This is a genomic window from Streptomyces sp. NPDC048349 (assembly GCF_040651925.1).
In the GTDB taxonomy this organism is placed as follows: Bacteria; Actinomycetota; Actinomycetes; order Streptomycetales; family Streptomycetaceae; genus Streptomyces.
This window is the reverse complement of sequence record NZ_JBEZLA010000016.1, coordinates 1-111,844: the sequence shown is the minus strand read 5'-3', so window position 1 is coordinate 111,844 and position 111,844 is coordinate 1. Positions and strand designations below refer to the sequence as shown.

The window sequence follows — 111,844 nt, the reverse complement described above, 5'->3', positions numbered from 1 at the left end:
CCTCGCGCGGCTGCCCCTGAGCGGCATCGAGGAACTGCCCGACGGCACCCTGCGCATCGGCGGCACGGCCCGCAACAGCGACACGGCCGCGCACCCCCTCGTCCGCGCCCGCCACCCCGTCCTCGCCCAGGCACTGCTCGCAGGGGCATCGGCGCAGCTGCGCAACGTGGCCACCACCGGCGGCAACCTGCTCCAGCGCACCCGCTGCCCCTACTTCCAGGACGTCTCCACCGCCTGCAACAAGCGCGAACCGGGCTCCGGCTGCGCCGCGCGCGACGCGGTCCACCGCGACCACGCCGTACTGGGCCACTCCGCGCACTGCATCGCCACCCACCCCTCGGACCTGGCCGTCGCCCTCGTCGCCCTCGACGCGGACATCGAGCTGTACGGCGGTCAGGGCACCCGGACCGTACCCGCCGCCTCCTTCCACCGGCTGCCCGGCGAGCAGCCCGAGCAGGACACCGTCCTGCAGCACGGCGAGATCGTCACCGCGGTCCTGGTGCCCCCCGCTCCCGGCGCCCTCTCGCTCTACCGCAAGGCCCGCGAGCGGGCCTCGTACGCCTTCGCGCTGGCCTCGGTGGCCGCCGTGCTCGAATCCGGCCCCGACGGGCGCGTCGTACGGCGCGTCGCCCTGGCCTTCGGCGGCCTCGCCCACCGGCCCTGGCGCGCCACCACGGCCGAGGCACGGCTGACCGGCGCCGAGCCGACCGCCGAAGCCGTGCGGGAGGCCGTCGAGGCGGAACTGGCCCAGGCCCGGCCCCTGCGCGACAACGCGTACAAGGTCGCACTCGCCCGCAACCTCGCGTGCGACGTACTCGCCGCGCTCGCCCGACAGGCGCAGGACGGACCGCCCCGCACCCCGTAGGAGCAGCAATGCCCCCCGACCGCACCCACCGCCCCGCCCCCGTGCTCGGCACCTCCACCGTCCGCTCCGAGGGCCCCGAGAAGGTGACCGGCGCCGCCCGCTACGCCACCGACCGCAGGCCGCACGGCCGCGTCCACGCCTGGCCGGTGCCCGCCGCCGTGCCCCGCGGCCGCGTCACGGCCGTGGACACCGGCCCCTGCCTCGCGCTCCCCGGCGTACTGGGCGTCCTCACCCCCGACGACGCGCCCCGCCTGGGCCCCTCGGACGACGCCACGCTCCAGGTGCTGCAGAACGCCGAAGTCCCGCACCGCGGCTGGTACGTGGCCCTCGTCGTCGCGGAAACCCTGGAAGGGGCCAGGGCCGGCGCCGAAGCCCTGCGCATCGGCTACGCGACCAAGGAACACCAGGGAGCCCTGCGCACCGACCATCCCGACGCCTACACGCCCGAGGAGGTCAACGGCGGCTACCCGGCCCTCCGGGAACGGGGCGATCCGGACGCGGCCCTCGCCTCCGCACCCGTACGCATCGACAGCACCTACACCGTGCCGCCCCTGCACAACCACCCGATGGAACCGCACGCCGCCACCGCCGACTGGGACGCCGAGCGCGAGCACCTGACCGTGTGGGACTCCAGCCAGGGCGCGGGCACCGTCCGCTCCGTGCTGGCCTCGCTGTTCGGCCTGCCCGAGGACCGGATCACCGTCATCAGCGAGCACGTCGGCGGGGGTTTCGGCTGCAAGGGCACCCCGCGCCCGCACGTCGTCCTGGCCGCCATGGCCGCCCGCCGCTTCGGACGTCCCGTCCAGCTCGCCCTGCCGCGGCGCCACATGCCCGCCGTCATCGGGCACCGCGCGCCGACCCTGCACCGGGTCGGCCTGGGCGCCCGCTCCGACGGCACGCTCACCGCGCTCGTCCACGAGGCCACCACGCACACCTCCCGCGTCCGGGAGTTCGTCGAGCAGGCGGCCGTCCCCGCCCGCGTCATGTACGCCGTACCCGACAGCCGTACGCTCCACCGGGCCGTCGCCCTGGACGTGCCCACGCCCTCCTGGATGCGCGCCCCGGGCGAGGCGCCGGGCATGTACGCCCTGGAGTCGGCCATGGACGAACTGGCCGACGCGCTGGGACTCGACCCCGTCGAGCTGCGCATCCGCAACGAGCCCGCGCTCGAACCCGACACCGGACGGCCCTTCAGCAGCCGCCACCTCGTGGAGTGCCTCCGGGAGGGCGCGGCCCGCTTCGGATGGACGGCGGCCCGCACCCCGCGCAGGGACGGACCGTTCCTGCACGGCGTGGGCATGGCCGCGGCCACGTACCCCGTGTGGATCGCGCCCTCGAGTGCCCGGGCGCACGCCCGGCCCGACGGCGGCCATCACGTCGAGATCAACGCCACCGACATCGGGACCGGCGCCCGAACCGTCCTCGCCCAGGTGGCCGCCGACGCCCTGGCGGTCCCCCTGGACTCGGTGACCGTGGCCATCGGCAGCACCGCCCTGCCCCAGGCCGCCCTCGCCGGCGGATCCTGCGGAACCGCCTCCTGGGGCTGGGCCGTGCACGAGGCCTGCACCGCCCTGGCCGCCCGCCTGTCCGGCCACCGGGGCGACCTGCCCGCAGAGGGGCTCTCGGCCTCGGCCGACACCACGGAGGCGGTCCGGCGCGGGTCCCCGTACGCCCGGCACGCGTTCGGCGCCCACTTCGCCGAGGTCCGTGTCGACACGGTCACCGGGGAAGTGCGCACCAGCCGCCTGCTGGGCGTCTTCGCGGCCGGGCGCATCCTGAACCCGGCGACCGCCCGCTCCCAGTTCACCGGAGGGATGGTGATGGGCCTCGGCATGGCGCTGACCGAACACAGCACGGTCGACCCCGTCCACGGCGGCTTCGCCGAGAACGACCTGGCGGCCTACCACGTGCCGGTCCACGCCGACGTGCCCGCGATCGAGGTCGCATGGATCGACGAGCAGGACGAGCACCTCAACCCGATGGGCAGCAAGGGCATCGGCGAGATCGGCATCGTCGGCACGGCGGCCGCGATCGGCAACGCCGTGTGCCACGCCACCGGCCGCCGCCTGCGTGACCTGCCCCTCACCCCCGACCGGGTGCTGGCGGCTCTGACGGAGCCCACGGGGCGGTGAGGGACGCGGTGCCCGGCACCGGAACCTGCTGAGCCGGGCTCCCTACCGGGAGCCCAGCACGCAGAACTCGTTGTCCTCGGGATCGGCGAGCACCACCCACGTCACGTCTCCGCCCTGCCCGATGTCGGCCCGGCGCGCACCGTGGGCGAGCAGGCGTGCGACCTCCGCCGCCTGGTCGGCGGGGCGGAAGTCCAGGTGCAGGCGGTTCTTCGCGACCTTGGGATCCGCCACCGGTACGAAGAGCAGCCCGGGCAGCCGTTCGGGCGACGGGCGGATCTCGTACTCCTGCGGTGAACCGTTCACCACCACCCAGCCCAGCGCCTGCGCCCACCAGCTGCCCAGGGCGGCCGGATCCCGGGCGTCCACGACCGTCTGCTCCCACTCCAATGCCATGGACCGAGCGTAGGCCGCGCCCGCGCCGGACCGCGGGAGGCGGGCGGCAGACGGGCTGGCGGACCGGTTTGGGGGGAGGATGAAGTGAGCCGCGCCGGAAGGGAGCGCCTTGGATGGATGCGACCGAAGCCTTCGGGGGAGGCCGCGCGGACACGGCCGGGCGCGCCGCTCCCGGGGTGTCCCCGCCGAGCGGGCTGCTCGACGTCCTGAACGTCGCCGCAGTCGTCCTGGACGCGCAGGGGCGGGTCGCCCTGTGGAGCCCCCAGGCGGAGCAGCTGTTCGGCTGGACGGCGAAGGAGGCCCTCGGGCGGCCCGCCGCACGGCTGATGGCGTCGAAGGAGCACGTGGACCTGGTCCTGGAACTGTTCGCGCGGGTGATGGGCGGAGCCGGGGACTGGGCCGGGGCCTTCCCCGTACGGCACAAGGACGGCAGCACCCGCCTGGTCGAGTTCCGCAACATGCGGCTGCTCGACGAACACGGGGACCTGTACGCCCTCGGCATAGCGACGGACCGTACCCGCCTGCGCCGGCTGGAGCGGGACCTCGCCCTCTCCGCCCGGCTGGTCGCCCAGTCCCCGATCGGGCTGGCGGTCCTGGACACCGACCTGCGCTACGTCCTGGTCAATCCCTCGCTGGAGCGCATCAACGGGCTGCCCGCCGCCGAGCACATCGGACGCAGCGTCCGCGAGGCGCTGTCCTTCCTCGACGACGCGGGAGCCGTCGAGTCGGCGATGCGCCAGGTGCTGGCCACGGGGACCCCGCTGGTCGAGCAGTTCACCGCGGGGCACACGCAAGGCGATCAGCACCACGAACACGCCTGGTCGGTCTCGTACTACCGGCTGGAGGACGCCACCGGACGGGTCCTGGGCCTCGCGACCTCCGTGGTGGACGTCACCCAGAGTCACCAGGCGGCCAAGGAGATCGCGCACAGCCGCCGCCGCCTCTCCCTGATCGCGGACGCCACCGTCCGCATCGGCACCACCCTCGACCTGGAGCAGACCGCCCGCGAGCTCGCCGACGTGGTCGTACCCGAGCTCGCCGACATCGCCGCCGTCGACATCCTCGACTCCGTCCTCGAAGGCCGCCCCAGCCTCAAGTCGTCCGCCCACGAGCCGGCCGTCTTCCGGGCCCTGGCCGTGGCGTCCTCCTACCCCAGTGAGGCCGTCCGCGCCGCCGACCCGCCGGGCGACATCGCCCGGTACGAGGCGGACCGGCTGGTCACCCGGTCGGTGACCACCGGCCACCCGGTCCTGGTCGCCCACGTCCAGGCCCGCGACATCTCGCGCATCGCCCGCAACGACGACGCGGCCGCCCTGCTGGCCCGGGCCGGGCTGCGCTCGTACCTGGCCGTGCCACTCATCGCCCGCGGCGAGGTCCTCGGTGCTCTCGACCTCAAGCGCACCCGCAATCCGCGGCCCTTCAACGACGACGACATCATCCTGGCCGGCGAACTGGCGGCCCGGGCCGCCGTGTGCATCGACAACGCCCGCTGGTACCGCAACGCACACCACACCGCCCTCGCCCTCCAGCACCACCTCCTCCCGCACCACCCGCCGCCCACCCCCGGTCTGGAGGTCGCCTACCGGTACCGGCCCGCCGCGGCCACCAGCGAGATCGGCGGGGACTGGTTCGACGCCATCGCCCAGCCGGACGACACCACAGTCCTCGTCGTCGGGGACGTCATGGGCAGCGGCATCAACGCCGCGGCCGGCATGGGGCAACTGCGCACCGCCACCCGCACCCTCGCCGAACTGTCCCTCGACCCGACCCGTGTCCTCGAGCAGCTGGACCGCACCACCAGTGCCCTCGAGGAGACCATCGCCACCTGCGTCTACGCCGTCTACGACCCGCACCGCGCGCAATGCCGCATCGCCGTCGCCGGGCACCTGCCCCCGGTCCTCATCAGCGCCGGCCGGGCCCCCCGGCTCCTCGACCTGCCCACCGGCACCCCGCTGGGCGTCGGCGGCGTCCCCTTCGAGGTCACCGCCGTGCGCATGGAGCCCGGAGACCAGCTGGTCCTGTACACGGACGGGCTGGTCGAGACCCGGGACCAGCCCATCGACGAACGCCTCGGCCTCCTGCTGGAGCTGCTCGCCGACACCAGCCGCCCGCTGGAGGAGACCTGCGACCGGCTCCTGGACACCCTGCGCCGACCGGACGACCACGACGACGTCGCCCTGGTCATCGCCCGCGCGAAGCCCCTGTGAGGCCGGCGTCCGGCCACCGGTGGTGGTGCCGGTCGATGACGTAGTGGTGCCCGTGCCGCCAGCCGCCCGCCGCGGGGTGCGCGTCGGCGAGGTGCGGGTGGCCCGGGGGCAGGTCGGGATGGACGTGTTCGAGGCGGGACGGGTCGCGGGCGGGCCAGACGACGGCGGCCGCCGCGGTGGCGGCCAGGGACACGGCGCCCAGCACCAGCGCGGTCACCGGCAGCCCGGCCCCGGCGGCCAGCCAGCCCGCCACGGGGTAGGTGAGCAGCCAGCAGCCGTGCGACAGGGAGAACCGCGCGGCGAACGCGGAGGGCAGGTCCGGGTCCGCGGTGGAGCGGCGCACGACCCGCCCGCCGGGGGTCAGGACGGCGCAGGAGGCGGCGCCGATCGCCGCCCACCCGGCCAGCACCGCACACCAGGACCAGGTGTCCGGCGCCCTCGCGGTGAGGACGGCGACGGCGGCCAGGACCACCGGAAGGGCGAAGGCGGCCGGGAGCATCACGGCGCGGTCGGTACGCCGGCCCAGCAGCCGCGGCAGCAGCAGCGCGGTCAGCACGGAGCCCGCCCCGTACGCGCCGAGGGCCACGGAGACGGCGCCCGCGGAGCGCCCGAAGTGGTCCCGGACCAGGACGACCGTGTCCACGAAGATCAGGGATCCGGCGGCGGCGACGGCGAGGTCGAGGGCGAGCAGGGCCCGCAGACGGGGCGTCGCCCAGAACAGCCGGGTCCCGAAGACGGCCTTGGCGTACACGCCGCCGCCGTGCGGGGCGGGCGCGGGCCGCGGCAGCGCGGTGGCGGCGACGAGGACGGCGGAGGCGAGGAATCCGAGGGACGTGCCGGTGAAGAGCCGGTCGTAGGAGACCAGCGTCAGCAGGGCGGCGGCCAGCGCGGGGCTGAACAGGCTCTCGAGGTCGTAGGCCAGCCGGGACATCGACAGGGCGCGGGTGTAGTCGCGTTCGGCGGGCAGTACTTCGGGGACGGTCGCCTGGAAGACGGGGGTGAACGTGGCCGACGCCGCCTGGAGCAGGAAGATCAGGAGATGGACCTGCCAGATTTCGGTGACGAACGGCAGGACCAGGGCGACAGCGGCGCGGATGAGGTCCATCGCCGCCAGGAGGGCGCGCCGGGGGAGCCGGCCGGCGAGCGCCCCGGCCAGGGGCGCGATGCCGACGTAGGCGATCATCTTGATCGCCAGGGCCGTGCCCAGTACGGCCGAGGCGTCGTCCCCGGCCATGTCGTAGGCCAGCAGGCTGAGCGCGACGGTCGCGAGGCCCGTGCCGACCAGGGCGACGGCCTGGGCCGCGAACAGGCGGCGGTAGGTGCGGTTGCGCAGGACGGACAGCACCCCACCACGATATCCATCATGTGCGCACCTGTGCACATGAAAGGTCGGCGGTCCATCGGCGGTCCGGGGCCGGTGGCGGGCGGTCAGTCGTGCGGCGGCAGGGAGCGCAGCTGGTGGTCGGCGACGCTCAGGGCCTCGTCCACCAGGCGGCGCAGGTGCCCGTGGCGCAGGGCGTAGACCACGCGGCGCCCGTCCTTGCGGCTGGTGACCAGCCCGGCGAGGCGGAGCTTGGCGAGGTGCTGGCTGACGGAGGGCCGGGCGGCCCCGCAGGCCTCGGTGAGCGTACTGACATCGGCCTCGCCCCGCCCGAGCTCGTCCAGCAGTGCCAGGCGGGTGGCATCCGCGAGCAGCGCCAGCACGGACACGGCGACGGCGATCCGCTCGCCTTGCTGCTGCGAATCCTGTGCACCTGCCAGGTGCGCGCTTGCGCTCATGTGCACATGTTAGGCGGGTCGGCCGCGTCCAGTACCGCGAGCAGGACCCGCGCCTCGGCCTGGGCCCGGGGCACGTCGACGTCGTCGCACACCACCTGCAGACCGAGGGCGGCGACGTCCGCCCGGCCGTCGCGACCGGGGAAGACGTAGTACGACTGGTACGCGAAGTAGGCGCGCAGGGCGTCGCCCGGGTCCCGGCCCACCGTCAGGGTGGCTTGGCGTTCCTCCCGCGGGCCCGTCTCGTGCAGTTCGATGTCCCGCTCGTGGAACCGTGCCGTCAGCGGCAGTTCGAGAACCGCCCGGGCGAACTCCCGCGCGTGCGCGGCGCCGTCGAAGGCCAGCAGTTCGCTGAAACCGGGCTGCCCCGCCAGCAGCAGCCAGCGCGGCGGCCGGCCCGCCCCGTCCGGCTCGCAGGCCACGGACAGGACGCTGGATCCCTCTCCCGTGACGTGCTCCCACGCGTACGTGAAGACCTGCTCGAAGTGCATGACGTCCCTTCCCCCGGTCAGTCCGCCCGTATGGAGGATCTGCGGGCATATGTGTGGGCGGTGGTGCCGCAGCGGATACGGATGGTGCGTACCGCATCCGCTGCGTGAGGAGACCCGATGAGCTACATGAACCGCCGTGACCTGGCCCTGCTGGCACTGCGGGCCGGTACGGGCGCGGTGTTGATGGCGCACGGGACGCAGAAGCTCTTCGGCTGGTTCGGCGGCGGGGGCCTGGCGGGTACGGCGGCCGCGATGGAGCACATGGGGTTCCGGCCCGGGCGCCCGAGCGCGATCGCCGCCGGTCTGGGGGAGGCCGGGGGCGGGGCCCTGCTCGTCCTCGGCCTGGCCACGCCGGCTGCCGGCGCCGCGGCGGCGGGGGCCATGGCGGGAGCCGTGTCCGTGCACGCGCCCGCCGGGTTCTTCAACCAGGGCGGCGGATTCGAGTACCCGGCCTTCCTCGGGTTCACCGCGGCCGCCGTGGGCCTCGCCGGAGCGGGCCGGCTGTCGGTGGACCACGCTACCCGGCACCGCTTCGACCAGCCGTGGATGGTCGCGCTGGCCTTCGCGGGCAGCGCGCTCGCGGCCGCCGCGGTGGTCGCCAGACGCGCCCAGGCGGCGCAGCAGGAGCAGGAGCAGACGCAGGAAGAGGAGCAGGCGCCTGCGCGGGGGGAGTGACGCCCGCCCGGGCCGCCGCCGCAGGCGCGGCGGGGGTCCGGGACCGGTCACGCCGCCGCGACCCTGGTCGCGAAGGCCTCCAGGTTGCCCGACATGCGCGCGAGGCGCTCGTCCAGCGTCAGGGACTCCTCGTACCGCCCCGCGCGCAGTTTCGGCTGGCGCTTGCCCCGCACGTACAGGGGACAGGCGAGGTCCGCGCAGACGTAGATGCCGACCGTGTTGCCCTCGCGGCCGCGGGCGCCCGCCAAGGGGGCGGCGAGCAGGGTGACCCCGGACGACGCGTGACCGGTCAGGCAGATCTGGCACAGGCTGGACTTCACCGCACTGGTGCGGCCCACCGAGGGCACGCGCAGCGAGATCCCCACCGGACCCTGCGGCCGCGGCAGCACGAGATGGGCCCGCAGCGGCGCCCCCGGATCCACCCACCCCAGGAAGTCCAGGTCTTCCCAGGGCAGTTCGGCGAAGTCGAGCGGCAGCCGCAGCCGCGCTGCTTCGCCCTTGGTGCAGTTCACGAAGGACGAACGGATCTGTTTCTCGGTGAGTGGTTCCACGTGCACCGACCCTACGTACCCGCTGACCTGCCTGCATCCCCATTTTCCGGCTCCTGGGCGAGGAAGCGGCGGAGGTCGACGACCTCGTATCCGGCGCCCTGGGCCGCGTCGATGATCCGGGGGAGGGCCTGGGCGTCGAGGACGGTGCCGTCCCCGGTGCTGCCCACGTGCATCTGGATGATCGCGCCGGGAGCGAGCGCGTCGACGGCGCGCTCGACCGCCTCGTCGACGGTCATGCCGCCCGCGGGGCCGAGATAGCCGTTGGTGTCGGTGGTGAACTCGATCGCCGCGTAGCCGAGGTCGTTCACGTCGGCGATCGCGTCCTCGCTCGTGGCGCTGTAGGGGAACCGGAAGAACGGCAGCGGCTCGGTCCCGGCCGCCCTGCGGATCGCCGCGTCGGCGCGGCGCACCTCGTCGGCCCGCTCCTCGGTGCTGAGGTCCTCGAAGTAGGGGTGGCTGTACGAGTGGTTGCCCAGGCCATGCGCCGCGCCCATGGCCCGCACGGCCGCGGGGTGGGCGTCGGCGTACTCGCCCGTCGGAAAGAACGTGGCGGGCACCTTGCGGCGGCGCAGTTCGCCCAGCACCGTGTCCACCCCGCTCTCGTCCCACGCGGCGTTGAAGGTGAGCGCCACCTCCTTGCGGGACGTGGGCAGCCGGCGGATCTCGCCCCCGAGCAGGTCGGCCGGCGGCCGGGGGCCCTGCGGAGAGGCCGGCGCGGCCGGTCCGAACGCCCGCGGCCCCGGCGTGGCCGCCGCCGCGGTCGCACCCGGGGCGAGCCCCGCGGCCAACAGCGCGCACATCGCGGCGCGTCGTCCCGTATCCACCACGGTTTCTCCCTCCGGCACCCCGCCGTGGCCGCCACGGCGTACCACGACTATGCGAGAGCGGGGGCCCGGCCCCGGCCGGGACCTGCCGGGCACCCGGGTGATCCCGTGGCAGCCCAGCGGCGATTCCGTAGCGGCCCGACGGCGATCCCGTAGCGGCCGACCGCGAGCCCTTGGCGGTCCCGCCGCGATCCGGAGCGGGGTCAGGAGGAGCGCCGCCGCAGCCGGGTCGTGAGGTGGTGCTGCAGCGGCTGCCCCACCGCCGCCATGTCGTGGGTGACCGTCATCTCCGCGCCCTGGAGCGCGTAGTGGCGCCGGGTGGCGGTGACCTCCTTGGCCGAGGGCGTCAGCGACACGTCCTTGGTCTCGATCTCGATCTCCGTGCCGGACACCCGCCCGGCGTACGTCTCGACGATGCCGGTCGGGTGGGCGAGGACGACTTCCAGGGACGCGTCCGGCATCACCCGCCACCACCCGGCCTCCCGGCCGGCCGGCCGCACGGGGGTGCCCGAGGCGTCGATCAGCCACGCGCGTGCCTCGTACCGCAGGAAGGGGCGCCCGTCGTGGCTGAAGGTGGTCTCCTGCTCGTACCGGAACTCCTGTTCCAGGGTCGGGTACTCGCCCCGGCCCCGGCCGTGCCAGCGCCCCAGCAGGGGCAGCACGGGCCGCAGCAGCGGGTGCGGTTCGGGTCCCTCGCCGAGGACGTGGCTGTCCGGATACGGATTCTCCTGCGGCGACTCGAACTCGAACACGTGCGCACCTTGCCTGTGGTGGTGGAAACCCCAAGACCCAGGGACCCCGGGACCCCCCGGGGTACCCCGGGACCCGCAGCCTAGTGCCGCGCCATGGCCGTCCCGGCGAGGCCCCGCCCCCCGTGTCCGGGGGGCGGGGCGCTGCGGGAGCGGGGCGTCCCGGCCGGCGGTCACCGGGTCAGGAGGGTCCCCGCGACCGAGGACGGGACCGGCGCGAGCCCGGCCTGGCGCGTGGTGAACGTGCCGCGGCCCTGCGTACGGCCGCGCAGCCGCGACGCGTAGCCGAAGAGCTCGCCCAGCGGAACGGCCGCCGTGACCACCGCGGTCCCGGACCGGGACGTGGATCCCGAGACCCGGCCGCGGCGGGCCGCGAGATCGCCCAGGACCGCGCCCACGGCGTCCTCGGGGACGGTCACGGTGACCTCCGCGACCGGCTCCAGGAGCTCCACCGTGCTCCGGCGCAGCGCCTCGCGCAGCGCGAACCGGCCCGCCGCGCGGAACGCAAGCTCCGAGGAGTCCTTGGAGTGGGTCGCGCCGTCGGTGAGCGTGACCCGCAGACCGGTCACCGGGAACCCGCCGAGGGGACCCTCGGCGAGGGCGTCCCGGCATCCGGCCTCCACGGCCCGCGCGTACTCCTGCGGCACCCGGCCGCCGACGACCGTCGAACGGAACTCGAAGCCGGTCACCTCCTCCTCCAAAGGCTCCACATCGATGACGACGTGCGCGAACTGCCCCGCACCGCCGTCCTGTTTGACGTGCCGGTAGACCAGGCCGGTCACCCCGCGCACGACCGTCTCCCGGTAGGAGACCTGCGGACGCCCGACGGCGACCTCCACCCCGTGGCCGCTGCGGATCTTCTCCACGGCGACCTCCAGGTGGAGTTCACCCAGCCCCGACAGCACGGTCTGGCCGGTCTCCGCGTCGGACCGGACCACCAGGGACGGGTCCTCCTCGGCGAGCCGGGCCAGGGCCGACGCGAGCCGTCCCGTGTCGCTGCCGCGACGGGCCTCGACGGCCACCGACACCACCGGATCGGCCACCGAGGGCGGTTCGAGGACCAGCGGCGCCTGCGGCGCGCACAGCGTCGTCCCGGCCCGGGCGGCCTTCACCCCGATCACGGCGACGATGTCACCGGCCACCGCCTCCTGCCGTTCCTCGTGCCGGTCGGCCTGCACCCGCAAGATCCTGCCCACCCGCTCCGTACGGCCGCTACCGGCGTCCCGCACGGACTCGCCCTTGCGCAGCGTGCCCGAGTAGACCCGCAGGTGGGTGAGCCGTCCGGTGGGTGTCGCCGTCACCTTGAAGGCGAGGGCCGCGAACGGCTCCGCAGGGTCGGGCGCACGCTCCACTTCCGCTCCGTCAGCCGTCCCGCGCACCGGCGGCATGTCGGCGGGCGACGGCAGGTAGGCCAGGACCGCGTCCAGCAGCGGCTCGACACCCCGGTTCTTGTACGCCGAGCCGCACAGCACGACGACACCGTCCCCGCGCAGCGTCAGCCGGCGCAGGGCGCGGGCCAGGGCCGCCCCGCTCAGGGCCGACGTCGCGCAGAACTCCTCCAGCGCGTCCGCGTCGAGCTCGGCCACCGTCTCCTCGAGCAGCCGGCGGCGTCGGCCGGCTTCCTCGCGCAGCGGTTCGGGGACCGGCCCCGTCTCGTAGGTGTCGCAGCCGGCGCGCCAGACCAGCGCGCGCATGCCCACCAGGTCGACGACGCCGGTGAACGCGTCCTCGCTGCCGATGGGCAGCTGGACCACCAGCGGTACGGCGCCCAGCCGTTCGCGGATCGAGGTGACCGCCGTGTCGAGATCGGCGCCCGCCCGGTCCAGCTTGTTGACGAACGCGATCCGCGGCACCCCGTGCCGGTCGGCCTGCCGCCACACCGACTCGCTCTGCGGCTCGACCCCGGCCACCGCGTCGAACACCGCGACGGCCCCGTCCAGCACCCGCAGGGAGCGCTCGACCTCGTCGGAGAAGTCGACGTGCCCGGGCGTGTCGATGAGGTTGACGCGGTGGCCGTCCCAGGTGCAGCTGACGGCCGCGGCGAAGATGGTGATGCCGCGGTCGCGTTCCTGGGCGTCGAAGTCGGTGACGGTCGTGCCGTCGTGGACCTCGCCCCGTTTGTGGATGGCACCGGTCGCGAAGAGGATGCGTTCGGTGATGGTGGTCTTGCCGGCGTCGACGTGGGCGAGGATGCCGAGGTTGCGGACGGTGTGGATGCGCATGGCCCGAGGCCTTTCGAATGCTTCGCATGATGAGGAAGAGGGCGCGCGATGGCCCGGACGGCGCAGCCCGTCCCCGCGCCCGGCCGGCGGCGGCCCGTACGGGCGCGGCAACGGCGGGCAGAGCGGGGGAGGGGACCTGGGGATGCGTCACGGGCAACGGTGGCGGCCGCGCAGCCGGCACCGTCAGGCGTGAGACACCGGGATCACGTCGTACCGGGACGGGGCAGCGAAGGCGTCTGCGGTGCGGTGAACGCACATGGCCCGGCTCCCCTTCTCTTCACTCGGCATGAGGCGCGCGCCGATCCGTCGGCAGCGCGTGTGGCGAGTGTAGGGAACGCGGCCGGGCCGGGGCACCGTATTTTCCGCGGCCTGATGTCCCGCGGCCTGATGTCCCGCGGCCTGATCCGTGCTCTCGCGGCCGGGCCGGACGCGCCCATAGTGGAGGGAGGGGCAGTCCTGCAGTCCTGAGGCCGGACGGGGTGCGACATGGCGCGATTGGCTGTCGACGGAGACGATCTGGTGGTCCGGACGGCGTGGTGGGAGCGGATCACGGCCCGCCACGGGGACGTGCGCGTTCCGCTGGCGGCGGTGGCCGGCGTGGAAGCCACGGCGGACTGGTGGCGCCCCCTGCGCGGCGTACGGACCAGGGGCACCCTGATTCCCGGCGCGCTGTGCCTGGGACTGTGGGAACACCCCACGGGCGTGGACTTCGTGGCGATCCGGCACCGGCACCACGGGGTCGTCCAGTGCGACCTCCGGCCGCCGTTCCGCTTCGCCCGGATCGTCGTCAGCGCCCCGGACTGCGCCCGCGTGGCCGCGACCGTACGGGCGGCCGTGGAGCGCGCCGCTTCCCGGCCGCCCGCGCAGGCGGACCCGCCGGCACCCGTGAGGGCGGCGTGACCGAGGGCCCGGGGAGTGATGGATCTCCCCGGGCCCTGGGCCGCGGACACCGCGGGGGACGCGGGTGTGTATCTGCGACGTACGGAGAAACGATCCGCCGCGGGAAGGGTTACGCACCGCCCGTCGGTGTTGCGCCGTACGATGCAAGCGAGGGGGGACGCGTCGTTACGGGAGTGCGCGATGACCATCCGGCACCGCTTCCATCTGGATCGGAACGGTCACTCGATCAGCGTGCTGTACGAGGGCCCGCGCCGGCCGGTGGAGGTCCTCGTCGACGGCAGGACCGTCGCCATGGGCCGCGCCCCCCGGGCTGCCCGCACCGTGCTGACGGCCGAGCTGCCGGGCGATCCGCCCCACTCCTTCGCCATCGACCTCTCCTGCCCGGACGGCCCCGACGACAGCCCGATGTGCGCCCTGATGGACTCCGGCACGTCGTATCCCATGCCCGACGTACCGCTGACGCCGGGCCGCTGAAGCGCGGCTCCGTGGCGTGGCGTGAGGGCCCGGACGCGGAGAGTGTGCGAAGAAGGAGGGTATGGGCGAGAAGAAGACCATCACAGTGTTCGGTGCCACCGGCGCGCAGGGCGGCGGCCTGGCGCGGGCGATCCTGGCGGACCCGGAGGGCGGCTTCACGGTCCGCGCCGTGACCCGCCACGCGGATTCCCCGAAGGCCCGGGAACTGAGCGCGCTCGGAGCGGAGGTGGTGCAGGCCGACATGGACGACGAGGCGAGCCTGGCGCCCGCCTTCGAGCACGCGTACGGGACCTTCGTGGTCACCGACTTCTGGGAGCACATGTCCGCCGAGCGCGAGAAGACCCAGGCGCTGGCGGTCGCCCGCGCCGCCTCCCACGCCGGCATCCAGCACGCGATCTGGTCCACGCTGGAGGACACGCGTGACTGCATCCCGCTGGAGGACCCGCGGATGCCCACGCTCCAGGAGAAGTACAAGGTGCCGCACTTCGACGGAAAGGCGGAGGCGGACCGCTACTTCACCGAGGAGGGCGTCCCCACGACCTTCCTGCGGACCACGTTCTTCTGGGACAACCTGCTCACCACCTTCACCCCGCAGCGCGGCGCGGACGGCGTCCTCGAGCTGGTGTTCCCGATGGGGGACAGGAGGCTCTCGGGCATCGCCGTGGCGGACGTGGGCAAGACCGCCCTGGCCGTCTTCAAGCGCGACACCGATCTCATCGCCGCCACCGTCAGCATCGCCGGTGAGCACCTCACGCTCTCCGACATGGCCGCGGCCCTCACCGAGACGATCGGCGAGACGGTGCGATCCCGGCCCCTGGACCCGGACGCCTTCCGTGCACTGGGCTTCCCGGGCGCCGACGAGGCGGGGAACATGTTCCAGTACTACGCCGAGTGCGCGGACCGCTTCACGGCGGCCCGCGATCTCACCGCGGTCCGCGAACTCAACCCCGATCTACAGGACTTCAGGACCTGGCTCGCCGCACACCGCGACGCACTGCGGGCCGCCTTCGCCCAGTAGCCGCCGCCCGGGGGCCGCTGTCGGGGCCGCAGGGCATGCTGGGGCCGTGCAGATTCCGCAAGCGGTACGTCAAGTCCCGGGCGCCACAGGCCGGATGGTGGTGTGCGGTGACGACGGGCTGGCCCGCAGGCTGGCGGCCGAACTCGGCGAGGTGTACGGCGAGCGCGTCACGCTGGTCGTGCCGCCCGCGAGCGAGCCGCCGCTCGCGGTGGGCCCGCCGGCTCGGCGCGGGCGCTGGGGGCGCATCCCCCCGGCCAGGGCCTCCCGCGCACCAGAGGGGGAGGGGCCGCCGCCGGACGAGCCGCGCATCGTGGCGGCCGCGGAGCCGGACGAGGAGGTCCTGGCCACCGTGGTGGCCGGAGCCGCCGCGCTCGCGCTCGTGTACGAGGACGACGACCGCAACGTACGGGCTGCCCTGGTGGCCCGGCGGCTCAACCCCAGGCTGCGGCTGGTGATCCGGCTCTACAACCGCAAGCTCGGCCAGCATCTGGAAGACCTCCTGGACCAGGCGGCGATCGTCGCCGAACCGGGGATCGATCCGCGCGACCGCGACTCCGCCACGACCGTGCTGTCCGACGCCGACACGGCCGCGCCCGCGCTGGCCGCGAGCGCGGTCGCCGGCACGAGCAAGGTGGTCCAGGCGGACGGCCTGCTGCTGCGGGCGGTGGAGCGCACGCCTCCGGGGCCTGGTGAGACGGCCGATCCCGGACTGTGCACCCTTGCGCTGCTGTCCGCGACGGCCACCGACCCGGCCGGCAGCGACAGTTCCGTGCTCGGCGGCGAGCGCGGGCTCCAACTCCTGCCGGACGACCGTGCGGTGGCCGCCGCGACGGGGCGGGGCACGGTGGCCCTGGAGACGGTGACCCACGCGGGCCCCGCGCAGGCGGCAGTACCGCGGCTGAGCGCCGCCGCACTGCCGGTGGCCTCGCTCTTCTCCCGGAGGCTGCGCTGGTCGCTGGCCGGCATCACGGCCGCCGTGACCGCGCTCGCCGTGGCCTCGTGGCTGACCACCGGCGACCACCCTCTGCACGCGGTGTACGTCACCCTGCTCGACATCTTCGCGATCAACGACCCGGCGGTCGGCGCGCCGACGCAGCGGCAGGTTCTCCAGATCCTGTCCGGATTCGTCGGTCTCCTGCTGCTGCCGGTCCTGGTGGCGGCCGCGCTCGAAGCGCTGGGAGCCTTCCGCGCGGCCACGGTGCTGCGCCGCCCGCCCCGCGGGCAGTCCGGGCACGTGGTGCTCCTCGGCCTGGGCAAGATCGGTACGCGGGTGCTGGCGCGGCTGCGGGAGCTGGAGATCCCCGTGGTCTGCGTGGAGTCCGACCCCCGGGCCCGCGGACTGGCGCTCGCCCGCCGCCTGAGGGTGCCCGTGGTCGTCGGCGACGTCACCGACGAGGGCGTGCTCGAAGCCGCCCGCATCCACCGGGCGCACGCCCTGCTCGCCCTGACCAGCTCCGACACGACCAACCTCGAAGCCGCCCTGTACGCACGCGGGGTGAAACCCGACCTCCGCGTCGTGATGCGCCTGTACGAGGACGACTTCGCGACCGCCGTCTACCGCACCCTGCGCGCCGCGCACCCCGGCGCGCTCACGCGCAGCCGGAGCGTCACCCACCTCGCCGCCCCCGCCTTCGCCGGGGCGATGATGGGCCGGCAGATCCTCGGGGCCATGGCGGTGGAGCGCAGGGTGCTGCTCTTCGCCGCCGTCGACGTCGCGGGCCACCCGCAGCTCGAGGGCCTGACCGTCACCGAGTGTTTCCGCCCCGGTGCCTGGCGGGTCGTCGCCCTGGACACCGCCTCGCCCGCGGACCGCCGCCCCGACCTGGCCTCCGCCCCGCGCGAGGGAACGGTTCCGGGCCCGGGGCTGGCGTGGCAGCCGCACCCCGGTTACGTCCTCAAGCCCGAGGACCGCGTCGTCCTGGCCGCCACCCGCCGGGGCCTGGCTGAACTCCTCGGGCGCGCCGGGGCGGCCGCTCCGCCGTCCTGAGGCAGGGCCGGCCCCGAGCTACGACCGCAGCGACCTACTCACCAGTAGTGGTTGCGTCCGCCCACCGCGTGCCCGACCGACCCGAGGATCCACAGGATGGCGCCGATCACGACGAGGATGATCCCGAGCGTCCACAGGATGGAAATACCGGCGATGTAGCCGATGACCAGCAGGATGACTCCGAGGATGATCATGACGTGCCTCCGATTCTCGCAACCGGCTTCTGCCCCGTCCCGGCCGGGGAATGCGCCCGGGGCCCCGCGGGGTGGAAGGGCGGCCTCCGCCGGCGTCGTCCACGCGCGGGAGGCCGGGCGCGCGAGCGGCGGCGGGGGAGTTCCCGCCCCGGGGCCGAGTCGGTTCCGGCCATAGAAAGCCGAGAAATTTTCTAGAACTAGACTCCAAATCAGCTGGGTGGCTGGGCCAAGCTGGAGCCAGGACCTCGCCGAGCGGGTCCGCGTCCGCAGACGGCGTTCGCCGCCGCTCCCGCCGCCTGAGACCCCACCGCACCGGCGTCACACCTCCACGCGACCGAACGGAAGAAGGGCCCGACCCATGACCCCACACCCGGCCGCCACGCCGGAACGCACCACTTCCTGGCTGCGCTTACTCGCCGCCGCCCTGGCGACGTGCTGCGTCGCCCTGGGCATCATGGCCTCCCCGCTCGCGGCGGCCACGGCGCACGCGGCTCCTGCGGCCGACACGGCGGACCAGCAGTGCGGCTCCGCGCTCCAGTGCCTCTCCTTCACCTCCGTCAGCAACGGCCGCCGCCTCGACGTACAGAACGGCTCGCGCGACGACGGCGCGTACATCGTCACCAACTCCGCACCCGGCCACCACCAGTCCTGGAACCTGGCCGTCGACCCGGCCGACTTCAGCTTCGCCATCGTCAACGGCACCACCGGCAAGTGCATCGACCTCAGCTGGCCGGCGCTGCGGCAGCAGACCTGCCGCGGGCAGAAGAGCCAGAAGTGGTACCTCCAGCCGGTGGCGGGCTCCACCACCGCATTCATGATCCGCAACGCCAGTGACAACTCCTGCCTCGACCTCATCGCCGGCGCCCAGTACGACGACGCGTGGACCGGGCAGTCCCGCTGCCACGCCGGGGCGAACCAGCGCTGGACCACCAACTCCACCGCCGCCTTCAACCTGGCCGTCGACCACGGCGCCAAGGCCTGCCAGAAGGACCCCTCCAGCTGCTCCTGGGCCGTGAAGAACGAGGCCCCCGCGGCGCCGCTGCCGAAGGTCTGCGCCTCCGCCGTCTGGTACAACAACTCCGCTTCCCCGGTCAGCCAGTCCTTCTCCGTCACCAAGACCACCGGCTGGCAGAGCAGCATCGGGACGGAGCTGTCCTCGCAGCTCAGCGGCGGCGCAGCCCCCGCCCTGCAGGTGACGGTCGGCACCTCGCTCTCGTTCGAGAACGTGTGGAGCGGTTCGACGAGCGTCGGCGACGCCATCCAGGTGTCCGTCCCCGCCCAGCAGTACGGCTGGGTGACCCTCTCCGTGCTCGCGAGGAAGGTGACCGGCAGCTGGACCTTCGACGCACAAGGGTTCCCCTGGAAGGCCGACGACACCATCACCGTCCCGGTCAAGGACGACCCGAGCGGCGGCGCGACCCTCTACATCGCGAACACCAGCCCGACCTTCACGTCCTGCGCCTGAACCCCGGCGGCGGGCCCGCCGGTTGACCCCCGGGCGGTGACGCGGACAGCATGCTCGCATGGCCCTCTCCGGACTCCCCGCCGAAAACCGTGAGTTCAGCCCCTACACCGGCTACACGCGGGACCACTGGGAGGCGGTCGCGGACGCACTGCTGTGCGCCGCCTGGCGGTGGGCCACTCCCGGCGGAGCCCTGCTCGACCTGCCGGGACCGCCCTCCGCCTCCGGGGTCCGCTCCGACGGACTCGAGGGCTACGCACGCACCTTCCTCGCCGCCGCCTTCCGCATCGCGGGCGGCGGCGGGAAGGACCCGCACGGCTGGCTGGACCGCTACGCGCAAGGGCTCACGGCCGGCACCCGCACACCCGGCCGCGACGACGCCGAATCCTGGCCGCTCATCCGCGACCTGCACGTCCACGGCCAGCCGATGGTCGAATCCGCCTCCGTGGCCCTCGGGTTGCGGCTGACCCGGCCCTGGCTGTGGGACCGGCTGGACGGCCCCGCGCAGGACCGGGCCGAGCAGTGGCTGCGCGGCGCGCTGCGCCACGTGCCCGCCCCGAACAACTGGTACCTGTTCCCCTTCACCGTGGCCGGATTCCTGGAGTCGGTGGGGCGCGGGGACGCGGAGACGGACCGGGCCCGCCGCCGCGGCCTCGACCTCCTCGAGCAGTGGTACCGCGGCCAGGGCTGGTACGCCGACGGCGACGGCCGCGCCTTCGACCACTACAACGGCTGGGCGCTGCACCTGTACCCCGTGCTCGACGCCCACCTCGCGGAGGCGGAAGGCACTGCGGCCGACCGGGACCAGCCGCACGGCTCCCGGCTGCGCGAGCACCTCGGCAGCCACAGCCTGCTCTTCGGAGCCGACGGTGCCCCGATGTACTTCGGGCGCTCCCTGACCTACCGCTTCGCCGCCGCGGCCGCCGTCGGCCTCGGCGCCGTGACCGGGCACACCCCGCTGTCCCGGGGCACCTCGCGCAGGCTGCTGAGCGGCTCACTGCGCTACTTCCTGGACCGGGGAGCGGTCGACGACGCGGGGCTGCTCGGCCTGGGCTGGCACGGCGCGCACGCGGCGACCCTGCAGCGCTACTCCGGACCGGCCTCGCCGTACTGGGCGTCCAAGGCCTTCGTCTGTCTGCTCGCCCCCGCGGCGGATCCGCTGTGGACCGCGACCGAGCAGGCGGCTCCCTGCGAGCGCCGGGACCGGGTGCTCGCCCTGCCCGCGCCGTGCCTGCTCGTCCAGTCCACCCGCGCCGACGGGCTCGTACGCCTGCACAACCACGGCAGCGACCACGTCGGCCCGCACGAGGCGGAATCGGCGGCGCACGAGGACCCGCTCTACGCCCGCCACGCCTATTCCACGCGCACCGGGCCCACCGCGTACGGCAACAGCCCGGACAACCACCTCGCCGTGGTCGTCGCCGGCGTCCGCAGTGCCCGGCGCCGCATCCACCCGCTCGGAGCCGGGCACGGCGACGGGTGGGGCTGGGCCGCCTCCTGGCACCGGCCCGTCTTCCCGGGCGGGACGCCCCTCGTGCCGGGCCTGCGGGTGGACAGCGTCACCGTGGCCCGGGGCCGCCACGAACTGCGGGTCCACCGGGTCCAGGGGGCTCCGGAGCAGGCCCGGGTGGAACAGACCGGCTGGGCCGCCGGCCCCGGGGACGCGGTCCGCTCCGCACTGCACCCGCTGCACGGATGGCAGACCCAGGACGAGGTCCGGGCACCCGCGGGCACGGCCTTCACCCCGTGGGCCCTCGTTCCGCGGCTGACGGGCGGGGCGCCGGGCACGGGCCCTGAAACAGGCCCGCGCGCGGCGGGACCGGGCCTGTACGCGTCGCTGGCCCTCCTCACGGCGGACCCCGATCCGGCCCCCCTGGCGGAGGCGGTCGCCCACGTGCGGGCGCAGACCGACGGCATCGAAGTGCGGTGGGCCGACGACGGATCCCTGACCCGGGTCACCTTCGAGCCGGTGGGCGTGGAGCACCTGCCCGGGCCCCGGGCCGGCCCTGCTACCGCTCCGGAACCTCCAGGTACCGGGTGAACCAGTCGCGGGCGAGGCCGGCGACCTCCTCCAGGGCGCCCGGCTCCTCGAAGAGGTGCGTGGCGCCGGGCACGACGTCGAGGCGGTTCTCGCAGCGCAGCTGTGCCTGGGCCTGCCGGTTGAGGTCGAGCACCGTCGTGTCGCGGCCGCCCACGATGAGCAGCGTGGGGGCGCGTACGCCGACGAGCAGGGGCCCGGCGAGGTCGGGGCGGCCGCCGCGGGAGACCACGGCGCCCACCTCGGCATCGGCTGCCGCGGCGGCCCACAGCGCCGCCGCGGCTCCGGTGCTTGCTCCGAAGTAGCCGACGGGCAGGGGCCGGCGGCGCCGCAGCCAGACGGTGGCGTCCGTCAGCCGCCGGGCGAGGGTTTCGATGTCGAAGACGTTCGCCCGGCTGACCTCCTCGGCCGGGGTGAGCAGGTCGAAGAGCAGGGTGCCCAGGCCCGCCTCGCGCAGGGCCGCGGCCACCGACCGGTTGCGCGGGCTGTGGCGGCTGCTGCCGGAGCCGTGGGCGAACAGCACCACCGCCCCGGCGCCCGGGGGCAGGGAGAGGTCACCGGCCAGCCTGACGCCGCCCGCGTCCACCGCCACCTCCTCCTCGACGCCCTCCTGCGGGTCGGCCTCGGCGTCCGCCTCCGCGCCCGCCCCCACGTCCGCCTCGGCCTGCGGGGCGGTGTGGGTCTCGGCGGCGGCCTGCGCCAGCAGGGAGACGACCTCCTCGTCGGGTGTCTGGGAGAAGTCCTGGTACCACTGGCCGACGGCCGAGAATCCGTGCGGCGTCGACAGGCACACGACCTCGTCCGCCTCCGCACGCAGCCAGGCGACCGCGTCCGGCGGCGCCACCGGGGCCGCCAGCACCACCCGGGCCGCGCCCATCGCGCGTACCACCTGGCAGGCGGCCGCGGCCGTGGCTCCGGTCGCGATCCCGTCGTCGACGACGATCACCGTCCGGCCGTCGAGCCGTACCCGCGGCCGGCCGGCGCGGAACCGCCCCGCCTGCCGTACGAGCTCCGCCTCCTCGGCGTGTTCGACGGCCGCGAGGTCCTTCTCCGACACCCGGCTCATGCGGACGATCTCCTCGCTGATCACCCGGACCCCGCCCTCGCCGATGGCACCGAAGCCCAGCTCGCGGTGGTAGGGAACCCCCAGCTTGCGGACGACGATCACGTCGAGCGGGGCGCCGAGCTCCCGCGCCACTTCGAAGGCGACGGGGACCCCGCCGCGCGGCAGGCCCAGGACGACCGGATGCTCCTGTTTCAGGTGCCCGAGGACCGCGGAAAGACGATGTCCGGCGTCCGCGCGGTGGGCGAAGAACACGGTGGTTCACCCCCAACCCAGGGGAGACGGGTACCGCACCTGCTTCGAAACCTACTTCGAACCAACCCCACAAAGGGCTGCACCGCAAATCGGCGATGGCCCATAATCGCGATCATGACAACGACCCCGCGCAGCAGAGCCGAGATCTTCGTCCGGGCCGAGGAGGACGGGCGGTTCCGCGGTCCCGCGACCGGTGACGAGCGGCAGATGCTGGTCGGCTTCCTGGCGGACCAGCGCGCCACCCTGGAGCTGAAGTGCACGGGCCTGGACGCGGAGCTGTCCCGGCGCTCCGTGGAACCGTCGACGCTGTCGCTGCTGGGCCTGGTCCGGCACCTCGCCGACGTGGAGCGCCACTGGTTCCGCGAAATCCTGGCCCGCCAGGACGCCGCTCCCCGGTTCTCCTCGCCCGCCGACCCCGACGGAGACTTCGACGGGGCGGACTCCGGCCCCGAGGCCGTCGAGGAGGCCTGGGCGGCCTGGCGCGCCGAGGTGGAGTTCGCGGACCGCTTCGCCGCCGGGGCCTCCCTCGACATCGAGGGCCATGACGCGTGGCGCGGGACGGTGTCGCTGCGCTGGGTCCTCATCCACATGATCGAGGAGTACGCCCGCCACAACGGCCACGCGGACCTGCTGCGGGAGCGCATCGACGGCGCGATCGGCATCTGAGCCGCACCCGGCGCCGCGTCGCCCGCCGGGCCGGTTCGGCGTTTTGGCGTGCGGGGCCGCTCCTTCGTGGGCGAGGGTGGGAGCGCCCTGATCCGTTCGGGCCGGCCCGCACCGGCGGGCCGGCGTTCGTGAGGAGACGATCCGTGAACTGGACGCTCGAAGTCGTGCCCGTCCCTGTCACCGACATGGACCGGTCGAAGGAGTTCTACGCCGACAAGGTCGGCTTCGGGGTCGACCTCGACGACGAGGTGGCCCCCGGTGTGCGCATCATCCAGATGACCCCGCCCGGCTCGCGGTGTTCGATCGCGTTGCTGCAGGGGATGCCGCCCGCGCCCGGCACGAAGCCGATGGCGCCCGGGACGCTCCAAGGGCTCCAGATCTGCGTCACGGACATCGAGGCGGCCCGCGGGGAGTTGGTGGAGCGGGGGGTGGACGCTTCCCCGGTCCGGCACCTCGGCGAGACGGGCTGGGCGGAGGGCAAGGGCGGGACGTGGAACTCGTTCATGACGTTCGAGGACCCGGACGGCAACGGCTGGGTGGTCCAGGAGGCCCCCTCGGAGCTGTCGGAACGGTGAGCGGACGGCGGCGGCCGCCCGACGGCGGCCGCCTTCGTCGGCCATCAAGCCATCAGGCCATCGGGCCATCAAGCCATCAGGCCATCAGGCCATCGGGCCATCAGGCCGTCCGGCCATCCGCTCCTCCGGTCACCCTGCGGCCGTCATCGGTCACGGCCTGATGTTCTGGTTGAGGTGGAAGAGGTTGCCCGGGTCGTACGTCCGCTTGACCTCCACCAAGCGGTCGTAGTTCCCCTTGTAGTTGGCCCGGATCCGCCCCTGGTCGTCGTCGGCCATGAAGTTGATGTAGCCGCCCTCCTCGGAGTGCGGGGCGGTCGCCTCGTAGTAGTCGCGCACCCATCCGATGTTGGCGTCGTTCTCGGCGGGGTCCGGCCACATCCCGGCGATGACGGTGGCGAAGTTGGCGTCGCGGTACGCGAAGGCCGTGTCGTCCGGCGCCACGCGGTGGCAGGCGCCGTTGATCGGGTAGATGTGCACGGTCGAGTTCACGGCGGGCAGCTGCGGCCCGAAGCGCAGATGCGCCTCGATCGCTTCGTCGGTCAGGTCGGTCACGAAGTTGGCCTTCCAGTAGTGCTGGAGACCGGGTGGTACGAGCGCGTCGAAGGCGCTGTTGAGCGCGGGGTACGGCATGGGGCCGACGTGTTCGGCGACCACCGGCGCGATGTCGTGGAAGGGCTGCAGGGCGCGCTCCCCCTCCTCGACGGGCCCGGCCCAGCAGGCCACGATCAGGGCGAAGGGGTCGCCGTGCCGGTCCTCCGGGATGAAGGGGAGCGGCGGTGCGATCTGGAAGGCCGGGAAGCCGCCGAGTTGCTCCGGCGCGTCCGCGATGATCTCGGAGAAGGAGCGCAGCAGCGTGGCCGCGTCGTCCAGTTCGAACAGCATCGGTCCGCCGTAGATGTCCTTGACGGGGCTCAGCCTGAATTCGAAGGAGGTCACCGCGCCGAAGTTGCCGCTGCCCCCGCGCAGGGCCCAGAACAGGTCCTGGTTCTCCTCCTCGCTGGCGGTGATCAGCTGCCCCTCCGCCGTCACCACATCGGCCGACACCAGGTTGTCGCAGCTCAGGCCGAGTCCGCGGGCGAGGTACCCGATGCCGCCGCCGAGGGTGAGACCGCCGACGCCGGTGGTCGAGATGATCCCGCCGGTCGCGGCCAGACCGAAGGCGTGCGTCGCCGCGTTGAAGTCGCCCCAGGTCGCCCCGCCGTCCGCGCGGGCCGTCCGGGCCGCGGGATCGACACGGACCGAACGCATCCCCGACAGGTCGGCCACCACGCCGTCGTCGCACGTGCCGAAGCCGGGCACGCTGTGCCCGCCGCCGCGGACCGCCAGGTCCAGCGCGTTGTCGCGGGCGAAGTCGACCGTGGCCATCACGTCGCCCGCGTTGACGCAGCGCACGACGGCCACCGGTTTCCGGTCGATCATGGCGTTGTTGACCGCGCGCGCCTCGTCGTAGCCGTCGTCCTGCGCGGTGACGACCGCCCCGCGCACTCGTTCCCGCAGGTCATCGATCGAGGGCTTGCCCATGGCCTCTGCTCCTCGTGTGGGTCGCGCCGCCGAAATGCGGCACGTTCCACGCTACGCCGGTACCGGGAAGCCTCAACCCGGCGTCCGGTCAGCCCCCGGACTGCGAGGGTCTTCCTCATCCCGGCCCCCCGCAGCTGCCGTGGGTGAGGTTGCGTCACTGGTCCTGCGCGGCCACCACGGTGAACAGTGCGCCGTCGGGATCGGCCAGGGCGACCGAGCGGCTCGTGCTCGTCGTCTCCACGGGCGCGAGCACCCGGCCACCCAGGCCGGTGGCGGATTCCACGGCCGCCTCCAGGTCGGGGACGCGGAAATGGATGTGCCAGCGCGGTCGGACCTGCGGGTCGGGAGCCTCCTCGAGGGCCCCGCCCACGATCCGCGCAGTCGTGTCCTTGCCGTGCCGCAGGACGACGTGATCGTGCTCGTACGAGACGGTGCAGCAGCTTGGCCGTTCTCCGGCCCACTCGAGGACCTCCCCGTAGAAGACGGCCGCGGCGAAGGCGTCACGGGTGCGCAGTTCGAGCCAGGCGGGGGCACTGCCCTGGCCGACCGTCCAGTCGGGGATGACCTGGCCCTGCCAGAATCCGAAGACCGCGCCGTCGGGGTCGGCGGCCAGTGCGGCGCGGCCGGTCCCGAAGCCGAGCGGACCCACCGCCATGGTCGCGCCGCGTTCGACGATGCGCGCCGCCGTCACATCGGCGTCGTCGACGGCGAAGTACGGGGTCCACGCGGCCGGAAGGGCGAGCCGGTGGGCCAGAGCCCCGATCCCGGCCACGGGAGCACCGTCGCGGAAGGCGATGGAGAAACCCTCCCCGAGCCGGGTGGCGCGGAAGTGCCAGCCCATGACGGCCCCGTAGAACCGCTGCGCCGCGGCGAGGTCCCCGGTCATCAGGCTCACCCAGCACGGGGCGCCGAACATCTCGTGACTCGACGTCGACACAGCTGCCCACCTTGCTCGCGCTCACCTACGGCCGGGTTCGGCCCACCCCGGGCCGTCTCTTTCGGATCCAGCCTGACCCGCGCCGCCCGGCACCGCACCTCGCTGCGTTGTATTAACCGGCAAGATCCGAAAGAGACGACCCAGCCCGCCGCAGCGCCCCGCTCGCGGGGCGCTGCGGCGTACGGGTGACGGAGCGCCGGCAGGAGCGCGGCGGCACAACCGCGGCGTACGAAGGGCCCGGCTACGCCAGGAAGGCCGCTACCGTCGCCGTGAACCGGTCTGCGTCGTCGACCCAGGGGTAGTGGCCGGCCCCCGGCTGTACGACGAAGGAGGCGTGGGGGAAGAGCCCGGCGAACTCGGCGGCCGACCGGGGAGGGCTGTTCAGGTCGAACTCCCCGGCGAGCAGCAGGACGGGGCCCGCGAAGGCGGCGAGGGCGGCGCGCGTGGCCTGCGGATCGAAGGCCACTTCGGCCCCGAAGAGGGCGACGGCTTCCCTGTTACGGGGCTGTCCCTCCGCGTGGTGCCGGCGCGCCCGGTCGTCCCAACGGCCGCAGAAGAACGGGGCGACGGCGTCCCAGTCGCTGCCCGTGCCCGAGCCGATCGCCTCCAGGGCCGCGTAGGCCCGCGGGAACCACGGCTCGTCCGCGCGGAGTCGGGCGAGCTCGCGGCGCGCCTCCCCGGTGATCTCGATGCCGACGGCCCGGGTGCTGGGAGTGATCAGAGCGAGCCGGCTCACGCGGTGCGGGAACCGGGCGGCGTACTGCGCGGCGATGTTCGCGCCGGCGGAGTGCGCGAGCAGGTCCATCACGGGCAGGCGCAGGTGTGCCCGCAGGGCCTCGACGTCGTCGACGAGGCGGTCGCAGCGGTAGGTGGCGGGGTCCTCGGGAAGCGCGGACCGGCCGGTGCCGCGCAGGTCCGCAACGATCAGCCGGCGGTGCGCGGACAGGCCGCCCAGGTCGCCCAGGTAGGCGGAATCCGCGGGTCCGCCGGGCAGGCAGACCACGGGGTCGCCGACTCCGTGGGTGCGGTAGGCGAGCAGGGTGCCGTCGGGTGCGGTGAAGGTGTGCATGACGCCGAGCCTGTCAGTGATAACCAGGTTATACAACCTGGTTATTTTCCTCGGGTCCTGGTGTATAACTGGGTTGTGGCAGGTGGAGAGCGCGGACCCCGGAACCCCGAGACGCTGACCGAGGAGCAGGCCGAGCGGATGCTCGCCGGCATGAACGAAGTCATCCGTGCGGGCGAGGAGATGCGGAAGCTGCGCACCGAGATGATCAAGGTGTTCGTCGGCTTCGGCTGGACCCAGGACAAGATCGCCCGCCTCACCGACATGAGCCAGCCCGCCGTGTCGAAGCAGGTCGCGAAGTACAGGACGGACGAGCCGCTGCCGCCCCTCGAGCTCTCCCTCGCCCAGTACGACACGCCGTGGCTCGAAGGGCGGCTCTGGGGCCTTGCGGAGGACGTGTCCGAGGCCCTCGACGAGACCGCGCACTGCACCCGGGCCGTGGACGCCCTCGCCCGGGGCCGCCGCCGCTTCACCCCCCGTACGGTCGACGAACTGCGCCGTCTCCTCGAGGAGGACCTGCGGCAGCACCGGCCCCACCTGCTCCCCGGTCACCAGGCCGCCTACGACGAGATCAGCCGCGCCCTCGACGTCCCGGCGAAGACGGCCGCCACCACCCCCGGGGCGGCACCGGCCTCCGTACGCCGGGCCCTGGCCCGCCAGCTCCAGCGCGACCGGCTCTGCGACGCCGAAGCCGACGCCGACGCCTGAGCCCGGCAGCCCGGAGCACGCGGAGCACCCGGATACCACAAAGGGCCCTCCTGCCGGCCGTGGGACGCTGCCGACCCTGGCCGCCGCGGACCGGACGGCAGCGGGTGCCCACCCGCCCGGCGCGCCGGGCCCGACGCGCCGGGCCGGAGGCGGGGCGCGGGGTTACCGTCGGCGCCATGGACGGTGATCGCCGAGGGTGGCGCCAGTGCTTGCTCAGCGGGGCGGTGTTCGCCGTGTGCATGGCGGGCACCACGCTGCCGACCCCGCTCTACGGCCTCTACCAGGAGAAGTTCGGCTTCTCCGAGCTGATCGTCACCGTCGTGTACGCCGTGTACGCCTTCGGGGTCATCGGAGTGCTCCTCCTGGCGGGCAACGCCTCGGACGCCGTGGGCCGGCGGCCGGTTCTGCTCGTGGGGCTGGGCTGCGCGGCGGCGAGCGCCGCCTGCTTCCTGTGCGCCACCGCACTGGGCTGGCTCTACGCGGGGCGCCTGCTCTCGGGGCTGTCCGCCGGGCTGTTCACCGGCGCCGCCACGGCGTACGTGATGGAGCTGGCCCCGCGCGGCGGGGCCTCCCGGGCCACGTTCGTGGCGACGGCCGCCAACATGGGCGGGCTGGGCTGCGGGCCGCTGCTCGCAGGGGTGCTCGCCCAGTACGCCGCCTGGCCGCTGTACCTGCCGTTCCTCGTCCACCTCGCCCTGGTGGCGGTCTCGACGGCCGTCCTGCTGCGGCTCGCGGAGACAGTGGGGGAGCGCCGGCCGCTGAAGACCGTACGGCCGCAGCGGCCCGCCCTGCCCCCGGAGGTGCGGGCGGTGTTCGCGCCCGCGGCGATCGCCTCGTTCGTGGGCTTCGCCCTGTTCGGGGTGTTCACCTCGGTCAGCCCGGCGTTCCTCGCCCAGTCCCTGGACGTGCACGACCCCGCGGTGAGCGGGTCGATCGTCGCACTGGCCTTCTTCGCCTCGACCGCGGGCCAGCTGGCGGTCGGCCGGGTCGGGGTGGCGCGCTCCCTGCCCCTGGGCTGCGCCGGCCTGCTCGCCGGGCTGGCGCTGCTCGCGGGCGCGCTGCACTGGGACCAGCTGTGGCTGGTGGTCCTGAGCGCGCTCGTGGGCGGGACGGGGCAGGGGCTGGCGTTCCGCGGGGCACTGGCGGCGGTGGCCGAGGCGTCCCCCGCGGACCGGCGGGCGGCGGTGATCTCGACGCTGTTCGTGGTCGCGTACGCGGGCATCTCGGTGCCGGTGATCGGGGTGGGCGTCCTGGCGGACCCGATGGGCCTGGAGGGCGCCGGCCTGGTGTTCATCGCCACCATGGCCGTCCTCGTCTCCACCGCCGCCGCGTACCTGCTGAGCCGGCCGGGCGGCGGCGCGGGCCACCGGAGTCGAAGGTGACCCCGGTGGCCCGCGCCGGCGGCTGTCAGACCGTCACCGTCACCAGAGGACGGGGAGCCGCTCCGGCAGGCGCTTCATGAAGCGGGTGCGCCACACGAGCTGGTCGACCGGTACGGCGAGCTGGAGACCCGGCATCTTCTCGACGAGCACCTCGAGGGCGATCTCGGTGTGCCGCTTGCCCAGCGCGGTGGCGGGGCAGTAGTGCTGGCCGCCGCCGAAGGACAGGTGCGTTCCCGCGTTCGGCCGGTCGATGTCGACGGTGTGCGGGTCGGGGTACACGTCCGGGTCGGTGTTGGCCGCTTCGACCAGCACGAGGAGCAGTTCACCCTTCTTCACCTCGACGTCCCCGAGGGTGACGTCCTCGAGGGCGAGACGGGGCAGGCCGTCCGCGATGGAGAGGTTGATGCGCAGGAGCTCGTCGACCGCCGCGGGGATCCTGGAGGGGTCCCGGCGGATCTGGTCCCAGACCTCGGGGTGCTGGATGAGCGAGACCATGGCCATGGTGAGGAAGCCCATGGTGGAGATGACGCCGGCGCCGAAGAGGGTGACTCCGACGGTGGCGAGCATCTCGTCCGTCAGGTGGGCGTAGTCGGGGTCCTTGCGCAGGGCCGCGAGCTCGGCCATCAGGCCGGTGACGGTCGGGTCGTCGAGGCGCTCGACCATGTAGGCCATGTCCCGGTCCCAGTTGAGCTTGGCTCCGGTGACCGGGCAGGCCGAGTTCATGAACGCGATGTCGAGGCTCGCCGCCAGGCGCGGGGCGTCCTCCCCGGGGATGCCCAGGATGCGGCAGTGGAGCTGCTCGGCGTACGGGCTGGTGAACTGGCCGCGCAGGTCGACCGGAGCGCCCGCGGTCAGCAGGCCGTCGACGAGGTCGTTCGCCTGCGCCCGCATCCAGTCGGTCAGACCGTCGGTCTTGGGGTTGATGGCCTTGAGGACGGCCTTGCGCAGTCCGGCACCGGTGATGTTGCCCATGTTGTTGACGACCTCGGGCGGGATCGTCAGGGCGTACTGGCGTGGTGCGCCGGGAGCCGAGGTGTCCTTGAGGCTGAACCTGGGGTCCTCGAGGACCTGCTTGCACAGGGCGTAGGAGGAGACGAGCCAGGCCTCGTCCCCGGCGATCGTACGGACCCGCTTGACCGGCTCGCTGCGGAGCTGCTCGATCTCGTGGGGAAGCTGGTCGCCGCGTGCGGAGAACGGAAAATCGAGGAGCGTGTCAGTGGGCATCGGATTCTCCATCGGCGGGGGTGATGACGGCGTGGCCCTGGTTGCGCGAGGCACGCAGGCCCGAACCGCGGGAGTACAGCAGCTCGGCCATCGGCAGGAGCTGGTGGTAGCAGTTGAGGGAGGAAGGCACGTCGAGGATGGCCGGGGTGTCCAGGAAGAGCGGGGCCTCGGCGCAGACGTACTCGAGGCAGACCTCGCGCTGCCGGAGCGTGGCGGTCTCTCCGCCGAGCACCTTGGAGGAGAGGAACGCGTCGACCAGGGCGTTGCAGGTCTCGCGGAACTCCGGGTCGGTGTCGAGGAGGGTGTTCAGGTGGGCGTGGAGCCTGCGGTAGGCCGGGATGTCGGTGAGGGACGACATGGGGCGGGCCCGCAGGCGGGTTCCCGTGGGATCGGCGTCGGCCGCGGCGTTGTTCACCTTCGCGCGGACCCCGCGCAGGTTCTTGACCGCCTTGCGCCGCGCCTCGTCCGGGGGATAGCCGAGGGCCTCGTACATCTCGGCTACGTGCAGGTCGGTATAGATGAGGTCGACCTGTCGGAAGTTGCGCATGCCCCAGTGCGCCAGATCGGTGACGCGCTGCGCGGAGAAATAACTGTTTCCGGGTGAAATGCCTATCACGGCATGGTCGCCTTCGGTGTGGATCACCTGGCAGTGCGGGGTGAAAGGCCGGACCGTGAAGACTTCTGTGGCTGTCGTCAACAGACGTCGGTTCCTTTGGACGCCGCGAGTCCCGTGGGGCCCTGTGCCCCGGGTGTGGCGGCGACGTGATGGAAGGTACCTGAGCGTGACCGTCCGATCCACGTCTAGTCAGCAGTAACTCACATGCTGGACAGGACAGTTGTCTGGTCCAGTCCAAGCCCTTGACAGAGAATTCGTTCACTTCTTAAATCACGTAGTGAACTAAGGGCCTGGCATGGTCATGACCTTTCGGTCGCCCGGGCCTCCCCCCACGCTCCCGGAAGGGAGAGTCATGAACTCCCCGCGCTTACCCAGGCGTTTGCTGCTGTCCGCCCTCTCGCTCTTCGCCCTCGCCTCGCTGTCCACCGGCCCGGCCCGGGGCGTGCCCGTCGCGACGCACGCTCCCGCGCCGGCCGCCGTCGCGGCCGCATCGGCCGAAGCCGTCACGTTCTCCGACGAGTTCGACGGGCCCGCGGGTGCGGCCGTCGACGGCGCGAAGTGGCAGATCGAGACGGGCGACAACGTCAACAACCACGAGCGGCAGTTCTACACCGCGGGCAACCGCAACGCCGCCCTCGACGGGCAGGGCCACCTGGTCATCACCGCCCGCCGGGAGAACCCGGCCAACTACCAGTGCTGGTACGGAAGGTGCGAGTACACCTCCGCCCGGCTGAACACGGCCGGCCGGTTCACCACGACGTACGGCCGCGTCGAGGCCAGGATGAAGGTGCCGCGCGGGCAGGGCATGTGGCCGGCCTTCTGGATGCTGGGCAACGACATCGGCCAGATCGGCTGGCCCGCCTCGGGCGAGATCGACGTCATGGAGAACGTGGGCTTCGAACCGTCCACCGTCCACGGCACCCTGCACGGTCCCGGGTACTCCGGCTCCGGGGGCATCGGCGCGGGGTACGGCCTGCCCGGCGGCCAGGCGTTCGCCGACGCCTTCCACACCTTCGCCGTCGACTGGAGCCCCCAGGCGATCACCTGGTCGGTCGACGGCACCGTCTACCAGCGGCGCACCCCCGCCGACCTCGGCGGACGCCAGTGGGTCTTCGACAAGCCCTTCTTCCTCATCCTCAACCTCGCGGTCGGCGGCTACTGGCCCGGAGACCCCGACGGCAGCACGGCCTTCCCGGCCCAACTCCTGGTCGACCACGTCCGCGTCACCACCGGCGGCGGCCAGCCGGGCGGCGGCGGTCCGATCACCGGACCCGGCGGCAAGTGCGTCGACGTGGCCGGCGCGAACAGCGCGAACGGCACCCCCGTACAGCTCTACGACTGCAACGCGACCGCCGCACAGCAGTGGACCCTCGGCGCCGACGGCACGGTCCGCGCGCTCGGCAAGTGCCTGGACGTGGCCTCGGGGGGCACCGCGGACGGCACACCGGTCCAGCTCTACGACTGCAACGGGACGCCCGCGCAGCAGTGGGCCGTCCCCGCGGCCCGCGACATCGTCAACCCGCAGGCGAACAAGTGCCTGGACGCCACGGGCAACAGCACGGCCAACGGCACCCGCCTGCAGATCTGGACCTGCACCGGAGCCGCCAACCAGAAGTGGACGGTGACCCGGTGACCCGGTGACCCGGTGACCTGCTGACCTGCTGACGCGTCCCCACCGGACCGCGGCCGACGGCACTCGTGGCCGCGGCCGCGGCGCGTCCCCAGCGGTGTGACCGCCGAGCGCGCCTTCGAGGCCCCGACCGCCCGGGCGTGCGCTTCCGGACATGGCGACCGTCTCACCGTCTGCCCCGGCGGTACCGGCACCCGCCTGCCCCTGGGCCTCCCGCGCTCCTGATGTGATCAGTGGCTCTCGGAAATATGATGGATCGGCCATGTGGGTCAGAAGTCGAAGCGGACGTACGTCGGAGCGGTCCAGGAGTGGTCGATGAGCCCCCATAGGTCCACGCGGTCGGCGACCGCGGACGACTTGCTGACCAGGCTCGGACGGCTCACGGCCCAGGCACGGGAAGGGGCCGAGCTCCAGCGCGCCCGGGTGGAGCTGGCCGAGGCGCTGCAGCGGGAGATCCTCCCGGCGTCGCTTCCGTGCCTGCCCGGCCTGCGCGCCGCGGCCCGGTACGCACCGGCACGCCACGGCCTGAGCATAGGCGGGGACTGGTACGACGGCTTCCTGCTCCCCGAGGGCGCCCTCGGCTTCTCCATCGGCGACGTCGAGGGCCATGACGTCGAGGCGGCCGCCTTCATGGGACAGGTCCGCATCGCCGTACGGGCCGTCGCCGCGTCCGCCGCGGACCCGGGCGAGGTGCTCAGCCGGGCCAACGACCTGTTGCTCTCCGTGGACTGCGACCTCTTCGCGACCTGCACCTTCCTCCGTTTCGATCCCGTGACCTGGGAGATCCAGAGCGCTCGGGCCGGCCACGTGCCCGGGGTCTGGGCCACGACCGACGGCGAGCACGGCATCGTGGCGGACGAGGGCGGACTGCCCCTGGGCATGCTGCCGGGCTCGCGGTACCCCGTGACCCGCCGCCCCCTCGCGACGGCGGGCTCGTTCGTCCTGGTCACCGACGGGGTCGTCGAAGGCCCGTCCTTCCCGATCGACGCCGGTCTGGCGCGCGTGGCCGAAGTGGTCCGGGCCAGGGCGGGCGCGGAACCCGGCGAGCTCGCCGCCGAGATCATGAAGGTGGCCGACTCCACCGGCCACCAGGACGACGCCGCGGTACTCGTGCTGCGCCACGAGCCCGTCCCGGGCGGAACCGGATGATGGGGGGGCCGTAGCGCGTGTCATGCCCCCTCGGCGGGCGCGGGCTGCTGTCTGATGAAGCGATGCGCACCGAGGGTTTCCGACGTCTGGGCATGACGGTGCTCCGGATCCTGGTCGTCGCCGCCGCCTACTTCGCGGGCGGGCGCATCGGCCTGCTCCAGCAGGTGGTCATCCAGGGCGCGGTCGTCACCCCCTTGTGGCCGCCCACGGGCATCGCGCTGGCCTGCCTGCTGTGGAAAGGGCTCCGCGTCTGGCCCGGCATCGCACTCGGCGCATGCCTCGTCATCCTGTCGATCGGCGGCTCGATCGACCTCGTCGGCTTCGGGATCGCCGCCGGCAACACCCTCGCCCCGGTGTGCGCCTTCCTCATGCTGCGGCGGGTCGGTTTCCGCGTCACCCTGGACCGGCTCCGGGACGGTGTGGCGCTGGTCTTCCTGGGCGGCCTGGCACCGATGCTGATCAGCGCCACCGTGGGAGCCTGGCTGCTCCTGCTCACCGGCAGCATGCCCGACAGCGGGTTCTGGATCGTGTGGTGGACCTGGTGGGCGGGCGACGCCATGGGCGTCCTCGTCATCACGCCGCTGCTCCTGGTCGTGCGCATGGCCCGCCTGCCCTCCGACGCCTACCGGTGGGCCGAGGCGGCCGCCCTCCTGGTGTCGGCCTTCGCCGTCTCCCTCCTGGCTACCACGAGCGGCCTGGCGCTGCTCTTCCTCGTCTTCCCGCTCCTCATCTGGGCGGCCCTGCGGTTCCAGATCGAGGGCAGCGCGCCGTGCATGCTGCTCATCTCCGCGATGGCGAACGGGGCGGCGATCGACCAGGAGGGGCCCTTCGACCACCACACGCTCGTCCAGGCCATGGCCAACGTCCAGGCGCTCAACGGCTCCGCGGCGCTGACCTCGTTGCTGCTGTCGGCGATCGTCACCGAGCAGAACATCATCCGCACGAAGATCGAGCAGGCATGCCAGGACCTCGCCGAGGTGGTGGAACGGCTCGCGCCCGGGAAGGCGGCCGGCTGGCCGCCGCGCGAGGAGGACGGGGTCGGGACGGAGGGGGGATAGGGCGCCGAGCGGGCCGGCAGCCGCCGGCCGGGTCCCGTCCGTAGGTCCCCCTGGCGGTGCGCCGCTGGTTACGCTTCGGCCGTGACCAGTGCAGAGGTGAGCCGCCGCCGGGTGATGGGTGCCGGGCTCGGCGCGGCCGCGGCGGCACTGGCCGGGTGCTCGGGGGATTCCGGCCCGGTGCGGAGGCTGCGGCTCGCGACGGGGCCGGAGGGCGGTCCGTACAACGCCTTCGGCAAGGCCCTGGCCGAGGCCGTCGCCGCGAGCGGCCGCCGGCTGGAGATCGTTCCGGTGAGCACCTCGGCGAGCGTGAACAACCTGCGCAAGCTCGACGACGGCTCCGTGGAGCTGGCGCTGGCCATGGCGGACGCGGCCGAGGACGCGGTGCTGGGGCGCGGGCCGTTCGGCCGTCCGGCAGCCGTGACGGCGCTGGCCCGGGTCTACGTGAACTACACCCACCTCCTCGTCCCGGCGGGCGGACCGGTGCGCTCGGTGCAGGATCTCGCCGGGCGTCCGGTCGCGGCGGGGGCGACCGGGTCGGGGGTGCAGGTGGTGTCCGGACGGGTGCTGCGGGCGGCCGGGCTGGGCGACGGCTCCGCACCGGCCCGCGAGCTGCAGCTGGGGCTCGCCGCCTCGGCAGCGGCGCTGCGCGAGGGCGCGGTCGACGCGCTGTTCTGGTCCGGAGGCGTGCCCACCCCGGTCCTGGCCGGGCTGGCGCGGGAACTGCCGCTGCGGTTCCTCCCGTTGGACGGCTACGTGGGCGCGCTGCGCCAGAGCCACGGCCCCGTCTACGCGACGGTCACCCTGCCGGCGGGGGTGTACGGGCTGGTGGAGCCGGTGGGCACCATCGGGGTCGGGAACTACCTCCTGGCCCGCGACGACGTACCGCGGCACGCCATGCGCGAGTTGCTCCAGGTGGTGTTCGAGCGGTGGAGCGACCTGCTGCGGGAGGTGACGGCGGGCGCGCGCCTGGAGCCCCGGTTCGCGATCTCGACGGGCGCGGTGCCGCTCCACCCGGGCGCCGTGGCCTACTACCGGTCGGTGTACGGATAGGGCCGGCAGCCGGCAGCCGCGATGCGACGGCCTACGCCGGGGGCGGGAGCCGGAATTCGACGACCAGGCCGTGCGGCGCATTGCCGGCGACGCCGAGCCGACCGCCGCTGATGCGGGCGATCTCCTCCGCGATGGCCAGTCCCAGGCCGCTGCCGCGTACGTTCTGGTGCTCGGGGGAGCGGGCGAAACGCCTCAGCAGCAGCGGCAGTTGCTCCTGCGGCACGCCCGGCCCGTCATCGGCGACCCGTACGACGGCCGTCCCGTCCGCGCCGCGGGCGGCGCTCACCTCGACGTGCCCTTCGCGCGGCACGAACTTGACGGCGTTGTCGAGGAGCGCGTCCAGGATCCGCCCCGCCGCGTCCGGCAGGGCGTGCGCCCGCAGGTCGTCGGGCAGGCCGGCGACCGCCAACTCCAGCCCTGCGGCACGGAATACCGGTGCCCAGGACCGTACCCGTTCGCGTACCGCCCGCGACACGTCCTGGTCCGCCGGCTCCGCACCGGCGGACTCCACCCGGGCCAGGGCCAGCAGTCCGTCGAGCAGCTCCTCCAGGCGCTCCGCCTCGTCCAGGGCACGCACGTGCTCGGCCCGGCCGGGCCCGGGGGCGATGTGCGGCTCGAGGTTCTCCAGCTGGAGCACCAGCGTGGCCAGCGGGTTGCGCAGCTGGTGGGAGGCGTCGGCGACGAAGTCGCGCTGGCGGCCTATGGAGTCGGCCACGGCCTCCGCCATGATGTTGAAGTGCCGGCGCAGGCGGCGCAGTTCCGGCGGCCCGGTGTCGGAGACGGCCCGTGCCTGGAGGCTGCCCGCGGTCAGTCCCTCCACCGCCCGGTCCAGATCGCGCAGCGGGCGCATCAGCCAGCGCGCTGTCCCCGCGGCCACCAGGGCGGCCGCCGCGAAGGCGGCGACGGCCCCCGCGCCGATGAGCGTCCAGCGGACCGTCACGTCCAGCCGGGCGGCGTCGGTGGGCACGGCCAGCAGGACCGCCCCGCTCACCCGCTCGTCGCGGCCCACCGGCTCGGCGAGCACCACGCTCCCGGGGCCCCAAGGGCGCACGGTGGGCAGCCGGTCCGTGGAGCGGCCGGTGAGCGCGCGGCGCCCCGCCTGCGCCGCCTCGTGCGCGCCCTCCCAGGCGGGACCCGCTCCAGCCCGGGCGACGGGGGCTCCCGCCGTGTCGACGACGACCACCCGGGCTCCGTACAGCTGGGCGTACCGGCCGATCTCGGCGGACAGCTCCAGCCGGTCGGCCTCGGTGCGCATCCGGTCGGCGAGATCGGCGAACCGCACCGCCTCCGAGCGCCGTTGCAGGAGCAGGTGCTCGGTCCGGCCCCGGGCGTAGGCATCGGCCAGCGGGACGCAGAGCAGCAGCGCCGCCGCCCCCATGAGCACCATCAGCACGGCGAGGAGCCTGCGTCTCACGGCTCGCCTTCCTGCCCGCCGTCCCGTACGCCGTCCCGCCCGCCGCCGGGTCCGCCGTTCCGCTCGCCCCGTGCGGCCGGGGAGCCGAGCTGGTAGCCGAACCCCCGGACGGTGCGCACCAGGCCGGAGCGGCCGGTCTTCGCGCGGATGCCGGCCACGTGGACGTCCAGGGAGCGGGAGGCGGCGAGGAAGGCGTCACCCCAGATCCGGTCCAGGATCTCCTCGCGGGAATGCACCTCGTCGGGGCGGGCGGCCAGGAACGCCAGTACGTCGAACTCGCGCCGGGTCAACCGGACTTCGGCGCCCGACACCGTCACGGTACGCCCGGCGGCGTCGATCTCGACGTCCCCGGCGCGCACCGGACCGCCGTCGGCCTCCGGCCGGCCGGAAGGGACGCCCGTCCGGCGCCGCACGGTGTCGATCCGGGCCATCAGCTCGGCCATCCGGAACGGCTTGACCACGTAGTCGTCGGCTCCCGCCCGCAGCCCTTGCACGATGTCGCGTTCCTCGCAGCGCGCGGTCACCACGATCAGCGGCGCGCCGCAGACGGTGCGCAGCCGCCGCAGCAGCTCGAGCCCGTCCAGATCGGGCAGGCCCAGGTCGAGCAGGACGAAGTCGGCCTCGCGGACGTGCCGCAGGGCGTCCATCGCGCGGCCCACCCTGCGGACCGTGTGCCCGCGCTGGACGAGGGCGGTGCCGAGGGCCTGGGCCATGCGGTCGTCGTCCTCGACGAGCAGCGCGTGCATAGAACTTCCCTCGCGAGCGTTGACCGGGGTCAGCAGCTTACGGGAGCCGCCGTGGGCCGGTCCGGCCCGCCGTCTCCGTCGCCGTCTCCGTCGCGTCCGGCCCCGGCCTCGGCGTCGGCCTGCGCCTCGGCACGGCTGAGCGCGGCGTTGCGGGTGTCGGGCATGAGCACGTAGGTCACCAGGGAGACCAGCGCGCACCCGGAGACGTACCAGAAGAACAGGGTTTCGTGACCGCTGCTCTTGAACCACAGCGCCACGTACTCCGCCGTGCCGCCGAACAGCGCGTTGGCGATCGCGTACGGCAGGGCCACCCCGAGGGCGCGCACCCGGGTCGGGAACAGCTCGGCCTTGACCGCCGCGTTGATCGAGGTGTAGCCGGTGACGATCACCAGGGCCAGCAACGACAGCCCGAGCGCGGACCAGTACGAGGAGGCCGACCCCAGGGCGGTCATGATCGGGTACGTGCCGACGGTGCAGCCCACCGCGAAGGTGATCAGCAGGGGGCGGCGCCCGATCCGGTCGGACAGCATCCCGGCGAAGGGCTGCAGTACGGCGAACAGGGTCAGGGCCGTGAAACTGACCAGCGTGGCGGTGGTCTTCTCCATGCCCGCGCTGCCGACGAGGTACTTGGTCAGGTACGTGGTGTAGGTGTAGTAGGCCACGGTGCCGCCCAGGGTGAGCGCCATGACCAGTCCGGCCTGCCGCCGGTGCTGCCACAGGACCTTCAGCGTGCCGCGCGCGCTGTCGTCCTGCGCGTCCCCGCCCGAGGTCTCCTCCTTGAACGCGTCGGTCTCCTGGAGCCGGCGCCGCAGCCAGAAGACGACCACCGCGAACAACGCCCCGAGGACGAAGGGGATCCGCCAGCCCCAGCTCTCCAACTGGGCCGTGGTGAGCGTGTGCTGCAGGGTGATCAGGATGCCCAGGCCGAGGAGCTGCCCGCAGGTCATCGACACGTACTGGAAGGACGAGCCCAGGCCGCGCCGGTTGCGGGCCGACGCCTCGGTGAGGTAGGTGGCGCTGGCCGCGTACTCGCCGCCGATGCTCATCCCCTGGAGCAGGCGCGCGAGCAGCAGTACCAGGGCGCCGAAGTAGCCGGCCTGGCCGTAGGTCGGGGCGACGGCGATCAGCAGGGCGGCCACCGACATCAGGGTGACGGTCAGGGTCAGCGCGCTCTTGCGCCCGTGCCGGTCGGCGGCGCGGCCGAGGATCCATCCGCCGACGGGCCGCATCAGGAAGCCGACCGCGAAGATGCCCGCCGTGTTCATCAGCTGGGTGGTCGGATTGTCGCCGGGGAAGAAGGAGTCGGCGAAGTAGATCGCGAAGCTGGCGTAGACGAACCAGTCGTACCACTCGACGAGATTGCCGAGCGACCCGCCGATCAGGGCCAGGCGGCGCTTCTTGCGCTCGTCCCCGGCGGGTGGCGGCGGCGTGGGCGTGACGGTGGACGGGGACGAGGACATGGCGGCTCCAGACGGAAGTCCCGGCGGGGACGGGGAAGATGCCCCGTGGCGGGGAAGTGCCCCGAGCATGCGGCGGCCGCCTCCTGCGGACAAGGTCCGCCACCCAGATCTAACGTCCCGCTAAGGAAGCCCGGGGGCGTGCGCGGGCGCCAAGGGGCGCGCGGGGGAGCGGATGCGCTATCTCCGGAAGATTCCCGGGGACCGGCTTGCACGATCGGGCGTGTTTTCCGATTCGGTGGTGATGAGGAGCGCTCGGTGCTCCGCGGCTGCCGGGTGCGGGGGCAGGCAGACGCGCAACACACGCCATGGGGAAGGTTCCGTACAGACGTGAACGTCGAGGTCGTTGCCCTCGTGCTGATAGCCGCTACCGCGGTCCGTGTTTTCGCTGTTGACGTGGTCAGGGTGTCGCCGCCCCGGTGGGCGGCTATGAGCAGCCGTGGGAGAGTGCATGAGTGAGGGCGAGTTCGACCCATCCGGAGACCAGGCGGTCTCCAGCGAGCTGGCTGGTGTCCTGCCCGTGGACTACACCGCCTTCCACTCCCAGCAGCATCGCGCCTATCTGCGCTACGCCCATCTGCAGCTGGGCTCCCGCAAGGACGCGGAGTACGTGGTGGACGACGTGTTCACCTTCCTCCTCAAGGTGTGGCCGCACGCCCTGAAGGAGGCGAGCCTGCACGGGTTCGCGTGGGCGGTGCTCCGCGAGCACGTCGAGCGCCGGCTCGCGGTCTCGGCCCGGTCGGTGGCGATGGTGGAGACCGCGTGGTTCGCCGCGCTGCGCCGCGCCTCCCGGGAGCGGATGGAGCTGCTGGAGTCGAAACTCGGCCTGTACGCGGCGATCGCGGACCTGTCCGAGCGGCAGTACGACGTGGTGCTGCTGGCCTTCCTGCTGGGCAACGACAACGACACGGTCGCCCGGATGATGGGCATTTCCTCCGCGACCGTGCGTTCGCACATCCGAGGGGCGCGCCGGAACCTGTCCCGGAAACTCGGGGTGGAGTGGGCCCCTGGAGAGGAGAAGGACCAGTGAGCGATGTGACTCGCGACCGCGACCCCGTGACCTGGGACGGGCTGGACGCGGCACTGCAGGACGCGGAGGTCCTGGTCGAGGAGTACGCCGGCTACGACGAGGGCGCGGCACGGCGCCGGATCGCCCGCAGGATCGTGGCCGACCGTGCCCGGGCCGCGATCGGCACGGAGAGCGGCGTCCTGCCCGCGCCGCGGTCGGCCGGCGCCGACGACCTCGTACTGGACGCCACCTGTCACGTGCGGGCCGCCAGGACGCTGGACGAGATCGCCTGGGTCCTGGCCGAGAGCCGGGCCTTCGCGGAGATCGCCCTGGGCGCCGGCTCGTGGCCCCACGGACCGGACTCGGCCCTGCTGTTCGGCTGCCTCCTGCACCTGAACGACGGGGAGGGCGCGCAGTTCTGGTTCCAGTACGCGGCCGGCGCCGGCTCGCGGACCGCAGCCCGGTGCCTCTACCTCCACCACCTCGCCCGGGCCGAGGTCAGGACCGCCCGCCACTGGAAGCGCCAGGCCCAGGCCCTTCCGCCGGAGGAGCACCTGCCGTCCCTGCCGGAGATCCCGGAGACCCTCGAGGAGGCCCTGCGCGCCTCGATCATCTGGACCTCCCCGCCCATCACCACCCAGGACCTCACCGCCCCCACGGCCGGAGGCCGTTTCGTGCGTCCCCCGTACCGGCTGCCCCCGCGGCTGAGGCGGGCCGTCACGGCACGTGTCTGGTCCGAGGACCCGGACCTGGGCGAGGTCCCGCTCCCCGGCCCGCAGGTGGCCGCCGCCGTCGCCCAGCACGCCCGCCTCAACCCCCTGTACCTGACCGACGAGGCCGCGCAGGCCTGGGCCCTCGACGTACTCAAGGAGCCCCAGCCGGCCCGGGCCGCGCGCAGCTCACCCGGACGGCGCCCCGCGCCGGCGGCGATGGAATCCGTCCACCGTGCCCTGCGCGTCCTGGAGGTCATCAACCGCTACGCGGGCGGCGTGAGCCTGACGCAGATCGCGCGCGAGACGGAGCTGCCCCAACTGGCCCTGGCCCGGGCCGTGGAGCAACTGGTGCGCGCGGGGCTGGTCACCGCCGTGGGCCCCGACGCCTACATCGCCGGCAGCGCCCTGCGGCTCACCCAGGGCGAGGACGGCCGGGCGCACCTGCAGGAGACGCTCGCCTGGGTGAGGGACGCGGTCGGAGCCGCCGTCTACGTCGCCCGCTACACCGACGGGGAGGTCTCCATCACCCAGTACGCGGACGGGCCCGCCACCCCGCTCGTCGAGGAGTACGTCGACTTCCGGGCCGCCGCCCATGCCTCCGCCGTCGGCAAGGCCCTGCTCACCCAGCTCGACGACGACCAGCGAAAGGACCACCTCTCCCGTCACCGGCTCACCCGTTTCACCGCCCACACCCTCAGCACCCCGCAGGCCCTCTTCCACCAGCTCGACAGCCGTCGGCCCAGCGCCCCCCTGCTCGACCTCCAGGAGTACGCGCTGGGCACGGTCTGCGCCGCCGTGCCGATCACGGCGGGGCCGAACGCGGAGTGCGTGGCCCTGTCCATTCCGGCCACCGACCCCCGGCGCCTGCAACAGGCCGCCCGGATCCTGCAGAGCGAAGCCGCCGCCGTCCTCATCGCGCTGATCGTGGCGGGCAGCACGCGGACGGCCGCGCGGGAGAGCGCGGAGCGGGAGGGCGGGACCGGCCCCGCGGGCCAGGGCAGCAGCCTCCTGTCCCCGATCGCCTAGGCGCCAGGCCCGGGCTGCGGACGGGCCCGCCGCACCTCACGCGCGGCGGGCCCGTCCGCCGTGCGCGGGCCCTGTCCGCCGTCGGCGGGGAGCGTGACCGTGGGCGTGTTCCAGCCGGAGATCCGCAGTTGCGGCGCCGAGCCGCGCAGGTCCGCCGTCCGGTAGGTCGCGGTCAGCGTCGCCGACTCGCCCGGCCAGAGGCTGACCTGGTTGTCGCTCCACCGGACGGGCAGGACGGGCGCGCCCCGAGCCGACACGAGGTGGACGTCGGTGAGCAGGGCCGGGGTCTTCCCGGAGCCCGTGTTGCGCACCGTCACCGTCGTCGTGGAGGTTCCCGCCCCGTCCGCCGTCGTCCGGGCCGTCGCGGTGACCGGCGCCCGCGGCATCGAGTTCAGCCCCGTGAGGTCGGCGTACGCGGTGGTGGGCGTGTGGTACCAGCTGCTCTCCGCGTAGTCGAGCACGTCCGCGGTGGTGGAGAGCCAGTAGACGTTGCGGCTCACCTCCCGCCCCTCGGCGTCGGCGAGCAGCAGCCGGGCCAGATAGGTGCCGGACGGGCCCGGCACCGACGCGGGGACGGTCAGTGCGGTGCTGCTCGCGCCGCCGCCCGCGACGCTCACGCCGGTCACGGTCCGGTCGTAGCGCTGCGTGCCGTCGGTGCCGAACAGGGTGACCCGCGCGGTCAGTCCGGCGGCTGCCGCGGCCCGGTGGTTCACCACGCTCACCGCCCGGTTGTCGTAGCCGTACTGGATGTGCAGCGGCTCGTTCGCCTTCTTCGCCCCGAAGTAGGCGCCGCCCTGGTCGAGGTACCGGTCCACCAGCTGCCAGTGCAGCGAGGTCCAGCCGCTGTTGAACATCCAGTAGATGACGCCGGTCGACGGCCGTGAGGCGTCCTTGGCGTTGCGCGCGTACGCCTCGAACTGTGCGCGCACGTTCTCGTACTGGGCGAGCTGCGCCTTGCGCACGTAGTCCTCGAGGCCGGTCGGCGGGCCGTAGCGGGCGGCCAGCGCGGCGTTGTAGAGCGTGAGCGTCGCGAAGGTGGGAGAAGGGGAGCGGTGGTACTGGGGCGCGGACGGCTCCTTCCAGAGGGTGTCCAGCTCGGTCGGCGACATCATGCGGCGCAGCGTGTCGAGGGTGGGGACGTCCGGGCCCGCGCTCGTTTCGGAGTTGAAGCCGGCCGCGCCGCCCTCCCGCTTGTCGTACCAGTAGCCGGGCGGCACCCAGTCGTAGGGGCCGGTCATCTTCATGCCGGAGCGTCCGGTGAGCGGTGCGGAGGCGTCGGCGGCCGCGGGGACCACCGGGGTCGTCCAGTCGGCGGACTTCAGCGCGTCGACGTACATCTCCTCGATCTCCTCGTTCGGTGCGAAGTCGCTGCCGATGAGGAAGGAGATCACGCTCGGATGGTGGCGGAGCCGGGCCGCTTCGGCGGCCATCGAGGCCTTGGCGACGGCGTAGTCGGGCGTGTCCCATCTCTCCCCGGCCTCGGTGCCGTTGACCTCTCCCTCCCATTTGTCGCAGCACTCCCAGCCCGGCAGCGTGAGGATGCCGTACCGGTCGGCGAGGTCGAAGAACTCGTCGGGCTCGATGTGCCCTTCCAGGCGCAGGGTGTTCAGACCCAGGTCGAGGGCGTACCTGAGACGGTCCTCGGCGTAGACCGGCTCCCAGCGCAGGAACTCGTCCGGGGACCAGCCACCGCCCTTGATGAGCAGCGGGCGGCCGTTGATCCGGTACTGCCGGGCGCCGTCGGCGTTCAGCGGGGCCTGCACGTCGCGGACGGCGAAGGAACCGCGGGCTGTGTCGGAGGCGGCGCCGTTCACCGCTGCGGTCAGCTCGAACCCGTACATCGGCTGCTCGCCCATCGAGGCCGGCCACCACACGCGGGGCGTATTCAGCACCAGCGCGGGGTGGTCGGCGGGGGAGAAGACGATGCTCCTGGTCTCGTGGGGTGCCAGCGTCAGGGTGCGGCTGACGGTGGCGGGGCCCGCGGTGCCGGACACCGTCGTGGTGACGGGGTCCGGTGAGTCGTTGCGCACCCGGGCCTTGACGGTCAGCTCGGCCGAGGACATCGACGGCATGGCAAGGGTGCTCACGACGTGCGCGTCGCGCAGGGCGACCGGACCGCCGCGGCGCACCGTGACGTCGCGGACGATCCCCATGTTCTCGTCGGGCGGCGGCTGCAGCCAGTCGAGCCAGCCCATGGTGAGCCGCTTGCGCGGGTTGTTGGGCTGGATCCGGAAGGCGACCGTGTTGGCACCCGCCCTGATGAGGTCGGTGACGTCGAGCTCGTGCCGGGTGTAGGCGCCGGCAACCGTGCTCGCGTCGGCGACCCGGCGGCCGTTGACGAAGACGTCGGCGGCGGAGACCACCCCGCTGAAGTCCAGGTACGTGCGGGCGGTCGGGTCGGTGACCGTGAGATCGGAGCGGTACCACCAGGGCACGGTGAAGTCCGCAGCCGGGATCTGCTTCTGCTGTGTGGAGTAGAAGGGGTCCGGGTGCACCCCGGCGGCGAGCAGCGCCGCGAGGACCGTGGAGCGCGGCCCGACGGAGTACCAGCCGGCTGCCGGATAGCCGGGGCTGGACACGGTGGCCGCCGGGTCCGTCACCTTGGCCGTCGACTGGATCGCGTACCCGGACAGGACCGTCGCACTGCCCGGCGCGGCCGAGACCGTGGTGGAGGGGGTGGTCCGGGTGGCCGTGCTGCCGCCGGCCGGCGTGGTGGCCGCGGGGGTTTCGGGGGCCGCCCGGGTGGCTCCGGCGGTGAGGCCGAGGACCAGGCCTGCGGCGGCGAGGGCGGCGACTGCGCCGCGTACGGGAGCGGGGCAGCGGAACACGGGACCTCCCGTGGGGACGGGGTCGGGATCCCGCGCGGGAATGCGGATGGATCCGGACAGAACGGACCAGAGTCTGCCACGGCAGGGGCCGCACCCGACGGCGACAGGCCCACCCCGCCGCGGCGGCCGGGCCCCCCGCCGCAACGGGTGCGCCATGGGAGGCGCATTCCGCCGCAGGGCTGCGTGCCTTCCGGCCGGCGGGCCGCCGAAGAGCCATGCTCGACGGCACGGGCCGGGACTTCGGCGACCTCCGGCGGGAAGGCGTGGATCGGTGCAGGTGGGCAAGAGGAGGGCGCGCGAGGCCGGCCGGGCCGGGCGCGCGGCGGTACGGTCCGCCGTCGCGCTCGACGCCCGGCTGCCCTTGGGCGAGGTGGCCAAGGGCGCCGTCCGGAAGGCCTTTCCGGACCACTGGTCCTTCCTGCTGGGAGAGATCGCGCTCTACAGCCTCCTCGTGCTCCTGCTCACCGGCACCTACCTGGCGTTCTTCTTCCAGCCGTCGATGGACGAGGTCGTCTACACCGGCTCGTACGGCCCGCTGCGCGGACTGCGCGTCTCGGAGGCGTACGCCTCCACCCTGCGCATCAGCTTCGAGGTGCGCGGCGGCCTGCTGATCCGCCAGATGCACCACTGGGCGGCGCTCGTGTTCCTCGCCGCCATCGCCGTCCACCTGCTGCGCGTCTTCTTCACCGGGGCCTTCCGCAAGCCGCGGGAACTCAACTGGGTGGTCGGCGTCACGATGTTCGTGCTGGCCCTGGTCGAAGGCTTCGCCGGCTATTCGCTCCCCGACGACCTGCTCTCCGGCACCGGCCTGCGCACGGCCCAGGGCATCATGCTGTCCGTGCCCGTCGTCGGCACGTACGTGAGCTTCTTCGTCTTCGGCGGTGAGTACCCCGGCGAGGACATCGTCTCCCGGCTCTACCCCGTGCACATCCTCCTCGTCCCGGGGCTCCTCCTCGCCCTGGTGTCGCTCCACCTCCTGCTGGTCGTGCACCTGAAGCACACCCAGTGGCCCGGGCCCGGAAGGACCGGCCGCAATGCGATCGGCAAGCCCTTCTTCCCCCAGTACGCGGCGAAGTCGGCAGGCTTCTTCTTCCTGGTCGCGGGCGTTCTCGCGGCGCTCTCGGCGCTGGCGCAGATCAATCCGGTCTGGGCCTACGGGCCCTACTTGCCGGACCAGGTTTCCACGGGCGCCCAGCCCGACTGGTACGTCGGCTTCCTGGAAGGCGCGCTGAGGCTGATGCCCGCGGTGGAGACCAGGCTGTGGGGCCACACCCTGTCGTGGAACCCGTTCGTGTCCGGCGTCGTACTCCCCGGCGTCCTGTTCACCGGTCTGTACGCCTATCCCTTCTTCGAGCGCTGGATCAGCCCCGACCGGGGCGAACAGCACCTGTGTGACCGGCCCCGCCATCGGCCGGCCCGCACGGCCCTGGCGGTGTCGGTGCTCTGCGCGTACACGGTGCTGCTGCTCGCCGGGGCGCAGGACCTCATCGCGTTCGTCTTCGACCTCCCCCTGCCGGGGCTGACGTGGGCCCTGCGCTGCGCGCTGTTCCTCGTCCCGCCCGCGGCCTTCTGGCTCACGCGGCGGATCTGTCTGGCCCTGCAGCGCGCCGACATCGACGCCCTCACGCACGGGGAGGAGACGGACGAGGTGCGCCAGGCGGTCGAGGGCGGCTACCACCCGTCCCACCGGCCCCTGAGCGCGGCGCAGCGGTATCCGCTGCTGGTGTACCCCGTCGCCGCCCCCGTCCGCCCGGCCGGGCAGGATGGGGGCGGACGGATCCGCCGCCTCCTGGAGCGGCTGCGCTCGGCCGTGAGCCGCTGGTACTACAAGGACGTGCTGGCGCCGCCGCTGTCCCGGCAGGACCGGCGCACGGTCGACGCGATCCTCGCGGGCCCCGACGCACGGGACGCCCCCTCCGGGGACTGACCCGCGCCCCGTGTCACCTAGCGGTCGTCACCGGGCCGGAACACGAACCCGAAGACGCCCGGGACGAGGACGCCGAACCCGATGAGGGCCAGCCACAGCCCCTGTACGACGCCCAGGCCCACCAGCGCCGTCCCCACGGCCGAGACGGCGGGTGCGTAGCTCCGGGCCGGGAAGGAGAACCTCCGCTCCGCCGCCTCCCGGACCTGCGCGTCCCGGCGGTCCTCGGGCCGGTAGCCGTCGCGGCGGAACTGCCACCCCAGGAAGGCGGCGATGAGCGCGGACATCAGGAACGACACGGCGAGGGCGGCGGCCCCGGCCGGATCGTCCGAGAACCCCACGTACACGCCGCCCGTCACCGCGAAGAAGACGGCTACCCCGCAGAAGAGCCATGCCTCCGCCTTCATACCGCCTTCACCTCCGGGTGGTGCAGGTCGAACGCCGGCGAGTCGGACCGGATGCGCGGCAGGGCGACGAAGTTGTGCCGCGGAGGCGGGCAGCTCGTGGCCCATTCGAGTGAACGGCCCCAGCCCCAGGGGTCGTCGACGTCCACCCGTTGCCCGTGCCGGGCGGTCCGGGCCACGTTGTAGAGGAACGGCAGCGTGGACAGGCCCAGGAGGAAGGAGCCGATCGTGGACAGCGAGTTGAGCAGGGTGAACCCGTCCGCGTCCAGGTAGTCGGCGTACCGGCGCGGCATGCCCTGTTCACCGAGCCAGTGGTGGACCAGGAAGGTGAGCTGGAACCCTGTGAACAGCAGCCAGAAGTGCATCTTCCCCAGGCGTTCGTCGAGCAGCTTGCCGGTGAGCTTCGGCCACCAGAAGTAGAACCCGGCGAAGGTGGCGAAGACGATCGTGCCGAACAGCACGTAGTGCAGGTGCGCCACGATGAAATAGCTGTCGGTGAGGTGGAAGTCCATCGGGGGAGAGGCGATCAGCACGCCCGTGAGACCCCCCAGGAGGAAGGTGACGAGGAAGCCGACGCACCACAGCATCGGGGTCTCGAAGGACACCGAGCCGTTCCACATCGTCCCGATCCAGTTGAAGAACTTCACCCCCGTCGGGACGGCGATCAGAAAGGACAGCAGGGAGAAGAAGGGCAGCAGGACCGCCCCGGTGGCGAACATGTGGTGGGCCCAGACGGTGGCGGACAGCCCGGTGATGGCGATCGTCGCGCCGACCAGGGCCGCGTAGCCGAAGACGGGCTTGCGGCTGAACACCGGCAGGATCTCGCTGACGACCCCGAAGAAGGGCAGCGCCACGATGTACACCTCGGGGTGGCCGAAGAACCAGAACAGGTGCTGCCACAGCAGCGTCCCGCCGTTCGCCGCGTCGAAGATGTGGGACCCGAACTTCCGGTCGGCCTCCAGCGCGAGCAGCGCCGCGGCGAGGACGGGGAACGCCAACAGGGCCAGGATCGAGGTGAACAGCACGTTCCAGGTGAAGATCGGCATCCTGAAGAGGGTCATGCCGGGCGCACGCAGGCAGACGATGGTGGTGATGAAGTTGACCGAGCCCAGGATCGTGCTCAGACCCGACACGACCAGGCCCATCACCCACAGGTCCGCGCCCACCCCCGGGGTGTAGACGGCACCGTTGAGCGGGGCGTAGGCGAACCAGCCGAACGAGGCCGAGCCGTTCGCCGTCAGGAACCCGCTGACCACCATCAGCCCGCCGAACAGGTACACCCAGTAGGTGAAGGCGTTGAGCCGGGGGAAGGCCACGTCCGGGGCGCCGATCTGGAGCGGCATCACCGCGTTGGCGAAGCCGGTGAAGGTCGGGGTCGCGAAGAGCAGCATCATGATCGTGCCGTGCACGGTGAACAGCTGGTTGTACTGCTCGGCCGAGACGATCTGCAGACCGGGCCGGGCGAGCTCGGCCCGCATGACCAGGGCCAGCACTCCGGCGAACAGGAAGAACGCGAACGCGGTGACCAGGTACATGTTGCCGATCACCTTGTGGTCGGTGGTCGACAGCAACCGCAGGACGGTGTTCCCGGACGCCACGCGGCGCTCGGTTCCCGCGGGCGTGGGCGCATCCGCGTCCGCATCCTTCAGCGCCCGTTCCGGCGTGCTGTCGACCGAGGCCATGGGGACTCCAGGGGTGCGTGCGGGGCGGTAATGCCCCGCCGGTCAACCCTGGCAGCCGTGCACGGCCCCGCCCGGTAGCCGAACGGCGCGCCGTCGGCGGTTAGCCGGATCGGGCCTGCGCAGAGAGGGCCGTGCCCGCGTGGGGCTTCTGCCGGCGCCGCGCCCCCGGGGGTCCCGCGACGCCGGCCGCTGCGCCCTCCGGGGCGCCATGAGGTCCACTCGTGTGCGACTCGAGAAAACCGTCCGCCGGATCCGGCCCGCCGCGATGAAGGACTTCGACCCCTCCCCCTGGCATGCCTGCATGCTGACGATGTGTGACATGCCACGGCCACCCCGCCTCGTGGAGTGACCTGCCGAACCACGCGGAGGAGGCGGCCATTACGGTGGCGGGTACACACAACGCGCATGAGTGCGCGCCGCATTCGATCCAGGGGGAATTGGAATGGTGCTTCGACCCGCCACCGTCGATCTGCTGGAGCTCAGCCCGGACTTCACGCGCGACCCCTACCCGGTCTACGCGGCGCTGCGGGAGAAGGGGCCCGTGCACCACGTGCGGACCCCCGACGACGAGGAGATGTGGCTGGTCGTCGGACACGAAGCCTGCCGCGCGGCCTTCACCGATCCGCGGCTGAGCAGGGATTGGCGCGCCTCCGGCGACATGGGCCAGATCATCAACGCCGAGCAGGACCACCCGGCACTCGCCCACATGCTGATGTCCGACCCGCCGGACCACACCCGACTGCGCCGCCTGGTCGCACGCGAGTTCACCCCGCGCCGGATCGAGGCCCTGGCACCGCGCATCCAGCAGGTGACCGACGAACTGCTGGACGCCATGGAGGCGAACCGGGAGCGGCGGGGCGACCTCGTCAACTCCTTCGCCTTCCCGCTCCCGATGACCGTCATCTGCGAGCTGCTCGGCGTGCCCGAGCTGGACCGCGAGGCGTTCCGCAAGTGGTCCGGCGAGATGGTGGCCCGTACCAGTCCGGAGGCCGAGGCCGTCGCGTACGCGGAGATGCCCCGGTACCTGGTGGGGCTCATCGAGGCCAAGCGCGCCGCCCCCGGGGACGACCTCCTCAGCGCGATGATCCACGCCGTCGACGAGGGCGGGGACCGGCTCTCGCCGAACGAACTGATCGGCATGAGCGTTCTGTTGCTGATCGCGGGACACGAGACCACGGTCAACATGATCGGCAACGGGATGCGCGCCCTGTTCGCCCATCCCGACCAGCTCGCCGACCTGCGCGCGGACCTCGGTCTCCTCGACGGAGCGATCGAGGAGATGCTGCGCTACGACGGGCCGGTGGAGACCGCCACCGAGCGACTCGCCCTGGAGGACGTGGAGATGGGCGGGGTGGTGATCCCGGCCGGCTCGGCCGTCCTGATCGCGATGGCCGACGCGGACCGCGACCCGGCGCGCTTCGAGGACCCCAACCGCTTCGACATCCGACGGGACGCCCGCGGCCACATCGCCTTCGGGCACGGTCTGCACTACTGCCTGGGCGCGCCGCTGGCCCGGATGGAGGGCCGCATCGCGCTCCGCTCGCTGCTGGAGCGCTTCCCGGACCTCGCCAGTGACGCCGACGAGTCGACGCTGGCCTGGGTGCCCGGCATGCTGATCCGGGGCGTACGGGAACTGCCCGTGCGCTGGTGACCCGACGCGCGGCGGGGTCACCCTCTCCCCGGGGGTCGCCCCTCCCCCTCAGAGGTCACCCTCACCCCCCGAGGTTGCCCTTCCCCTCAGAGGTCGCCCCTCCCCTCAGAGGTCGCCTTCCCCGCCGGAGGGCGGCCGGGGGTCCGCCCGGACCCGTCTGCCCGTCCCCGGACTGGCCGGTGATGCGCTCCAGGTCCGCCATGAGCGAGTCCAGCCACTCGGCGGCCGCGTAGTACGAGGGCGGCGCGCCCGGCGGCTCCGCCGCGAACCCGTCGAACTCCGGATCCCGCAGCGGCACGGGCCCCTCGGGGGTGTCGCCGCTCGGGTCCAGCCGCGCCGACACCAGCAGCATCCGCCCCGCCACCCGGTCCCCGAGCCGGGTCAGCGCCACCGCCGGCTCCCGCCCCAGCGGAGGTGCGTCGACCCGCTCGGGCGGGGCCAGCAGCCGCTCCGATCCCCACAGCGTGTGGTGGCCGGTCATCAGCGTCGCCTGCCAGTCCTGCCCGTGCTGCCGCTCCTGCCGGTCCTGCGCGTGCTGCCGGTCCTGCCGGTCCTGTCCGGCGGACGTTACGGCCGGCTCCTTCGGCTCGCTCTGGAACTGCGCGTACGCCGACTCCGCCATGATCAGCGCGTGCTGCAGCGAGCGGTGCCCCGGGGCGGCCGTCACGGGCTTGCGCACGCCGCCCGCCGCGAGCTCGGCGGTCGTCGCCACCACGGTCTCCGCCGCGCCCCGCAGCAGCACCGCCACCGACCGCCGCAGCTCATCCTGCGCTCCCCGGGGCCAGGCGAGCAGCCCGAACACGGCGCCGATCGCGCTGCCGGTCAGCACGTCCAGCAGCCGGAGCTCCGCCAGTTGCCAGGTGGCGGGTGCCAGCTGCGCGAACACCAGGGCGACCACCAGCGTGAACATCGCCTGGGCCCAGCCCACCCCCTTGACCGGCCCCACCGTGAAGGCAACCAGCATCAGCGGCGGCAGCGCCGCCGCGTACACCGCGATGTCGGTCCCCGCCAGGGTCAGCAGGCCGGCCACGACGAGTGCTCCGATCAGGGTCCCGGTGAGCGCCACCCGGACGGTCGTGCGGGTCTCCCGCACGGTCGTCCGGGTCAGGGTCAAGGTGGCCAGCAGCACCCAGAACCCGTGCGGCAGCGTGTCCACCCCCGCGATCACCCGGGCCGCCGCCAGCGCCAGACCGATCCGCACCGCGTTCTGGAAGAACACCGAGCGCCCGCCGGCGTGCCCCTCCAGCCGGCGCCACCACAGCCGGGGTGCGGGCATCCTGGCGTACCAGAACCGGCCCGGCGCCGCCCGCTCCGCGCCCGCCCGGCCCCGTACCGCGATCCCGGCGGCCGTCGACATCGCCAGCGCGGCGTCCGCCGCCTCCAGCACCGCCACGTGCCGGCGCAGCGCCGCCGGGGAGGCGTCGGCGGCCGGGCCCTCCGCCAGGGCCGCACGGGCCCGCAGCAGCTCCGCGTGCGCGTCCCCCGCGGGCACCCGGCCGCGCAGGCGGCCGGCCGTCTCCTCCGCCACGTCCCGTACCGCGCGCAGCACGTCCAGGGCGACCCGGCCCCCGGCGGGCTCGCCGGGGGCCGGCGGCAGCAGTGACAGCCTGCTCAGCAGGGTGCGGGCGGCCAGTCCGGTGTGGGCCAGGGCCCGGTCCCGTACGCTCGCCCCGGCCGGCCGCTCGGCCTCGGGCACGCGCGAGGACCGCAGCCCGGTACCGGCCTCGCGGGCGGCGTGCACCAGCGCGTCGGACAGCGTGCAGGGCCCCCGGGTCAGCTCGTCGGCGCAGCGGCGCGCGCTGTCGGCGGCCCGCGCGGCCAACTCACGGTACGGGACGGTCGGCGGATCGGGCAGGACGAACGCCTCCGCGAGGACGAGCAGGACGAGGCCGGTCGTCGCGCCCGCCAGCCGGTCGCCCAGCGAACCGGGGTCGTAGGGCGGGAACGACGGCAGGATGTACATCAGCTGGAGCCCCGGCGAGGCCCCGGCCGGGCGCGGCCCGCCCACGGCGGCGAAGGCCAGGGCGAACCCCACCACCAGCATCCCGAGGGCAGCGCTCCAGGTCCGCACGGACAGGTAGGTGCCGACCGTGATCAGCACCCAGGCGGCGGGCAGCAGCCGCAGCAGTACGGCGGCGCGCTGCCGGCCGGTCCCGGGGATGCGCGACAGCCCCGCCATCGCCACGGCGGCGAACAGCGCGTAGGTCGCGGCGGTGGCCGAGCCGAAGCCGTACAGGAACAGGTAGAAACCGGCACTGCTGGCCAGCGTGACCCGCACCGACCGCCGGGCCGCCGGCCGGTAGGCGGCGGGCAGCCGCACCCTGGGAACGCCAGCCATGCACCCAGCATCCCCCGGCCCCGGCCGCCCGGCACGCGGCGCCGGTCCGCGCGGGCATTTCGGGGCTCGACGCCGGGGCGTGCCTCGTCCCTGATCCGGGGGGGGGCGCCCCGTAGGAGACGGGCCAGAGAGACGCAGGTCACATGCGCTGCTGTCACATCCGGCCGGTCCGCGCTGTCTGAAGGGTGTCACCAACGAAACGGCACAGGAGGCCACCATGAGCGCCCGTTTGAACGTCTTCGGCAGCCCGACCGCAGGCACGCTCCTCAAGCACCTCGTATCGGCGGGCCGGGTGGTCGAGGATTCGCCGCTGCCCGCCGCGACCCAGGAGCTGGTGAAGATCCGCGCGAGCCAGATCAACGGGTGCGGCTTCTGCACGGACATGCACGTCAAGGAGGCCGTGGTGGCCGGGGAGACGCCGACGCGGCTCCACCTGGTCGCGGTGTGGCGGGAGGCCACGGTCTTCACCGAGGCCGAGCGCGCCGCGCTCGAGCTGGCGGAGCAGGGCACCCGCATCGCGGACGCGGCCGGCGGGGTCACGGACGAGGTCTGGGAGAACGCGGCCAAGCACTATGACGAGGAGCAACTCACGGCACTGGTGGCCCTGATCGCCCTCATCAACGCCTTCAACCGGCTGAACGTCATGGTGCGGCAGCCCGCAGGCGACTACCAGCCCGGCCAGTTCGGATAGTCGCCGCAGGACCGCCCAGGCGGGGTCATGACACCCGTCATGACCCCGGGTGTGCAGGCGGCCGGGCCCGCGGCGAGGTCGGCCGCGGCGGCCGCACCCGGGGAAGCGCGCCGGTCCGGGTCACCCCGAAGTAGCCCCGGCCCGGGCCGTCGAGGCCCCGCCCCGCCCCGGGCCGCCTCAGGCGGTGGCCCGGGGCTGTTCGCCGAGCAGCCGGGTGCGGAACAGGTCGAGGACCGTGTCCAGCGCCTGCCGGGTGGGCTGGCCGGGCTCGTCGACGAGGTGCTCGGTCAGGACGGAGTGCGGTGCGAAGACGCCCTCGGGGTTCGCGGCGCTGTCGTCGAGCTCCACGGCGACGAAGGCGTCGCCGAGCTCGCGCCGCAGGTGCGCGAACCGCTCCCCGGGCGCCAGCCGGTCCCCCCGGAACCGCAGCCCCAGGACCTGGAGCCCCTCGCGCTCGCAGCGCGCGCGGACCACCGCCAGGTCCCCGGGGCTGATGTCGACGGCGCGGGCCCGGCCCGGGGTGCACGCCAGCGGCAGCGACGGCTGGGCCAGGACCGGGGCGAGCAGCCGCTCGTCCGTGGCCATGGCCAGGGCGAACCCGCCGGTCAGGCACATGCCGACGGCGCCGACTCCGGGGCCGCCGCAGCGTTCGTGTTCCGCGGCGGCCAGCGCGCGCAGCCACTGCACGACCCGTGAACTGCGCCCGGTGGCCAGCACGGTGAACTCCCGGCTCACGCAGACCCGCCACAGGGACGAGGCCAGGTAGCGCCCGGTGCTCGGCCAGCCGCGGGCGGCCGGGTTCGCGTCACGGCCGGGCGTGCCGAAGAGCACCGGCAGGACGGCCGTACAGCCGGACGCCGCCACGCGTTCGGCGAACTCGATGACCTTCGGGGTGATGCCGGGGATCTCCGCCATGATGATCACCGCCGGGCCCGTACCGCGGCGCAGTATGCGGCGGGAGGCGCCCCCGTGGGTGAACGTGCTCTCGGTGAAGCCGGTCAGGTCGTGGTCCGCCATGGGTTCCCTTCCTCCCTCAACTCGCGTGCTGCATAGGGACGTTATACCGATGGGGTCAGGAGATTCCGTACCACTGGCTGGCCCAGCCGGTGTGGATGGTGCTGGTGGACTGCTCGGCGAGGTTCACGCTGGCCGGCAGTGAGGTCTGGCCCGTCAGGACGGTGCTGTAGCGCAGCTTCGGCGGCGCCAGACCGGCGTTGACGGAGATTCCGGCCCCGGTGGACTTCAGGGTGAGGGCGTTGGTGGCCCAGGTGCCGTTGAGCAGGAGGGCGATGAAGTACGTGCCGGGCGGGGCGGTGAACGGCTTGGCGAGGGCGAACGGTTTGGCGATCGGGGCGGTCATCAGCTGGGGCGAGATGTCCGGGGTGGCCGCGAGCAGGGTGCCGTTGGCGTCGTACACACCGAGGTGGCAGTTGGCGAGCTGGGCATTCGGGTCCAGACCGGCGAGTCCCAGCCAGATGTTCGACCAGGTGATCTCCTCGCGCAGCACGATCCGCACCAGGGTGACCCGGCCCCCGACTCCCGCGGCCGTCTGCGCCGTGACGTGTCCGGCGTCATTGGGGTCGCCGGTCCACGCCAGCAGGTTCTGGTCCTGCGGCCGGGGCCCCTCGTACCCGGACCCACCGCCCGGCGCGGGCACGGAAGGACCGGAGCTCACCGCCCCGCGCGGGCTTCCGCCCGGTGCGGTGCAGCCGGCCAGGACGAGCAGCGCGGCGAGCGCGGCGACGAGGCCGGTCGTGGCGGTGGTGGTACGGGTGCGCATGGTCCCCCCATGAGACGCGGGTGTATCGACGAGCCATGGTCACACAGCGCGCGGACACGCGACCGACCTGCCCCGACCGCTTCAAGTCGACCGGCTCCGCGGTGCGGTCGGTATCGGACTGTTGACCGATAGCCTGGCCGCTGACCAGGGCAGGGCCGCTCACAGCGGGCCGGTACGGCGACCGGCGCCCACCTGCAGACCGAACCATCAGAAAGAGGTCACAGATGACCAACCTCGCCCTCAACCTGGCCCGCACCGCCGCGGCGAACCCCGACCGCACGGCGATCCAGTGGGACGGCCTGGCGCTCGACTACCGCTCGCTGGAGGAGCGCAGCGCCCGCGTCGCCGGCTGGCTGACCGCCCAGGGCGTCGGGCCCGGTGACCGGGTGGCGGTCCTGCTGCCGAACATCCCGCATTTCGCGGTCGTCTACTACGGCGTCCTGCGGGCCGGTGCGGTCGCGGTCCCGATGAACCCGCTGCTGAAGTCCGCCGAGATCCGCTACAGCGCCGGCGACTGCGGCGCCCGGCTGATCCTCGCCTGGGGGCAGGCGCTGGCCGAGGCCGGCGCCGCCGCCGCGGAGTTGGGCATCGGCTGCGTCGACGTCACCGCCGAGGAGTTCGGGGTCGCCCTGGCCGCCGCCGAGCCGCGCTCGGAGGTCGTGGAGCGGCACACGGACGACCTCGCCGTGCTGCTCTACACCTCCGGCACCACGGGCCGGCCCAAGGGCGCCCGGCTCACCCACGGCAACCTGGGCAGCAACACGGCCGCCGTCGTACGGCTGCTGCGGATGTCGGCCTCGGACACGGTCTTCGGCGGCCTGCCCTTCTTCCACGTCTTCGGCCAGACCTGCGGCCTGAACGCGGCCGTGCTCACGGGAGCCCGCGTCACCCTGCTGCCACGCTTCGACGCGTCGAAGGCGCTGGAGATCCTCGCCCGTGACCGGGTCACGGTGATGGAGGGCGTGCCCACCATGTTCCTGGGCCTGCTCGCCGCCGCGGAGGCGGCCGGCTCGACCGGCCTGACGGGCGACAGCGGCCTGCGGCTTTCCGTGACGGGCGGCTCGGCGATGCCCGTGGAGGTGCTGCACCGCTTCGAGTCGGCGTTCGGATGTCCGGTCGTCGAGGGGTACGGCCTGTCCGAGACCGCCCCGGTGGTCACGTTCGGCTCGCTCGACGGCCCCCGCAAGCCCGGATCGATCGGCACGCCCATCGACGGCGTGCGGGTACGCCTGATCGATGACGGGGGCAAGGAGGTCGCCGAGGGTGAGGTCGGCGAGATCGCGGTGCAGGGCCCGAACGTCATGCCCGGCTACTGGAACCGCCCGGAGGCCGACGAAGCCGCGTTCGCCGACGGCTGGTTCCGCACGGGCGACCTGGCGCGGCGCGACGAGGACGGCTTCTACTTCATCGTCGACCGCAAGAAGGACCTCGTCATCCGCGGCGGCTACAACGTCTACCCGCGCGAGATCGAGGAGGTCTTCTACGAGCACCCGGCCGTCGCCGAGGCCGCCGTCGTGGGCGTCCCGCACGAGGTGCACGGCGAGGAGGTCGCGGCCGTGGTCACGCTGAAGCCGGGCGCCGAGGCTACCGCCGACGAGCTCCGCGCGTTCGTGAAGGCCCGCGTGGCCCCGTACAAGTACCCCAGGATCGTCCAGTTGGTGCAGGGCCTGCCGAAGGGCCCCACGGGCAAGATCCTCAAGCGCGAGATCACAGTCGAGGACTGACACCCGCCGCCCCCCCGCGCCCGCGCGCACGGGGTCACCGATCGGCGCCCCGGCCGGCCGGAGCCTGTCCGCGCAGGACGCGCCGGCTGCACGCGGTGTAGGGTCCCCCGGCGCTCCCCCTGCGGGGAGCGGCTCTTCGTCTCCGACCCGTGGGGGGTCCTTCGCCGTGCCCGCAACCCGTACGTTCATGCCCCGGGCATCCCTGCCCACCCGGATACCGGAGGCGCCGCGCCTCCTCCTGGCCGGGGTTGTGGTGCTGTTGGCCGCCGTCATCCTGACCGACGCGTTCGCGTTGTACGCAGGGACGCGGGTGTACTCCCTGTTCGTGGACGACGCCGGCTTCGTCCTCGCCCCCACGGCGGAGCTGGACGCCGCCCACACCCTGCACCGCCGGGCCTGGATGTTCCAGGCCAACGCCGTCTTTGCGTGCGGCGTCGTGTTCATCGCCTGGTTCCACCAGATGCACCGGTGCGTGCGGGCGCTCGCGCCGGACCGCTCGGGCACGGGCTCCGGCTGGGCGATCGGCTGCTGGTTCGTCCCGCTTCTCAACCTCTGGCGGCCGTTCCGGATCGCCCTCGGCATGTGGGGCGTCTGCGGATCGCCGGCCCCGCAGGGCAGGGCCACGCCGTCCCCGTGGCCGGTGGGCCTGTGGTGGGGGCTGTTCGTCGGTGTGGGGGCGTTCAACCAGTACGCCGCGTGGACGTACAGCCGCGCCGAGACGCTCGCAGAGGCGCGGTACGCACTGGCCCGGATGATGGTGGGTGACCTCCTGGACATCGTCGCGGCCGTGGCCGCGATCCACTTCGCGGTCCGGCTGACGGCGATGTGCCGGCGGCGTACCGGCTGAGTGCGGCCCGGCCCGTTCGGCTCCGCGGGGAGCGACGCAGGAGTGACGCAGGAGTGACGCAGGAGCGACGCAGGCCGTCGCCCGTGCCCTCCGCCCGGATCCGCAGCCCGGCACTGACCCGAACGGCGGATGCCTACGGACGAAAACGCAGCGGGTGGTCCGACGGCACCTCCACGACGGCGATGCGCACGCCGTCGGGGTCGGCGAGCCACATTTCGATGAGGCCCCACGGCTCGCGCCGGGGCGGCCGCAGCACCTCGGCGCCCCGGCTGCGGAGCTCCTCGTGGGCCGCCCGCACGTCCGCGACCTGGAGCCACAGGCGCAGTCCGGGGGCGGGCGGGGCCTCGGCGCGCCCCGACACCTCGAGGAACCCGCCGCCGAGGAAGTAGACCGTGCCGCGGTCGGGTCCGGTGCCGAACTCGCGGTAGACGGCCAGCCCGAGCGTGTCGCCGTAGAAGGCGCGTGAGCGCTCGGGGTCCGTGGGGGTGAGGAGGATCCTGCTGCCGAGTACGTGCACCGCCATGACTCCCAGCCTCGTCTTATGGTCGGAGCATGGTACGCAAGCGCGTGATCGTGTCGGGGACCGTGCAAGGGGTGTTCTTCCGGGACACCTGCCGCCGTGAGGCGCTGGCCCAGGGCGTGTCGGGCTGGGTGCGGAACCTGCCCGACGGCGGCGTCGAGGCGCTGTTCGAAGGGGGCGGGCCTGCCGTCGAGGCGATGGTGCGGTGGGCGCGCACGGGGCCGCCTGCGGCCGACGTACGTGCTGTGGAGGTCCGCGAGGAGACGGCCGCGCCGGAGGAACTGCGCGGCTTCGACGTACGGCCCACCCCCGGGGACCCGGGCTGAGCCCGGTGTGCGGGGGGTGCGGCACCGCGGGTGCGCGGGCGGTTCGCCGTGACGCCGTGCGCCTCGCCTCCCGCGCCGCGGCGGCGGTCGTGCTGCTGAGCACCGCCACCCTCGCCTGTACGGCCGCCTCCGCGCCCCCGCCCGGGGTGCGCGCGCAGGCCCACCCGGCGCTCGCCGCCGTGGTGGAGCGGGTGCCGCCCGCGGCACTGGGCGCCACGTACCGGCCGGGCTGTCCCGTCGGCCCCGACCGGCTGCGGCTGATCCGGATGAACCACTGGGGCTTCGACGGCAAGGTCCACCGGGGTGAACTCGTCGTCCACGAAGGGGCCGTCCAGCCCCTCCTGCGCGTCTTCGGCAAGGCGTTCGACGCGAAGTTCCCCATCCGCCGCATGCGGTCGGCCGCGGCCTACGGCGGTGACGACGCCCGGTCGATGGCGCACGACAACACCTCGGCCTTCAACTGCCGGCAGGTCACCGGCGACCCCGGCCGCCTTTCCCGGCACGCCCACGGGGACGCCGTGGACGTCAACCCGGTCGAGAACCCGTACGTGGACCGCGGCGGCACGTCCCATCCCGCCGCCGGCCGCCCGCACCTGCGGCGTGACCGCGCCGTGCCGGGCATGATCCGCCCCGGCGACGTCGTCACCCGGGCTTTCGAGGAGGTGGGCTGGCATTGGGGCGGCGGCTGGTCCCACCCCGACTACCAGCACTTCTCGGCGACCGGGGAATGACCCGGCGGGCACCGGCACCATTAATTGCAGAAGTCTGCAATTTCATAGATGCTGTCCGTGCTTAGGGTGCGGTGTCCGTGGGTAACCGCGTGCACGGCACCACCCGTTGCTCCTCCCGCACGGCCCGCACCACACGCACCGGACACACGCAGCACACCGCACGCAGCGCACCACAGTGACGCACCCGCACCGTATTCGGAAGGCCGCACGATGACCGTCCCCGCCGCCCGGCGCCTGATCGAGGTGTCCGGTATCGAGGCCCGCGCCGTGACGGAGGAGGGCCGGTGATGGCCACCGGCGTCCAGACGATGCCGTACCGGCACGTCCTGAACCTGGTCGCGAGAGGCTCCGCGGTCCGTATCGCCCGCGAGACCACCGAGCTCGTCCTGCTGGAGTGCGGGGTGGGGCTGCGCCATCCGAGCGTCGGCCCCGCGCTGCTGATCGTGGCCGAGCTGGTCACCAACTGCGTCCGCCACGCCGCGCACATGTCCCCGGCCATCAAGGTGACCTACACGCACGGGCCCGGCGTCTTCGCCTTCGCCGTGCAGGACCGCCACCCCTACCAGCCCGCCCTGTACGCGGCGCTCACCAACGCGCCGGGAAGCGGCCTGGCGACGGTCGTCGAGATGACCAGGGAGCTCGGCGGCACGGCCGCGGTCCGCCCCGATGCGGACGGAGGCGGCAAGGCCATCTGGATCACCCTGCCCCTCTAGGACTGCCCACCGGCTTCCACGAGTTGCAGGGATCTGCAATTGTGGAGGCCACAAGGTATGAAGGGGAGCAAAAGGATGAACTTAAGGTGAACGATTCAGGAGTGGATGAGATCGACAGTCACGGCAGGGGTACCCAGGTGACCGCACCGCTGTACCAGCTCAAGGCGGAGTTCTTCAAAACGCTGGGGCACCCGGTCCGCGTCCGCGTCCTGGAACTGCTCAGCGAACGCGAGCACGCGGTCGCAGAGATGCTGCCCGAAGTCGGGGTCGAGGCCGCGAGCCTCTCCCAGCAGCTGGCCGTCCTGCGCAAGGGCAACCTCGTGGTCACCCGCCGAGAGGGCTCCAGCGTGTACTACAAGCTCACCCACTCCCAGACCGGCGAACTGCTGAGGGTAGCCCGCCAGATCATCTCCGGGGTCCTGGAAGGCCAGGCCGAACTCCTCGCCGACCTGCGCGCCACCGACGAGGGCTAGGCGCGCACGGCGCGGCGGCGGTCAGGACGAAGCGCCGAGCCGCCATGCGGTGAGGGCCAGTGCGGCCCGCACCAGTCCCGCGGGGTCGGTGAGCTCGATGCCCAGGGACCGCGCGATGTGCTCGAGCCGGCGGGCGACGCTGCTGTGGTGCAGGTGGAGCAGGTCGGCGGCCCTGCGCAAGGAGCCGGTGGCGCAGTAGGCCTCCAGGGTCTCCAGGTCGTCGGGCGTACCGGCGAGCCGCGCGACCGCGGCGACGTCGGGATTGTCCCGGGCGGCGTCCGGGGGTACGTGCGCGAGCAGCGCCAGCGCCCCCAGGTCGGCGTGGTGGACGACCGGTTGGCGTGCGCTGGTGAAGCGCAGCGCGGTGCGGGCCTGCCGCCAGGAGCGGTCGGGCGCTTCGGCGTGGCCGATGCCCGCGCGGACGCCGGCCGGAATCCGGGCGCGGTCGACGGTGGTGGCCAGGATGACGCCGACGTCGGCGAGGGCCGCCGCCTTCACGAGGCGGCCGGGGCAGAGCAGGGAGCCGATCCGGTCGAGCGGAAGCTGCGAGCGTACGGCCACGACGTGCACCGGGAGGTCCGCGGTGAATCCCAGGAGGCGCAGAGCCCGCGCCCTGGCCGCCTCGTCGCTCTCGTCGCTGATCGCGAGTTCGACGAGGGCGGGGTCGGCCATGGTGGTGCGGGCCGGTCCGTACCGCTCGACGGCCGACGCGGCGGCGATGGCGAGCCGGTCCAGGAGCACCTCGTCGAGCGGGTTCGGCGGGCCGGGGCGTTCCAGCCACACCGTGCCGATCTCCTCCTCGTCGAGGGTGATCGGCGCCGTGGAGGACGCCGGCGCCGGCGGAGCGGACGCCTGCCTGCCGTCGGGCGAGACGCGGGTGACCCGTCCGGTGCCGTGGAGCTGGAACCCCGCGACGCACTCGGCGAGTCCGGCGGAGGCCCGGGTGAGCGCCGGGAGGTCCACCCGCCGGCGCATCAGCGTGTCGTAGAACGCGACGACGCGGATCGCTCCTTCGACGTGCGAGTCCATTCCCGACAGCCGTACGGCCAGTGCCTCCATGTCTGGAGGATAGGCCCGCACCGACGGGCAGAGGAACCGCCGATCGGCGCGTGATCTCCGGCGGGCGCGCGACAGTTGGCGGATGATGCCGGAGGCGGCCGGAGGTGAGGATGATCGGCATGGATCCCGAACTCGAAGCATTCGTCCCGCTGCTCTCCCGTACCGACCTGAGCGACCCGGTCGCCTTCCGCACGATGTACGCCGAGTTGGCCGCCTCGAGGCCGGCGCCGGACACCACGGGACTGGAGGTGGCCGACCGCACCGTTCCCGCCGATCCGGACGTGGCGGTGCGGATCTACCGTCCGCACCAGGCCAGGGGCGCCGTCGTCTGGTTGCACGGCGGCGGATGGGTCGGCGGCAACCTGGATACGGAACACCTGTGGGCCGCCCCGATGGCCCACCTCTCCGGAGCCGTCGTGATCACCGTCGGCTACCGCCTCTCGCCCGAGAACCGCTTCCCGGCCGCCTTCGACGACGCCTACGCCGTACTGGGCTGGACGCACGAACACGCGGCAGAACTCGGCATCGACCCGGACCGGATCGCGATCGGGGGCCACAGCGCCGGCGCGTGCATCGCGGCCGGGGTGACCCTGCGGGCACGTGACGAGCAGGGGCCGCCGATCCGCTTCCAGCTCCTCAACGAGGCCATGCTCGACGACCGGCAGCAGACGTGGTCCGCCCGCACCTTCACGGACACCCCCTGGAACAACCGCGCCGTGCGCGACGCCGCATGGGGCCACTACCTCGGCTCGCGCCCCGCCACCCCGTACGCCGCGCCGGCCCGCGCCGACGACCTTTCCGGCCTGCCGCCGGCCTATGTCGCCACCGCGGAATTCGACCCGAACCGCGACGAGGGCATGGGCTACGCGCTGCGCCTGCTCCAGGCGGGCGTGTCGGTCGAGCTGCACCAGTGGCCCGGAACCTTCCACGGGTCGCTCGCGATCCAGTCCGCCGCCGTCTCCCAGCGGCAGATCGCCGAACTCGGCTCCGTCCTGCGCCGCGCCCTCGCCGCGTGAGGCGGAGCAGGGCGGGACTGCAGCGCCCGCTCGTGGCAGGTTGCGTACCGAACCGGGCTGCTGGTCCGGGACGGTGGCCGCGGTTCTTGGACCCGGCCGCACCAGGCTGACGGGTCGGTCGCCCCGGCGGCGTGGACGTGCGCGAGCGCGACGGCCGGGAGCCCCGGCAGACGGGCCCGCTGCCGGGGTCCTCGTCGCGTCGCGCCGTGTTCGCGGGCCGGAGCGGGTTGGATGTCACGGCAGCGGCAATGAGTTCGGTCCGCCCGGACGGTCTCATCTTCATCGACTACGCAGGAGGAGAAGCGTGGAGCAGCTGCTGAGGGTCCAGAACTTCAACGTCTCGAGCGACGGGTTCGGTGCCGGTGAGCACCAGAGCCTCGAGCGGCCGTTCGGCGACGCCGACCCCGGGGCTCTGTTCGCCTGGGCGGGCGCCACGGCGAGCTGGCCCATGCGCACCGACCCCGGGGGCAGCCGCGGCCTCGACGACTACTTCACCCGGGACTACGCCCGCAACATCGGCGCCGAGATCATGGGCCGCAACAAGTTCGGGCCCCAGCGCGGTCCCTGGCAGGACCACGACTGGCGCGGCTGGTGGGGTGACGAGCCGCCGTTCCACACCCCGGTGTTCGTCATGACCCACCACGCGCGTCCCTCGTTGACGCTCTCCGACACGACGTTCCACTTCGTCGACGACGATCCGGCCGCGGTCCTCGCACGGGCGAAGGAGGCGGCGCAGGGCAAGGACGTCCGCCTCGGCGGCGGGGCCACCACCATCCGGGAGTTCCTCGATGCCGGCCTCGTGGACACCCTGCACGTGGTGGTCTCGCCGGTGCGGATCGGCGCCGGGGCCCGACTGTGGGAGTCGCCCGACGAGCTGCTCGACCGGTTCCACCTGGATGTGGTGCCCAGTCCGAGCGGTGTGGTGCACCACCTCTTCTGGCGGCGCTGACGCGGCGCGCCGACGGCGTCCGCCAGCGGCGTCCGCCAGCGGCCGCCGGCGGGCCGTCCGGTCAGCCGAGGTTTGCCGGGCCCCCTGCGGGTTAGGCGCGTCGTACGAGTGACACAGTGCGCGCCGAGGAGCCCGGCACAGGGCCGGGTCGGCGAGGCGCGCTGCCGCGAGGCCCCGGTGTGCGTCAGCGCACCGTCGGCGGCTCGCCCCCGGGCCCGGTCCGGGAGGACTCGCACCGTCCGCACCGAAGGGAGCCCAGGATGACCCGCCCCCGCCCCGTGCCCATGGAACCCGGTGGCGACGGCCTGCGCGTCGTGGTCGTCGGCGCCACCGGAAACGTCGGAACCAGCGTGGTCCAGGCCTGCGCGGACAGCGCGGCCGTGACGTCCGTGCTCGGCCTGGCCCGCAGGGTGCCCGAGTGGAGGCCGGCAAAGACGGCCTGGGCCGCCGCGGACATCGAAGCGGACGGTCCGGACCTGGTGCCGCTGTTCGCGGGGGCCGACGCGGTGGTCCACCTCGCCTGGAAGTTCCAGCCGACCCACCACCCCGCGCAGACCTGGCTGACCAACGTCCTCGGAAGCGTGCGCGTCTTCGAAGCCGTGGCACGGGCCGGTGTCCCCGCCCTGGTCCACGCATCGTCCGTGGGCGCGTACTCGCCCGGCCCCAAGGACCGCAAGGTCGACGAGACCTGGCCCACCCACGGATGGCCCCAGGCCGCGTACACCCGCGAGAAGGCCTACCTCGAACGGGTCCTCGACGCCTTCGAGCAGGCACACCCTGAGGTCCGGGTGGTCCGCATGCGCCCGGCGTTCCTCTTCAAGCGGACCTCGGCCTCCGAACAGCGCAGGATCTTCGCGGGGCGCCTCCTGCCCGGACGGCTCATCCGGCCCGGCCTGATCCCCGCCGTCCCCGATCTGCCCGGCCTGACCTTCCAGGCCCTGCACACGGACGACGCGGCCGCCGCCTACCTCGCGGCCGTCACCCGTCCGGTACGAGGAGCGTTCAACCTGGCGGCCGACCCTCCCGTCGACGGGGAGGTCCTGGCGGGCATCCTGCACGCACGCCGGCTGCCCATGCCGAGTGCCCCGGTCCGGGCTGCCCTGGCCGCCGCGTGGCGACTGCACATCGCGCCCGCCTCCCCGGACCTGTTCGACGCCGTGCTGAGGCTGCCCCTGATGGACCCGTCCCGGGCCCGTACGGAACTGGGCTGGCAGCCCGCGTACACCGCCGTGGAGGCCGTCGAGGAGTTCTTGGCGGGCCTGCGGGAGGGCGCGGGGATGGCCACCGCGCCCCTGGCCGCCTGACGGCGAAACCGGCCACCTGGCGGCGAATGACCGCGAAAACGACCGGCTGACCGCGAAAAACGACCGGCGCAACGACGCGACGAACCGCTGTCGGCTTGCGCGCGCCGCAGTGGGTTTGCGCGCGCCCGGTCGGGTCACTCGTCCCGTGGGCTCACCCAGCGCGTCCCCTTCGCGTCCGGCTTCTCGGGCTGCTGCGGCCGGTCGAGGCGACTGGCTTCGTCGGTGTCGGCGGCCGCCGTCCGCTTCTCGTCGCGGCGGTCGGCATGCGGCTTGCGGTGCCGGGCCTGCTCCTGGTCGTCGTCGTGCAGCGGGACTCCTCCCGCGCCGCCCTGGTCGTCCATGGCGTCCTCCTCGGGTTTCCTCCGCCCGACCGGTCCCTGCCGGCCGGGCCGGCCGTCCCGCGGCGCACCCGTCCCCGTCGTCCGCCGCGGATCTTCCACCCGGCGCCTACCCGGGCCGACGGGCGGCATTCGCCGGGCAAGGGCCGGGGCGGCCGGCGACGCTACGAGCAGTAACCAGCGGTTACGGGGAGGAAGGCGTGCGCGCACTCGGCCTCCCGGAGGGGAGGCCGCGTGCGAGGGGCTGCCCTACTCGACGAAGTACGAGTCGTGCTTGATGAAGAACTCGGTGCGCTCGGCGTCGGTCGCATCCGCGAGCTGGGACAGGCCCTCGAAGTACTCCTCGCGCGGTGCCCCGGGGGCGAACAGCATCAGCATCTCCGCCGGAGCGTCCGAGTCATTGCGGAAGGCGTGCAGCCCGCCCTGCGGTACGAAGAGGAAGTCTCCCCGCTTCGCATCGATCCAGTCGGCGCCGTTGAACAGTCGCACCGTCCCGTCCAGGATGAAGAAGGACTCCGAAATGGTTTTGTGGAAGTGCGTCTTCGGACCGCCGGCCCCTGCGCTCATCTCCACGCGGTAGAGGCCGAACTCCCCGTTCGTGGAGGCTTTCGTAGCGAGGTAGTGCGTTGCGTCGCCCTTCGGCGACGACAGCTCGGCAGGCGTGTCGACGGGCCTGAACACCGCGCTGACCTCGCCCTCGTCACCGGAATAGCGGGCCTCCGGATACGACATGTGTGTCCCCTCCTGTGTCTCGCGTGCACATACGTGCGCATGCGCCACAACCTGCGGGACTGGCGCGATTGTTCCTGGCCGCGCCCGGGCCGCCCGCCCCGACCCCCCGTGCGCGCCCGGACGGCGCCCGGCGCGCGCGGGCGCGGACCTGCGCCTGACCGATGTCTCCCCACGCCCCCAACCCACGTGCCATGATGCTGAGTTATGAACGAGGGGGAGGGTTTGGCGAAGACGGCTGTCCGTATACGCCTGGGGCAGGGTGCGAGCGCGAGCGATGTCGGAGCCCTGAAGGCGTGGCTCGAACGGGAACACAAACTGGAGGCGCTCAGAACCAGCGGCGACCTGGAGATCAGGGAGCGGGCGGGGGCCGAAGAGCACGCCGGCAGCCCGATGGGGACCGGCCTGGAGATCACGCTGGTCCTGGTCGGCATCGTCGGCCCCAAGATCTTCGATGAGGTGTACGAGCAGGCGAAGAGCGGGGTGCGGGCCTGGCGGGAGAACCGCCGTTCCGTGGAGCGGGGCGAGCCCCCGGAGGTCGAGGTCGACGTCGTGCCGGACGGCGGCGCGAGGTAGTCCGGTGGCGCGCTTCGACCCGCGCGGGAAGGTGAACCGGGCGCTGCTCGTCGGCGTGCCCTCGTACGAGTTCACGCAGCCCGACCACCCCTTCGGAGTTCCCGGCGACCTCGGGGCCGTCGAGCACAATCTCGTCGGCCTCGAGGCTGCGCTGCGCGGCGGCGGCGTGTTCCGCGAGGGCGAGGTCGGAGTCGTCCGGCCGCGCAACGTGGACGAGTTCGACCGCCGCCTGGACAAGGCCGTCGAAGAGGCCGAGGGCTTGCTCCTGCTCTACTTCTCCGGGCACGGCGCCGTACCCAGCACGGGGGACGAGCTGTGGCTCCTGATGCGCGCGGCCACCATCGTTGCGGGCACGGAGTCGGTGTTCCGCGGAGCCGTCCCGTGGAAGAGCGTCCTGACCGTGCTCGCCCGCACTCGGGCGGAGCACGTGGTCGTCGTGCTCGACTGCTGTTACGCGGGCAACGCTTCGGCCGCGTGGGACGCGCTCGACACCTCGCAGCGGCACCGGATCTCGCTGTTGATGAGCGTGCAGGCCAACAACCGGATCGACGCGGGGGACGACACCACCCCGACGCCCTTCACCGCGCAGCTGATCCGCCTCCTGGGCGTCGACGGGCACCCGGCCCCCGGGCCGGCCGTGGGCTTCAAGGAGCTCTCGGAGCGGTTGTGGGCGTACATGTCCGTGCACCACACGACGCTGCGCGAGCCCGCCGAGCAGTGGGAGCCCCAGAGCCGCCCGGCCGCCTCGGGCACGGACGTGCTCCTCGCGGCGGCCGCCGAGGGCGCGCAGGACACGGACCGGGTCGGGGAGGTTCCCGGGCCGGGCCCCGGATCCGGACGCCCGGAGCTCCACGGCGCGGGAGCCGCAACGAGCGTGACAGCGGTGATAGGCGTACCGGGCGTACCAGGCGTGACAGGCGTGACAGGCACGACAGCCGTGCCGGACGAGCTGTTACGACGGCGCCGCCCTCCGTGGTGGCCGTTTCCCCGAAGGCCCCGCCCGCGTCCGGCCGAAGCCCCCGGCGGGACCGGCCGCCGGCGCCTGACCGGCCGCACCCGCACGGTCGCGGTCACCGGGGCGCTCACCGTGCTCGCGGGCCTCGTCCCCGTCGGCTACTTCCTCGCCGGAGACCTGCTCGGCAGCGGGTCGTGCAAGCCCCCGCTCGAACTCCGGCTGCTCACCGATCCCGACATCGAGTCCACCGTGCGCAAGGCGACGGAGGTGTACCTGGTGTCCGACGAGAACCGGTCCGGTGACGGCTGCCGGCGCAGCGGCATCACCGTCTACAGCGCCGGCGCCGCGGACGTCGTCGCCGCGTTCCACGACCAGTCCGACCCCTGGCAGCGGCCCACCTCCGAGGCGCTCAATCCACAGCGCGACATCGGCCCCCAGCCGGACATCTGGATCCCGGCGACCTCGGCGAGCGCCGCCCGCGCCCGCCCTCCCCAGGACCAGCGCAGCTACGCGGAACTGCTCGTCGACCCCGCCCCCTTCGCCTACTCGCCCCTCGTGCTCGCCGTGCCGCAGCAGAACGCGGCGGAGGCGATCGCGGACCGCACCGGCGGGCTCACGACGCTGATGGACGCCCTGCGCACGCGCGACCCCAAGGCGGAAGTGCGGCGTCCGGACCCGGAGCACACGGACTCGGGCCTGGTGGCGACCATCGGCCTGTACGGCGTGGGCGGTCCCGCAGGTGTCAGCGCCGCCACCGCCGAAACGCGCGTCGCGCAGCCCGGACCGCCCTCGCCCACCGGCGGGAACCTGCTGTGCGTCCTGCCCGACGACGACGCCGTCGACGACCGCACCGCCGCCCTCGTACCGGAGTTCCTGATGAAGTCCGGCGTGGACTGCGACAGCACGACGCGGGCCCGGCGGCTGGCCGCCTACCCGGACGACGCGCCGGGCCTCGACCCCACGTTCGTACGGGTGCGCTGGCGGGAGGCCGACCGCGACAAGGACGCGCGGCGGGACGCGGTCGACCGGTTCCGCGCCTGGCTGACCGGTGCGGGCGAGGGCACGGCGGAGGTCAGGGGCGGGCTCGTCGAGTTCGGCAAGGACGGATTCCGCAACGCCGCAGGGGACCACCGGCCCCTCGCCGCCGACCTCACCTTCCGGGAGTTCGGCGCCGTCGAGAGCCCCGGCCCCCTCGCGGCTCCCGCCCGCCAGTCCGCGATGGCCGCGGCACTGAAGGAGTACCGGGAGGCGAACGGGCCCGGACGGGTCCTGTTCCTGGTCGACAGCTCCGGCTCGATGGGCGACCTGTGGGAGGGGCCGGGCGGCGCACCCGGGATCGTCAAGCAGTCGCTCGGCGGCCTGGGGGAACAGGACGAGTACGGCGTCTGGGCGGTCGCGGCCGCGCCCGGCGCCCCGCTCGCGTACCAGGAGCTGCTGCCCTTCGGCCGGTACCGGCGCGAGGACGCCGAGCGCGCCGTCGACCAACGGGCCCAGGTCAAGGACGTGGAGGCAGATCCGTACAGGGCACTGGTCGCGGCCCTGGACGACATGGCCCGGCGCGGCGCCGACGACGACCGGCCCCAGCTGATCGTCTACATCACCGACGACGAGGACAACAACCGGCTGACCGAAGGCGGGCGGCTCGACAGCTTGCGCGCCTACGCGCGCGACAGGAAGGTTCCGGTGGTCATGGCATCCCTGGACAGCGGCGGCTGCGACAAGGGCAAGCCGGACGCCGCCATCTCCGAAGCGAGCGGCGGACGCTGCCTGGACACCAGGACCGACCTGGTGGCCGGGCTGCGGGACGAGGTCGCACGCGCGGGAACGGGGGACGAGGGGTGAGGCACGGCAGACAGCGGGGGCGCGGCACGTCCGGGCCGTACCGGCGCACCCCGTCCCGGGCCCTCGCGGCGGTCCTCCTGGCGGTCCTCGCGCTGCCGGCGTGCACCGCGGGCGACGACGGCGGGTCCGGGACCGCGGGCCAGCAGGCCGACGCGGCGGTCGCGGAGGGCGACATCGTGGTGGCCAGCGGACGTGACGTCACCGGCAAGGGCGGCATCCGGCAGAAGCTGATCGAACAGTGGAACCGGCAGCAGGAGGAGAAGGGTTCAGGCCCCCGGGCCCGGCTGGTCGAGCTCCCGGGCTCGGCCGACCAGCAGCGCAGCCAGCTGCTGGGCGCGCTCCAGTCCGGCAGCGCGGAGTACGACGTGGTCAACCTCGACGTGACCTGGGTACCGGAGTTCGCGGACGCGGGCCTGGTCCAGCCGCTCCCCGACGAACTGCTGGACGGGGACTTCATCCCCTCCGTCGCCGCCACCGCCCGCTGGGGCGGGAAGACGTACGCCATCCCGTTCAACAGCGATGTCGGACTGCTCTTCTACCGGCCGGACTACCTGAAGAAGGCGGGCGTCACGGACACCCAACTCGGCGCGGGCACCGACTGGTCCACGGTCCAGCGGCTGATCGGCACCGTGGGCGACGCCGGCCGCAGTGCGGCGGACGGCTACGAGAAGGGGTGGACCACCCAGCTCGCACCGTACGAGGGACTCACCGTGAACGGCATCGAGGCGTTCGCCTCCGCCGACGAGGGCCTCTCCCTCACCGACGGCGCCGGCCGGTACACCGGTTCCGCCGCGAAACTGGAGGCGGGGCTGAAGGAGCTGCGCGAGCGCACGCAGGCCCCCTACACGCTCGGGGACGCCGGCCGCTCCGACGAAGCCGAGTCCCTCGGCGACTTCGCCGACGGCCGGACCGCCTTCCTGCGCCATTGGCCGTACGCCTACCGCACCCTGCACCAGTCCCTGACCGACCAGCAGCTGGGCGTGGCCCCGCTGCCCGGCCGGGCGGTCCTGGGAGGACAGAACCTGGCCGTGACCAAGGCGTCGAAGCGCGGCCCGGCGGCCCAGGCCCTGATCAGGTTCCTCACCGGCCAGGAGAGCGAACGCTGCCTGCTCGACGCGGGGTTCGCGGCCACCAGGCTGTCCGCGTACAACGACAACGCCCTGACCTGCCGCGTGGCGAAGCCCCCCGTGCCGGCCGCCCCGAACGCCGAGAGCACCGACCGCATGCCGCGGGACGAGCACGGCCGCCCCAAGTACGCGCGCGACACCCTGCTGCCCGCTCTGCAGAATGCCGTCCAACGCCCTCGCACTCCCCTCTACGGCGCCTTCACGCAGACCTTCACCACGCAGCTGCGCCGCCTCTACGCCGACAAACCGCCCTCGGACAAGCAACTCGCGAACGACCTTCACGCAAAGCTCAAAAGCGCACTGCCCCACCCCTGAGGACGGGCAGGATGGACCCGTGCAGACGACGACGGAACTCGCAGGGAGGGCGGCCGCGCTGGCCGCCCGGGGCAGCCGGCGGATCCTCGGCATCGCCGGACCGCCCGGGGCCGGAAAATCGACGCTGGCCGCCCTGCTCGCCGAGGCCCTCGGCCCGGAGACGGCCGTGGTCGTCCCGATGGACGGCTTCCACCTCGCCCGGGCCGAACTGGACCGGGTGGGGCTGACCGACCGCAAGGGAGCCCCGGACACCTTCGACGCGGCCGGATACGTCGCCCTGCTGCGCCGGCTGCGCGGATCCGACGGCGTCGCGGCGGACGCGGCGGAAGCGGTGGACGCGGGCACGGTGGGCGCGGGCACGGTGTACGCGCCCGCCTTCGACCGCTCCCTCGAGGAACCGATCGCGGGCAGCATCCCGGTCACCCCTGGCGTACCGCTGGTGATCACCGAGGGGAACTACCTCCTGCACGACGCGGGGGAGTGGGCGTCGGTACGGGCGCTGCTGGACGAGGCCTGGTACCTCGCCCCGGACGAGGAGCTGCGGGTCCGGCGCCTGGTCGACCGGCACGTGCGCCACGGCAAGGACCCCGCCCGCGCCCGCGCGTGGGTGGCCCGCTCGGACGAGCCGAACGCCCGCCTCGTCGCCGCCGGCCGCCACCGCGCGGACCTCGTCGTCGACCTCGGCTGAACCTGCGGCGCGGCGGTCGCTGCGCACGGCACTGGCCGGTGAACGGGCCGTCGGCCTCGACGTCACGATCTTCAACCCCCGGCTGGACCCCACGGGGACGCGTGCGAGCCGCCTCACCGCCTGCCTGCACCGAGGACCGGCGGCGCGGACACGGGTCGGGGGCGATGACCGCACAAGCGGGGACGAGGCACGCCGAGTTCGCTGTTAGGGTGACGTGCGCCCGTCAAGATGGGCGGTCTCGGTTCCTGATATTTCAACGGGGTTGAACGTGAAGCTTCGCCATGTCCGCGCAGTCGCCGTCTTCGGTATCGCGGTCTTCGCACTCACCGGAGCCCGTGGCTCCCACGGCGCCAGCTGCGGTGGCAGCAGCGGTTCGCACTCGAGCTCCAGCAGCTCCAGCGGCGGTACCACCGGCGGTAACAGCGACAGCAGCAGCACCAGCACCAGCACCAGCGGCAGTACGAGCGGCAGCTCCGTCCCGGGCGGTTCCAGCAGCAACAAGGCCGAGCGTGACATCAAGATCGACAGCTGCAAGCTGGACGACGCGGGCAAGAACCTGGTCGCCAAGCTCACCGTCACCAACAGCGGTTCGGTGGACTACACCTACAACATCACCATGAAGTTCCGCGGGGACGCCACCTCGACCGCGGTCTCCGCCCAGGCCAAGGTGGCCGGACTCGCCGTCAAGGCCGGCGCGTCCAAGCAGGCCGAGGCCACGACGCCGTACACCGGCAAGGGCGACGGCAGCGAGTACAAGGAATGCGTCGTCTCCAGCGCCTCGAAGAGCGCCCTCTGACGCACTGACGCTCTGACGCACTGAGGCCCTGACGCATTGACGCACGGGTCCGAGGCCTCGCCGGTGTCCTGCCGGCGAGGCCCTTTCGGTGCGGGGCGTCTTCAGCTCCCGGCGCCGCCGAAGCCCCACGCTTCGATGTCGCGGTAGTGGATCGGCCCCGGGCCCCGGCCGAAGTTGCTGCCGACCAGGTGCAGGCGCTCGGCCTGCCAGGGGCGGCCGGTGAACCCGGCGAGTCCCGCGGCGGCCTCCACCGCCCAGGGCGGCGCGTTCCGGCGGGTCCGGGCCAGCGTCAGATGGGGGCGCAGCGGCCGGTCCTCGAACGCCACACCGCACTCCTTGACCACGGACCGGACCTCGGTGGCGAGCAGGTGCAGGCCTTCGAGGTCCCCGTCGATCCCGCTCCACAGCACCCGCTCGTCGAAGTGCCCGCCGCCGCGCAGCGCCAGTTCCACGGGGGCGTGCGCCGCCGCGAGGGCCGCGAGCGGCGGCCGCAGGAGCGGGACGGTCGCGACCGGCAGCTCACCGAGGAACGCCAGGGTGATGTGCCAGTCCTCGATCCGGTTCCACCGCATGCGCGGGTACGCGTCGTAGGCGGGGCGCAGCTCCCGTGCCAGCTCCTCCTTCGCGGTGTCGGGCGGAGCGAGCGCGATGAATATCCGAACGGTCGCGGACCGGGTCTGTGCGTTCACGTGCGCTCGGGTTCTCCCATGGCATCGTCCAAAAATCCATGGAATATGGTAAAGGGGGCGGGCCGTGGAAACGACCGGGTGCGGGTCCCACCCTGGAGGGCGTCATGGGTTTCGCCGACGATCACCTCGTTCCCCTGGTCGACCACGGGCTGGGCAACAGCGCCTACCTCGTCGACCTCGGCGACGGCCGGGCCCTGGCGGTGGACGCCGGCCGGGACCTGCGCGCCCTGCGCGCCGCCGCCGAGCACCGCGGGCTGCGGGTCGCCTTCGCCGCCGACACCCACTTGCATGCCGACTTCCTCTCCGGCGCCCGGCAACTCGCCCACGAGGACGGCGCGGAGGTGCTCGCCTCGGCGGCCGGGATGCGGGCCTTCGACCACCGCGGCCTGGAGGACGGCGACGAGGTCGACCTCGGCGGGCTGACGCTGCGGGCCCTGGCCACGCCGGGCCACACCGACGAGCACCTGGCTTTCCTCCTCCTCGACACCGACCGGGAGCTCGGGGTGTTCACCGGCGGCTCGCTCATCGTCGGCTCCGCCGCCCGCACCGACCTCCTGGGCGCCGACCGCGCGCAGGAGCTGGCCCGCGCCCAGTACCGCTCGCTGAGGCGCCTGGCGCAGCTTCCCGACGCCGTGGCGGTGTGGCCCACCCACGGCGCGGGCTCTTTCTGCTCCGCCCCGCCCGGGGCCGAGCGCACCACCACCATCGGCGCCCAGAAGCGGACCAACGCCCTGCTGACCGCACCCGACGAGGACTCCTTCGCGGCCCGGCTGCTGGACGGCCTCGGCTCCTACCCCGCCTACTTCCACCGGCTCGGGGAGCTGAACCGCCGCGGACCCGCCGTCCTGACGGGCGCCCCGCTGCTGCCCGCGCTCGACCCCGGGCGCGTACGGGCCCTGCTCGCCGAGGGTGCGCAGCTCGTCGACGTACGCCCCGCGGCGGACTTCGCCGCCGGCCACGTTCCCGGCGCGGTCTCGATCCAGCTGCGGGACCAGTTCGCCACCTGGCTCGGCTGGCTGCTGCCCGACGACGTCCCGCTCGTCTTCGTGACCGGCCCGGACCAGGACCCGGCCGAGATCACCTGGCAGGCGCTCAAGATCGGCTACGAGTGGCTGGCCGGATACCTGGAGGGCGGCATGGAGGCCTGGACCCGTCAGGGCGGCCCGCACGAGACGGTCGCCCTGGTTCCCGCCGACGGGATCCCAGGGCGGCCGGTCCTGGACGTCCGGCAGCGGGCCGAGCACATCGCCGGCCACATCCCGGGTGCCATCGGCATCGAGCTCGGCGAACTCCAGGCCCGCACGGACGAGGTTCCGGCCGGTGCCGTCGTGGCCTGCGGGCGCGGCGTACGCGCCATGACCGCCGCCGGCCTCCTGCAGCGAGCCCGGCACCGCGACCTCGCCGTCCTCGACGGCGGCCCCGGCGACTGGGCCCGGGCGACCGGCCACGCCCTCCGGAAGGGGGACTGACCGGCCGCGCTCCCGCGGGTCAGACGCTCGCCAACTGCGGGATCAGGCGCAGGGCGTTGTCGTGGTAGATCCCCCGCAGCTGCTCCGAGGTGAAAGCGGGGTCCGCCTCCAGGGCGGGGATCGCCAGGCCGGTGACGGTGTCGGCAGGGGCGGCGGGCCAGTCCGTGCCGAAGAGGATGTGGTCGGCGGGCACATGGTCGAGGAGGGTCGCGGCGCCGGCCATGGGGCCCGCGGTGTCGTAGTAGAAGCGCCGCAAGTGGTCGCGGACCGCGGCGGGTTCCAGGGCCGGGTCGCAGAAGCGGCCGAGGGCCTCCAGACGCCCCGCGATGTACGGAACGAAACCGCCGGCATGGGGCAGGATGACGGAGACGTCCGGGAACCGGTCGAGCGTCCGGTGGGCCATCATGTTCACCGCGGCCCGCGTGGTGTCCAGCAGGAAGTCGCACATGAAGTTGGGAATGCCCGGAACCGACATCGCCCCGGGCGCGCCGTCCGGGAGGTTGTGCGGATGGGTGTCGACAACGGCGCAATGGTCGTTCAACTCGTGGAACACCCGGTCGTACGCGGGGTCTCCCAAGTAGACGCCGCCGTAGTTGGCCGTCACGTTCACGCCGACGGCGCCGAGCTGCCCGAGCCCCCGGCGTACCGCCCAGGACGACGCGTCGGGGTCGTCGAGGAAGAGCGGCACGTAGAACGAGAAGCGTCCCGGATGCGAGCTCGCCACCTCGAGCATCGACTGGAGCGTGATGTTGATCGCCTCGCGCAGCTGTGCCGAGGAGCGGTAGCGCGCGGGCAGCATGGGCTTGAGCACGGCCGTCGTGATGCCTGACCGGTCCATGAAGCCGATCGAGGCCTCGACGTCGAGCCGTGACCACGGGGGCAGTTTCTCGGGTTTGACCAGCCCGTGCCGCGCGGCCCATTCGCGCCATTCCGGCGCGCAGAAGTGGTGGTGCATGTCGATCTTGGAGGGCGTCGCGTGTGCTTCCGCCGGGCCCGGGAGGGAAGGGTCCTGCGCGAGGCCCGAGACGGCCCCGGTGCCCGCAGCGGAGGTCAGCGGCTCGTCCGTCTGCATTCCGAGGAGGCCTAGCCTGGTGGTGCTCGCGGAGTCCGTCATGCCAAATCCACCGTCCGTCGGGGCTGGGTCAGTTGCACGGTCAGTTTCCGGAGACCACGGAGGCCGCGGAGGGTACGGAGGCGCCCGCGGACACGGCGGTCACGGAGGCTGCGGGTGTGACGGGGAGGCCGGCCGGCCGCGACGGCTCGAGGACGAGACGCAGTTCCTGGAGCCCGCGGAACGCCGGCATCGGCCCCTTGAGCCATGCCCCCTTGCTCGCCTCCGCGTCCGCCAGTTCCATCTCCGGGAACTCCCGCAGCAGGCAGGACAGGGCGATCTCGAGCTCCAGCCGCGCCAAGGGCGCGCCCAGGCAGTAGTGCGTGCCGTGGCCGAAGCCCAGGTGAGTGCTCTGGAGTCCCTCGCGCGTCACGTCCAGGACGTCGGGGGAGTCGAACTTCTCGGGGTCCCGGTTGGCCGAGGTGATGGCGATCTGGACGAGCGATCCCTTGGGGATCACCGTTCCGCCGATCTCCGCGTCCTGGGTGGCGTAGCGGAACGTGGAGGTCTCCACGGATCCCTCGAACCGGACGATCTCCTCGACCGCCCGCGGAATCAGGAGCGGGTCCTTCCGGAGCATCTGCAGCTGATCCGGACGGATCAGCAGGTTCAGCACGGAGTTGCCGATCTGGAACGCGGTCGTCTTGTGCCCGGCGAAGAACAGGACCCACAGGGACGAAATCAGTTCGGCGTCGTCCAGCCCCTCCTCCGCCCGGATGAGGTCGCTGAGGAAGGAGTCCGACGGATGGGCGCGCGTGTACGCGATGAGCCGGGCCAAGCGGTCCCGCAGCCACTCCTCGGCCGCCTGGAGCTCCGCCCCCATCCGGGGATCGAACCTGGCCCGCGACACCACCGCGAAGTGCGCCAGGATCTCGGGCCGGTCCTCCTCGGGGATGCCCATGAGGTCGCACAGGACCGCGATGGGAAGCGGGAAGGCGAACGACGACATCAGGTCGACCGGGTCGGTCCTGCTGCACGCGCCGAGCAGACCCTCGGCGATCGCGGTGACCTTCGGCCTCATCTCCTCCACCCGCCGGGGGGTGAAACCGCTGCGGAGGACCCGGCGCAGCCGCGTGTGCCGGGGCGGGTCCGAGTTCAGGACGTTGTCGTCGAGCGCGTCGAAGAAGCTCCCGTACACGGCGTGGTAGGTGTCGATCGCCCCGCGCATGTCCTTGCTGAAGCGCGGGTCCGACAGCGCGTCGCGGGCGTCCTCGTAGCGGGTGATGAGATACGTGTCGACCCCGTGCGGAGGCGTCAGCCGGCACACCGGGGCCTGCTCGCGCAGCGCGGCGTAGACGGGATGGGGGCATGCCCGGTATTCCGGCGCGCCCCTGGACACGGCCGACACGAGGTCGTGCAGTGCACCGTGGCCGTTCGGTGTCGCGTTCTCCTGCGTCATCTTCCGCACCCTCCGTGACACTCGAGTTCTGCGGACACACGGGTTCCCTGGAGGGGCGGAGCGTGAAACCACCCGGTGCCCGATGGAGTGATCCGTCCGGGGCGGGGCCGGGCCGGTGCGGCGTCCGTACGCGGCTGACCGCCGTCACCCGGCCGGCGGTCAGCCGACCTGTCGCACGGTGTGGCGGGCCGGGGGACCGGGGGACACGCTGCTCGTGACGTCAGCCGTTCCAAGGAGTCCGAACATGGCCCGAAGCCTTCCGCCGGTCCTCACCATCGCCGCCTCGCTGGCCCTGGCCCTCGCCGCCGCCCCGGCGGCCGGAGCCGACACCCGTCACGCCGCGGCAGCCCGCGCGATCACCTACCAGGCGACCGCCGCTTTCCACGTGCACGCCAACGCCGTGAAGGCGGGCTACGTGCCGGACAAGTACTGCGTCGTCAACCGGTCCGGACCGGGGGCGATCGGATACCCGCACTTCAACCACAAGCTCGACAACTCCCTCGACCCGGCGAAGCCCACCGCGCTGTACTACGAGGACGACGGGCGCGGGGGCAAGCGCCTGATCGGGGTCCAGTGGGTGGTCTTCGACCGGGACCAGGACCTGGCGACGGACGAGGACCGGCCCAGCATGTTCGGTACCCCGTTCGAGGGCCCGCAGCGCGGGCACTTCCCGGGCCAGCCGGTCCACTACGCGCTGCACCTGTGGCTGTGGAAGAAGAACCCGCTGGGCGCGTTCGAGACGTACAACCCGGCGGTGACCTGCCTTCCCGGCACCACCCGCCCCACCCAGCCCGCCCAGCCCACCTGACCTGCCCTGACCTGTCTGCCCCGACGCGACCCGGCCCGGGGCTACGCGGGCGCGGCGGCGTCGAGCAGCAGTGTCGCGGCCACCGTGGTCCCGTCCGTGCGGATCGCTCCGGCCATCGCCCTGGCGCGTGCGCGGGTCTCACGGGACAAGGCGGTCCCGAGCGCGGCCGACAGGGACCCGGTGGTCGGGGCCGGGCCCTCGTGTGCCGCACCGATGCCCAGGTCGGCCACCCGCCCGGCCCAGTACGGCTGGTCCACCATCTGCGGGACCAGCACCTGCGGGGCGCCCGCCCGGGCCGCCGTCGTCGTCGTGCCCGCGCCGCCGTGGTGCACGACGGCGGCCACCCGGCCGAACAGTGCCTGGTGGTTGACCTCGCCGACGGCGAAGCAGTCGTCCTGGTCGTCGATCAGGGCCAGGTCGGCCCAGCCGCGCCCCACGAGCACGCGGCGGCCCTGCGCACGGACCGCTTCGACGGCCACCCGGGCGACGTCCGGCGAGGTGCGCATCGGCATGCTGCCGAATCCGACGTACACCGGTGGGGTGCCGGAGTCCAGGAACGCCGCCAACTCGGCCGGCAGCGGTCGTTCGTCCGGCAGGATCCACGCACCGGTCTGGATGACGTCGAGGTGGGTCAGCTCCTGCCAGGGTCCGAGGACGGGGTCGACCGCCAGCCAGGGCCGGTCGGTGAACACGTGGTCGCGGACGTTGTCCACCGGTGGCAGGCCGAGCGACGCCCGGTGGGCGTTGAGCGGCTCTGCGTACATCGCGTTCACGCGCTCGGCGTCCAGGTCCCACAGCGCCCGGTTGTCGGTCACCTCCGGCGGCGACGGGCGACCGGGCCGCAGCGACGGCCGGTAGTGCGGCGAAGGCAGTTCGAAAGGATGGAAGCACGCGTATATGTAGCGGATGCCCAGCTTCTCGGCCACCGACCGCACACCGGCGGGCATCAAACCGGTCGCCACCACCACCTCGCAGCCCTCGGCGGCCGCGGCGACCGTGTCGAAGTGCGCGGCGACCAACTCGGCCGCGCGTTGGGGCGGGCCCCCCGCTGCCGGAGCCACCTGCCCGGTCACCAGCGCGCGCACCGCCGGACCGAAGGGCACCATCTCCACGCCGACCCCGGCCAGCAGCTGCGCGAACTCCTCGTCCGGCGGCGCGCACACCCGCACCTGCGCGCCGAACTCCCTCAGCCGCACGGCGAGCCCGACCAGCGGTGCGACGTCGCCACGCGACCCGTACGTCGACAACAACACGCGCATTCTGTGACTCCCCTTGACGCAGGTTCCGGCCTCGGCGGGTGATTCTGCGGCACGACCGGGGGCGCGGCGCAAGTCCGCCCGGCACCGGGGTCGTCAGGTGCCGCGCGGCGTGACGAGGCCGGACTCGTAGGCCAGTACGACGAGTTGGGCGCGGTCGCGGGCGTGGAGTTTGGCCATGGCCCGGTTGACATGGGTCTTCGCGGTCATCGGGCTGATCACCATGCGCTCGGCGATCTGGTCGTTCGACAAGCCGTGCGCGACCAGGGCCACGGCCTCGCGTTCCCGGTGGGTCAGCTCGTCCAGCCCCGCGCCCGTGCCGGTGGCGAGCGGCTGGGCGACGTACCGGTTGATGAGCTTGCGCGTGATCGAGGGGGCGAGCAGCGCGTCGCCGCGCGCGGCGACGCGCACGGAGTGCAGGAAGTCCTCCGGCACGATGTCCTTGACGAGGAACCCGGCAGCGCCGGCGCGCAGCGCGTCGAAGACGTACTCGTCCAGGCCGTAGTTGGTCAGGATGACGACGTGCACCGCGGTCAGGGCCGGGTCCGCCGCGATGAGCCGCGTCGCTTCGATGCCGTCCATGAGCGGCATCTGGATGTCGATGAGGGCGATGTCCGGCAGGTGTTCCTTGGCCAGGGCCACGCCCTGCTTCCCGTCGGCGGCCTCGGCCACCACCTCGATGTCGTCCTCGAGGTCGAGCAGCGCCCGGAAGCCGCTGCGGATGAGGGGCTGGTCGTCGACCAGCAGGACACGGATCACGACGCACGGTCCACGGGGAGCTCGGCCCGGACCGTGAAACCGCCCTCGGCGGCAGGTTCCGCGAGCAGCCGGCCGCCGAGGGCGGTGACCCGCTCGCGCATGCCGAGCAGCCCGATACCGGGCGCCCCGGCCGTGCCCGGCGCGGCCTTGCCGTCGTCGTCGATACGGACCGCGACGGCGTCCGCGCGGCAGTCGATCCGGACCGACGCGGTAGCCGCGTCCGCGTGCCGGGCGGTGTTCGTGAGCGACTCCTGAACGATCCGGTAGACCGTCCGGCCCACGGCCGCCGGCACGTCCTGCCGCTGTCCTTCGATCGTCAGGGTCGCGTCCAGGCCGATGGCGCGCACCCGTTCCACCAGTTCCGGTACGTGGTCGAGCCCGCGCGGCGGGGCCGTGTCGTCGTCGCGGAGCGCCCCCAGGGTCGCCCGCAGTTCCCGCGTCGCTTCACGTCCCGCCTCCTGGATGGCCAGCAGGGCCTCCGGCACCTGTTCGCCCCGCTTGCGGGCCACGTGCACGGCGACTTCGGACTGCACCTTGATGATCGAGATCTGGTGGGTGAGCGAATCGTGCAGCTCCCGCGCGATCCGCAGCCGTTCCTCGTCGGCGCGGTGCCGTGCGGTCTCCTCCCGGGTGCGCTCGGCCTCGTCCGCCCGCCGTTCGGCCTGCCGCAGGGCTTCCCCCGCGGCGCCGGCGGCGATCAGCCATGCCAGTTCGAGGGCCCCGCGGGCCTGTGCGAACACCTCGCCCGTGTCGTGCAGGCCCGAGGCGAGGGCCGCGAGCGGGAGAGCGGCCAGCATGACCACGCTCGCCACCAGCGTGATGGTGCGGTGGCCCGCCCGTACGGCCCCGTACACCGCGAACAGGTAGGCGACGGCAGGTACGTCGTACCCGGCCGCCTGGTAGCCCACCGCGCACAGCCCCGTGGCGGCCAGGACGGCGACCGGTGCGCGGCGGCGCGCGGCCAGTGCCAGGCCGGCGGCCGCCAGCAGCGCGGAGCCGAGCAGGTCGACCGGGGTGCCGGCGTGCTGCTCGGACAGCCCGGTGACCAGCAGGATCACAGCCAGACCGATGGCTATCACCCCGTCTGCGACACCCATCGATCCCCGGCTCATGTACGCACCCTAGCCGGATGGCCGTACGGGTGGATCATGCCCGGGGATGACCGGCCGGCTACCGCGCACGCGGTACTTCCCCGGCTGCTGCGGCGTGCGCGGTAGCCGGATGGGGCATCGGCGGCAGTGCGAAGTGCCCGCGTCTGCCGGACGACGGGCGGTGGGCCCGACCGACAGGATCGAGCGACTCCGGTCGTAGGAGGAGTCGTGGGAGAACGCGTACGAGAAGTCGTCGTACGAGAAGTCCTACGAGAAGTCATAGGAGAAGGAGCAGTTCATGTCAGTTCGATCGATGGTCGAGGCCCCGGCGGTCGCGTTCCTTTCGGCTGCGCCGGCGGCCGCCCGCGCGTACGACCTGAGCTCCGGGCGGCTCGGTGCCCTCGCGGCCGGTCTGCTGGGGCTCACCGCCGTGGTCATCGGCGGGCGGGCCCTGCGCTCGGCCGGTCGCGCGAGGGCGGGCAACGGGCGGAGCGCGGCCCTCGTCGCGTTGCTGTCGGCGCTGACCGGCGCGGCTCTCGGGGGCCTGGTCGCGGCCACCTCCGACGGCGGTCTCGGCACCGGCAACGGTCTGGGCGGGGCCGTGGTGGCCATGCTGCTGGGGCTGGTCGGTGCGTCCCTCGCGGGGCTGGCTCTGGCCCGCTCCCGCCGCACCGGTTGAGCGGGCCGGACGGGTCCGGGCGCCGAGGCCGTGGACTCGTCCGGCCCGCGGGACACCGCGGCGTGGTGCGCTCAGCAGCTCATCGCCCAGGTGTGGGAGTCGCCGTTGTCGTTCGCGGCTGCGTTGGAGCCGACCTCCTGGCCCGGGCTCAGGCAGATGGTCATGTGTCCGCCCTGGTGGGCGCGGGAGAACACCTTGACGTGGTCCTTGATCCCCGGACCCGAGATGCCGTGGTTGGCCCACGAGGAGTCCTCGTCGGCGATGAAGCTCTCCCACCAGCCGTCATCGCCCGACCAGTTGGCACGCTGGCCGCCGAAGTCCGCGTGCTCCCAGGCGCAGAAGTGTCCGCTCGGGCAGTCGGCTGCGCCGGCCTGCGTGGCGGCCGTCAGAGCCCCGGTCAGGGCGAGGAGCGCCACGGCGGAGGAGGTGATGACGCGCTGCATGTTCATGGGGGGTGGGTCCTTTCGGTTCTACGGAGCGGGGGTGCTGGAGGAGGTCAGGTCGACAGCGTGCCGCAGGGCGGCCGTGCGCAGTCGCTGGTACGTGGTCAGGTCCGCCCGCCGCTCGGCCCGGACCGCGGCCAGCAGGGCAGGCTCCAGGCGGGCCCTGACCTCGGCCAGCCCGCTCTCGCGGTCGCAGCGGTCGGTGGGAGTGGCGGCGGCCGGAGAGGTCGGGGCGGCCGACGGGGCAGGGCGGGCTTCCGGCGAGGCGTCGGTGCAGCGTGTCCGGCGGGCCAGGGCGGCGCGGTATTCGGGGTCGGCACCGAGCCGGGCCTGGGCCTCCGCATGCAGGTTGTTGACGACCACCTCGGCCTCGAACCACTGCTTCTGATCGCCGTAGAGGGTGCGCTGTGCGCGCGCGAGGCAGCCGTCGGTGTTGGCGGTGACGGTGTACCCGGTGGGGAGGGTCAGGGACAGCTCGCGGGGGTCGGTGCCGAAGAGGGCGGCCTGGAGCCGCCTGCCCGCGGCGCTGGTGGCCGCGGGGCGCTCCTGGGGGGCCGGCACGGTCAGCCCCTGCTCGGAGAGGCAGCGGTTCACGAGGGTGAGCTGTGCGGACCTGACGAGGTCGTCCCGTCCCCGCTCGTCGGCCGGGATGCCGGGGCGGGGGGAGCCGTGCGGCGGGCCGGCGCAGCTCGTGAGCAACAGCAGCGCCGCGGCCGCGGCGCACACCGTCCGTACGCCCCCTCCCCGCGGGAGGATGATGATCTTCCGCACTCCCGGTGAACGACCGCGGCGGCCAAAGGTCACACCCTGCCGACCGCATCGGACGGAGGGCTCAGGTCAGGTTCAGGGGCGGCTCCGGTCGGCGGTGACCAGCCAGGAACTGCTGCGCAGCCGCACCGCTCCGTCCGCTTCGTAGCCGCGCAGGGCATCGGTCAGCGCCCGGCGTGCCCGGGCCCGTGCCTGCGGGCCGACCTGGTTGAGCAGGTGGTGTCCGGGGCCGGAGTCCAGCAGGAAGGCGGCGGCGTCCGCCGCATCGACCCCCCAGTTCCCGTAGGCCTCGACGGGCTGCACGCCGACTCCGGCGAATCCGCTCGCGGTGAGCAGGGCGCGGATGCGGTCCGGCTCGGTGAGCGAGAACATGCCGGGCGCGCCCGGCAGGCCGAATCCGCGGAGCGGCAGGATGTGCTCGAGCGAGGCCATCGCCCGGAGCCACTCGTTGGCCCCGGCCTCGGCCGCGCAGATGAACGCCAGCCGGCCGCCGGGCCGCAGTGCGCGGTGCAGGTTGGCGAACGCGGTGACCGGGTCGGTGAAGAAGGTCATCCCGTACCGGCTGATGACCACGTCGAAGGCGCCGTCCTCGAAGGTGTGGACCTGGGCGTCGCCCTGGACGAAGGAGACGTTCCCCCTCCCCTCGCGCAGCGCGCTGCTGCGGGCCCTCTCGAGCATGGGGCCGGACAGGTCCAGCCCCAAGGCCCGGCCCCGCTCGGCGCGCAGGGCCGCGAGACGGGTGGTGCGGCCGGCCCCGCAGCCGATGTCCAGTACGCGGTCGGTTTCGGCGATGGCCGCGGCGTCCAGGAGGGGCTGGTTGAAGCCGTCGTTGACGGCGTCCCAGCGCTCCGCGCTGCGGGCCCATTGCTCGCCCTCGTAGCCGTTCCACGCCTCGGCCTGTGCGGTGTTGACGAAATCGACGAAGCGACCCATGGGTGAACTCCCTCCCGCCGAGCGCAGCGGGGCGCCCGGCCCCTAGTATGGGCAAGTGCCCAAACAGTATGGGCGAGCGCCCATACATGCAATGGGCTTGAGGAAAGGGGCCGTTGTGTCACCACGTGGAATGGCGATTCCCGACCTGCGCGAGCGGTTGTTCGCGGCTGCGGAGCGCGTGGCCGCCCGCGACGGCGCGGCGGCCCTGACCAGCCGTGCGATCACTGCGGAGGCGGATTGCGGCAAGGGCGTCCTGCACGCGCACTTCGCCGGCCTGGACGAGTTCGTCGCCGAACTGGTCCTGGACCGGTTCGCCCGCTGCGCCCGCCGGGCCGAGGCGCTGGCGGCGCAGGTGGGACGGGGCACGCTGGCGGCTAACCTCCGGGACGTGGTCCTCGGCCTGCTGGAGTCCCTGCCCCCGGCGGTGGTGGGGCTGGCGATGACGCGCCCCGCGGCCGCATCGCACACCCGCGAGGGGTTCCGGTCCGGTGCGCCCGCGTTCGAGGCGATCCAGCAGGCCTTCACCGTGTACCTGGAGGCCGAGCAGCGCGGCGGCCGCCTGCCCGCGCACGCCGACGCCGCCACCATCGCGCTCGCGCTCGTCGGCACGGTCCACCACCTGCTGATGACCCGTGTTCCCGGCCTTGGCGAGGAGCCGAAGGCCACCACGGAGCGGCTGTTGGCCGTGTTGCTCGGCAGTGCCGGGAGCTGAGGCCGCCCCGACACGACTGTGCCCGGGCCTGCGGCGGCCCCGGCCCATCGGCCCGCCATCCGCACGGCCTCGCCGGGCGTCGCGCAGCGGGGCGGCCCCGGCTCGTGGCGGGTCACGGTGCGACCCTGGCCGGCCTGACCCGCGCCTTCGGCTACCTCGCCGGAACCCGGTCGACCGGGCGGCCAACGACCGCCTGCCCCAGCTGGAGGACGCTCAGGCCGAACATCAACACGCCCAAGGGCACGTGCACGGACGCCACATGCGCTATCCCCAGGACCACCTGCACCGACGCGAGGACGAGGAACCCGGCCGCGTGCAGGATGGGCCGGGGCGAGCCGCCGCCCGGCCGCCACGCCAGGATCGCGGCGAGTACGTACAGCATCGTCGCGGCGTACATCCCGCGCGCCCCCGCACCGTGCAGCACCTCTCCGTGCTGTGAGGACAACAACAGCCCGGCGGTGACCGCCTGGAAGAGGAGGGCCAGGGTCTGCAGCGCGACCGCTGCGCGCAGGAACATGGGGGCCTTCGGGCCGTGCTGCGGTGCCGTCGTCCTCATGAGCATGGTGGGCCTTCCTTCGGTTTCGCCCTTGCTTCGCTTCACGACTCCGACGACGCAGCCACCGGGAATGTGAGACCGTGCCCCCGGCCTCACGTTCCGTTGCGGCATCTCGTCGAACGTGCTGAAGGGCACACCCGAGCAAGGGAGTCGTAGAGACCATGACCACCCGATCCGAACACGACCACGTGCACGACTGCGGCCGCGGGGACGGGCCGGGCCTGGCCGCGATCACGAGCGAGCGCCGCCAGCTGATCAACCTCGCCTACCGGCTCCTCGGCTCCCTGGCCGAGGCCGAGGACGCCGTGCAGGAGACCTACGCCCGCTGGTACGCCATGTCCCGCCAGCAGCAGGAGGCCATCGAGTCCCCCGGCGCCTGGCTGACGAAGGTGGCCGGCCGCATCTGCCTCGACGTGCTCGGCTCGGCCCGCGCGCGGCGCGAGCGCTACGTGGGGGAGTGGATCCCGGAGCCGCTGCCCGACCATGCGCACTGGAGGGGCGGGCGGCCGGGAGACAGCGGAGGCGCACCCGTCGACCCGGCCGACCGGGTCACCCTCGACGAGTCGGTCGACATGGCCTTCCTCGTGGTCCTCGAGTCGATGACCCCGGCCGAGCGCGTCGCGTTCATCCTCCACGACGTCTTCCGGTACCCCTTCGCCGAGGTGGCCGCGATCGTCGGCCGTACCCCGGCGGCGTGCCGGCAACTGGCGTCGTCGGCCCGCCGTCGTATCCGTGCGGCACGGGCTCCGGTGGCGCCGACCACCCGGCAGGCCGGCGTCATCAGGGACTTCAAGCAGGCCTGGGAGGCCCAGGACATCGCCGCGCTCGTCGGCCTGCTCGACCCCGGAGCGACGATGACCGCCGACGGCGGCGGCAAGGCCGGTGCGGTGCTCCGGCCGGTCGTGGGCGCCGAACGGATCGCCCGCTACATCGTCGAGATGGGCAGCCGGGCCTCCGGTACGACGCTCCTGGAGCGCTCGGTCAACGGCAGGCCCGGCCTGGTGGCCCAACGCGGGGGCGTCACCGTGACGGTGGCCGCCTTCGAGCTCGCGCACGACCGGATCAGCCGCATCTGGGCGGTACGCAACCCCGAGAAGCTCCGGACGTGGATCGGGTGACAGGATTCGGGGCCCGGTCGTGGTCCCGGCGCTGTCGACGGCGAGAGCGGCCCCCGAGCCGCGCGGCGCGCTGCCGCGGCTGCCCACGACGGTGGCTACGGCGACGTCCCGTCCCTCCTCGATCCAGCGCCCCGACTCCTCGGCGGTGTCAAGCGCCGGATGTCCCGCCACCGGCCGACAGGACGCGGTCGGGCCGGATGGGCAGGTGGCGGTGGCGCACGCCGGTCGCGTGCCAGACCGCGTTGGCGATCGCCGCCGCGGCGCCCACGATGCCGACCTCGCCGATGCCCTTGATGCCGATCGGGTCGTCCTCGTCCGGTTCCTCCGCCAGCCAGTCCGCCTCGATGTGCGGGACGTCGGCGTTGGCCGCGAAGTGGTAGCCCGCGAGGTCGGCGCCGACGTGAGCCCCCGAGGCCTGGTCGCGGACCGCCTCCTCGTGCAGGGCCATGGAGAGGCCCCAGGTCATTCCGCCCACGAACTGGCTCCGGGCGGTGAGCGGATTGACGATCCGGCCCGCCGCGAAGATGCCGAGCATGCGGCGCACGCGGACCTCGCCGGTGGTGACGTCGACGGCGGCCTCGGCGAACTGCGCTCCGTAGGAGTGCCGTTCCTTCTGGGGGAGGGCGGCGACGGCCGCCATGGAGTCCGCGTGGACGGTGACGCCCTCCGGCGGGACGGTCCCCCCGGGAACGAGTCGCTTGCGCAGCTCCGCCACCGCGGCGTGGACCGCCCAGGCCCAGGAGCTGGTGCCCATGGAGCCGCCCGCGATCATCGCGGGTCCGAAGTCGCTGTCTCCGATCAGGACGTGGACCCGGTCCGGCGGGACGTCCAGCACGTCCGCGGCGATCAGGGTGAGCGCGGTCCGCGCGCCGGTTCCGATGTCCGCCGCCGAGATGCTGACCGTGAAGGTGCCGTCCGGCGCGGCCGTCACCGCCGCCGTCGACGGGACGACCCCCGCGTGGTAGGAGGCCGCCGCCGTGCCGGTGCCGAGCAGCCATCGGCCGTCGCGGCGCAGGCCGGGCCGCGGATCGCGGTCCGCCCAGCCGAACCTGCGCGCGCCTTCCCGGAAACAGGCGATCAGACTGCGGCCGGCGAAGGGCTGCCCGGACACGGGCCCCACCGCCGGCTCGTTGCGGGCGCGCAGGTCGATCGGGTCGACACCGCACCGCTCGGCCAGCTCGTCGAGCGCCGACTCCAACGCGAACGACCCCGGTGCCGCGCCCGGCGCGCGCATGAACGTCGGCGTCGGCACGTCCAGCCGTACGATCCGGTGGGCCGTGCGGTGGGCGTCCGCGTCGTACAGCACCCGTCCCGGCATGGCGCTCGGCTCCAGGTACTCGTGCACCGTGGAGGTGAGGTTCAGGGCGTCATGGCCCAGGGCGCGCAGCCGCCCGTCGGCGTCGGCACCGAGCCTGACCCGCTGGGCGGTGGGGCTCCGGTAGCCGGTGAGCGAGAACATCTGGCGACGCGTCAGGACGACCCGGACCGGGCGCCGCAGCACGGTCGCGGCCATGGCGGCCGCCACCTGGTGGGCACGCACGCCCTTGGAACCGAAGCCGCCGCCGACGTGTTCGGACCGTACGCGGACCGCGGCCGGGTCGAGCGAGAACAGGCTCGCGAGTTCGCCCTGTACCCACACGGCGCCCTGGTTGGAGTCGACGACCTCGAGCCGGCCCGCCTCCCAGCGGGCGGTCGCCGCGTGCGGCTCCAGCGGGCTGTGGTGCTCTTCGGGCGTGGTGTACTCGGCGTCCACGACGACGGCAGCCCGGGCGAGTTCGGCCTCCAGGTCGCCCTTCGCGGTCGCCGCCGGGGCGTGCGGGGCGTCCGCCGGAGCGTACGAGCCGGGCCGGTCGGCGTGGAACGCGACGTCGTGCGGCTCCTCTTCGTAGTGCACCGCGAGCGCCTCGGCGGCTTCCCTGGCCTGCTCGGCGGTCTCGGCGACCACCAGCGCCACGGGCCAGCCCGCGTGCGGCACTAGGTCGTGCTGGAAGAGCGCGACGGACGGGTCGGGGACCATCCCCATCAGCCCCGGGTACCCGGTCTCGAGCCGTGGGGCGTTCCCGTGGTGCAGGACCGTGAGGACGCCGGGCATGCCCAGGACGGCGTCCGTGTCGACCGCGCGGACGCGGCCGCGGGCCACGGTGGACAACGCCAGCCATCCGTGGGCGAGTTCGGCGTAGGGGATTTCCCCAGCGTAGCGGGCGGCCCCCGTGACCTTGTCGCGTCCTTCCACGCGTGCGTGCGCCGTGCCGAGGGAGCCGTTCAGGGGAGTGACGGTGGTCATCGGGCGGCCTCCTCGGCGAGTTCGGTCAGTATGGCCACCACGAGGTTGCGCGTGAGGGTCACCTTGTATCCGTTGTGCGCCAGCGGTCGCGCGGCGGCGAGTTCGGCGTCCGCGGCGGCCGCGAAGGTGCGGGCATCGGCCGGGGCGCCCTTCAGGAGCCGCTCGGCCTGCAGGGCCCGCCACGGCCGCGACGCGACCGCTCCGAGAGCCAGCCGCACGTCCCGTACGACTCCCGCCTCGACGTCGAGCGCGGCGGCGACCGAGCCGATCGCGAACGCGTACGAGGCCCGCTCGCGCACCTTCCGGTAGCGCGAGGCGGCGGCGACCGGTGCGGCCGGCAGGGTGACACCGGTGATCAGCGCGCCTTGCGGCAGGGCGGTCTCCCGGTGCGGGGCGTCGCCCACCGGAAGGTAGAAGTCGGCGATCGGCAACTCGCCGGGGCCGTCGCCGGTTTCGTACGACACGACCGCGTCGAAGGCGGTGAGCGCCACGGCCATGTCCGACGGGTGGACGGCCACGCAGTGGTCGGAGGCGCCGAGGATCGCGGAGTTGTGGTGCTCGCCGGCGAGCGCCGGGCAACCGCTGCCGGGCGTGCGCTTGTTGCAGGGCTGGGCCACGTCGCCGAAGTATCCGCAGCGGGTGCGCTGGAGCAGGTTTCCGCCGACGGTGGCCATGTTGCGCAGCTGCCCGGAGGCACCGGCGAGTACGGCCTGCGTCAGTGCCGGGTACCGGCGGCGGACCTCGGGATGGGCCGCGAGGTCGCTGTTGGTGACGGTCGCGCCGATGCGCAGACCGCCCTCGTCTGTCAACTCAACCTGATTGAGCGGCAGTTCACGGACGTCGACGAGCAGGCCGGGACGCTCCACCCCGGTCTTCATCAGGTCGACGAGGTTGGTACCGCCGCCGAGGACGCGCGCCTGCGGGTCGGCTTCGAGTACGGCGACCGCACCCGCCACGTCCACGGCGCGCTGATAGCCGAACTCCCTCATGCCGCCGCCTCCGTGCTCGCCGCAGCGTCGGCCGAGGCCGCCCGGGCGACGGCCTGCACGATCGACACGTACGCACCGCACCGGCAGAGGTTGCCGCTCATCCGCTCCCGGATCTCGTCGGCGGTCAGCGTCGGCGGGCCCGCGTCGGGTCGCACGTCGGCGGTGACCGCGCTCGGCCAGCCCTCGGCGTGCTCCTGGATCACCGCGACGGCCGAACAGATCTGCCCCGGCGTGCAGTAGCCACACTGCAATCCGTCGAGGTCGAGGAAGGCCTGCTGCACCGGGTGCAGGTGTTCGCCGTCGGCCATGCCTTCGATGGTGGTGATCTCGCGTCCCTCGGCCGCGACGGCCAGCTGGAGGCAGGAGACGGTCCGGCGGCCGTCCACCAGGACGGTGCAGGCTCCGCACTGCCCCTGGTCGCAGCCCTTCTTGCTGCCGGTCAGGTCGAGCCGCTCGCGCAGGGCGTCGAGCAGGGTGGTGCGGTGGTCGACGGAGAGCGGGTACTTCTCGCCGTTGACGGTCAGGACGATGGCGCTGGACGTCGGGGCGACCATGATCAGCCTTCTTTCGCTTGTCAGGGGCGCGTCGGAGCGGGACCCTGTCGGGCGGTGAAGAGGTGGCGCTGTACGTGTGGGGCCGGCTGGGAAACGGGCAGGAGGCGGCAGGAACGTCGGTCGCGCTCGTGGCGCGGGCGGTCCCCGCCCGGTGCTTCCGCGGCTAAGCTGAAGTCAACCGGACAATTGTCCGTTACCGCGGAAACGTACCGGACAGTTGTCCGGTTAGCAAGGCCGGTCGTCGGCGTACCCCCGAGGAGGACGAGTGCAGGACAGAAGCCACGCGCCCGTCCGCTCGGACGCGCAACGGAACCGTGAGCGCATCCTGGACGTGGCCCTCGTCGAGCTGACCCGCTCCCCGGACGTTCCCCTGAGCACCATCGCCAAGAAGGCCGGCGTGGGCCAGGGCACCTTCTACCGCAACTTCCCCGATCGCGAGTCCCTCGTCCTCGAGATCTTCCGCCACGAGATCCAGCAGGTCGCCGACTCCGCCGCCCAGCTCCTCGCGGCCCTGCCGCCGGACCGGGCCCTGCGGGAGTGGATGGACCGGCTCGCCCGGTTCGCCATGGCCAAGGCGGGCCTGGCCGACGCGATCCGCCAGGCCGCCGGTGCATCCGGCGGCGCGGCGAAGCCCGGGTACGAGCCGATCACCTCCGCGGCCGCGCTGCTGCTCCGCGCCAACGAGGAATCCGGCACCCTCCGCCCGGGCGTCACCGCGGACGACTTCCTGCTCGCCATCGCCGGCCTCTGGCAGATCGACCCCTGCGGCGACTGGCAACCCCGCGCCACCCGGCTCCTCGACCTCATCATGGACGGCCTGCGCGCGGGATCGCCCGGGCGGTGACCCGCCCCCGCCGACGCACCGGGGGCGGGCGCGGTGCGCCAGCGCCTGCGGCGGCCCGGTATGCGGCCGGGTCACCTGTATTCGACGGTCAGGGTCGCCTGCGTGTCCCTGTTGACGAAGAGGTACGCCGTGGCCGGCTGGTTCTGCTCGAACCGGAGGCGGACCTGGGTCCGTCCGGAGCGGTTGATCGCGGACAGGCCCGCGGCGGACAAGGGGCCGGACGCCTTGCTGCCGGAGGTGAAGGAGCCGATCTCGGCCGCCCCGGCGGCCGTCGCGACGGCCGCCCAGTCGGCGGCCTCCACCGCGCAGCCGCCGAGACAGCCGGTGTGGACGTCGACCAGCAGCCGGTTGCCGGCCGGGCCGGCCCAGGGATCGCCGGACCCGCTGCTCCGCGTCAAGGTCACCCAGGCCCGCGTGATCTCCTTCCCCGGCGGGAGGGCGGCCGTATCGAAGGACAGCACGCTCCTGTTGAACTTGCCGTCGGTGCCCCGCCCCAGGGCCAGTCCGTAGGCATCCTCCAGGGTGCCGACGGCCGGGACCGAACCGTCACCCGCGGCCTTGAGGTAACCGTCCTCGGCGTCCAGGCTGGGCAGCGTGACGATTCCGGCGGGCGGCGGCGTCGAGCCGGTCCCGCCGAGGGCCTTGACCATGCCCATGATGGTCTCGATCTGCCGGCCGCCGTGCCGCGCGTACGCGGGATCACCCAGGTAACCCCACCAGTTCCAGCAGCCGTTGGGGTTGTCGAGGGTCGTGGTCGGGATGGCCTGCGGGTACAGGACGATCAGGCGGTTGGTGTCGGCGTACTCGTTGAGGTACGCATGGTCGATGAACCGGGTGCCGAAGCCCTGGTACGCGTACCCCTGCTTGCAGCCGTGGAGGGCGACGACCACCTTGCAGGCTGCCCCGTTCGCGCAGCTCGTGGGGACGTAGACGAAGCCGTCCTCGTCCATGGAGATCGGCTTGGCGGCGCCGCCGGGCGCGTACGTGTTCTGGTCGAACCGGATCAGGCTGCCGCCGGGCGCGGCCGCGGGAGCGCTGACGGAGCCGAGGAGGTGTCCCAGGAACTCACGCTCGGCGTCGAAGCCGCAGTCGTTGATCCACGGGTTGGCGGTGACGGTGCACGCGTTCGGGCCGAGCGGGCTGATCCAGGCGTGGCCCGCGCCGGTGCTCTTGTTGTAGAGCACGTCGGCGCCGAAGTGCCGGTAGTAGTCGCTCAGCGCGGTGGACACCGGGCGTTCGACGGTCGAGTCGTTGGAACCGCTGAAGACGTAGACCGGGTCCCCGCTCAGCCCGGCCACGTCGTCGATGGCGCCCTGCGCGGACCAGTTCGCCGTGGTCTGCTTCAGGGTGGCGAGCTGGAGGTCCTGGTACACCTCCATACAGGCGTTCAGGGCCCTGCCCAGGTCGTTCTGCGCACAGTACTGGGGCCCGGACGCGAAGGCCGCGGAGCCCTTGAACGTACCCGAATAGGCCACGTGCAACTGGGTCGCCATGTACCCGCCGGACGAGACGCCGGCGCTGTAGACCCCGTCGACGTTGTACGCCCTGAGCGCGCCGGGGACGGGCGGGACGGGGGCGGCCGCCGCTGCGCCGGTGGCGGCGGAGCCCAGGTCGGCGGCGCCCGTGCCCGCGTGTTCTTCGCCCGTGTCGGCCGCGGAGGCCGGGCCCCCGAGGAGCACGCCTCCGCCGAGCAGCAGGGCCGCGGCGGCCCCGCAGAGCCTGCCAAGAACCGGATGCATTCGCCCTCCACTGATGTGAAACAGCTCACTGGTGCGGATGGCTGCGACGATAACTTCCGGCCAGTTGCGGCACGCACGGTGAGACCGGCCACAACCGGGCGGCCGGATATGGCGGTTGGCGCCGTGGACGAGGCTCTCGTGTCCGGGCCACGCCGTACCGGCGGGGGAACGACCTCCGGGAACCTTCCGGAAGAGCTCCCCGTTGATCTCAGGTCCACATCCTCCAGATCGTGAGCCGAGGAGTACCTTGCCCGAGACCCCGTCCACCATCAGCACGCTCCCTCTCCCGCCGCTCGCCGCCCAGGCGGAACGCCTGATCGAGCTCGGGGTGCACGAGATCGCCGGGATGTCCGCCGACGAGCTGCGCACCTTCGCCGAGGGCGCCGACAGTGGGCCCGGCGGCGCGCTGCTCGCCGTCCACCCCGACCGCGCTCCCGCTTCCGCCCTCGCGCCGCTGCTGCGCCATGACGGCAAGCCCGGCTTCGTCGTCACCGACATGCCCGACGTCGACCGCTTCGCCCCCTGCGAGATCGCACTGCCGGACGCCCCCCTCTACGTGGTCACCGGCGTCGACCGCGGCGACCACATGGCCAACTGGAGCCCGGAAGAGGCGCTGCCCGCCCTCACCAAGGAGGGGCGCACCCCGCTGCTGCTCACCGAAGGCATCCACTGGGTGCTCCAGCAGCCGGCGGCCCTCGAGCGCAGCCGCTGCTTCATGACCATCGGCTCCCGGCTGCGCAAGGCGAACGGCACCCTGGACGCCCGCACCCCGGCGGTCTGGATCAGCAACGGCACCGGTCGCGACGGCCGCGAACGGCGCAACGCCCCCAAGGTCGGCTGGTGCTGGTGGGGCAACCGCCACACCTGGCTGGGCTTCGCCTCCGCGACGGGCCGCGGGCTGTAGAGGGTGGTGCAGACGGCTCGGTCCGGGGCGCTTTGCCTTGATGGGTGGGGCGTTGCGGGCTGAGCCGGTGGGTGGAGACGTTCACGATTCACGGGCTGCGGAGAACCCGGTCGGCTGCTCCCTGCCGGGCAGCCGGCCCTGGTCAAATCGTGACCGGGCCCTGGGCGGTGGCGAATTCGACCGAGACCAGGCCCGGTTCCTCATCCTCGACCCAGGTGACGTCGATCTGTTCGAGGGGGTGGTCGGCCGGTTCGCCGAGGAATTCGGCGATGGAGGCGGCGTCGCCGGCGATGGAGAGACCGTGGATGGTGGTGGAGGTGCGCGGGTCGGCGCTCGGGCGCTCCTCGACGGGCACCAACCACTGAAGGAAGTACGGCAGTTGCGGGTCCTCCAGCAGTTCCAGCAGGCCGATCTGCTTCCACCTCAGGTCGAACCCGTCGGGGCGGACACGGTGGCCCTCGGCCGAGGTGCGGCCGAGGCGGGCCTCCACCGGGGCGATGTCGTCGACGGAGACCACCCAGCCGAGCCAGCCGCCGCCCTCGGCGGCGCGGCGCGCGACCGCCTGGCCGAAGGGTGCGCGGTCGGCGGCGGGGTGGTCGAGTGTGGTGACGACCTCGACGTAGGTGCCGCCGCTCAGCGGGAGAATGAAGTTGCGGGTGCCGAAGCGCGGGTGCGCGCCCCCGTCGACGAACCCGCCTCCGAGGGCCGATCCGATCCACTGGACGGTCGAGACGAAGCTGTCGCGGGCCACCGCATAGGACACGTGATCAAGTCGCACCGCGTCATCATCACCCGCCGACCCGCACACATCCCGACGCCACGCCCGACGCCCCGGCCGCGTCCGCCGCGGATTCAGCCGTGGAGCGGATCGATCACGCCGGGCTGTCAGGGCGAGGCTCGGGCAGCCGGTCGGCCCGGTCGGCTCACACGTCGTACGACCTCAGCCACAGCTCCAGCGTCAGCACCAGCCAGAGCTTGCCGCCTTGGCGGGGCAGCAGCGCGCCCTCGCCCTTGAGCCAGGTCCGGATGGTCTCAGGACGGAACAGGCCCCGCTGACGGGAGCGGCGGCCGAGGAGGAGCTCGTGGCTCAGATCGCGCAGCGGACCGGTCAGCCACTGCTGCACCGGCACCCGCATCCCGCTCTTCGGGCGGTCGACCACCGTGCCCGGCAGAAGGTCCCGCACGGCCTCCTTGAGGATCCACTTCTCGGCCGTCCCGCGGAGCTTGAACGCCGGCGGCGTGGCGAAGGCGTGGTCGATGACCGACCGGTCGAAGAGCGGGGAGCGGCCCTCCACCCCCCTCGACGAAGTGAGGCGCTCCACCTTCGTCAGGATGTGGTGCGCCCCCTTGGTCCGCAGGTTGCAGTGCAGCAGCCGGTTGAGCAGGTGGTCCATCGCGTAGGGGGAGCCGCCGGCCTCCGGCAGCAGGTACGGCTCCACGTGCCGCTCCAGTCGCGGGGCATCCCGTAGCGCGTCCAGGACCGGCTCCGTCAGCAGGACCGGGAGGTCCGTCCAGCACTTGCGGTACGAGCGCAAGTACGCGGTGGCCCGGTCCTCGTCCCAGGGCGCGCCCGGCGTACGGTGCATCTCCTGCACCAGCATGGGGAGGTTCTTGGGCCCGCCGAAGACCGGGTCGCCGCCCTCGCCGTTCAGAACCACGGAGGCGCCGTCCGCAGCCACGGCCTCGGCCAGCATCAGGTTCGGCACGGTCAGCGGGTCTCCGACCGGGCTGTCCAGCAGTGCCGCGGCCTCGGCCAGCCGCGCCGCCACCGCCGCCCCCGAGACGTTCAGGATCCGGTGCCGGGTGTGGCAGTGGGAGGCCACCAGGCCCGAGTAGCCGAGTTCGTTCGGCAGGTCGTCGCCGAAGCTGATGGAGTACGTGTGGACCGGGTGGGAGTGGAGCTTCGCCGCCAGGGCGGTGACCAGGGAGCTGTCGATACCGCCGGAGAGCAGCACCGCGGCGGGCTGCGCCGCGGGCAGCCGGGCCGCCGTGGCCTGCTCCAGCAGGGAGCGCAGGGCCAGGACGTGACCGGCCGGGTCGGCGGGGGCGGGGTCCTCGACGTGCTCGTGCGGCTCCCAGTGGACCGTTTCGGTGACCCGGCCGTCGCGGGCCAGCCGCAGGACGCGGCCGGGCAGCACTTCGCGGACCCCGGTGAGCAGGGTTTCCTCCCCGGGCAGGTAGGCGAAGGTGAGGAAGGAGCGGACCGCCGACAGGTTCATCGAGGTGGCGAGCGCCGGCCAGCGGCGCAGCGCCCGCAACGAGGTCGAGGCGGCCCATGCGCCGTCGGCCCGCGCGTAGTAGAGGGTGCGGGCACCGACGTGGTCGCGAATCAGGACCAGGTCGGGTCCGTCGAGAACGGCCAGCACGAACATCCCCTCGGCGAGTGTCACTCCGGCTTCGCCGAGCAACGCCCAGCAGTGGAGGAGGAGTTCGCCGTCGGAGCAGTCGGGCCGCGGGGGCGCGGCGGCGGCCCCGGCCGCGGCCCCCGCCGCGAGGGCGGCGAGCAGCACGGGCCGGTTGTGGAGGGTGACCTCGCCGACCGCGGTGCGTCCGAGAGCGGCGAACGGGCCGGTGGCGCGGCCGGGCTCACCGGTGAGGAGGCCCAGCCCGGCACCCGGCACCTCAACCGGGGGCCGGCCCGCGACGGCGGCGCCCATGGCCGCGAGGTGGGCGCGGGCCTGCCCGGTGGTGTCGGCCAGGCAGGCGCACAGACGTGCCACTGATGGTTCCTTCCTTCGTGCTCGCCTCGGTGCGTATCGCTGGTGTTCATGCTGCTCAGCCGAAGTCGTCGTCGCTCCAGGCGTCCTCGTCGCCGTCCCAGCCCGCGTCCCAGCCGTCCTCGCCGGAACCCCCGTCGCCCCCGGAGTCCCCGCCCGCGCCGTCGCCGCCGGAGGACGACGCCTGGCTCTGCTCCTGTTGGCGGCGCAGGGCCTCTTCCTCCTCCGGGGTCATGCTCAGCGGCGGCAGATGGGCGGCGGTGACGGCGAGGGCCGCCACCCCCAGGCCGGCGAGCAGCACACCCATCCGGCCGCCGAAGGAGCTCCTGTTGACGGTGACCCGCTCGCCACGCGCCCACACCGTACGGCCGTAGCCGATGTCCCGGGCGTAGGTGGCGGTGCCGTCTTCGAGGGTGCGTTTGATGACGCGGTTGCCGAGCAGCTCGTCGGTCCCCGAGGCACCCCGGTTGTCGCGCCAGCGCACCGTGTGGGGGCGGCCCGGGGTGCGGCTGCGCCACTCCTCGAGGCCGTCTTCGTACCTGCGGTGGACCGTGCCGTCGGCGAGGAGCTCGTCTGCGTAGGCGATCTCTCGGGGCCGGATCATCGTGTGCGTACCTCGGGTGTGTCGAAGGGGGTCACGGGGCCGGTCACGCGGCGGGCCACGTCATGAAACCGGTGGTGCGCAGTCCGCCCAGCTCGCCCCACAGGGACGCGCGGGGCGGACGCGGACCCCGGGTCAGGCGCAGGACCGTCCGGACGAGCCTGGCCGGCGGTACGGCGGCCACCTGCGCGAACCGGCCCCGCGCCAGCCACGCGGCCTCGCGCGGCCGCAGCGCGCCCGGCCAGTCGGCCCCCGCCGCCGGGGCGGGTGCCGGGCCGCGTCCCGAGGGCAGCCGCAGGGCGGCGGCGTGCCGCGGTACGAGCCCCAGGGAGCCGACCCGTACCCCGGAGAGGGGGCCGAGCGCCGCTCGTACCCGCGCCGGGAGCGTCACCCCCTCGGGGCTCGCGTCGTGCAGGACGTGCACCGTGGCGCCCTCCGCCCGCTCCAGGGCGGCGACGAGACGCGGGGCCAGGGGCAGCGCGTCGGCCGCCGCGAGGACGGGGCAGGCCGCCTCCAGGTGGACGTGGTTGGCGAGCAGCATCGCCGCGATCGAGCGGTCCTGGCAGAGCAGCAGCCGGGGGAGCCCGTAGTCGAACAGGTCCGGCTCGCCGGGCGCGTGCCGGGCGAGGTCCGCCGGGGGCACCGCGGCCGGCAGCAGTCCCGGTACGGTCTCCCGGCCGCGTGCGTCCAGGGCGCGGGTGAACGAGGGCAGGCGCACCACCGGCGCCGGGGCGCCGGGCAGGCGGCGCAGCAGCGGCGCGGCCGGACTCAGCACGCGGCAGGTCTCGTAGTAGAGCTGCCGCTCCGTGAACCGGAGTCCGCCGGGGTCGCCCGCGCGGGCGGCTGCCGCGCCGATCGCCGCATCGAGCAGCCGATCACCGAAGGCCGGGATTCCGGTGCGCGCCAACCGGGAGGGAGTGGCACTCCCACCCCTCCCCGTGCTCTTGCTGGTGTTCATGCGCTGGGCGTGCCCTTCTTCCCGGAGGTGTCTGCGCCTGGCGACCCGCCGGCGCCCGGCCACGTCATGAAGCCGACCTCCGCGGCACGGCGCCGTTCGTCGTCGACCCCGCGGCCGATCCGTTTGGCGAGCCGGCCCAGCACGGTGAGCAGCCGGACCGGCGGGATCGCGACGAGCGGGAACCGCCAGCCCTGCGCCAGCCACGTCAGCTCCTGCGCAGTGAACTCGCCGAGGGCGGTCAGCCGGCGCATCTCGTGCGCCGTGGGCTTGTGGTGGGGATCGCGGTACGCCACGGCCTTCGGCCGGCCGTGGACCGTCCGCAAGGACACTCCGGCGTCGACCACCGGGCGGCCGGGGAGGTCCTGGCGGAGCTGCCGCAGGAGCAGTTCGCCGCGCGCGTCGGCGTCGTGGAGCACCAGGACCGGGCCGCGCGGGGGCAGGGCGGGGAGCAGGGCCGTGACGCGCTCGGGGCTCTGTACGAGGGCGATGCCGTGGCGGTCGGGCAGGCCGTCGGCGGCCAGGAAGGCGGCGATGGAGGGGTCGGGGCAGAGGAGCACGGCATGCGGCGGGGGCGCGTCGGCGGGCCGCCGGGGCCACGGGTGGCCGTTGTCGTCGACCACGCCGGGCGGCAGGCTCCCGTACACCCGCACCCACTCGGCGAGCGCCTCGGAACGGAAGGCTCCACGGGTCATGGGCGCAATGCCCCGGCCCGCTCCCCGCCGCCGCGCGATGAGGACGCCGAGCGCGGTGGCCAGCAGGGCCGCCGAGGCGTACAGCATGAACGGCATCTGGCCGAACAGGGCCCAGAATCCGAAGACCACACCGCCGAAGAGCGCCCCGCCCGCGCAGCCGGGTGCGAACTCGCCTTCCCTGATCCGCTTGCGCGACAGCGCGTACCACAACTGGCCCGGGGTGACGCGGATCCGGCCGTTGTCCGTCAGCCCGGTGGTGATCCGGAGCACCCGCAGGTCGCTGAGGCGCAGAGAGTTGGTCTTGGGGTCCAGTGCGTAGCGCCGCTTGCAATGGCTGCATGTGTTGCCGGTGCGCTCCTTGCGCAGCAGGTTGCGTTCGCAGTGCGGGCAGATCACCGGCGGACCTCCAGTGCGGTCGCCACCCGCCGCAGCCGTGCGGCCAGCCGCTCGCGGACGGTGGTGCCGGCGATGCCGTGGACCCGCTGGGCGCGCTCGATGTCGCGCAGCGCGGCGGCGAGGACCCGGTAGTCGGTGGCGGACGCGAGCGCCGTGGCGCCGGCGCTGGCGGCGCCACCGGTGGCGCGGGGGGCGGCGGGAGCGGCCGGCGCGGCGGCGCGCCCCGCCGGGCCGGGCCGTACGGCGCTCGGGGCGGCCCGCCGCTCGGCTTCCGCCGCGGTGATGGCGTAGTCCTCGTGGTCGATGCCGTATCCCGTGTTGGCGGCGAGGATCGTCAGAGGGGACCCGCCCCGGTTCGCGAAGGAGTGCGGCATCATCTCCGGGATGCGGATCAACATGCCCGGTGCAAGGCGTACTTCGGTGACGCGGCCGCGGCCCGCGTCGTAGAGCCCGCAGGCCGCGTGGCCGAGGCTGAGGACGAAGTGCTCACCCCCGTGCGCGTGCGGGGTGAAGGCGCTGCGCGGGCCCACCACCCCCAGTTTTACGGTGGCGTTGGAGGGCCGCTCGGGCGAGGTGCCGGCGTCGCCCACGAGGTAGTGCGCGAACTGTCCGTCGTCGATGAACGGCAGGAACTCCCGCTCCGGCCCGAGCTCCCGGGACCCGTCCCGGTCGGCCAGCACGATGCCGCCGTCCGGCCTCAAGTGGTACAGCTCCACCCCGCCCGGCAGCCCGTGCCCGGTGTGGTCCGCCAGGTCCTCGGACGTCCCACGTGTTCCGGGTGTGCGGTCGTACGGTGCTGCGGCCATCGCGCCTCCCCCTGACGCCCCGCGGTGCGCTCCCCGCGCCCCGCACGCGCATGGTAAGGCCCTGATCGCCACGAGCGGGAGCACTCGGAACATACTCCGGGCAGCCGGGAGATGGCCGGCCGGTGTCGGGCGGGGGCCGGCCCGCCGCCGCCGGTCATCCCGCGGCCGAGCGGGCCGAGCGGGTCGTGCGGGCCGCTGCCCCTCGGAGCCACGGATCAGCCGAGCTGGTAGTCGAACCAGATGCGGTGCGTGGCGTCGGCGTCCACGGCGATCCCTCCGGCGCCGGTGATCCCGGCCAGCTCGCCGGTGCCGCTCGACGGCACGATGGTGAAGAACTCCGCCGTGCGGTCGCTGCCGGACGTCGTCGCCGAGTGCACGAAGTTGAAGGCTCCCTCCCGGCCCTGCAGGGAGCCCTCGAACGACTCCATCGCCACGTAGGTGCCGACGCCTGCCGACGGGTCGAACGCGGCCGTGAACACGGTTGCCGAGCGCCCCACGACCTCTCCTTCGAAGTGCTTCTCCATCGTGGCGACACCCACCGGCAGCCCGGTGGACACGGCCGGCTCGGGCTTCAACTCGGGCGCGACGAACGCTTGGACGGTAAAGGTTGCCTCAGCTCTCATGGGCCGAAGGTACCGAGGGGGTCTGACAATCGCGGTCGGCCCTCAGGTCGCGGGGTTCGCCACGCCGCTCTCGTCGACGACGAACCGGCCGTTCGGGGCGCCGCCGAAGGTGCCGTGCCCGATCCACTCGATCAGTGCCGCCTTGAGCGTGGCGTGCGGGCCGGCCCAGGGCTCGCCGGGGCGGCCGCCGTACGGGATCCCCGATGCCGGGGTGCACCGCGCGCCGGTGCAGCCCTCCTGGGGCAGGGAATGGCTCGCGCACTGCACCTGGACCAGCACCTTGCGCGTCATCGACGCCGGCAGGGCGTCGTAGAGGGCGGTCGCGTTCGACGGCGGCGAGGACGGCTCCCGATCGTCGAGGCCGTGCACGACCAGCGTGGGCGGGGACAGCTGCCCGGCCACGGCGGCGTTCCACCCGTAGGCGGAGAAGGTGGGGGTGCGGCTGAGGCCGCTCGGGTTGCCGGGCTCGGCTCCGCCCCACGTGCTGCCCAGGGGGTCCAGCTCCTGCATCTGCGTCCAGAGCCGGTCCGCGGCGCCGGGGATGCGCCGTCCGGTGCAGACCGCCTCGCGCTCCGATGGCAGGGGGGCTTCGGCGGGGCGCCCGCCCAGCGTCAGCGGGAACGTGGCGAAGCCGCCCGGCGGGGTCGTCTCCTCGGTCGGCAGACCGAACGGCGAGGACAGGAACACCACCCGGTTGACCTTCGAGAGCGTGCGGCTGCTGTCGGGCAGCACCGGGTTGGCCGCGTACAGCGCGCGCCCGACCTGGACCGCGCCGAACGACGCGCCGACCAGGGTGACCTTGCCGTTCGTCGGGCGGGCGCGGGCGACGGCGTCGTCGATGACCTGGCGGATGTCGCGCACCCACACGTCGGTGCGGGCGAAGCGCCGGTCACTGGAGTGCGCGACCCGCTCCTGCAGCGGATGGGGCATGAGCAGGCTGCCCTGCTGGTCGAGGGGGAACACCGGGTCGTGGGTGCGGTCGCAGCCTTCGGGGTACGGGCAGGAGCCGTCGGCGTCGTAGCCCCGCAGGCTCGCGTTGCCCGGATCGTCCAGCCCGTCCGCGAACCGCGTCGAGAGCCCGTAGCCGAGCAGGCTGGGGGCGAACGTGTCGATGCCCGCCTGGGCGAGGGCCTTTTGCACACTGAGCTCGCCGCCCTCCGGCGCGGGGTGGCGCAGGTCGAACGCCGCCGGTCCCGGGACGGTACGGCCGTGCACGAGTACCGCGGCCCTGGTGGGCAGCCCCCGGCACCTGCCGTTCGCGTACGACGGCTGCACGCGGTGCACCTGGATCCGGGCCGGGCGCCCGTCGAACCGCGGGTCGGGCATCAGCCCGGCCGGAACGGTGAAGTCCAGCCAGTAGTCGCTGGTCTGGACGCCGGTGGGCGCCCGGTCGCACCGCGGCGCCGGCGCGGCGGCCGCCGGGCCGGCGCCGAGGGCGCCGAGCGCCACGGAGAGGCCCAGCGCGAGCCAGGCCGGTCGCCGGCGGCCCCGCCCGGCCCTGTGGGGTGTGCTGTGCATCGCGTCTCCAGGCGTCTCGGGAGCAGGGAGCAGGTCCGGCCGCTGCCCGGGCTGGGCCCGTCCGTCACGGAGGCGGCCGTCAGCTGACACCCTGGGCGCCGTCCGGGCGGGCTGCCAGCCGGGCTCCGCCGAACGGCCCTCGCGCTGCGGATACGCGCCGGGCTCAGGCGGAGGCGGCGGTCAGTGCCTGCCCGTCCGGTACCGCGATGCCGAAGTCGGCGGTCAGGACGCGGACGATCTCGTCGTGACCCGACAACTCCCGTTCGCTGCGGGAACCGTCCGGGCGGGTCCGGACGAGTTGGCGGCCGCTGAGCGCGAGGTGGCCGTCCGGCGTCGTCCGCTGGACGTAGAGGAGGTGGGAGAACGGGGAGCGGGGGTTGGTGGCGATGTGCCAGTTGATGACCTCGAAGTCCGGGGCCTCGTAGGGCTCCAGGGTGAAGGCGTACTGGTCCGTCCACGCGTCGTCCTCGTACGCCTGGAGCACCCACAGCTCCAGCGGTCCGCGGTGCGGCCGGTGGACCAGGCGGTGGCGTCGGGTCGCGTCCTCGAACTCGGTGTCCGCCACCAGCGGGACCGCTTCGAGCAGGGCGCCGCCCGCCCCGAAGCCCACGTCCGCCACGTACGGGCCCGGCTCGCCCGGCACCTCGACCAGCAACAGCATGTGCGTACGCGGCCGGACCGCGTCCCCGGCTCCCAGCACGACGCGCGCGGCCAGCCGCGTGACGCCGAATCCGAACGCCTCCAGCACCGCGGCCAGCAGGGTGTTGTGCTCGTAGCAGTACCCGCCCCGGCCGCCGCGGACCAGCTTCGCCTCCAGGTCCGGCAGTGCGAGGGAGGGGGCCGAGCCGCCGAGCGGGTCCAGGTTCTCGAACGGAATGCCGTACATGTGGGCGAGGTGCAGCGACCGGAGCGTGTCGGCGTCCGCCCGCCGCTCCCCGGTCCAGCCGATGCGGGCGAGGTAGGCGTCGAGGTCCGGCTGCGGGGCGGGTTCCTGCGGGATGTCGTCGTTGCGCGTCATGGTCCCGACCCTACGCAAGGGGGCCGAGGCGGTCATCCGGCGCCGGCCTGGCCCCCTACCCCTTCCCGCACCGGCGCCCGACCCCAGGGCCGGGGGGCCGGTCCAAGGGCCCGGCCGGGAGGTCCCGGCCGGCCTGCGGGAGTCAGGCCGCGCCGACCGGGACACCGGGCTCAGGCGAGGTCGAACCGGTCGAGGGTCATGACCTTGTCCCACGCCGCCACGAAATCACGGACGAACTTCTCTCCCGCGTCCTCGCAGGCGTAGACCTCCGCGACGGCTCGGAGCTGGGAGTTCGAACCGAAGACGAGGTCGGCCGCGGTGGCCGTCCACTTGACCTCGCCCGTGCCGCGGTCCCGGCCTTCGAACACGTTCTCCGCCGAGGTCGACGCCTTCCACTCCGTACCCATGTCCAGCAGGTTGACGAAGAAGTCGTTGGTCAACGTCTCCGGCCGGTCGGTGAACAGACCGTGCCGGGACCCCGCGAAGCCGGTGTTCAGGGCCCGCATGCCGCCGATCAGCACCGTCATCTCCGGTGCGGTCAGCGTCAGCATGTTGGCGCGGTCCAGCAGGAGCGTCTCCGGCGACAACTTCTCTCCCGCCCGGAGGTAGTTGCGGAAGCCGTCCGCCTTGGGCTCGAGGACGGCGAACGACTCCACGTCGGTCTGCTCCTGCGAGGCGTCCGTGCGCCCCGGCGCGAACGGCACCGTGACGATGTGCCCCGCGTCCTTCGCCGCCTTTTCGACGGCCGCGCACCCGCCCAGGACGATGAGATCGGCGAGCGAGACCTTCGTCGCGCCGGTCTGCGAGGCGGCGAAGTCCTGCCGGATCCCTTCGAGGGTCTCCAGCACCTCGGTCACCTCCGGGAGGGCGTTGACCTCCCAGTCCTTCTGCGGCGCAAGCCGGATCCGCGCCCCGTTGGCCCCACCCCGCTTGTCGGTGCCGCGGAAGCTCGCCGCCGACGCCCAGGCGGTGGTGACCAGCTGGGAGACGGACAGCCCCGAAGCGAGGATCCGGGCCTTGAGGTCTGCGATCTCCGCGTCCCCGACCAGAACGTGATCGACCGCGGGGACGGGGTCCTGCCACAGCTGCGGCTCGGGGATCCACGGTCCGAGGTAGCGCGAGACGGGTCCCATGTCGCGGTGCAACAGCTTGTACCACGCCTTGGCGAACGCCTCCGCGAGCTTGGCCGGGTTCTCGTGGAAGCTCTTGGAGATCGGCCCGTAGACCGGATCCAGCTTCAGCGAGAGGTCCGTCGTGAGCATCATGGGGGCGTGCCGCTTCGACGGATCGTGCGCATCGGGCACCGTGTCCCGGGCCGAGGGGTCCGTCGGGGTCCACTGGTGCGCACCGGCGGGGCTCGTCGTCAGCTCCCAGTCGTACCGGAAGAGATTGTCCAGGTACCCGTTGTCCCACTTCGTCGGCTCGGAGGTCCACGCGCCCTCGAGCCCGCTGGTGAGCGTGTCGGCGCCCTTGCCGCTGCCGTACGAGTTCGTCCACCCCAGGCCCTGCAGCTCGATCGGGCAGGCCTCGGGTTCGGGACCGACGTACTGCGGATCGACCGCGCCGTGGCACTTGCCGAAGGTGTGGCCGCCGACGATCAGCGCGACCGTCTCCTCGTCGTTCATCGCCATGCGCCCGAACGTCTCGCGGATGTCGCGGGCGGCGGCGAGCGGATCCGGGTTCCCGTTGGGCCCTTCGGGATTGACGTAGATCAGCCCCATCTGCACCGCGCCGAACGGACCGGTGAGTTCCCTGTCACCGCTGTAGCGCTCGTCTCCGAGCCAGGTGTCCTCGGGGCCCCAGAAGATTTCCTCGGGTTCCCAGATGTCCTCGCGCCCGAAGCCGAATCCGAAGGTCTTGAACCCCATCGATTCCATGGCGCAGTTTCCGGCGAAGACCAGGAGATCGGCCCAGGAGATCTTCCGGCCGTACTTCTTCTTGACCGGCCAGAGCAGGCGGCGCGCCTTGTCGAGGCTTGCGTTGTCGGGCCAGCTGTTGAGAGGGGCGAAGCGCTGGGCGCCGGAGCCGCCGCCGCCCCGGCCGTCGGCGATGCGGTACGTCCCGGCGGCGTGCCAGCTCATCCGGATGAAGAGCGGCCCGTAGTGACCGTAATCGGCAGGCCACCAGTCCTGCGAGGCCGTCATGACCTCGAAGACGTCCCGCTTCAGCGCCTCGACGTCCAGGTTCGCGAACTCTTGTGCGTAGTCGAAGCCCTCACCCATCGGATTGGACTGCGGCGAGTGCTGGTGGAGAACCTGTAGGTCCAGCTGGTTCGGCCACCAGTCACGGTTCGTCCTGGGGGCAGTCGGCGTGGGGGTGGGGGAGGGGATTGCCGGGTTCTCGCTTTCGCTGCCGGACACGTCAGCCCTTCTTCCTGTCTCGGGTTTTCCATCTGCTGGCTGCTTGCTCTGGGAGCTTGTCCGCTTTTCCTACGTGAATGCGGGCGGGCGGCCTGCGTCCGTATGGTTCCGCACCGCAGACCGTGCCGCTGTGAGAACACGCGGAGCGCCCCCGCGCAACAGGCAGCCGAAATCCACGGTATTTGGGGTCCCGGCTCCACGGCTGCCGACTCTCCCGGTCGCCGGGACGGCCGAGAAAAGGTGAGATCGTCCGATCATCTCGACCGTTCGCGGAGCTGCGGCGTAACGGAGTTCTTCCCGCCGCACCACCGCGTCCGCTTCCCGCCGGAATGCGAACACCGGCCGGTAGACTTCTTTCATCCCGGCGAGCATGAACAGGTGAACCGACGATGAGCGACTTGCTGGAGCGGTTGCGGGGGCGTGGCTGGCGCATGACGTCCCAGCGGCGCGTCGTCGCGGAGATCCTCGACGGCGAGCACGTGCACCTGACGGCCGACGAGGTGCACGCCCGTGCGGCGGAGCGGCTGCCCGAGATCTCCCGGGCGACCGTCTACAACACCCTGGGGGAACTGGTCCTGCTCGGGGAGGTCGTGGAGGTCTCCGCCCACGGCCGCGCGAAGCGGTACGACCCCAATGCGCACCACCCGCACCAGCACCTGGTGTGCTCCGGCTGCGGCACCATCCGCGACGTCCACCCGACCGGCGACCCGCTGGCGGTCCTCCCGGCGCAGGAGCGGTACGGCTTCACGGTGTCCGAGGTCGAGGTCACCTACCGCGGGCTGTGCCCCTCCTGCGTTGCGGGTCCCCGGCGAGGACGCCCATCCTGACGGAATGAACCGCTCCTACCCGGGCAGGCGCAGGAAGATCCGGTGGATCCCGGCGCCCCGTCATGAAGGGGAGGCGAATTGCGCATGACCGAAAGCGCGAGTCCCTACATCTCCAGGGCGCGGGTCACGGTACTGGGTGTGCACCCGGCCGACCCGCCGTTCCGGATCGTGGAGGTCGACGGGGAGATGGTCAGCACCGCCCGGTCCATGACGGACGTGCTTCTGATCGCCGCGGGCGCCGGCATCACGATCCACGACCTGGACGACCCGGACGAGGTCAGATGGGTCGGTGGCGGGAAGTTCCGCTGGAGGGCCCACTGAGGCGGTGTGCGGTGTAGGTGCCGGGGGCCCACGGGCCAAGCGTCCCGGGGCGCCGGCATGCCCCGGCGACGACCGCGCCGCCCTCACTCTGCGCTCTGCCCGGCAGGCACCGCCGAGGGCGCCGTCCGTCCGGGAACCACCGGGACGGGACGAGGGGTGCCCCGTCGGCAGCGGGGGGAGCTCCGCCGCCCGTGGGACCTGTAGCGCCTGTGGGACGAGTAGGTGGGGCGCGACCGGGCAAGCGTATAAAAGTGAGCATTACGCCCACCACGCACCCGGACACGAGCTTCTGGAGCCGGTTCTCATGCCTGTCCCCTGGACACTGCACCTGGACCTGAACCGTCGCCGCGCGGCGGCCGACGCCCGCCACGCGGCGCGGGGCTTCCTCGCGCCGTTCGTGCGCGAGGGGCCGGAGCTCCCGCCCGTCGTGCTCGACGACACCCTGCTGGTGATCAGCGAGCTCGTCACCAATGCCGTGCGCCACACCTCCGGCGGTTGTGCGCTCGACCTCCGCCTGCAACCGGACGGCGTGGACGTGGACGTCTCGGACACCAGCAGCGCGGAGCCACAGCCCCGACGCCCCGATCACGGGGGCGAGGGGGGCTGGGGATGGCCCCTGGTCAACCGGCTCGGGACCGACGTGGAGATCCGCCACCACGGCTCGGGGGCGGGCAAGACCATCCACGTCCACGTCCCGCGCTGAGGCGCCGCCGGGGCGTGGCTACGAGCCCGGGGCCGGGGTCAGCACCACGAAGTCGGCGTTCGACGGGTCGAGGCAGACGGCCAGCCGGCCGACGCCCTCGGCGTTCTCCGGCCCCATCTGCACGCTGCCGCCGTTCTCGGTGACCTTGGCGACCGCGGCGTCGCAGTCGGGGACGTGGAAGACCGGGTGCCAGTACGGCCTTCCCTTCGTCAAGACGAGGTCGCCCTGGGCCAGTTCCATCAGACCGCCGTGCATCCGCTCGTCGGGAAGGCCCGCGGGAGTGATGAGGGAGTACGTCCCGCCGCCGCCCGGCAGCTCCATATCGCTGAAGCGCCAGCCGAAGACACCGCCGTAGAACTCCTTGGCGGCCGAGGCGTCGCTCGTGTAGAGCTCCGTCCAGGACAGGGAACCCGGCTCGTCCACCAGATCGACGCCCTTGTTCGTCCCCGGCTGCCACACGGCGAACTGGCCCCCCAGCGGGTCGTTGTACTGCGCCATCCGGCCCCACTCGTCGAGGTCCCTGGGCGGCACGCGCACCGTGCCGCCACCGCTCTCGACGGCCCGGGTCGTGGCGTCCGCGTCGGGGACGCTGTAGTAGATCATCCAGGCCGGGCGGGCTCCCTCCTCGGTGAGCTTGCCGAGCCCGGCGACGATCTTGCCGTCCTTGCGGAACATCCCGCCTTCCATGTCCTCCCCCTCGCCCATGGACTCGTAGTCCCATCCGAGCACCGCGCCGTAGAAGGCGGCGGCGGCCGGGACGTCCGGAGCGCCGAGGTCGAGCCAGCAGGGGGAGCCGGGGGCGAAGTCAGTGGTGATCATGGCGATTGCCTTTCGGGGATCGTGTACGACCCCAGCGTGGCACCGCACACCGGCACGCGCCCGTCGTCGCCCCCGAGGCCCGCGGGCCCTGCGGATCCGTCGGCCCGCGTGGCAGTCGGGTGGATCGCGGCCCGCAGCGGTAGGGGCCGTCCCGGGGCGGGTAGAGCGGCGGCCGTGACCGGAATTCAGCTGACCAGCCCCGCCTTCGCCGACCACGCGGAGATCCCCCGCCGGTACACGGGTGAGGGAGAGAACGTCTCACCGCCCCTGACCTGGACGGCCGCACCCAAGGGCACCGCGGAGCTGCTGCTCCTGTGCGAGGACCCGGACGCGCCGCGTACCACCTTCCTGCACTGGCTGGTCACGGGCATCGACCCGTGGACCGGCGGGGTGGAGGAGGGCCACGACCCGCACGGCGGGACGCCCTGGCCCAACGGGTTCGGACGCCCGGGCTGGGGCGGTCCCATGCCACCGCCCGGGCACGGCCCCCACCGCTACTTCTTCCGCCTGTACGCCCTGTCACACCCGATCCGGCTGCCCGAGCGGCCCGACGTGGACGCCGTGCACGACGCCGTGCAGGGCAAGGAGCTCGCCGTCGGCACGCTCATCGGCACCTACCAGCGGCTGTAGGAGCGCGGCGCGTCACACTGGGGGCGCCGGGTCGGCGTACCGCAGGAGCGCCCCCACGCCCTCCTCCAGCGGCAGCTCGTCCTCCGGTACGACGACCAGTTCCGCGGCGGTGCCGACGAGGGCGCGCACCAGGACCTCGTCGGCGGGTTCCTCACGGGGCGCCCGTACCCCGCAGGCGAGCAGCTCCTCCTCGGACAGGGCGAGCTGGGCGGGCAGCGGGCCGGTCCACAGGCGCAGCGGGCCGGCGGGCGCGTGGGCGGGGTTCAGGAGCAGCGCCGCGACCTGGCCGCGCTGCAGGGCGGCCACCGCGGCGGCCAGCCCTTCCGCCACGGGCCCGCCCAGGGCCCGCCGGCCGATGAAGACGTCCACCAGCTCCCGGTCGTGCGCGGCCATCCGGCCGCGGAAGACGCCGCCCAGCTGCGGTTCGATCAGCGCCCGCCGGGTGTCCGTCGGGGTGGGGCCCCCGGCCCGTACGACCTTGGCGCGAAGGACGCGGGGCAGCCGGTTGGCCAGGACGTTGCCCGCCCACTCGTCCCCGGCGATGACCACGGCGTCGGCGCGGGTGCGCCGCGCCCAGGCGTCCAGCTCGTGACCGAGCCGGACGGCGCTGTGGTGCCAGGTGGCCACCGGTACCCTGCGGTGCAGCCGCTCACCGGGGGTCACCGCGGAGGCGGGCCAGGTACCGGACTCCGCCTCCACCGTCACCCAGCCGTGCGTCTCGGCCGTCGGCCGCCCGCCGTAGTGCACCACCACCGCCAGGTACGGGATCTCCGGCAGGTGCTGGGTGACCAGCGGCATCGCCTCCGGCAGGGTGCTGTAGCGGGCCGAATCGCGGTCGGGCGGCCGCGGCAGTTCCCCGTCCAGAACGAGCGAGCCGTGGGCCGCGAAGATCGCCTGACCGTGGGTCCCGGGCAGCTCCGCGTCCGCGCCGACCGCCTCCTCCAGTACGCCGAGCAGCGCCCGGTCCGCACCCTGGCGGGTCAGGTCCTCACGCAGCCGGTGCCACCGCAGGGCGAGCGCACGGTCGGGCTGCTCGACGTCCCGCGAGGTGTCCACGTACACCGAGGCGAACGGGCCGGGCTCCGCGTACAGGGGTTCCAGGAACGACAGCCTCATTCCTCATCACCACTCCCACGTCTCCACACTCCGATGATGCGCGCGCGGACGGGTCAGGTGAAGGGCGGCCACGCCGTCAGCGGGCCGCGCCGAAGGTCTGCGTCCAGTAGGAGTTCGGCTGTGCAAGACCGACGCCTATCTCCTTGAACGCGCAGTTGAGGATGTTCTGCCGGTGCCCGGGGCTGTTCATCCAACCGGTCATGACCTGCTCGGGCGTGCTGTAGCCGTAGGCGACGTTCTCGCCGTACGTCGACCAGGCGTACCCGGCACGGGTGATGCGCTCGCCCGGGTTCGAGCCGTCGGACCCGGTGTGCGACATGTTCGAGTGCGCGGCCATGTCCTTGCTGTGGTCCAGCGCGGCAGCCGTGAGCTTCGCGTTGACGGTGAGTGCCGAGCAACCGGCCTGGGCGCGTTCCTTGTTGACGAGGGCCACGACCTCGGCGGCCGGGCCCGACGGCGCGGCGGTCGGCGTGGTCGGCTGCTTCGGGGTGACCCGGGGCTTCGGCGGGGCCGGCGCCGGCGCCGGCTTGGCGGGCCGCGTCGCCGCGGGCGGCGCCGTCGTCGCGGGGGAGGGCTCTGTCGGCTGCGGATCCACCGAGGGCTGCCCGGTCGGCTCGGGCGTGGCGACGGGGGTGGCCACGGGTGCAGCCTGGGTTTCGAGCGGCGCGCTGGGAGAGGGGGGCGTGGTCAGCCGGGCGGAGGCCCTCGGCGCGGCCGTCTCCTGCGTGTCCAGGCATGCGATCGCGGCCGTGGGTATGCCCACGATGCCCAACGTGACGGCGGCGATGGTCGTCTTCTTGTAGCGCGTCCTCTTGCGGTGCTTCTGCATGCGTGACCTCACGTGGTTTCTGCGATGCGTCCTGCGCCTGAGCTGCCGGAGCACCCGGGCAGGGCGCCATTCTTGGAAGCCCCGCAACGGCTCGCAAGTCCCGGCGCCGGCCCGCCCGCCGACGCGGTACGACGGCCTTGAAATGGCGGGGCAGTCATGCTGGCGGCGCGGTCGGCGGACAGCCCGGGGTGGCACGGTTCCCTCAGAAATGCCTGTGACATGGCCAGTTGCCGCTAACCGGTTTCCTCGCCGAGAAACCCATTTCGCCAGCGAAGGTGAATGCCGACCCTGGTGGGACAAATCTCGACATGTCAGCGCGGGGTCAGTGGACGTAATGCTTCCGTGATGCTCCGCCCCGCTGTGATTCATGTCACCGTTTACGGGGCCCGCGATCCGGCGTGTGGCGGCCCCCGGCCGTGCGCGGTTCAGGTCTCCCTGAAACAGATCCCCGGGCGGGCGTCCTCCGGCATCTGGCACGGGCCGGATCCGGTGGGCCCGCAGTGCGCGGGGCGGAGATCGTGAGAGAATTGGGAGCGCTCCCACCGGACGGTTCGGCGTTACCGTGTTCCACGCGACCGGACGGGCGCGGGACGCGCTGTGTCGCACGAGGGGAGTTCGAAAGTCGTGAGCGGACGCCAGAACGGCAGGCCCACCCTGGAAGAGGTCGCGGCCCTGGCCGGCGTCGGCCGGGGCACGGTCTCGCGGGTGATCAACGGCTCGCCGCGGGTGAGCGAGCAGGCCAGGGCGGCGGTCGCCCGCGCCGTCGCCGAGCTGGGGTACGTACCCAACCAGGCGGCCAGGGCGCTGGCGGGCAGCCGGACCGATGCGGTGGCGCTGGTCATCCCGGAGACCGAGGCCCGGCTGTTCTCCGAGCCGTACTTCCTCGACCTCATCCGCGGGGTCAGCGCCGAACTCGCCGAAGCCGACAAGCAGCTGCTGCTCACCTTGGTGCGGACGGAACGCGAGCGCCAGCGCTTCGAGCAGTACCTGGCCGCCCGGCGCGTCGACGGCGTGCTGCTGGCCTCCGTCCACGCGGACGATCCGCTGCCCGAACGGGTACGGGAGCTCGGGCTGCCCCTCGTCATGAACGGCCGGCGCTCGGAGGCCGAGCCCGTCGACCACGTCGACTCCGACAACATCGGGGCGGGCCGGGCGGCCGTCGCCCACCTCGTCTCGCGCGGCCGCAGCCGGATCGCGACCATCGGCGGGCCGCTGGACATGTACGTGGCCCGCGCGCGTCTGGGCGGCTACCGTGC

Annotated in this window: 103 protein-coding genes and 2 pseudogenes (1 of these 105 cut by a window edge); 49 read left to right on the top strand and 56 right to left on the bottom strand. The window is 73.3% G+C overall.

From position 1 onward, the window contains the following. On the top strand, positions 1-865 hold the 3' portion of the coding sequence (locus AB0D44_RS12090; RefSeq protein WP_362588324.1) for a xanthine dehydrogenase family protein subunit M. Its footprint begins 149 nt before the window's first position; only the last 865 of its 1,014 coding nucleotides appear in the window; its start codon lies beyond the left edge, outside the window; it ends in the stop codon at positions 863-865. A gap of 8 nt (positions 866-873) precedes the next feature. Then, positions 874-2,997 carry a xanthine dehydrogenase family protein molybdopterin-binding subunit gene (locus tag AB0D44_RS12085; RefSeq protein WP_362588321.1) on the top strand — a complete coding sequence of 708 codons (2,124 nt, stop codon included), beginning with the start codon at positions 874-876 and terminating at the stop codon, positions 2,995-2,997. Between the two features lie 42 nt (positions 2,998-3,039). Here AB0D44_RS12085 and AB0D44_RS12080 read toward each other — a convergent pair whose 3' ends face one another. Beyond that, positions 3,040-3,390 (bottom strand): VOC family protein, encoded by a 351-nt coding sequence (locus tag AB0D44_RS12080; protein ID WP_362588318.1) that lies wholly within the window; start codon positions 3,388-3,390, stop codon positions 3,040-3,042. Positions 3,391-3,503: 113 nt separating this feature from the next. On the opposite strand from AB0D44_RS12080, the gene AB0D44_RS12075 reads away from it, so the two are divergent. Then, positions 3,504-5,597 carry a SpoIIE family protein phosphatase gene (locus tag AB0D44_RS12075; RefSeq protein WP_362588315.1) on the top strand — a complete coding sequence of 698 codons (2,094 nt, stop codon included), beginning with the start codon at positions 3,504-3,506 and terminating at the stop codon, positions 5,595-5,597. Here the strand turns inward: AB0D44_RS12075 and AB0D44_RS12070 are convergent. The 3 genes from AB0D44_RS12070 to AB0D44_RS12060 form a co-directional block, all read right to left on the bottom strand. Continuing rightward, positions 5,572-6,942 carry an MFS transporter gene (locus AB0D44_RS12070; RefSeq protein WP_362588312.1) on the bottom strand — a complete coding sequence of 457 codons (1,371 nt, stop codon included), beginning with the start codon at positions 6,940-6,942 and terminating at the stop codon, positions 5,572-5,574. The genes AB0D44_RS12075 and AB0D44_RS12070 overlap by 26 nt on opposite strands. An 83-nt stretch (positions 6,943-7,025) precedes the next feature. Further along, positions 7,026-7,376: a metalloregulator ArsR/SmtB family transcription factor gene (locus AB0D44_RS12065; RefSeq protein WP_362588309.1), complete on the bottom strand. Its 351-nt coding sequence runs from the start codon at positions 7,374-7,376 to the stop codon at positions 7,026-7,028. Further along, positions 7,373-7,864, bottom strand: coding sequence for a hypothetical protein (locus AB0D44_RS12060; protein WP_362588306.1), 492 nt, complete (start codon positions 7,862-7,864; stop codon positions 7,373-7,375). Before AB0D44_RS12060 ends, AB0D44_RS12065 begins: the two co-directional genes overlap by 4 nt. Before the next feature lie 117 nt (positions 7,865-7,981). Between AB0D44_RS12060 and AB0D44_RS12055 the strand changes: the two genes are divergently transcribed. Continuing rightward, positions 7,982-8,539 (top strand): DoxX family membrane protein, encoded by a 558-nt coding sequence (locus AB0D44_RS12055; RefSeq protein ID WP_362588303.1) that lies wholly within the window; start codon positions 7,982-7,984, stop codon positions 8,537-8,539. Between the two features lie 47 nt (positions 8,540-8,586). On the opposite strand, the gene AB0D44_RS12050 is transcribed toward AB0D44_RS12055, so the two are convergent. The 4 genes from AB0D44_RS12050 to fusA form a co-directional block, all read right to left on the bottom strand. Beyond that, positions 8,587-9,090, bottom strand: coding sequence for an FBP domain-containing protein (locus tag AB0D44_RS12050; RefSeq protein WP_362588300.1), 504 nt, complete (start codon positions 9,088-9,090; stop codon positions 8,587-8,589). Between the two features lie 11 nt (positions 9,091-9,101). Continuing rightward, on the bottom strand, positions 9,102-9,914 hold the full coding sequence (locus tag AB0D44_RS12045; protein ID WP_362588297.1) for a polysaccharide deacetylase family protein: 813 nt from the start codon (positions 9,912-9,914) through the stop codon (positions 9,102-9,104). 203 nt (positions 9,915-10,117) lie between these two features. Beyond that, a complete protein-coding gene (locus AB0D44_RS12040; RefSeq protein ID WP_362588294.1) occupies positions 10,118-10,666 on the bottom strand; it encodes an FABP family protein in 549 nt (182 codons plus the stop codon). 170 nt (positions 10,667-10,836) lie between these two features. Next, positions 10,837-12,885 (bottom strand): elongation factor G, encoded by a 2,049-nt coding sequence (fusA, locus tag AB0D44_RS12035; RefSeq protein WP_362588291.1) that lies wholly within the window; start codon positions 12,883-12,885, stop codon positions 10,837-10,839. A gap of 486 nt (positions 12,886-13,371) precedes the next feature. Here fusA and AB0D44_RS12030 point away from each other — a divergent pair, with 486 nt between their 5' ends. The 4 genes from AB0D44_RS12030 (at position 13,372) to AB0D44_RS12015 (ending at position 17,264) form a co-directional block, all read left to right on the top strand. Further along, the gene (locus AB0D44_RS12030) at positions 13,372-13,785 is read left to right on the top strand and encodes a hypothetical protein (protein WP_362588288.1); all 414 of its coding nucleotides are present in this window, start codon (positions 13,372-13,374) and stop codon (positions 13,783-13,785) included. Between the two features lie 180 nt (positions 13,786-13,965). Beyond that, positions 13,966-14,259, top strand: a complete 294-nt coding sequence (locus AB0D44_RS12025; protein ID WP_362588285.1) for a hypothetical protein — start codon at positions 13,966-13,968, stop codon at positions 14,257-14,259. A 61-nt stretch (positions 14,260-14,320) separates the two neighbouring features. Beyond that, a complete protein-coding gene (locus AB0D44_RS12020; RefSeq protein ID WP_362588282.1) occupies positions 14,321-15,277 on the top strand; it encodes an NmrA/HSCARG family protein in 957 nt (318 codons plus the stop codon). 94 nt (positions 15,278-15,371) lie between these two features. Further along, complete coding sequence (locus tag AB0D44_RS12015; RefSeq protein WP_362588364.1) at positions 15,372-17,264, top strand: NAD-binding protein; 1,893 nt, start codon at positions 15,372-15,374, stop codon at positions 17,262-17,264. Between the two features lie 38 nt (positions 17,265-17,302). Here the strand turns inward: AB0D44_RS12015 and AB0D44_RS12010 are convergent, their stop codons facing one another. Then, positions 17,303-17,458, bottom strand: coding sequence for a DUF6131 family protein (locus AB0D44_RS12010; protein WP_362588279.1), 156 nt, complete (start codon positions 17,456-17,458; stop codon positions 17,303-17,305). Between the two features lie 358 nt (positions 17,459-17,816). Here AB0D44_RS12010 and AB0D44_RS12005 point away from each other — a divergent pair, with 358 nt between their 5' ends. Both AB0D44_RS12005 and AB0D44_RS12000 read left to right on the top strand, forming a co-directional pair. Then, complete coding sequence (locus AB0D44_RS12005) at positions 17,817-18,923, top strand: RICIN domain-containing protein (protein WP_362588277.1); 1,107 nt, start codon at positions 17,817-17,819, stop codon at positions 18,921-18,923. 58 nt (positions 18,924-18,981) lie between these two features. Then, entirely contained in the window at positions 18,982-20,961 is a 1,980-nt protein-coding gene (locus tag AB0D44_RS12000; RefSeq protein WP_362588274.1) for a DUF2264 domain-containing protein, read from the top strand. Here the strand turns inward: AB0D44_RS12000 and AB0D44_RS11995 are convergent. Beyond that, positions 20,930-22,276 carry a phosphoribosyltransferase gene (locus AB0D44_RS11995; protein WP_362588272.1) on the bottom strand — a complete coding sequence of 449 codons (1,347 nt, stop codon included), beginning with the start codon at positions 22,274-22,276 and terminating at the stop codon, positions 20,930-20,932. The two genes, AB0D44_RS12000 and AB0D44_RS11995, sit on opposite strands and share 32 nt — an antisense overlap. A gap of 114 nt (positions 22,277-22,390) precedes the next feature. On the opposite strand from AB0D44_RS11995, the gene AB0D44_RS11990 reads away from it, so the two are divergent. Together AB0D44_RS11990 and AB0D44_RS11985 are read left to right on the top strand one after the other, a co-directional pair. Then, the gene (locus AB0D44_RS11990) at positions 22,391-22,942 is read left to right on the top strand and encodes a DinB family protein (protein ID WP_362588270.1); all 552 of its coding nucleotides are present in this window, start codon (positions 22,391-22,393) and stop codon (positions 22,940-22,942) included. 143 nt (positions 22,943-23,085) lie between these two features. Beyond that, positions 23,086-23,517 (top strand): VOC family protein, encoded by a 432-nt coding sequence (locus tag AB0D44_RS11985; RefSeq protein WP_362588267.1) that lies wholly within the window; start codon positions 23,086-23,088, stop codon positions 23,515-23,517. Between the two features lie 150 nt (positions 23,518-23,667). On the opposite strand, the gene AB0D44_RS11980 is transcribed toward AB0D44_RS11985, so the two are convergent. The 3 genes from AB0D44_RS11980 to AB0D44_RS11970 all read right to left on the bottom strand — a co-directional run bounded on the left by AB0D44_RS11980 (position 23,668) and on the right by AB0D44_RS11970 (position 27,044). After that, entirely contained in the window at positions 23,668-25,038 is a 1,371-nt protein-coding gene (locus AB0D44_RS11980) for an FAD-binding oxidoreductase (protein WP_362588264.1), read from the bottom strand. Between the two features lie 154 nt (positions 25,039-25,192). Beyond that, positions 25,193-25,924: a VOC family protein gene (locus AB0D44_RS11975; protein ID WP_362588361.1), complete on the bottom strand. Its 732-nt coding sequence runs from the start codon at positions 25,922-25,924 to the stop codon at positions 25,193-25,195. Between the two features lie 292 nt (positions 25,925-26,216). Continuing rightward, positions 26,217-27,044, bottom strand: a complete 828-nt coding sequence (locus AB0D44_RS11970) for an alpha/beta hydrolase (RefSeq protein WP_362588261.1) — start codon at positions 27,042-27,044, stop codon at positions 26,217-26,219. Positions 27,045-27,119: 75 nt separating this feature from the next. Here AB0D44_RS11970 and AB0D44_RS11965 point away from each other — a divergent pair, with 75 nt between their 5' ends. Continuing rightward, positions 27,120-27,749, top strand: a complete 630-nt coding sequence (locus tag AB0D44_RS11965; RefSeq protein WP_362588258.1) for a sigma-70 family RNA polymerase sigma factor — start codon at positions 27,120-27,122, stop codon at positions 27,747-27,749. A gap of 176 nt (positions 27,750-27,925) precedes the next feature. Further along, positions 27,926-29,131: an MFS transporter gene (locus tag AB0D44_RS11960; RefSeq protein ID WP_362588256.1), complete on the top strand. Its 1,206-nt coding sequence runs from the start codon at positions 27,926-27,928 to the stop codon at positions 29,129-29,131. Between the two features lie 39 nt (positions 29,132-29,170). Here the strand turns inward: AB0D44_RS11960 and AB0D44_RS11955 are convergent, their stop codons facing one another. Both AB0D44_RS11955 and AB0D44_RS11950 read right to left on the bottom strand, forming a co-directional pair. Beyond that, entirely contained in the window at positions 29,171-30,355 is a 1,185-nt protein-coding gene (locus tag AB0D44_RS11955; RefSeq protein WP_362588253.1) for a cytochrome P450, read from the bottom strand. After that, positions 30,345-31,052, bottom strand: coding sequence for a tRNA-dependent cyclodipeptide synthase (locus AB0D44_RS11950; RefSeq protein WP_362588250.1), 708 nt, complete (start codon positions 31,050-31,052; stop codon positions 30,345-30,347). Before AB0D44_RS11950 ends, AB0D44_RS11955 begins: the two co-directional genes overlap by 11 nt. Before the next feature lie 271 nt (positions 31,053-31,323). On the opposite strand from AB0D44_RS11950, the gene AB0D44_RS11945 reads away from it, so the two are divergent. From AB0D44_RS11945 to AB0D44_RS11930, 4 genes are all read left to right on the top strand, one after another. After that, entirely contained in the window at positions 31,324-32,604 is a 1,281-nt protein-coding gene (locus AB0D44_RS11945; protein WP_362588247.1) for a family 16 glycosylhydrolase, read from the top strand. 312 nt (positions 32,605-32,916) lie between these two features. Next, positions 32,917-33,750 (top strand): PP2C family protein-serine/threonine phosphatase, encoded by an 834-nt coding sequence (locus tag AB0D44_RS11940; RefSeq protein ID WP_362588244.1) that lies wholly within the window; start codon positions 32,917-32,919, stop codon positions 33,748-33,750. A gap of 62 nt (positions 33,751-33,812) precedes the next feature. Then, positions 33,813-34,808 (top strand): MASE1 domain-containing protein, encoded by a 996-nt coding sequence (locus tag AB0D44_RS11935; RefSeq protein ID WP_362588241.1) that lies wholly within the window; start codon positions 33,813-33,815, stop codon positions 34,806-34,808. 81 nt (positions 34,809-34,889) lie between these two features. Further along, positions 34,890-35,858: a TAXI family TRAP transporter solute-binding subunit gene (locus tag AB0D44_RS11930; RefSeq protein WP_362588238.1), complete on the top strand. Its 969-nt coding sequence runs from the start codon at positions 34,890-34,892 to the stop codon at positions 35,856-35,858. A gap of 31 nt (positions 35,859-35,889) precedes the next feature. Here the strand turns inward: AB0D44_RS11930 and AB0D44_RS11925 are convergent, their stop codons facing one another. The 3 genes from AB0D44_RS11925 to AB0D44_RS11915 are packed head-to-tail and all read right to left on the bottom strand — an operon-like array spanning position 35,890 to position 39,478. Beyond that, entirely contained in the window at positions 35,890-37,272 is a 1,383-nt protein-coding gene (locus AB0D44_RS11925; protein ID WP_362588235.1) for a HAMP domain-containing sensor histidine kinase, read from the bottom strand. After that, positions 37,269-38,018 (bottom strand): response regulator transcription factor, encoded by a 750-nt coding sequence (locus AB0D44_RS11920; protein ID WP_362588232.1) that lies wholly within the window; start codon positions 38,016-38,018, stop codon positions 37,269-37,271. Before AB0D44_RS11920 ends, AB0D44_RS11925 begins: the two co-directional genes overlap by 4 nt. A 29-nt stretch (positions 38,019-38,047) precedes the next feature. Continuing rightward, positions 38,048-39,478, bottom strand: a complete 1,431-nt coding sequence (locus AB0D44_RS11915; RefSeq protein WP_362588229.1) for an MFS transporter — start codon at positions 39,476-39,478, stop codon at positions 38,048-38,050. A 448-nt stretch (positions 39,479-39,926) separates the two neighbouring features. Between AB0D44_RS11915 and AB0D44_RS11910 the strand changes: the two genes are divergently transcribed. Then, positions 39,927-40,505: a sigma-70 family RNA polymerase sigma factor gene (locus AB0D44_RS11910; protein ID WP_362588226.1), complete on the top strand. Its 579-nt coding sequence runs from the start codon at positions 39,927-39,929 to the stop codon at positions 40,503-40,505. 908 nt (positions 40,506-41,413) lie between these two features. Beyond that, positions 41,414-42,124: pseudogene (locus AB0D44_RS11905) on the top strand (IclR family transcriptional regulator C-terminal domain-containing protein); the annotation flags it as partial. Between the two features lie 95 nt (positions 42,125-42,219). On the opposite strand, the gene AB0D44_RS11900 reads toward AB0D44_RS11905, so the two are convergent. Next, positions 42,220-45,051 carry an exo-beta-D-glucosaminidase gene (locus AB0D44_RS11900; RefSeq protein ID WP_362588223.1) on the bottom strand — a complete coding sequence of 944 codons (2,832 nt, stop codon included), beginning with the start codon at positions 45,049-45,051 and terminating at the stop codon, positions 42,220-42,222. Between the two features lie 277 nt (positions 45,052-45,328). On the opposite strand from AB0D44_RS11900, the gene AB0D44_RS11895 reads away from it, so the two are divergent. Further along, complete coding sequence (locus AB0D44_RS11895) at positions 45,329-46,978, top strand: cytochrome b N-terminal domain-containing protein (RefSeq protein ID WP_362588220.1); 1,650 nt, start codon at positions 45,329-45,331, stop codon at positions 46,976-46,978. Positions 46,979-46,995: 17 nt separating this feature from the next. Here AB0D44_RS11895 and AB0D44_RS11890 read toward each other — a convergent pair whose 3' ends face one another. Together AB0D44_RS11890 and ctaD are read right to left on the bottom strand one after the other, a co-directional pair. Next, on the bottom strand, positions 46,996-47,382 hold the full coding sequence (locus AB0D44_RS11890; RefSeq protein ID WP_362588217.1) for a cytochrome c oxidase subunit 4: 387 nt from the start codon (positions 47,380-47,382) through the stop codon (positions 46,996-46,998). Next, positions 47,379-49,061 (bottom strand): cytochrome c oxidase subunit I, encoded by a 1,683-nt coding sequence (gene ctaD / locus AB0D44_RS11885; protein WP_362588214.1) that lies wholly within the window; start codon positions 49,059-49,061, stop codon positions 47,379-47,381. The genes AB0D44_RS11890 and ctaD overlap by 4 nt, the downstream gene beginning before the upstream one ends. Positions 49,062-49,503: 442 nt before the next feature. On the opposite strand from ctaD, the gene AB0D44_RS11880 reads away from it, so the two are divergent. After that, the gene (locus AB0D44_RS11880; RefSeq protein WP_362588211.1) at positions 49,504-50,712 is read left to right on the top strand and encodes a cytochrome P450; all 1,209 of its coding nucleotides are present in this window, start codon (positions 49,504-49,506) and stop codon (positions 50,710-50,712) included. A 61-nt stretch (positions 50,713-50,773) separates the two neighbouring features. On the opposite strand, the gene AB0D44_RS11875 is transcribed toward AB0D44_RS11880, so the two are convergent. Beyond that, positions 50,774-53,050 carry an FUSC family protein gene (locus AB0D44_RS11875; protein WP_362588208.1) on the bottom strand — a complete coding sequence of 759 codons (2,277 nt, stop codon included), beginning with the start codon at positions 53,048-53,050 and terminating at the stop codon, positions 50,774-50,776. 217 nt (positions 53,051-53,267) lie between these two features. Here AB0D44_RS11875 and AB0D44_RS11870 point away from each other — a divergent pair, with 217 nt between their 5' ends. Next, positions 53,268-53,741 carry a carboxymuconolactone decarboxylase family protein gene (locus tag AB0D44_RS11870; protein ID WP_362588205.1) on the top strand — a complete coding sequence of 158 codons (474 nt, stop codon included), beginning with the start codon at positions 53,268-53,270 and terminating at the stop codon, positions 53,739-53,741. Positions 53,742-53,918: 177 nt separating this feature from the next. Here the strand turns inward: AB0D44_RS11870 and AB0D44_RS11865 are convergent, their stop codons facing one another. Both AB0D44_RS11865 and AB0D44_RS11860 read right to left on the bottom strand, forming a co-directional pair. Continuing rightward, a complete protein-coding gene (locus AB0D44_RS11865; protein WP_362588202.1) occupies positions 53,919-54,758 on the bottom strand; it encodes a dienelactone hydrolase family protein in 840 nt (279 codons plus the stop codon). 55 nt (positions 54,759-54,813) lie between these two features. After that, positions 54,814-55,521, bottom strand: coding sequence for a hypothetical protein (locus AB0D44_RS11860; protein ID WP_362588199.1), 708 nt, complete (start codon positions 55,519-55,521; stop codon positions 54,814-54,816). Positions 55,522-55,745: 224 nt separating this feature from the next. Between AB0D44_RS11860 and AB0D44_RS11855 the strand changes: the two genes are divergently transcribed. Together AB0D44_RS11855 and AB0D44_RS11850 are read left to right on the top strand one after the other, a co-directional pair. Then, complete coding sequence (locus AB0D44_RS11855) at positions 55,746-57,245, top strand: long-chain fatty acid--CoA ligase (RefSeq protein WP_362588196.1); 1,500 nt, start codon at positions 55,746-55,748, stop codon at positions 57,243-57,245. Positions 57,246-57,432: 187 nt separating this feature from the next. Beyond that, positions 57,433-58,092: a DUF4328 domain-containing protein gene (locus tag AB0D44_RS11850; RefSeq protein ID WP_362588193.1), complete on the top strand. Its 660-nt coding sequence runs from the start codon at positions 57,433-57,435 to the stop codon at positions 58,090-58,092. Between the two features lie 133 nt (positions 58,093-58,225). Here the strand turns inward: AB0D44_RS11850 and AB0D44_RS11845 are convergent, their stop codons facing one another. Next, positions 58,226-58,615: a VOC family protein gene (locus tag AB0D44_RS11845; protein ID WP_362588190.1), complete on the bottom strand. Its 390-nt coding sequence runs from the start codon at positions 58,613-58,615 to the stop codon at positions 58,226-58,228. Positions 58,616-58,644: 29 nt separating this feature from the next. On the opposite strand from AB0D44_RS11845, the gene AB0D44_RS11840 reads away from it, so the two are divergent. The 4 genes from AB0D44_RS11840 (at position 58,645) to AB0D44_RS11825 (ending at position 60,855) form a co-directional block, all read left to right on the top strand. Then, positions 58,645-58,938 carry an acylphosphatase gene (locus AB0D44_RS11840; protein ID WP_362588187.1) on the top strand — a complete coding sequence of 98 codons (294 nt, stop codon included), beginning with the start codon at positions 58,645-58,647 and terminating at the stop codon, positions 58,936-58,938. Positions 58,939-58,994: 56 nt separating this feature from the next. Then, the gene (locus AB0D44_RS11835; RefSeq protein ID WP_362588184.1) at positions 58,995-59,669 is read left to right on the top strand and encodes a M15 family metallopeptidase; all 675 of its coding nucleotides are present in this window, start codon (positions 58,995-58,997) and stop codon (positions 59,667-59,669) included. A gap of 287 nt (positions 59,670-59,956) precedes the next feature. Beyond that, positions 59,957-60,382 carry an ATP-binding protein gene (locus AB0D44_RS11830; protein WP_362588181.1) on the top strand — a complete coding sequence of 142 codons (426 nt, stop codon included), beginning with the start codon at positions 59,957-59,959 and terminating at the stop codon, positions 60,380-60,382. Positions 60,383-60,519: 137 nt separating this feature from the next. After that, positions 60,520-60,855 carry a metalloregulator ArsR/SmtB family transcription factor gene (locus AB0D44_RS11825; protein WP_362588178.1) on the top strand — a complete coding sequence of 112 codons (336 nt, stop codon included), beginning with the start codon at positions 60,520-60,522 and terminating at the stop codon, positions 60,853-60,855. 21 nt (positions 60,856-60,876) lie between these two features. Here the strand turns inward: AB0D44_RS11825 and AB0D44_RS11820 are convergent, their stop codons facing one another. Next, positions 60,877-61,914 carry a helix-turn-helix domain-containing protein gene (locus AB0D44_RS11820; RefSeq protein WP_362588175.1) on the bottom strand — a complete coding sequence of 346 codons (1,038 nt, stop codon included), beginning with the start codon at positions 61,912-61,914 and terminating at the stop codon, positions 60,877-60,879. 119 nt (positions 61,915-62,033) lie between these two features. Between AB0D44_RS11820 and AB0D44_RS11815 the strand changes: the two genes are divergently transcribed. The 3 genes from AB0D44_RS11815 (at position 62,034) to AB0D44_RS11805 (ending at position 65,183) form a co-directional block, all read left to right on the top strand. Further along, a complete protein-coding gene (locus tag AB0D44_RS11815) occupies positions 62,034-62,930 on the top strand; it encodes an alpha/beta hydrolase (protein WP_362588172.1) in 897 nt (298 codons plus the stop codon). 304 nt (positions 62,931-63,234) lie between these two features. Further along, positions 63,235-63,879, top strand: coding sequence for a dihydrofolate reductase family protein (locus AB0D44_RS11810; protein WP_362588169.1), 645 nt, complete (start codon positions 63,235-63,237; stop codon positions 63,877-63,879). Between the two features lie 260 nt (positions 63,880-64,139). Then, positions 64,140-65,183 carry an NAD-dependent epimerase/dehydratase family protein gene (locus AB0D44_RS11805; RefSeq protein WP_362588166.1) on the top strand — a complete coding sequence of 348 codons (1,044 nt, stop codon included), beginning with the start codon at positions 64,140-64,142 and terminating at the stop codon, positions 65,181-65,183. A gap of 134 nt (positions 65,184-65,317) precedes the next feature. Here the strand turns inward: AB0D44_RS11805 and AB0D44_RS11800 are convergent, their stop codons facing one another. Both AB0D44_RS11800 and AB0D44_RS11795 read right to left on the bottom strand, forming a co-directional pair. Beyond that, positions 65,318-65,524 (bottom strand): hypothetical protein, encoded by a 207-nt coding sequence (locus AB0D44_RS11800; RefSeq protein ID WP_362588163.1) that lies wholly within the window; start codon positions 65,522-65,524, stop codon positions 65,318-65,320. Between the two features lie 246 nt (positions 65,525-65,770). Next, positions 65,771-66,253: a cupin domain-containing protein gene (locus AB0D44_RS11795; RefSeq protein ID WP_362588160.1), complete on the bottom strand. Its 483-nt coding sequence runs from the start codon at positions 66,251-66,253 to the stop codon at positions 65,771-65,773. 222 nt (positions 66,254-66,475) lie between these two features. On the opposite strand from AB0D44_RS11795, the gene AB0D44_RS11790 reads away from it, so the two are divergent. From AB0D44_RS11790 to AB0D44_RS11770, 5 genes are all read left to right on the top strand, one after another. Next, entirely contained in the window at positions 66,476-66,826 is a 351-nt protein-coding gene (locus AB0D44_RS11790; protein ID WP_362588157.1) for a hypothetical protein, read from the top strand. A 4-nt stretch (positions 66,827-66,830) separates the two neighbouring features. Then, the gene (locus tag AB0D44_RS11785; RefSeq protein ID WP_362588154.1) at positions 66,831-69,623 is read left to right on the top strand and encodes a vWA domain-containing protein; all 2,793 of its coding nucleotides are present in this window, start codon (positions 66,831-66,833) and stop codon (positions 69,621-69,623) included. Then, a complete protein-coding gene (locus AB0D44_RS11780) occupies positions 69,620-71,065 on the top strand; it encodes an extracellular solute-binding protein (protein WP_362588151.1) in 1,446 nt (481 codons plus the stop codon). Before AB0D44_RS11785 ends, AB0D44_RS11780 begins: the two co-directional genes overlap by 4 nt. Positions 71,066-71,084: 19 nt before the next feature. Continuing rightward, positions 71,085-71,753: a nucleoside/nucleotide kinase family protein gene (locus tag AB0D44_RS11775; protein WP_362588148.1), complete on the top strand. Its 669-nt coding sequence runs from the start codon at positions 71,085-71,087 to the stop codon at positions 71,751-71,753. Positions 71,754-72,021: 268 nt separating this feature from the next. Next, positions 72,022-72,549 (top strand): hypothetical protein, encoded by a 528-nt coding sequence (locus AB0D44_RS11770; protein ID WP_362588145.1) that lies wholly within the window; start codon positions 72,022-72,024, stop codon positions 72,547-72,549. A 101-nt stretch (positions 72,550-72,650) separates the two neighbouring features. Here AB0D44_RS11770 and thpR read toward each other — a convergent pair whose 3' ends face one another. After that, on the bottom strand, positions 72,651-73,238 hold the full coding sequence (gene thpR / locus AB0D44_RS11765; protein ID WP_362588142.1) for an RNA 2',3'-cyclic phosphodiesterase: 588 nt from the start codon (positions 73,236-73,238) through the stop codon (positions 72,651-72,653). 104 nt (positions 73,239-73,342) lie between these two features. On the opposite strand from thpR, the gene AB0D44_RS11760 reads away from it, so the two are divergent. Further along, positions 73,343-74,707 (top strand): MBL fold metallo-hydrolase, encoded by a 1,365-nt coding sequence (locus AB0D44_RS11760; protein WP_362588139.1) that lies wholly within the window; start codon positions 73,343-73,345, stop codon positions 74,705-74,707. Positions 74,708-74,726: 19 nt separating this feature from the next. Here AB0D44_RS11760 and AB0D44_RS11755 read toward each other — a convergent pair whose 3' ends face one another. Together AB0D44_RS11755 and AB0D44_RS11750 are read right to left on the bottom strand one after the other, a co-directional pair. Next, the gene (locus AB0D44_RS11755; RefSeq protein WP_362588136.1) at positions 74,727-75,821 is read right to left on the bottom strand and encodes an amidohydrolase family protein; all 1,095 of its coding nucleotides are present in this window, start codon (positions 75,819-75,821) and stop codon (positions 74,727-74,729) included. A gap of 40 nt (positions 75,822-75,861) precedes the next feature. Beyond that, positions 75,862-77,217: a cytochrome P450 gene (locus AB0D44_RS11750; RefSeq protein WP_362588133.1), complete on the bottom strand. Its 1,356-nt coding sequence runs from the start codon at positions 77,215-77,217 to the stop codon at positions 75,862-75,864. Between the two features lie 244 nt (positions 77,218-77,461). Here AB0D44_RS11750 and AB0D44_RS11745 point away from each other — a divergent pair, with 244 nt between their 5' ends. Continuing rightward, positions 77,462-78,025, top strand: a complete 564-nt coding sequence (locus AB0D44_RS11745; RefSeq protein WP_362588130.1) for a hypothetical protein — start codon at positions 77,462-77,464, stop codon at positions 78,023-78,025. Between the two features lie 41 nt (positions 78,026-78,066). Here AB0D44_RS11745 and AB0D44_RS11740 read toward each other — a convergent pair whose 3' ends face one another. The 3 genes from AB0D44_RS11740 to AB0D44_RS11730 all read right to left on the bottom strand — a co-directional run bounded on the left by AB0D44_RS11740 (position 78,067) and on the right by AB0D44_RS11730 (position 81,152). Beyond that, positions 78,067-79,284, bottom strand: a complete 1,218-nt coding sequence (locus AB0D44_RS11740; RefSeq protein WP_362588127.1) for a glycosyltransferase — start codon at positions 79,282-79,284, stop codon at positions 78,067-78,069. Between the two features lie 93 nt (positions 79,285-79,377). Next, positions 79,378-80,040, bottom strand: a complete 663-nt coding sequence (locus AB0D44_RS11735) for a response regulator transcription factor (RefSeq protein WP_362588125.1) — start codon at positions 80,038-80,040, stop codon at positions 79,378-79,380. Further along, positions 80,037-81,152 (bottom strand): sensor histidine kinase, encoded by a 1,116-nt coding sequence (locus AB0D44_RS11730; RefSeq protein WP_362588122.1) that lies wholly within the window; start codon positions 81,150-81,152, stop codon positions 80,037-80,039. The genes AB0D44_RS11735 and AB0D44_RS11730 overlap by 4 nt, the downstream gene beginning before the upstream one ends. Before the next feature lie 277 nt (positions 81,153-81,429). On the opposite strand from AB0D44_RS11730, the gene AB0D44_RS11725 reads away from it, so the two are divergent. Then, positions 81,430-81,810: a DUF6223 family protein gene (locus AB0D44_RS11725; protein ID WP_362588119.1), complete on the top strand. Its 381-nt coding sequence runs from the start codon at positions 81,430-81,432 to the stop codon at positions 81,808-81,810. 71 nt (positions 81,811-81,881) lie between these two features. Here the strand turns inward: AB0D44_RS11725 and AB0D44_RS11720 are convergent, their stop codons facing one another. The 3 genes from AB0D44_RS11720 to AB0D44_RS11710 form a co-directional block, all read right to left on the bottom strand. Continuing rightward, entirely contained in the window at positions 81,882-82,259 is a 378-nt protein-coding gene (locus tag AB0D44_RS11720) for a peptidase inhibitor family I36 protein (protein WP_362588116.1), read from the bottom strand. A 21-nt stretch (positions 82,260-82,280) separates the two neighbouring features. Further along, positions 82,281-83,024 carry a hypothetical protein gene (locus AB0D44_RS11715; RefSeq protein ID WP_362588113.1) on the bottom strand — a complete coding sequence of 248 codons (744 nt, stop codon included), beginning with the start codon at positions 83,022-83,024 and terminating at the stop codon, positions 82,281-82,283. Between the two features lie 72 nt (positions 83,025-83,096). Further along, on the bottom strand, positions 83,097-83,954 hold the full coding sequence (locus AB0D44_RS11710) for a class I SAM-dependent methyltransferase (protein WP_362588111.1): 858 nt from the start codon (positions 83,952-83,954) through the stop codon (positions 83,097-83,099). Positions 83,955-84,084: 130 nt separating this feature from the next. Between AB0D44_RS11710 and AB0D44_RS11705 the strand changes: the two genes are divergently transcribed. After that, complete coding sequence (locus tag AB0D44_RS11705; protein ID WP_362588108.1) at positions 84,085-84,666, top strand: TetR family transcriptional regulator; 582 nt, start codon at positions 84,085-84,087, stop codon at positions 84,664-84,666. Between the two features lie 151 nt (positions 84,667-84,817). Here the strand turns inward: AB0D44_RS11705 and AB0D44_RS11700 are convergent, their stop codons facing one another. Further along, the gene (locus AB0D44_RS11700; protein WP_362588106.1) at positions 84,818-85,228 is read right to left on the bottom strand and encodes a hypothetical protein; all 411 of its coding nucleotides are present in this window, start codon (positions 85,226-85,228) and stop codon (positions 84,818-84,820) included. A 155-nt stretch (positions 85,229-85,383) separates the two neighbouring features. Between AB0D44_RS11700 and sigJ the strand changes: the two genes are divergently transcribed. Then, positions 85,384-86,340, top strand: coding sequence for an RNA polymerase sigma factor SigJ (sigJ, locus tag AB0D44_RS11695; RefSeq protein ID WP_362588103.1), 957 nt, complete (start codon positions 85,384-85,386; stop codon positions 86,338-86,340). 21 nt (positions 86,341-86,361) lie between these two features. On the opposite strand, the pseudogene AB0D44_RS11690 reads toward sigJ, so the two are convergent. The 4 genes and pseudogenes from AB0D44_RS11690 to AB0D44_RS11675 form a co-directional block, all read right to left on the bottom strand. After that, a pseudogene (locus AB0D44_RS11690) lies at positions 86,362-86,511 on the bottom strand (XdhC family protein); the annotation flags it as partial. Further along, positions 86,489-88,624 carry a xanthine dehydrogenase family protein molybdopterin-binding subunit gene (locus tag AB0D44_RS11685; protein WP_362588100.1) on the bottom strand — a complete coding sequence of 712 codons (2,136 nt, stop codon included), beginning with the start codon at positions 88,622-88,624 and terminating at the stop codon, positions 86,489-86,491. The gene AB0D44_RS11685 and the pseudogene AB0D44_RS11690, both read right to left, overlap by 23 nt. After that, positions 88,621-89,613 carry a xanthine dehydrogenase family protein subunit M gene (locus AB0D44_RS11680; RefSeq protein ID WP_362588097.1) on the bottom strand — a complete coding sequence of 331 codons (993 nt, stop codon included), beginning with the start codon at positions 89,611-89,613 and terminating at the stop codon, positions 88,621-88,623. Before AB0D44_RS11680 ends, AB0D44_RS11685 begins: the two co-directional genes overlap by 4 nt. After that, positions 89,610-90,167 (bottom strand): 2Fe-2S iron-sulfur cluster-binding protein, encoded by a 558-nt coding sequence (locus AB0D44_RS11675; protein WP_362588094.1) that lies wholly within the window; start codon positions 90,165-90,167, stop codon positions 89,610-89,612. Before AB0D44_RS11675 ends, AB0D44_RS11680 begins: the two co-directional genes overlap by 4 nt. A gap of 265 nt (positions 90,168-90,432) precedes the next feature. Here AB0D44_RS11675 and AB0D44_RS11670 point away from each other — a divergent pair, with 265 nt between their 5' ends. Continuing rightward, complete coding sequence (locus tag AB0D44_RS11670) at positions 90,433-91,011, top strand: TetR/AcrR family transcriptional regulator (RefSeq protein ID WP_362588091.1); 579 nt, start codon at positions 90,433-90,435, stop codon at positions 91,009-91,011. A 71-nt stretch (positions 91,012-91,082) separates the two neighbouring features. Here AB0D44_RS11670 and AB0D44_RS11665 read toward each other — a convergent pair whose 3' ends face one another. Further along, positions 91,083-92,750, bottom strand: a complete 1,668-nt coding sequence (locus AB0D44_RS11665; RefSeq protein ID WP_362588088.1) for a PHB depolymerase family esterase — start codon at positions 92,748-92,750, stop codon at positions 91,083-91,085. A 247-nt stretch (positions 92,751-92,997) separates the two neighbouring features. Between AB0D44_RS11665 and AB0D44_RS11660 the strand changes: the two genes are divergently transcribed. After that, positions 92,998-93,654 (top strand): DUF5701 family protein, encoded by a 657-nt coding sequence (locus AB0D44_RS11660; RefSeq protein ID WP_362588085.1) that lies wholly within the window; start codon positions 92,998-93,000, stop codon positions 93,652-93,654. A gap of 142 nt (positions 93,655-93,796) precedes the next feature. Here AB0D44_RS11660 and AB0D44_RS11655 read toward each other — a convergent pair whose 3' ends face one another. From AB0D44_RS11655 to katG, 10 genes are all read right to left on the bottom strand, one after another. Next, positions 93,797-94,432: a VOC family protein gene (locus tag AB0D44_RS11655; RefSeq protein ID WP_362588082.1), complete on the bottom strand. Its 636-nt coding sequence runs from the start codon at positions 94,430-94,432 to the stop codon at positions 93,797-93,799. Between the two features lie 145 nt (positions 94,433-94,577). Further along, complete coding sequence (locus tag AB0D44_RS11650; RefSeq protein WP_362588079.1) at positions 94,578-96,374, bottom strand: asparagine synthase-related protein; 1,797 nt, start codon at positions 96,372-96,374, stop codon at positions 94,578-94,580. A gap of 55 nt (positions 96,375-96,429) precedes the next feature. Then, a complete protein-coding gene (locus AB0D44_RS11645; protein WP_362588076.1) occupies positions 96,430-96,975 on the bottom strand; it encodes a hypothetical protein in 546 nt (181 codons plus the stop codon). 43 nt (positions 96,976-97,018) lie between these two features. After that, positions 97,019-97,930 carry a hypothetical protein gene (locus tag AB0D44_RS11640; protein WP_362588074.1) on the bottom strand — a complete coding sequence of 304 codons (912 nt, stop codon included), beginning with the start codon at positions 97,928-97,930 and terminating at the stop codon, positions 97,019-97,021. Then, positions 97,927-99,018: a hypothetical protein gene (locus AB0D44_RS11635; RefSeq protein WP_362588071.1), complete on the bottom strand. Its 1,092-nt coding sequence runs from the start codon at positions 99,016-99,018 to the stop codon at positions 97,927-97,929. Before AB0D44_RS11635 ends, AB0D44_RS11640 begins: the two co-directional genes overlap by 4 nt. After that, positions 99,015-99,824, bottom strand: a complete 810-nt coding sequence (locus tag AB0D44_RS11630; protein ID WP_362588068.1) for a cupin domain-containing protein — start codon at positions 99,822-99,824, stop codon at positions 99,015-99,017. The genes AB0D44_RS11635 and AB0D44_RS11630 overlap by 4 nt, the downstream gene beginning before the upstream one ends. A 215-nt stretch (positions 99,825-100,039) precedes the next feature. Further along, positions 100,040-100,447, bottom strand: coding sequence for a DUF3224 domain-containing protein (locus tag AB0D44_RS11625; RefSeq protein ID WP_362588066.1), 408 nt, complete (start codon positions 100,445-100,447; stop codon positions 100,040-100,042). A 42-nt stretch (positions 100,448-100,489) separates the two neighbouring features. Continuing rightward, entirely contained in the window at positions 100,490-101,965 is a 1,476-nt protein-coding gene (locus AB0D44_RS11620) for an alpha/beta hydrolase (protein ID WP_362588063.1), read from the bottom strand. A 163-nt stretch (positions 101,966-102,128) separates the two neighbouring features. Then, the gene (locus AB0D44_RS11615; protein ID WP_362588060.1) at positions 102,129-102,983 is read right to left on the bottom strand and encodes an arylamine N-acetyltransferase; all 855 of its coding nucleotides are present in this window, start codon (positions 102,981-102,983) and stop codon (positions 102,129-102,131) included. Between the two features lie 170 nt (positions 102,984-103,153). Continuing rightward, positions 103,154-105,313 carry a catalase/peroxidase HPI gene (katG, locus tag AB0D44_RS11610; RefSeq protein ID WP_362588358.1) on the bottom strand — a complete coding sequence of 720 codons (2,160 nt, stop codon included), beginning with the start codon at positions 105,311-105,313 and terminating at the stop codon, positions 103,154-103,156. Between the two features lie 419 nt (positions 105,314-105,732). Between katG and AB0D44_RS11605 the strand changes: the two genes are divergently transcribed. From AB0D44_RS11605 to AB0D44_RS11595, 3 genes are all read left to right on the top strand, one after another. Continuing rightward, entirely contained in the window at positions 105,733-106,170 is a 438-nt protein-coding gene (locus tag AB0D44_RS11605) for a Fur family transcriptional regulator (RefSeq protein ID WP_362588058.1), read from the top strand. 84 nt (positions 106,171-106,254) lie between these two features. Continuing rightward, entirely contained in the window at positions 106,255-106,491 is a 237-nt protein-coding gene (locus AB0D44_RS11600; protein WP_362588055.1) for a hypothetical protein, read from the top strand. Positions 106,492-106,795: 304 nt separating this feature from the next. After that, entirely contained in the window at positions 106,796-107,194 is a 399-nt protein-coding gene (locus AB0D44_RS11595) for an ATP-binding protein (protein WP_362588052.1), read from the top strand. Positions 107,195-107,212: 18 nt separating this feature from the next. Here the strand turns inward: AB0D44_RS11595 and AB0D44_RS11590 are convergent, their stop codons facing one another. After that, entirely contained in the window at positions 107,213-108,013 is an 801-nt protein-coding gene (locus tag AB0D44_RS11590) for a VOC family protein (protein WP_362588049.1), read from the bottom strand. Positions 108,014-108,187: 174 nt separating this feature from the next. On the opposite strand from AB0D44_RS11590, the gene AB0D44_RS11585 reads away from it, so the two are divergent. Then, positions 108,188-108,643 carry a YbhB/YbcL family Raf kinase inhibitor-like protein gene (locus tag AB0D44_RS11585; protein WP_362588046.1) on the top strand — a complete coding sequence of 152 codons (456 nt, stop codon included), beginning with the start codon at positions 108,188-108,190 and terminating at the stop codon, positions 108,641-108,643. Between the two features lie 12 nt (positions 108,644-108,655). Here the strand turns inward: AB0D44_RS11585 and AB0D44_RS11580 are convergent, their stop codons facing one another. Next, on the bottom strand, positions 108,656-109,759 hold the full coding sequence (locus AB0D44_RS11580; RefSeq protein ID WP_362588042.1) for a hypothetical protein: 1,104 nt from the start codon (positions 109,757-109,759) through the stop codon (positions 108,656-108,658). Positions 109,760-109,835: 76 nt separating this feature from the next. Next, complete coding sequence (locus tag AB0D44_RS11575; RefSeq protein ID WP_362588039.1) at positions 109,836-110,588, bottom strand: CAP domain-containing protein; 753 nt, start codon at positions 110,586-110,588, stop codon at positions 109,836-109,838. A 624-nt stretch (positions 110,589-111,212) separates the two neighbouring features. Here AB0D44_RS11575 and AB0D44_RS11570 point away from each other — a divergent pair. Beyond that, the coding region (locus tag AB0D44_RS11570; RefSeq protein ID WP_362588036.1) for a LacI family DNA-binding transcriptional regulator at positions 111,213-111,844 on the top strand (632 nt) is incomplete at its 3' end.

What these genes read in the sequence shown, in the direction of transcription:
- AB0D44_RS11935 (WP_362588241.1), top strand. Translation starts at nt 33,813, where the DNA reads ATGCGCACCGAGGGTTTCCGACGTCTGGGCATGACGGTGCTCCGGATC.
- AB0D44_RS12005 (WP_362588277.1), top strand. Translation starts at nt 17,817, where the DNA reads ATGACCCCACACCCGGCCGCCACGCCGGAACGCACCACTTCCTGGCTG.
- AB0D44_RS11880 (WP_362588211.1), top strand. Translation starts at nt 49,504, where the DNA reads ATGGTGCTTCGACCCGCCACCGTCGATCTGCTGGAGCTCAGCCCGGAC.
- AB0D44_RS11575 (WP_362588039.1), bottom strand. Translation starts at nt 110,588, where the DNA reads ATGCAGAAGCACCGCAAGAGGACGCGCTACAAGAAGACGACCATCGCC.
- AB0D44_RS11685 (WP_362588100.1), bottom strand. Translation starts at nt 88,624, where the DNA reads ATGACCACCGTCACTCCCCTGAACGGCTCCCTCGGCACGGCGCACGCA.
- AB0D44_RS11745 (WP_362588130.1), top strand. Translation starts at nt 77,462, where the DNA reads ATGGCCCGAAGCCTTCCGCCGGTCCTCACCATCGCCGCCTCGCTGGCC.
- AB0D44_RS12015 (WP_362588364.1), top strand. Translation starts at nt 15,372, where the DNA reads ATGGTGGTGTGCGGTGACGACGGGCTGGCCCGCAGGCTGGCGGCCGAA.
- AB0D44_RS12085 (WP_362588321.1), top strand. Translation starts at nt 874, where the DNA reads ATGCCCCCCGACCGCACCCACCGCCCCGCCCCCGTGCTCGGCACCTCC.
- AB0D44_RS12060 (WP_362588306.1), bottom strand. Translation starts at nt 7,864, where the DNA reads ATGCACTTCGAGCAGGTCTTCACGTACGCGTGGGAGCACGTCACGGGA.
- AB0D44_RS11970 (WP_362588261.1), bottom strand. Translation starts at nt 27,044, where the DNA reads ATGCACACCTTCACCGCACCCGACGGCACCCTGCTCGCCTACCGCACC.
- sigJ (WP_362588103.1), top strand. Translation starts at nt 85,384, where the DNA reads ATGACCACCCGATCCGAACACGACCACGTGCACGACTGCGGCCGCGGG.
- AB0D44_RS12025 (WP_362588285.1), top strand. Translation starts at nt 13,966, where the DNA reads ATGACCATCCGGCACCGCTTCCATCTGGATCGGAACGGTCACTCGATC.
- AB0D44_RS11960 (WP_362588256.1), top strand. Translation starts at nt 27,926, where the DNA reads ATGGACGGTGATCGCCGAGGGTGGCGCCAGTGCTTGCTCAGCGGGGCG.
- AB0D44_RS11840 (WP_362588187.1), top strand. Translation starts at nt 58,645, where the DNA reads ATGGTACGCAAGCGCGTGATCGTGTCGGGGACCGTGCAAGGGGTGTTC.
- AB0D44_RS11680 (WP_362588097.1), bottom strand. Translation starts at nt 89,613, where the DNA reads ATGAGGGAGTTCGGCTATCAGCGCGCCGTGGACGTGGCGGGTGCGGTC.
- AB0D44_RS11620 (WP_362588063.1), bottom strand. Translation starts at nt 101,965, where the DNA reads ATGCACAGCACACCCCACAGGGCCGGGCGGGGCCGCCGGCGACCGGCC.
- AB0D44_RS11675 (WP_362588094.1), bottom strand. Translation starts at nt 90,167, where the DNA reads ATGGTCGCCCCGACGTCCAGCGCCATCGTCCTGACCGTCAACGGCGAG.
- AB0D44_RS11730 (WP_362588122.1), bottom strand. Translation starts at nt 81,152, where the DNA reads ATGAGCCGGGGATCGATGGGTGTCGCAGACGGGGTGATAGCCATCGGT.
- AB0D44_RS12055 (WP_362588303.1), top strand. Translation starts at nt 7,982, where the DNA reads ATGAGCTACATGAACCGCCGTGACCTGGCCCTGCTGGCACTGCGGGCC.
- AB0D44_RS11860 (WP_362588199.1), bottom strand. Translation starts at nt 55,521, where the DNA reads ATGCGCACCCGTACCACCACCGCCACGACCGGCCTCGTCGCCGCGCTC.
- AB0D44_RS11630 (WP_362588068.1), bottom strand. Translation starts at nt 99,824, where the DNA reads ATGGCCGCAGCACCGTACGACCGCACACCCGGAACACGTGGGACGTCC.
- AB0D44_RS11990 (WP_362588270.1), top strand. Translation starts at nt 22,391, where the DNA reads ATGACAACGACCCCGCGCAGCAGAGCCGAGATCTTCGTCCGGGCCGAG.
- ctaD (WP_362588214.1), bottom strand. Translation starts at nt 49,061, where the DNA reads ATGGCCTCGGTCGACAGCACGCCGGAACGGGCGCTGAAGGATGCGGAC.
- AB0D44_RS11870 (WP_362588205.1), top strand. Translation starts at nt 53,268, where the DNA reads ATGAGCGCCCGTTTGAACGTCTTCGGCAGCCCGACCGCAGGCACGCTC.
- AB0D44_RS11980 (WP_362588264.1), bottom strand. Translation starts at nt 25,038, where the DNA reads ATGGGCAAGCCCTCGATCGATGACCTGCGGGAACGAGTGCGCGGGGCG.
- AB0D44_RS11700 (WP_362588106.1), bottom strand. Translation starts at nt 85,228, where the DNA reads ATGCTCATGAGGACGACGGCACCGCAGCACGGCCCGAAGGCCCCCATG.
- AB0D44_RS11845 (WP_362588190.1), bottom strand. Translation starts at nt 58,615, where the DNA reads ATGGCGGTGCACGTACTCGGCAGCAGGATCCTCCTCACCCCCACGGAC.
- AB0D44_RS11945 (WP_362588247.1), top strand. Translation starts at nt 31,324, where the DNA reads ATGAACTCCCCGCGCTTACCCAGGCGTTTGCTGCTGTCCGCCCTCTCG.
- AB0D44_RS11740 (WP_362588127.1), bottom strand. Translation starts at nt 79,284, where the DNA reads ATGCGCGTGTTGTTGTCGACGTACGGGTCGCGTGGCGACGTCGCACCG.
- AB0D44_RS11940 (WP_362588244.1), top strand. Translation starts at nt 32,917, where the DNA reads ATGAGCCCCCATAGGTCCACGCGGTCGGCGACCGCGGACGACTTGCTG.
- AB0D44_RS11580 (WP_362588042.1), bottom strand. Translation starts at nt 109,759, where the DNA reads ATGAGGCTGTCGTTCCTGGAACCCCTGTACGCGGAGCCCGGCCCGTTC.
- AB0D44_RS11890 (WP_362588217.1), bottom strand. Translation starts at nt 47,382, where the DNA reads ATGAAGGCGGAGGCATGGCTCTTCTGCGGGGTAGCCGTCTTCTTCGCG.
- AB0D44_RS11665 (WP_362588088.1), bottom strand. Translation starts at nt 92,750, where the DNA reads ATGCATCCGGTTCTTGGCAGGCTCTGCGGGGCCGCCGCGGCCCTGCTG.
- AB0D44_RS11725 (WP_362588119.1), top strand. Translation starts at nt 81,430, where the DNA reads ATGTCAGTTCGATCGATGGTCGAGGCCCCGGCGGTCGCGTTCCTTTCG.
- AB0D44_RS11625 (WP_362588066.1), bottom strand. Translation starts at nt 100,447, where the DNA reads ATGAGAGCTGAGGCAACCTTTACCGTCCAAGCGTTCGTCGCGCCCGAG.
- AB0D44_RS11645 (WP_362588076.1), bottom strand. Translation starts at nt 96,975, where the DNA reads ATGATCCGGCCCCGAGAGATCGCCTACGCAGACGAGCTCCTCGCCGAC.
- AB0D44_RS11710 (WP_362588111.1), bottom strand. Translation starts at nt 83,954, where the DNA reads ATGGGTCGCTTCGTCGATTTCGTCAACACCGCACAGGCCGAGGCGTGG.
- AB0D44_RS11705 (WP_362588108.1), top strand. Translation starts at nt 84,085, where the DNA reads ATGGCGATTCCCGACCTGCGCGAGCGGTTGTTCGCGGCTGCGGAGCGC.
- AB0D44_RS11915 (WP_362588229.1), bottom strand. Translation starts at nt 39,478, where the DNA reads ATGTCCTCGTCCCCGTCCACCGTCACGCCCACGCCGCCGCCACCCGCC.
- AB0D44_RS11640 (WP_362588074.1), bottom strand. Translation starts at nt 97,930, where the DNA reads ATGAACACCAGCAAGAGCACGGGGAGGGGTGGGAGTGCCACTCCCTCC.
- AB0D44_RS11855 (WP_362588196.1), top strand. Translation starts at nt 55,746, where the DNA reads ATGACCAACCTCGCCCTCAACCTGGCCCGCACCGCCGCGGCGAACCCC.
- AB0D44_RS12080 (WP_362588318.1), bottom strand. Translation starts at nt 3,390, where the DNA reads ATGGCATTGGAGTGGGAGCAGACGGTCGTGGACGCCCGGGATCCGGCC.
- AB0D44_RS11850 (WP_362588193.1), top strand. Translation starts at nt 57,433, where the DNA reads ATGCCCCGGGCATCCCTGCCCACCCGGATACCGGAGGCGCCGCGCCTC.
- AB0D44_RS11875 (WP_362588208.1), bottom strand. Translation starts at nt 53,050, where the DNA reads ATGGCTGGCGTTCCCAGGGTGCGGCTGCCCGCCGCCTACCGGCCGGCG.
- AB0D44_RS11755 (WP_362588136.1), bottom strand. Translation starts at nt 75,821, where the DNA reads ATGACGGACTCCGCGAGCACCACCAGGCTAGGCCTCCTCGGAATGCAG.
- AB0D44_RS12010 (WP_362588279.1), bottom strand. Translation starts at nt 17,458, where the DNA reads ATGATCATCCTCGGAGTCATCCTGCTGGTCATCGGCTACATCGCCGGT.
- AB0D44_RS11590 (WP_362588049.1), bottom strand. Translation starts at nt 108,013, where the DNA reads ATGATCACCACTGACTTCGCCCCCGGCTCCCCCTGCTGGCTCGACCTC.
- AB0D44_RS11595 (WP_362588052.1), top strand. Translation starts at nt 106,796, where the DNA reads ATGCCTGTCCCCTGGACACTGCACCTGGACCTGAACCGTCGCCGCGCG.
- AB0D44_RS11920 (WP_362588232.1), bottom strand. Translation starts at nt 38,018, where the DNA reads ATGCACGCGCTGCTCGTCGAGGACGACGACCGCATGGCCCAGGCCCTC.
- AB0D44_RS11830 (WP_362588181.1), top strand. Translation starts at nt 59,957, where the DNA reads ATGGCCACCGGCGTCCAGACGATGCCGTACCGGCACGTCCTGAACCTG.
- AB0D44_RS11815 (WP_362588172.1), top strand. Translation starts at nt 62,034, where the DNA reads ATGGATCCCGAACTCGAAGCATTCGTCCCGCTGCTCTCCCGTACCGAC.
- AB0D44_RS11750 (WP_362588133.1), bottom strand. Translation starts at nt 77,217, where the DNA reads ATGACGCAGGAGAACGCGACACCGAACGGCCACGGTGCACTGCACGAC.
- AB0D44_RS12030 (WP_362588288.1), top strand. Translation starts at nt 13,372, where the DNA reads ATGGCGCGATTGGCTGTCGACGGAGACGATCTGGTGGTCCGGACGGCG.
- AB0D44_RS11820 (WP_362588175.1), bottom strand. Translation starts at nt 61,914, where the DNA reads ATGGAGGCACTGGCCGTACGGCTGTCGGGAATGGACTCGCACGTCGAA.
- AB0D44_RS11795 (WP_362588160.1), bottom strand. Translation starts at nt 66,253, where the DNA reads ATGTCGTATCCGGAGGCCCGCTATTCCGGTGACGAGGGCGAGGTCAGC.
- AB0D44_RS12065 (WP_362588309.1), bottom strand. Translation starts at nt 7,376, where the DNA reads ATGAGCGCAAGCGCGCACCTGGCAGGTGCACAGGATTCGCAGCAGCAA.
- AB0D44_RS11910 (WP_362588226.1), top strand. Translation starts at nt 39,927, where the DNA reads ATGAGTGAGGGCGAGTTCGACCCATCCGGAGACCAGGCGGTCTCCAGC.
- AB0D44_RS11975 (WP_362588361.1), bottom strand. Translation starts at nt 25,924, where the DNA reads ATGACCGGGGACCTCGCCGCGGCGCAGCGGTTCTACGGGGCCGTCATG.
- AB0D44_RS11955 (WP_362588253.1), bottom strand. Translation starts at nt 30,355, where the DNA reads ATGCCCACTGACACGCTCCTCGATTTTCCGTTCTCCGCACGCGGCGAC.
- AB0D44_RS11605 (WP_362588058.1), top strand. Translation starts at nt 105,733, where the DNA reads ATGAGCGACTTGCTGGAGCGGTTGCGGGGGCGTGGCTGGCGCATGACG.
- AB0D44_RS12000 (WP_362588274.1), top strand. Translation starts at nt 18,982, where the DNA reads ATGGCCCTCTCCGGACTCCCCGCCGAAAACCGTGAGTTCAGCCCCTAC.
- AB0D44_RS12020 (WP_362588282.1), top strand. Translation starts at nt 14,321, where the DNA reads ATGGGCGAGAAGAAGACCATCACAGTGTTCGGTGCCACCGGCGCGCAG.
- AB0D44_RS11800 (WP_362588163.1), bottom strand. Translation starts at nt 65,524, where the DNA reads ATGGACGACCAGGGCGGCGCGGGAGGAGTCCCGCTGCACGACGACGAC.
- AB0D44_RS11760 (WP_362588139.1), top strand. Translation starts at nt 73,343, where the DNA reads ATGGGTTTCGCCGACGATCACCTCGTTCCCCTGGTCGACCACGGGCTG.
- AB0D44_RS11720 (WP_362588116.1), bottom strand. Translation starts at nt 82,259, where the DNA reads ATGAACATGCAGCGCGTCATCACCTCCTCCGCCGTGGCGCTCCTCGCC.
- AB0D44_RS11600 (WP_362588055.1), top strand. Translation starts at nt 106,255, where the DNA reads ATGACCGAAAGCGCGAGTCCCTACATCTCCAGGGCGCGGGTCACGGTA.
- AB0D44_RS11615 (WP_362588060.1), bottom strand. Translation starts at nt 102,983, where the DNA reads ATGACGCGCAACGACGACATCCCGCAGGAACCCGCCCCGCAGCCGGAC.
- AB0D44_RS12075 (WP_362588315.1), top strand. Translation starts at nt 3,504, where the DNA reads ATGGATGCGACCGAAGCCTTCGGGGGAGGCCGCGCGGACACGGCCGGG.
- AB0D44_RS11865 (WP_362588202.1), bottom strand. Translation starts at nt 54,758, where the DNA reads ATGGCGGACCACGACCTGACCGGCTTCACCGAGAGCACGTTCACCCAC.
- AB0D44_RS11805 (WP_362588166.1), top strand. Translation starts at nt 64,140, where the DNA reads ATGACCCGCCCCCGCCCCGTGCCCATGGAACCCGGTGGCGACGGCCTG.
- fusA (WP_362588291.1), bottom strand. Translation starts at nt 12,885, where the DNA reads ATGCGCATCCACACCGTCCGCAACCTCGGCATCCTCGCCCACGTCGAC.